Genomic DNA, 111,387 nt, shown 5'->3' on the forward strand with positions numbered 1-111,387 from the left:
GGCCATCGACCAGTCCCGCCACAGTGTCGCCAAAGCCGGCTTTCAGGCGTTCGCCGCAATCCGGCACGTGGTCGCTGGCGGCAAACAGAAGCGCGGCAACGCGAGCATCGGCATCGAGGTCGAGCGAGGCGACGATCAGGGCCATGCCCAAGGCGTGTTGCAGGACTGCTTCGCCGGTACCGACCTGCTTGTCGCCATAGGCGTCGCGGGCCAGCGCCAGCGCTTCGGCAGCGCGCGCCGCGGCCGGCTCCGGCAGCCCGGCGCACAGGCGTTCCAGCACCTCGGCTTCGCCGCTCGACGGCTTGAGGGAATGCACCACGGAGACCATGCGGCGATTATCCCATGCCGTGCATAATCGCCCTTCCATGACGAACCTGCCGCGCACCCCATCCTGCTTGCCGTCCCCGCCACCCGAGGTGATCCATGTCGGCGCCGCAGGCGAGGCGGGCGGCAACTGATCATGGGCATATCCGACTGGTGGCGGCGGCGCCAGGCCGACCGCCTGGACATTGCGGAATCGCTATGGGAGCAGGTCGAGTCCGAATTGCATTTTCTCTGCCACCTGCTACCCGACGAGCGCGCGCAGTTGCGCCTGCTGGCCCGCCAGTTCATCGCGGAAAAACAATGGAGCGGCGCCCAGGGCCTGCAATTGACGCCCCGCATCCAGCTCACCATCGCGCTGCAGGCCTGCCTGCTGGTCCTCCACCTCGGCCTCGACTGGTATGCGGGCTGGGTCGGCATCGTGGTGTATCCCGGCGATTTCCTGATCCCGCGCCGCATGATCGACGAGGATGGGGTGGTGCACGTGTACGACGACGAAGTCATGGGCGAGGCCTGGCACGGGGGCCCGGTGCTGCTTTCCTGGTTCGATGACTTGGCCGACGCCCACGGCATCAACGTCGTGATCCACGAGTTCGCCCACAAGCTGGACATGCGCAGCGGTGATGCCGACGGCGTGCCGCCGCTGCATGAAGGCATGTCGCGCCGGCACTGGATAGCGGTCATGCGCGAGGCGTTCGACGACTTCCAGCGGCGCGTTGATCGCAGTGAGGAAACCCTGCTGGACCCCTATGGCGCCGAATGGCCTTCCGAGTTCTTCGCAGTCGCCAGCGAAGCCTTTTTCGAAAACCCCGCGGTGCTGCTGGATGAGTACCCGCATGTCCACGAACAGCTCAGGCTGTTCTACCGCCAGAACCCCGTCGTTCAGCGCGCCGTTCCGCGATAACGCGGCGCGGCGTAGGGATGGGTGTTGCGGAAGGCTTCGAACAGCTTCCAGCGCACTACCGGGATCCTTTCCACCATGACCAGCGGCACGGAATAGATCTCGCAGCTGTCGAGCGCGACCAGCGGGACTTCCGGAGCGGATTCCACGGGAGGGGCCTCGGCCCCATTGGGCACCGCAGCGAACAGACCGTCGGCACCCCAGAATTCTCCCTTGCCGAGCACTGGCGCGTTTTCGTCCTTGCCACGCGCCAGCCGCCCCTTGCCGATGAGATGCAGTTGCCCCTGCGCGCCGACGAACTGCTTGCCGGCATGCAGGCGGGTGATCTCGCAGATCTTGGCGAGGCTGAACAGGGTGGTATTGGTGACCGCATCACTGAACAGGAAGGTGCGCCGCAGGCGCTCCTCGACCAGGCGCACATTGAGCAATTCCTCGCTTGAAAAGAAGCGCTCGACAAAGTTGCGATAGAGATCGGCCGGCAGGCGCAAGGCCTGGACGAAGCCGACGGAACGGTAGGTTTCCTCACTCTCGCGGTTGTGGATGGCCGCCGACTCCGCGAGCAGCGATCCGCTGAACAGGAAGTGCGCGCTGTTCGGGTCCTGGGTCAGGATCTCCACCTTCCCGGCAAGCAGCAGGTAGATTTCCGCCGGTACCGATCCGGCGGACATGATGATGGTCTCCGGGTTGAAGGTGACGATGCGATTGTTGAGCAACATGTGCAGTCGCTCCACCGGCACCGTGGGGAAATAGCTCTTGAGGAACTCGCTGGCATCGCGCAACAGGAAATTCTGCTCGCCCGGAATCATCACGTCGAGGGTCCCGAAAGGCGCGCCGGAGCCGATGCGGCGCTCGGCCTGCGTCAGGTCCCGTGCGGTATGGGCGAGCAGCAGCCGCCTCGACCGGTCCTCGGAAAAATCCTCGGCGCAGCCATGGATCATGCCGCCACCGATGTCGATCTTCTTCAGGTCCACCCGCTCCAGGTAGGACGCCTTGACCGCATCGGCGCGCGCGGCGCTGAGCCCTGGCGCGCTCAGGTCGGGACTGATCATGGCGTCGATCATGGCGAAGGAGGCGATGTCGGCAAGATGCGCATAGGTGCGGTAGCCACCTTCCCAGAGCACGCGAAAATTGAACACCGTGGTTTCCACGGGATGCGGCGAAACCGTAGGCATCACTTCCAGGCCCATGATGTCGTTCCACTCCCCTGACGCGAGGTCGCGGATGTCGAAGTACTTGGCGAACTCGCTTTCTGGAATCGACAGCAGGGCGCAGAACTTGCGCGTCACCGACGCGCGCACCAGTGGCGTGGCGAAATATTGCAGCGGCCGGTCGCACTGCAGCAGCGTCGTCAGGCCGGCAAAGTGGTCGTCATGGCAATGGGTATGGAAGATTCCGGCGACTTCCTTCTTGCCGATGCCCAGCGCATCGAGGCTGTAATGGATGTTGGGACCGGCATCGATCAGGTAGACGCGACCCTGGTGGATCAGCACGCTGCCCATCGCCGGCCGGTTGAAATCCCAGCCGTCGCCGTCGCCGGCATGCACCACGGCAAAGTAGTGGCGATCGACGGCGACATGGCTCAGGGGATAGGGGCAGGGATATATCCGGTGCTGGCCGAGGTTGAGGTCAACTTCGACCATGTCTTCGCCATGACGCACCTCGAAGACATTGTTCGCGATTCGCTCGATGCTGACGCCGTCGCCAATGTCCATCCTCCCGGCGGTCAGAGGATGGCACTCGACGAATGCCTCGGGTCGCGCGATCTGGCCGAAGGCGAATTTGAGCTTGACCCGCATCAACTCGTCGGCCTCGGCCTCGGAGACGCCGGCCTTCATCATCTCCTCGGCAGATATCAGTCCGTAGTTGCCGCGATGGATGTAGCGCAACTGCGCCGCAAGTTGCTCGGGGGTACCGATCAGCCGGGGTTTGCGGCCGGTATTGTTGGGATGGTTGGGGATCAGCATGCCCTGCCTGTAGAGCATCTGCAGAATGGGAAACTCGGCGAGGTTGCACAAGTGCCCGTTCTGCACCATCACATCCGACAGGAGGATGGCATTCGGCCCGTTTTCGAATGACACCCCGTTGCGCTCGGTGGTCTGGATGATTCCCCGTCGCAGCAGGTGCTTGACGGCGTCGGCAGGCGAACCGCAAAGCAGGTAGACCCCGGCCGCCGGAATTTCGACGAAACAGATTCCATTGGCAACGATGAGCTTTCGCATCGACATTGGGCCGTTTCCTTCTTCTTCTGTTCGCTCAGGGATGTGGCGGCCGGCGGCGTTTGCCGCGATTTCGCCCTGACTCCTCCGCGGTCATTCTATGCCTCGTTGCCTCACATGCCAAAGAAGGTCGGAAATCGGCTCCGATGCTGGCCAAGGCGGACCGCAGGCCCGTGCCGGATTTCGAAACCATCCGGGTTCCGGACGCCGGCGCCGAGACTGCGACTGGCTGTCGGAGGACTCTGTGGTCTTCGGCACAGATAAAAAAACGGAGCCAAAGGCTCCGATTTCTGACTCGCACGACCCGGGGTGAAATGGCCGGCGACGCTCCCGCGGGCGATCTTGGGTGGGGTGGCTGATGGGACTCGAACCCACGACAACTGGAATCACAATCCAGGACTCTACCAACTGAGCTACAGCCACCACCGGAACGTCTGCAGTCGGGAATACCCCCCGGCGGCAGGGGGTGGATTATCGGAGATCGTGGACAAAGAATCAAGCATCGCACCGATTTGCGGCCCGTCAGAGTTGCCTAAACTCCTTCAGCGGGATTGCGCGAGTCTCGAGGAAACCCGCCGGGCGATAGGGGACGCCTTGTCACATCCGGCTAACTCGCGTACCATTCTTGCGGAACATTGTTCTGCATTGCGAACCATCATAGCCCATTCTTGAGGACCAACACCCCATGGATCTGAATTTCACGCCGGAGGAACACGCATTCCGCGACGAGGTACGCAGCTTCCTGGATGGCAACCTGCCCGCCGAAATCAGCCGCAAGGTCCACGGCGGTCGGCGCATGACCAGGGATGACTTCGTTCGCTGGCAAAAAATCCTTCATGCGCGCGGCTGGGGCGCCTCCAGTTGGCCGGTGAGCCACGGCGGCACGGGCTGGAGCCCGGTGCAGCAGCACATCTTCGACGAGGAATGCGCCGATGCCGGCGCACCGATGCAACTGCCCTTCGGCCTCAAGATGGTCGCGCCGGTCATCATGGCCTTCGGCAACCCGGCCCAGCAGGCGCATTTCCTTCCCCGCATTGTCGACGGCACCGACTGGTGGTGCCAGGGCTATTCCGAACCCGGCTCAGGCTCCGACCTGGCGTCATTGAAGACCCGCGCCGTCCGTGAGGGCGACCATTACGTCGTGAACGGCCAGAAGACCTGGAACACGCTGGGCCAGTACGCCGATTGGATCTTCTGCCTGGTGCGCACCAGTACCGAAGGCCGCCAGCAGGAGGGCATCTCCTTCCTGCTGATCGACATGAAGACGCCGGGCATCACCGTGCGCCCGATCATCATGATGGACGGCGAGCACGAGATCAACGAGGTCTGGTTCGAAGACGTCAGGGTTCCGGTCGAGAACCGCGTCGGCGAAGAGAACAAGGGCTGGACCTACGCCAAGTTCCTGCTCGGCCACGAGCGCACCGGCATCGCCGGCGTCGGCCGCTCCAAGCGCGAACTGAAAAAGCTCAAGGCCATCGCCCGCCGCGAAAGCAGCGCCGGCCGCCCGCTGATCGAGGACCCGCGCTTCCGCGACCGCATTGCCCAGGTCGAGATGGAACTCATGGCGCTGGAAATCACCAACCTGCGCGTCATCTCCGCAGAGGGAGAGAAAAAGCGCGCTCCCGGCCCGGAAGCCTCGATCCTCAAGATCAAGGGCTCGGAGATCCAGCAGATGCTGACCGAACTGCAGATGCAGGCGCTGGGCCACTATGCCCTGCCTTACCTGCACGAGTCGCTCGATCCCGCCTGGTCCGGTGATCCAGCAATGCCTTCGTATGAAGACGACGCCGGCCCCTTGTCAGGTCACTATTTCAATGTGCGCAAGACCACCATCTACGGCGGCTCCAACGAAATCCAGAAGAACATCATTTCGCAAATGATCCTTGGACTCTGACACCATGAACTTCGACTACACGGAAGAACAGACTGCCCTGCAGGACACCCTGCGCCGCTTCTTCGCCCGCGACTACGGCTTCGAACATCGCCGCGCGATGAGCAGATCAGCGGATGGCTTCGATCGCGCCGCCTGGGCCACCTTCGCAGAATTCGGCATCCTCGCCCTGCCCTTCCCCGAGGGCTTCGGTGGCCTCGATGGCAGCGCCGTCGACAGCATGCTGGTCATGGAAATGCTCGGTCGCGGCCTGGCGCTCGAGCCCTACCTGCCCACCGTCGTACTCTGTGGCGGCCTGATCCGCGATGCCGGCAGCGCCGCGCAAAAAGAGGCCCTGCTGCCCGCCATCGCCGGCGGTGAACTGATGCTCGCCTTCGCCCACAATGAGGCCGGTGGCCGCTATGCCCTCAACCACGTCGCCACCAAAGCCACGCCGGCGGGAAATGGCTGGAAGCTCGACGGTATCAAGGCGGTCGTGCTCGCCGCGCCCTCCGCCGGCAAATTCATCGTCTCGGCGCGCGAAGGCCTCGGCCTCTCGCTCTTCCTGGTCGACGCCAAGGCGCCCGGCCTCAGCCTGCGCAGCTACCCGACCCAGGATGGCGCGCGCGCCGCCGACATCCGCCTGTCCGGCGTCGAGATCGGTGCCGAGGCCCTGATCGGCCCCGCCGGTGGCACCCTGCCGCTGATCGAGCGCGCCGTCGATTACGCCAACGCCGCACTTTGCGCCGAAGCCGTCGGCATCATGGCCGCGCTCAACGAAGTCACGCTGGAATACCTGAAGACGCGCAAGCAGTTCGGCACCCCGATCGGCAAGTTCCAGGCCCTGCAGCACCGCATGGCCGACATGGTGATCGCCACCGAGCAGGCCCGCTCCATGGCGACGCTGGCCGCCGTGCGTGCCGATTCGCCTGATTCCGCCGAACGCAGCCGCTGCATCGCCGCGGCCAAGGCCTACGTCCTGCAGTCGGCACGCCTCGTCGGCCAACAGGCGGTGCAACTTCATGGCGGCATGGGCGTCACCGACGAACTCAACGTCGGCCACTACTTCAAGCGCCTGACCATGATCGGACTCACTTTCGGCGACGTCGATTACCACCTCGGCCGTTTTTCCGACAGCTTGCTGGCCGCCTGACCGTGGCGGGGATCATCAACCGCCGCGACCTCGACTTCCAGCTCTTCGAAGTCCTCGACGCCGAAGCGCTGACGCAGCGTCCGCGCTACGCCGAGCACAGCCGCGAAACCTTCGCCGCCGTGCTCGATACGGCGGCCGCCATCGCCGAAGAGAAGTTCGCGCCCCACAACCGCAAGGCCGACGAGCACGAGCCGACTTTCGACGGCCAGCGCGTGAGCATGATCCCGGAAGTCGCCGAGGCGCTGAAGGCTTTTTGCGAGGCCGGCTTCATCGCCGCCGCCCATGATTTCGAACGCGGCGGCATGCAGTTGCCGGTGCTGCTGACGCAGGCGGCGTTCTCGCTGTTCAAGGGCGCCAATGTCGGCACCGCGGCCTATCCCTTCCTCACCATCGCCAACGCCAATGTAATCCACCGCTTCGGCAGCGAGGCGCAACGGGCAAAGTATCTCGGCCCGCTGCTGGCCGGCCGCTTCTTCGGCACCATGGCGCTCACCGAGCCGCAGGCCGGCTCCAGCCTCTCCGACATCACCACCAGCGCAACGCCCAATGCAGATGGCAGGTATTCGATAGTCGGCAACAAGATATTCATTTCCGCCGGTGACCACGATCTGTCGGAAAACATCGTGCACCTGGTGCTGGCCAGGATCCCCGGCGGGCCGCCGGGTGTCAAGGGCATTTCGCTGTTCATCGTGCCCAAGTTCCACGTCGCTGCAGACGGCAGCCTCGGCACCCGCAACGACGTGGCGCTGGCCGGCCTGATCCACAAGATGGGCTATCGCGGCACCACCTCGACCATGCTCAGCTTCGGCGAAAAGGACGCCTGCATCGGCGAACTGGTGGGCGAGCCGCACAAGGGCCTCACCTACATGTTCCACATGATGAACGAGGCGCGCATCGGCGTCGGCATGGGCGCGGTGATGCTCGGCTACCGCGGCTACCTCGCCTCGCTCGATTACGCCAAAGAGCGCCCGCAGGGCCGCGCGCCGACCAACAAGAACCCGAACGACCCGCAGCTCAAGCTGATCGAACACGCCGACATCCGCCGCATGCTGCTGGCGCAAAAGGCCTATGTCGAGGCCGGCTATGCGCTCTGCCTCTACTGCGCACGCCTCGTAGATGAAACAAGAGTCGGCGCTGACGACACGGCGATTCAGGAGGCCAGTTTGCTGCTCGACCTGCTGACGCCGATCGCCAAGTCCTGGCCCTCGCAGTGGTGCCTCGAAGCCAACAGCCTGGCAATCCAGATCCACGGCGGCTACGGCTACACGCGCGAATACCCGGTCGAGCAGTTCTACCGCGACAACCGCCTCAACCCCATCCACGAAGGCACCCACGGCATCCAGGCGCTCGACCTGCTCGGGCGCAAGGCGGTTATGAACGGTGGCGCGGCGATGAAGCTGTTCGCCCGCGAAGCCGGCAAGACCGTCGCCGAAGCGCAAGGCGATCCGGCGCTGGCTCCCTACGCCGGCGAACTGCAGGCGGCCATGAACGAGGTCGCCACCACGCTGCAGGCCCTGGCCCCGGTGCTGGCCGCCAACCCGACGCTGGCACTCGCGAATGCCGTGCTCTTCCTCGAAGCCTTCGGCCACACGGTGATCGCCTGGATCTGGCTGCGCCAGACCATCGCTGCGCAGCGCGGGCTGCAAAGCGGCATCGCCACCCAGAGCACGGATGGGGACTTCTATCGTGGCAAACTGGCCGCCTGCCGCTGGTTTTACCGCTGGGAGCTGCCCAAGGTCCGCCAATGGCACGAACTCCTGCGCAGCCTCGACGACACCACTCTAGCGATGCCACCTGAAAGTTTCTAAACCAATGAGCCACCCCAACATCCTGGTTACCCAACAGAACGGCATCCTCGGCATCGAGATCAGTCGCCGCGAGAAGAAGAACGCCATCACCTCGGACATGTATCGCGCCATGAGTGCGGCGCTGTCGCGGGCGCGGGACGACAGCCATGTGCGGGTGGTGCTGCTGCGCGGCCAGGACGACATGTTCACCGCCGGCAACGACCTCGCCGACTTCCTGCAGCGCAAGGTGGGCGACCCGAGCGCCGCCATCCCCTTCCTGCACCTGATCGCCGCCTTCGAAAAGCCCATCGTCGCCGCCGTCGCCGGCAACGCGGTGGGCATCGGCACGACCATGCTGCTGCATTGCGACCTGGTCTATGCCGCCGACAATACCCGCTTCCAGTTGCCCTTCGTCAATCTCGCGCTCTGCCCCGAGGGCGGCTCCAGCCTCTTGCTGCCGCGCGTCGCCGGCTACCAGCGCGCCGCCGAACTGCTGATGCTGGGTGAGCCCTTCGATGCCACGACCGCACGGGAAGCCGGCTTCGTCAATCGCGTGCTGGCGCCCGGCGAACTGATGGCCGCCGCCATGGAAGCCGCGCAGAAGCTCGCCGCCCGCCCGGCCGGCTCGCTCGCCGTGACCAAGGCGCTCCTGAAACGCCCGCCGGATCGCAGCGCGATCGAGGCCATCGACGAGGAAGTGATTTTCTTCGGCGACCTCGTCGCCGCCCCCGCCGCCAAGGAAATCTTCGCCGCCTTCCTCGAAAAACGCGCTCCCGACCCCGACAAGATTCACAAAACCTGATGACCGAGAACATTCCCGAGGGCTACAAGCCCCTCAAGCGCGGCGGCGGCTACCTGACCGGCCTCGGCCCCTGGTACTACCGCATCGATGCCGGCAAGGGCGGCGAACGCGGGCAGATGGTGCTGGCGATCCGCGTCGAGGAACGCCATTGCAACATCCGCCACATCGCCCACGGCGGCTTCCTCGTCTCGATGTTCGACACGGCGCTGGGCATCGTCGTCTCCAGCTCGAAGGAGCCGCCGCAGCCCATCGTCACGGTCAGCCTCACCACCAACTTCGTCTCCGCCGCCGAACCCGGCGACTGGGTCGAGGCCCACGTCGACCTCGACCGCATGGGCGGACGCCTGGCCTATGCCAGTTGCACGCTGGTCTGCGGCGAGCGCGTGATCATGACCGGCACCGGCGTCTTCGCCCTGATGAAGCCGGCCGTGCCCAAGGAACGCACGGATGGCTAAGGTTCATGTCCTGCTGAAAAAAGAAGAACTCGACGCCCAGCGCCTCGAAGGCAAGGTGGTGGTGGTGCTCGACATCCTTTTCGCCACCTCCTCCATCGTCACCGCCCTGGCCCATGGCGCGACCGAAGTCATCGCCACCCTCGACGGCCGTGCCGCGCAGGCGGCAGCCGCCACCTACCCGGAAGGCTCCTACGTGCTCTCTGGCGAACTCAATGCCGACACACTGCCCGGCTTCGTACACCCGACGCCCAAGGCCCTGCTGGCCGAGGGGATCGCCGGCCGGCGCCTGATCTACTGCACCACCAACGGCACCGTGGCGCTGGCCAAGTCGCAGGGCGCCGCCCACGTTTACGCCGCCGCTCTGCTCAACGGCCGCGCCGTGGTCGAGCGCATCGTCGCCGACCATGCGGAGGCCACCATCCTCATCGTCTGCTCCGGCTCGGCGGACAACTTCAACCTCGAGGATTTCTACGGCGCCGGCTACTTCGTCTCCCTGTTCCACCAGGCGCTGCCGGACGCCGAGTATTCCGATGCCGCGCTCGCCGCCGAACTGCTGCACGACCACTGCGACGGCCTCGACGCCCTGCGTCGCGCCCGCGTCGGCCGCATGATGCTGGCGCGCAGCCTCGATGACGAAGTCGCCTTCGCCGCCCAGGAAAGCTGTTACGACGTTGTGCCGAAGCTGCAGGACGGCGCCCTGCGTCCTGCCTGAAAGATGACATGACCACCAAAACCTACAAGTACTACTGGGAAGATTTCCCCGTCGGCAAGGTCCGCGAATTCGGCAACTACACCGTCAGCGCCGAGGAGATCATCGACTTCGCGAAGAAGTTCGACCCGCAGCCCTTCCACCTGTCGGAAGAAGCCGGCAAGGCCAGCCTCTTCGGCGGGCTGTGCGCCAGCGGCTGGCATACCTGCGCCATGGCGATGCGCATGATGTGCGACGAATTCCTGCTCGACACCGCCAGCCTCGGCTCGCCCGGCCTGGAGAACATCCGCTGGATCAAGCCGGTGCGCCCCGGCGACACGCTGCACGTGCGCTCGGTGGTCCTGGAAGCGCGGCCGATGGAAAGCAAGCCGCACGTCGGCCTGGTCCTCGTGCGCTGGGAAGTGCTGAACCAGAAAAACGAGGAAGTCGCCCAGATGGAAGGCTACGGCATGTACCGGCGTCGCGACCCGGCGCCGCCCAAGGCCGAATGACTCTGGACCAACTGCTCGCCCGCCCCTTCGGCAGCTACGGCGAGCTGATCCGCCTCCATGCGCGGCAACGCCCCAACCACCCGGCCCTGATCGAGGGCGAACGCCGCGTCTCATTCGCCACGCTCGACACGATGATGGACCGTGTTGCCGCGACCCTGCAGCGCGCCGGCATACGCCCCACCGAAGCCGTCGCCATCTGCGCCGGCACCTCGCTCGAATATGCCGCCGTCTTCCTCGGCGCGCTGCGCGCCGGCATCGCCGTCGCACCGCTGGCGCCCTCGTCGACGCCGCAGACCATCGCCGACATGGCGGCCAATGCCGAAGCGCGCCTGTTCTTCGTCGATGCCGCCGTCGCCGGCGAACTGGCGCCGGTGCGGGACCGGATCGGCGTGCCCTGGATCGCGCTTGACGAATCCGCCACCGCTACGCGTTTCTCGACCTGGCTGGCCCCGGCCGGCAGCCAGCCGAAACCGGTGGCGATCCGCCCCGACTGGCCCTTCAACATCATCTATTCCTCGGGCACCACCGGCACACCCAAGGGCATCGTCCAGCCGCACGGCATGCGCTGGGTCCATGCGCAGCGCGCCCGCGACCACGGCTACGGGCCCGATGCCGTGACCCTGGTGTCGACACCGCTCTACTCCAACACCACGCTGGTCAGCTTCTTCCCCGCCGTGGTGCTGGGCGGCACCGCCGTGCTGATGCCGAAGTTCGAGGCCGCCCGCTATCTCGAACTCGCGCAAGGCCATCGCGCCACCCACAGCATGCTGGTGCCGGTGCAGTACGCGCGCCTGATGGCGCACCGCGAATTCGATCGCCACGACCTCTCCGCCTTCCGCATGAAGTTCTGCACCAGCGCGCCCTTCGCCGCCGCGCTCAAGGCCGACATCCTGCGCCGCTGGCCGGGCGGCCTGATCGAGTACTACGGCATGACCGAAGGCGGCGGCACGGTGGTGCTCAAGGCACACGAGCACCCGCACAAGCTCGCCACCGTCGGCCAGCCGGCCGAGGGCCATGACATCCGCCTGATCGACGAGGCCGGCCGCGAAGTCGCGCCCGGCGAAATCGGTGAAATCGTCGGCCATTCACCGGCGATGATGCGGGGCTACCACCGCCAGCCGGAAAAGACCCGCGAGGCCGAGTGGTACGCGCCGGACGGCAAGCGCTTCATCCGTACCGGCGACGTCGGCCGCTTCGATGCCGATGGCTTTTTGACGCTGATGGACCGCAAGAAGGACATGATCATCAGCGGCGGATTCAACGTCTATCCCAGCGACCTCGAAGCCGTGCTGGCGCAGCACCCGGCTGTGGCCGAAGCGGCCGTGGTCGGCGTCGCCTCGCAGCGCTGGGGCGAAACGCCGGTGGCCTTCGTCGTTGCAGGAGTCGGCGCTGGTGGCACGGCGATTTCGACCGCGACCGGACTTCGCGACTGGGCCAACGCCCGCCTGGGCAAGACCCAGCGCCTCGCCGCCGTCGAAATCGTCGCCGCCCTGCCGCGCAGCGCCATCGGCAAGATCCTCAAGCGCGAGTTGCGCGACAATTTCCAGTCTCCGCCCGATTTCTGAAAGGAAGCCCCATGGAATTCAGCACCCTCGACGTAACGCTCGACGGCAACGTCGCCACCATCGCCCTCAACCGCCCCGACAAGGCCAACGCCATGAGCGAGCCGATGTGGTACGAAATAGAGCAGGCCATGCAATGGCTGGACGAGACCCCCGAAGCCCGCGTCGGGGTCCTGGTCGGGCGCGGCAAATACTTCACCTCGGGCATCGATCTTGCGCTCCTGATGGGCGTTCCCGCCAAGATCGAGGACGAGGACGAGGCCCGCAAGCGCGAAAAGCTGCGCCGCCTGATCCTGCGCCTGCAGGACACGCTGAGCTCGGTCGAGCGCTGTCGCAAGCCGGTGCTGGCCGCCATCCACGGCGCCTGCATCGGCGGCGGCATCGACCTCGTCACCGCCTGCGACATGCGCTACTGCTCGGCCGAGGCCTGGTTCTCGGTGCGCGAGATCGACGTCGGCATGACGGCCGACGTCGGCACCCTGCAGCGCCTGCCCGGCCTGATCGGCGAGGGCATGGCACGCGAGCTGGCCTACACCGGCCGCCGCGTCGATGGCGCCGAAGCGAAAGAGATGCGCCTGGTCAACCGCTGCTACGAATCCGCCGAAGCGCTCCACGCCGGCGTCATGGAGACGGCGCGGAGCATCGCCGCCAAGTCGCCGCTGGCGATCCGCGGCTGCAAGGAAATGATCACCTACGCCCGCGACCACTCGGTGGCCGACGGCCTCAACTACATCGCCACCTGGAACTCGGCGATGCTGATGTCGAAGGACTTGTTCGAGGCCGGCGCCGCCGCCATGCAGAAGCGCGAGCCGGTGTTCAAGGACTGATGGACGAGTTCTACGCCCCGGCCAACGGCATCCGCCTGCACTGCGTCGCGCGGGGCGCGGCCGATGCGCCGCTGATGCTCTTCGTCCATGGCTTTCCCGAGTTCTGGTATTGCTGGCACGCCCAGCTCGACGAGTTCGGCCGCGACTACCGCGCGGTGGCCTTCGACCTGCGCGGCCACAACCTGTCCGACAAACCCGAGGGTGTCGAGGCCTACCGCATCAAGCCGCTGCTGGAAGACCTGCGCCAACTGATCGAGCACTTGCGCGCAGGGCAGGAAGACAAGTCCTGCGTGCTGGTGGCGCACGACTGGGGCGGCGCCATCGCCTGGACCTTCGCCGCGCTGTACCCGCAGTACGTGAACAAGCTGGTCATCATCAACGCGCCGCATACCGTGCCCTTCGCCCGCGCCCTGGCTCACGACCCGGCGCAGCAGGCGGCCAGCGCCTACATGAATTTCTTCCGCCTCGACAAGGCCGAGCGCGTGCTGGGCGAAAACGGCTTCGAGCGCCTGCTGAAAATGTTCAACGCCACCGCCAGCGGCCGCTGCGCGCTGAACGACGACGACATCCCGCGCTACCTCGCCGCCTGGTCGCAGCCCGGCGCGCTGGCCTGCGCCCTCAAGCTCTACCGCGCCTCGCCGCTCTACCCGCCGACGGCCGGCGACCCCGGCGCCGCCGCACTCAAGCTCGACCCGGCGGCGCTGACAGTGCACGTGCCAACGCTGGTGATCTGGGGCGAGGCCGACACGGCGCTGGGTCCGGTGCTGCTCGAAGGCCTGGATGAACTCGTGCCGGACCTGCGCATCGAGCGCTTTCCGGATGGCAGCCACTGGGTGATCCACGAACAGCCCCGGCAGCTCAACGCGGCGATCCGGGCATTCCTCGCGCCGGGCTGACTACCGGCAGGCGCCGGAATTGCCGGTTTATCCGGCGACGCCACGCCCCGCCAACTGCAAGCGCAGGCGCTGTACTTCCGCTCTGGCCTCACCCAGTTCGGCCTCCAGCTTGCCGTTCCGTTCATTCAGGGCCTTTGTCCGCTCATGTACCAAGCGTTCCAGCTGCTCGTTGGCGCGCCGCAATTCGTTGAGCAGGTGACGCTCGGAGTCGGTCAGGTCATCGACCATGGTCGTGGCCAGCGCCGCGGCGACGCGCGCCGCCAACTCGGGGTCGGCCGCATTGAGTTGTTGCGACATGGCCCGATCCACCACGACAATGTGGTGCAGCAGCCAATGCACCAGATACTCGATCAGGGTCACGGTGATGCCGGCGTAACCCCTTTCAAAGTCGGCAGTCAGATCGCGCAGCACGCTGCGAAAATAGGCATGTTCGGCGGTATGGCGTGTCACCAGCTCCTGGGTGCAGCCGCCACCAGCCATCAGACGTTCCTCGAAGGCAAAGTGATCGCGCACGTAGGCGTTCAGTTCGTCGAGCATCTTGCGCATGCCTTCCGCGCTGTAGTCGGCGTGGGTGCTCGCATCCAGTGCATTGATCATCCCGACCAGGGCACGATGCTGGTCGTCGATCTCGGCGATACCCAGGGCAAAGTCGCTGCTCCACTCGATGATCTGCACTTGCGTCTCCTCGGTTCCGATCGGCCACTGGCGGCACCGCCGGAATCCATGTCTTGTTTTGTCGCAGCCCTTGTCCCGCCTTCGTCATCCGGCCGTGCGCTGCAGCCTACTACGCCGCGCCTTGCTGGTCAAAGCGCCCCGCTCCCGCGTCCGGAATCAATCAGCCACCAGCTCCGTCGATTCGATCACGACCGGAAAATTTACCGAGTTCGCTATGAAGCACAGGCGATGCGCTTCCCCATGCAGGGCCCTGGCCCGTTTGGCATCGCTCCCCGCGGCCAGCGTCGCCACCGGGCGCAGCAGCGCATGGCTGAAGCGGCCGCCGCCGCTCGCGTCCTCGACCATGGTGCCGACCGCGTCGTCGCGATACGCCAGTACGACGATCTTCGCCTGGCTGCAAAGATGCAGGTACCACAGCATGTGACAGGACGACAGCGAGGCGACCAGCAGGTCCTCCGGGTTCCAGCGCGTCGCATCGCCGCGAAACGCCGGATCGGACGATCCCGGGATTTCCGGTTTGGCCACCGCGGAAATCCCATGGTCGCGCGAATAGGCACGGTAGCCGGCGGTACCTTCGCCGAGATTGCCGGTCCATTCGGTGCGCGTGGTATAGAGGTGCTGCTTGGCGAGAGACATGGGACGACCTCCGGCGAAAAACAGGAGCGTGACCCCAAGGATAAACGATACCCGCATGCTCCCGCCCACTCGTTGCCGGAAACCGGTCGATGGCCTGGCCTGCGGAGGCGTAAAATGCGGCGAACATGCAGGTGCCGCGACCCCGGGCCGCGGCACCTGCGACGCCTCACAGGACAGACAAGGGTCGCGATGATGAAAATGCCTCTGATCGCCATGCTGTTGATGGCATGTTCCAGCGCCATTGCCCAGGGCCGCCTGCCGCCCTGTTCGCCGCAAGCGGAGACCGCATGGAGCGGATGCTCCGGAACGACCGTATCCCCCGCCGGCGAGCGCTATGTCGGCGACTTCTGGAACGGCAGGCGCCATGGCTACGGCAGTTATGCCTGGCCCAACGGTGACCGCTACGTGGGCGAATTCGTGAACAACGCACGGCACGGTCAGGGCACGCTGCTTTCCGCCGGTGGCGACAAGTATGTCGGCGAGTTCCGCAACGATGGCATCGACGGCAAGGGAACCCTGACCACCGCCGGCGGCGACAAGTACGTCGGCGAATTCAAGGCCGGACGGCGAGATGGCAAAGGCACCCTCACTGCCGCGAATGGCGACAGCTACGTCGGTCAGTTCCTCAATGATCTCCCGCAGGGACAGGGAACTTACACCTGGAAGAATGGGGACGTGTACGTCGGGGCATTCCGCGACGGCTCGCGCAACGGGCAGGGCAGCCTGAGTTCCGCCGGCGGCGGCAAGTATGTCGGCGGTTTCAGGAACGACAAGTTCGACGGCGAAGGCACGCAGACGGCAGCCAATGGCGACCGGTATGTCGGTGAATTCAGGAACGACAAGCGCAACGGGAAGGGCAAGCTGACCTGGGCCAACGGCAACGAGTACAACGGCGACTTCGTGGACGGCCGACTGCAGGGCAAGGGCGTGTTCCTGTCATCCGGCGGCAGCAGGTACGAAGGCGATTTTCAGGATGACAAGTTCCATGGAAGCGGCACCCTGACGGCCCGCAATGGCACCGTGTTCGTCGGCGAGTTCAAGGATGGGCTGCGCAGCGGACAGGGTACCGAAACCCGCGCCGACGGAACCGTGATCCGCTCGGGAACCTGGAACGAGTAAACCGGCGGGCGACCGACGGACCTGTCACTAGCCGCGCAACCCCAGCGAAGCCTCCAGTTGCTTGACCAGCCCGATCAGGCGCGGTCTTACCTCGCCGAGCAGGAATTCCCTTGACAGGGTGAACGCCGGGCCGCCGCAATTGATCGCCATCGGCGGCAGGCCGCCGCCGGGACGCAGCGGCACGGCGATCGCATTGACATCGGACTGCCACTCGCCGAAGGAGCTGACTGCGCCCGTCTCGCGGTATTCCTGCAGCGAGCGTTCGATGCCGGCGCGGATAGTCGGCCAGGCCACTTCATCGAGCTCGCGCACGCGTTCCATGATGTCCTCGCGTTCGCGCTCCGGCACCATCGCCAGGTAGGCGCGCCCCATCGCCGTGGTCGCGATCGGAATTCGCGAGCCGATGTCGAGCGAAAGCGTCAGCGCCGCCGAACTGCGCGCATTGCCGACGTAGATCATCGACAGGCGGTCGCGGCTGCCGAGCGACACCATGGCCTTGGAAAAGTCCGCCAGTTCCTGCATCAGCGGTCGCGCCAGGTCGCGCACGTCGAGCCGCGCCAGCATGGCGCTGCCCAGCGCCAGGGTCGAGGTGCCGAGCCGGTACTTGCCTGTCTCCTCCACATAGACCAGGTAGCCGAGTTTGGTCAGCGTGTAAGTCAGGCGCGAGACCGTGGACTTGGGCAGCTTGCAGCGTTTGGCGATGTCGAGGTTGCCGAGCATCTTTTCGCCGGAACTGAAACAGGACAGCACCGACAGGCCGCGCGCCAGCGCCGTGACGAAATGCCGGTCCTCCTTGACCGGCATCTTTTCCGCCAGCGGCGCGGCAACTGCGGCGGCTTTCTTCTGTTTGACCATTTCAACGGGCTCCTTTCCAGGTTTGCGCGCACAGTGCTTGCTGCGCCGCGCGGTATTCGCGTCCGAGCCGGGCCACGACCTCGGCCACCGGAATGATGTCATCGATCGAGCCTACCCCCTGCCCGACGCCCCAGATGTCGCGCCAGGCCTTGGTGCGGTCCGAGCCGAAGCTCATGCTGGTCTTGTCGCGCAAGGGCAGGTTGTCGGGATCCAGCCCCTGCGCGACGATGCTTGACCGCAGGTAGTTGCCATGCACGCCGGTGAAGTAAGGCGTATAGACCACGTCGGCGGCGGTGCTCTCGACGATCATCCGCTTGTAGGCATCAACCGCATTGGCCTCCGGCGTCGGGATGAAACGCGTGCCCATGTAGGCCAGGTCGGCGCCCATGGCCTGCGCGGCCAGGATCTGCCGGCCGTTCGTCATGGCGCCGGACAGCGCGATCGGACCGTCCCAGAAACGCCGCACTTCGGACACCAGGACGAAGGGGCTCAGCGTCCCGGCATGGCCGCCGGCGCCGGCGGCGACCAGGATCAGGCCGTCGACGCCGGCCTCCAGCGCCTTCTGCGCGTGGCGCACGTTGATCACGTCGTGGAACACGATGCCACCGTAGCCATGCACCTCCTTCACCACGTCGCCCGGCGCCCGCAGGCTGGTGATGATCATCGGCACCTTGTGCCTGACACAAAGCGCAACGTCATGATCGAGGCGGTCGTTGGAATGGTGCACGATCTGGTTAACCGCGAAGGGTGCGACCTTGCGGCCCGGATCGGCGCGACGCGCGCCGTCGATCTGCGCGGTGATGGTGGTCAGCCATTCGTCGAGCAATTCCTTGGGGCGCGCGTTCAATGCAGGGAAAGAGCCGACGATGCCGGCCATGCACTGCGCCAGCACCAGTTCGGGCTGCGACACGATGAACATCGGCGCGCCGATCACCGGCAGCGCGAGATTGTCCTGCAACACCTTGGGCAGGGGCATGAAGTCTCCTAGGCAGGTCGTGGGGTGGGCGTGCGGCCGATCATCAGCCACGCGGGTATCAGGGCCAGGCAATAGACGAAGGCGATCAGGAAGAATCCCTCCTGCATCGGCTGCAATCCATGCACGGCATTCAACTGGCGTTCGCGCCCTTCGAGGAACAGCGCCAGCAGCGTGACGCCGAGGGCGCCGCCGAGCTGGCGGAAGAAATTGATCGACGCCGAGCCCGCTGCCTCGGTGCCGTAAGGCAGCAGGCGCAGGGCCCCGGCATTGAGCCCAGGAATGATCAGTCCCAGCCCAATGCGACCGATCGCCACCCACAGCGCCAGCATCCAGAAACCGGTGGTGGTCGACGACAACCCCATCAGGATTGCCGAGAGCGCGAAGAACGCCAGCCCCGCCATCGCCACGCGGTTGGAAGGAAAACGGTCCGCCAGCTTGCCCGCCAGCAGCAGCACGGCGGCCAGCACCGCGCCGCCCGGCAGCAGCATCAGGCCCGCTTCGTAACCGGAAAAGCCGAGGCCGATCTGGGCGAACACCGGCGCCAGGTAGGTAGAACCATAAATGCCAACGCCATAGGCCAGCGCCACCAGCACGGCGGCGGCAAAGCCCGCTTCGCGGAAGATGCGGAAATCCAGAAGCGGATGGAGCGTGTTGCGTTCCCACAGCACGAAGCCCGCCGCCAGCGCCATGCCGAGGCCCACCGCCGCAGAACCCGCCGCCGGCTGGCGGATCAGCGCTGTCAGGCCGCCAAGCAGCGCGCACAGCGCGGCGATCACCAGCACCAGTCCGATCCAATCGATGGGCCGCCTGTGCGCGCCCGCCACTGGCAGCGCCGCGATCACGTAGCGCGGCGCCAGCGCGATCGCCGCGAGGCACAACGGCACCGTGACGAGGAATACCGAGGGCCAGCCAAAATGGTCGACCAGCAGGCCGCCTGCCACCGGCCCCACGGCCGGCGCCAGCACGATGCCGAGGCCATAGGCACCCATCGCGCGGCCGCGTTCCTGCGGCGGAAAGACGTCGATGATGACCAGCATCGACAGCGGCTGGATCAGTCCGGCGATGCCGCCCTGGCCGATGCGGCACAACGCCAGCACCACGAAACGGTCGGCCAGCGCTGCCAGCACCGAAAACGTGACCAGCAGCACCAGCGCGCCGGTATAGGTGCGGCGCACGCCGAAGCGCTGCATGGCCCAGGTCGCAAGCAGCATCGAGGCCGTGGTGGCGGCGAGGAAGCCGGTGGACAGCAGTTGCACCTGGTCGTGTCCAAGGTGGAAAACGCGGATGATCTCCGGCAATGCCACATTCACCACCGTGGCTTCCATGATCGCCGACACCGTGCCGAGCATCACGGTCAGCACCGCCCACCAGCGATAGCCCGGCCCGTGGCGGTCGAACATGGCCGCGACTTCTCGCTGCCGGGCATCGGCTTCGGCGCTCATGGTGGCAAATCGCTAATTCCGCTTTCAGTTATTGTGTTCCGGATAGTGGCACAGCTGTGAATCCAGCGTCAAGGCGCCGCCAATCGCTTGTCGACCCGCTGCCGCACCCTATTAAAGTCCTTATGCGGCGCACATTGACTTTTCGGCGAGGGACGGCAAGAATTCACATTCTGTCTTCCTTAACAGAATTGTATTCCACTGTGCAGGCCTTCAATCCCTCCCTGTCATGACCGAAAAAGCCGATCTGCTTGCACTCGGCCGCCGCGTCCTGGCCGCACAGCCCTTCAGCGTTCTACTCGGTGCGGAGCTGTCCGCCTTCGAACCCGGACGGGCCGAACTGAGGCTGGCCGTGCGCGGCGACCACCTGCAGCAACACGGCTTCGTCCACGGCGGCGCCGTCAGCTACCTGGCCGACAACGCCCTGACCTATGCCGGCGGCAGCGCGCTGCCGGGCCTGGGCGTGGTCACCTCGGAATACAAGATCAACTACCTGCGACCCGCCCAGGGTGAAACCCTGATCGCGCGGGCCAGCGTGCTCTACGCCGGAAAATCGCAGGCCGTGTGCCGCTGCGATGTTTTCGCGGTGAAGGACGGCGTCGAGAAACTCTGTGCCACGGCCCAGGGCACCATCGTGCCGCTCGGAGGCGCGCCCCGATAGGACGCAAGCATGGATCTCTCTTTCAGCCCCGAAGAAAATACCTTCCGCGAGGAAGTTCGCCGCTTTGTCGCGGAGAAACTCCCGGACGCCATCCGCCACAAGGTGATGAACGGCGTACACCTGAGTCGCGAGGAGCATGTGCAGTGGCAGCGCGCACTGCACGGGCGCGGCTGGGGCGGCGTCGGCTGGCCCAGGGAATTCGGTGGCCCCGGCTGGACACCGACCGAGCAATACATTTTCGAGGAGGAATGCGCCGCGGCCGGCGCCCCGCGCCTGATTTCCTTCGGCCTCAAGATGATCGCGCCGGTGCTGATGGCTTTCGGCAGCCCGGCCCAGCAGCAGCGCTTCCTGCCGAAAATCATGTCCGCCGAGGAATGGTGGTGCCAGGGCTACTCGGAACCCGGCGCCGGCTCCGACCTCGCCTCGGTCAAGACCCGCGCGATCCGCGAAGGCGACCACTACGTCGTCAATGGCCAGAAAACCTGGACCACACTCGGCCAGTATGCCGACTGGATCTTCTGCCTGGTGCGTACCGATCCCGAGGCCAAGAAGCAGAGCGGCATTTCCTTCCTCCTGATCGACATGAAGTCGCCGGGCGTCACGGTGCGACCGATCATCACGCTGGACGGCGCGCACGAGGTCAACGAGGTCTGGCTGGAAGACGTCAGGGTGCCTCTCGAAAACCGGGTGGGCGAGGAAAACAAGGGCTGGACCTACGCCAAGTTTCTGCTCGGCCACGAACGCACCAACATCGCCGGCATCGGCATCGCCAAGCGCGAACTGGCGCGCCTCAAGCGCATCGCGGCGGCCGAGGGACGGCTTGACCAACCCTTGTTCGCGGCGAAGGTGGCCCAGGTCGAAATCGACCTGATGGCGCTGGAGATCACCAACCTGCGCGTGCTCTCCGCCGAGCGCGAACACAAGGCACCGGGACCGGAAGCCTCGATCCTCAAGATCAAGGGCACGGAAATCCAGCAGACCATTTCCGAACTGATGATGCAGGCGGTTGGCGCCTGCGCCCTGCCCTTCAAGCAGGCCGGCGTCGGCCCCGACTATGCGGCCAACCTCGGCACCGGCTACTGCAACCTGCGCAAGCTGTCGATCTTCGGCGGCTCAAACGAAATCCAGAAGAACATCATCTCGCAGATGATCATGGGCCTGTGAGGTCGATGCCATGAACTTTGATTTCAACGAAGACCAGCGCGCGCTGGCCGATACCGTGCACCGCTTCGTCGCCAGGGACTACACATTCGAGAAGCGCCGCGCCATCCGCGACTCGAAGCCCGGCTGGAGCCGGGAAGTCTGGCAGGTGCTGGCCGACCTCGGCGTGCTGGCCATCAATATCGACGAAGACTACGGCGGCCTCGGCTATGGGCCGCAGGAAACCGGCCTGGTGATGGGCGCCTTCGGCGCCGGCCTGTTGCTGGAACCCTACCTCACCGGCGCTGTGGTTGCCCCGGCCCTGATTCGCCGTGCCGCCAGCGCCGACTTTCAGGAAGAATGGCTGCCGCGCGTCGCCACCGGCGAGACCATCGTGGTGCTGGCCGACGCCGATGCGCGCGACGCGCCGGTCAGGGAAGTCGGCGGCAACCTCGCCGGCCGCAAGGCGGTGGTCGCCCATGGCGGCTGCGCCGACCTGCTGCTGGTTTCCGCGCGCTGCGCCGACGGCCTTACCGGACTATTTGCGGTCACACCCGGCGCCGACGGCGTCACGCTGCGCGACTATCCGACGCTCGACGGCCAGCGCGCCGCCGACCTGGCGCTGAACGATGCGCCGGCGGTGCGACTGGATGCCGGCGGCGCCCGCGATGCGATCGACGCGGCGCTGGACATCGGCCTCGCCGCGCTTTGCGCCGAAGCCGTCGGCATCATGGACGCCACGGTCGCCGCCACCACCGAATACCTCAAGACGCGCCAGCAGTTCGGCCAACCCATCGGCCGCTTCCAGGCCCTGCAGCACCGCATGGCCGACATGCTGCTGCACCTTGAGCAGGCGCGTTCGATGAGCTACCTCGCGGCCATGGATTGCAGCAACGACGACGCGGCTGCGCGCCGACGCACGCTGTCCGCGGCCAAGGTCACCGTCGGCCAGGCCTGTCGCTTCATCGCGCAGAATGCCGTGCAGTTGCACGGCGGCATGGGCATGACCGACGAAATGATCCTCAGCCACTGGTTCAAGCGCCTGACGGCCATCGAGATGAGTTTCGGCGACACCGATTTCCACCTGCAGCGCTTTGCCGCGAACCTGTCACGGGAAGCGCGGGCCGCATGACCGCTGCGCTCGTCTGCGGCGCTTTGCAGCGCACCGGCGCCGAAACCGACGCAAATGCCGCACGCCTGGCCGGCGGCCTGGTCCGCCTCGGCATCGAAGACGGCGACGTGGTCGCCGTGATGTTGCGCAACGTCCCGGCCTTCGTCGACATCATCCAGGGCTGTCGCCTCGCCGGCGCCTATTACTGCCAGATCAACTGGCACTTCAAGAGCGACGAAGCCGGCTTCATCCTCGCCGACTGCGGCGCCAAGGTGCTGTTCATCCAACCCGACCTGCTGGCAGGGATTTCATCGGCGGTTCCGGCCAGCGTGCAGGTGATCGTCATCGATGCCGGCGCAGGACGGAACGATCACTTCGACGCCTGGCTCGCCGTCCAGTCGCCCTGCTGCGGCCCGCCGCGCACGCCGCGCGGCCACATGGCCTACACCTCAGGTACCACCGGCCGACCCAAGGGCGTGCGCCGCCTGCCTCTGTCGCCGGAGCAACAGGCGCTCTCGGCGCAGGTGGCGAAGGAAGCGCTGGGCATCTATCCCGGCGTGCGCAGCCTGCTCTCGGCACCCCTCTACCACAGCGCGCCGAGTTCCTTCGCCCAGCAATCCCTGCTGCAAGGGGAGTTGTTCGTGCTGGAGGAAAAGTTCGACGCCGAAGCGACGCTGGCCCTGATCGAGCGCCACCGCATCGACACCGTGTACCTGGTGCCGGTGATGTACGTGCGCCTGCTGCGCCTGCCGCCCGACGTGCGTTCGCGCTACGACCTGTCCTCGCTGAAATTCGTCGCCTCGACCGGTTCGCCTTGCGCGCCGGAGGTCAAAAAGGCGATGATCGAGTGGCTCGGCCCGGTGATCCACGAAGCCTATGCGTCAAGCGAAACCGGCTACATCACCGTGATGAAACCGCAGGATGCGGCGCGCAAACCGGGCAGCGCCGGACGTGCGGTCGGCCAAGCGAAGATCCGCATCCTCGACGACGCCGGCCGCGAGTTGCCGACCGGCGAGATCGGCACCATCTACGCCCACCAGCCGGCCTATTCCGACTTCACCTACCATGGCAACGAGGCGGCCCGCCGCGCCATCGAATGCGACGGCCTGGCCAGCGTCGGCGACATGGGCTACGTCGACGACGAGGGCTTCCTCTACGTCTGCGACCGCGCCTCGGACATGGTGATCTCGGGCGGCGTGAACATCTATCCGGCCGAAATAGAGCACGTGCTGATCACCCTGCCCGGCATCGCCGACTGCGCCGTGGTCGGCATCCCCGATGAGGAGTTCGGCGAGGCGCTGGCCGCGCAAGTGGTGGCCGAAACCGGCGCCGCGCTCGACGCTGACAGCATCCGCCGCGAGCTCGGCCTGCGCATCGCCGGCTACAAGGTGCCCCGCCGCATCGACATCGTCGCCGCCCTGCCGCGCGACGACAACGGCAAGGTGCAGAAGCGCCGCATCCGCGACGCCTACTGGAGCGGCAAGGCGCGCAGGATATGAGCATTCACCCCTTCGACAGCGCCATCGAACTGGCGCACGAAGCGCCGGACCGCTGGCAGGGCCGCACCAGCGAAGACTACTGGAACATGGTCAGCCCATACGGCGGCGTCACCGCCGGGGTGATGATGCAGGCCATGCTGCGCCGTCCTGAACGGCGCGGTACGCCCCTGTCATTCACGCTGAACTTCCTGGCGCCGATCGAGCGCGGCAAATTCGTCGTCGACACCGAACTGGTGCGCGCCAATCGCAGCAGCCAGCATTGGGCGATTCGTCTTTCGCAGCAGGACACGGTGCTGGCCCAGGCCATCGCCATCTGCGCCACGCGCCGCGAAACCTGGGGCAAGATCGAAGCCGAGCGGCCCGACGTGCCGCCGGCGGAGCAATGCGCGGTCGCGCCGCCACGCAAACCCGACGGCTTCCTCCAGCGCTACGAGTTCCGCATCGTGCGCGGCAAACCCTTCGCCGTGAATGATGACAGCCTGTCCCACGTCTGGGTCGCCGACAACCCGCCGCGGCCGCTCGACTTCGCCTCGCTCACCGCGTTGTGCGACAGCTTCCTGCCGCGCATCTACCTGCACCGCCCGGATTTCGTGCCGATCGGCACGGTGTCGATCAACATCTACTTCCATGCCGGACCAGAAGCCTTGACCCGTCAGGGCGCGGCGCCGCTGCTCGCCGTGGCCCAGGCCCAGGCCTTCAGCGACGGCCACTTCGACCACCATGGCCATGTCTGGAGCAGCGACGGTACGCTGCTCGCCACCACCCAGCAACTGGTCTGGTACAAGGAATAGTCGAATGCATCCCATTCCACCTTAACCGAGGACATCATCATGACCCAGCAAGCCCGTGCCGTCATTTGCCGCGAAGTCGGCAAACCCGTCGTCGTCGAAGCCGTCAGCGTCGGCGCGCCGCAGCGCGGCGAAGTGATGATCAAGCTCGCCGCCTGCGGCGTTTGCCACAGCGACCTGTCCGCCACCAACGGCACGCTGCCGCTGCCGCCGCCGGTGGTGCTGGGCCATGAAGGTGCCGGCAGCATCGTCGCGATCGGCGAAGGCGTCGGCGGCTTCGCCGTCGGCGACCACGTCGTCAGTTCCTTCGTCAGCATGTGCGGCAAATGCCGCTACTGCCAGACCGGGCGCCCACAGCTCTGCGATCAGGCCGCCAAGGCCGCCTTCACGCTGCCCGACGGCACCACGCGCTTCAAGGATGCCGCCGGCCAGCCCCTCAACATCTTCTCCGGCTGCGGCGTAATGGCCGAGTACGCCACGCTGCACGTCGACAACGTGGTCAAGATCGACGCCGCCATGCCGCTCGACAAGGCCGCATTGATCGGCTGCGGCGTGATGACCGGCGTCGGCGCCGCCGTGAACACGGCGAAGGTCGAACCCGGCTCGGCCGCGGTGGTGTTCGGCTGCGGCGGCGTCGGTCTCAACGCCATCCAGGGCTGCGCTATCGCCGGCGCGCGCATCATCGTCGCCGTCGACACTTCCGACGCCAAACTGGAAATGGCAAAGGCCTTCGGCGCCACGCATGTCCTCAACCCGAAGAATGAAGAGAACGCCGTCAAGGCGCTCAAGAAGCTCACCGAGGGCGGAGCCGATTACGCCTTCGAATGCGTCGGATTCGGCGAGGTCGCGGCGCAGGCCTACGGCTGCCTGCGCAAGGGCGGCACGGCGGTCGTGGTCGGCGTCGCCGGCCCCAGGGACACGACAACGATCCGCACCGCGACCCTCACCTTCGAAGAGAAGACCCTGAAGGGCAGCTACTTCGGTTCGGCCCGCCCGCAACAAGACTTTCCACGCCTGATCGGCCTCTATCGCGGCGGCCGGCTCAAGCTTGACGAACTGATCACCCGCACATACGGCATCGGGGAGGCGCCGCAGGCTTTCGCCGACCTCGCCGAGGGACGCAATGCGCGGGGCGTGATATTGTTCTGACCCAAACCATTTGCTGCGCAGGGTCACCCGCAGAAGATGAAACACGCAAAGGACATATTGAAGGCCCGCTCCCATCCCCCCTCACAGGGGGCTACCGAACGGCTCGCTTCGCTCGACTAAATGCAGTCGCTTCGAACGAGTTGTTTCAAGTTAAGCCATTGGCCGTGAAGGGTCACCCATGAAGCACCGCAAACTGCACACCCTGCATCGCCCGGCAGGGCGCCACAACGGGCATCCGCCGCTGGTCTTCGTCCATGGCGGCTACATCCACGGCGGCTGCTGGGACGTTAACTTCATGCCCCACTTCAGCGCGCTCGGCTACCACTGCCATGCCATCGACCTTTCCGGGCACGGCAAAAGCGAAGGACGCGACGAGCTCGACAGCTACGACATCAACCATTACGCCGGCGATGTCGCCCATGTGGTCGCCGGACTCGACGCGCCGCCGGTGCTGATCGGCCATTCGATGGGTGCGCTGGTGGTCCAACGCTACCTGGAACGCGGCACCGCGGCGGCCGTCATCATGATGGCGCCGGTGCCAACCACCGGGCTAACCGCCTGCAGCATCCAGCTCAACCTGCGACAGCCGGATTTCCTGCGCGAGGCCGCCTACGCGGTACGCGGCAAGTACACCGAGAACACCGCCAGGGTGATGCGCGAAGTGTATTTTTCGCCCGACGTCACGCACGAACAGTTCGCCTCGTTCAAGCCGCTGGTGCAGGACGAATCGACCACGGCGATCGCCGAGATGATGGCGTTGGCATGGCGTCCGCCGTTTCGCCGACCGAAGATCCCCGCGCTGGTCATGGGCGGCGAACTTGACGCGCTCTTTCCCGCCAACCTGCTGCATTTCACCGCCACCGGCTGGAACGCCGAAACCTGCGTCATTCCGGGCGCCGGGCACATGCTGATGATGGAGCCGCAATGGACGACCGTCGCCAGCCGCATCGACAACTGGATCAACCGCCGCCTGCCGCGGACGGCAGCCGCCTGACGCACGAGCCCGCGATGTTCGACAAAGCCACCTTCGCTTTCCTCGACGAACTGGCCGCCAACAACGAACGGGCCTGGTTCGAGGCCAACAAACCCCGCTACGAGGCACTGGTGCGCGAACCGGCGCTGGAGTTCATCGCCGCGATGGGGCCGCAACTCGCAAAGTTCGCCCCGCACTTCCGCGCCGAACCGCGCAAGGCGGGAGGCTCGCTCATGCGCGTGTTCCGCGACACGCGCTTTTCCCGCGACAAGACGCCCTACAAGACCAACATCGGCATCCAGTTCCGCCATGAACTGGGCAAGGACATCCATGCCCCCGGCTTCTACCTGCACATCGCAACCGATGAATGCTTCTTTGGCGCCGGCTCCTGGCATCCGGAGGCCGACCTGCTGGGCCGCATCCGCGACCACATCGCGCGGGACCCTGAACGCTGGATCGCGGCGCGCGATGACAGGAAATTCGCCGCGCACTGGGCGCTGGCCGGTGACCGCCTGACTCGCCCGCCGCGCGGCTACGCCGCCGACCACCCGGCGATCGAGGACCTCAAGCGCAAGGACTTCATCGGCCTTGCGGCGCTTTCCAGGGCCGAGGCCATCGGGCCAGGCCTGGTCAAGCTCGCCGCGCGGCGCTTCGCGGCGGCCGCGCCGCTGATGAGATTCCTCTGCGAGGCACAGGGCCTGCAGTAAACAGCACCGGCGGAGAGGGCCAGTTCCGCAGCCGAACGGGCGAGGCCCAGCCCACCAGCCCGCCAGACCGCCAGACCGCCCGCCAGCCTACGCCGCAAGCCACCGTGCGGCAAGACAAACAGATGCGTTTAGTCCGTTCGGACTATTGCATCGGGATAATGGTTCGCGCTAGATTTTCCGAAAAAATCCGGCCTGCCAAGGCAGGCACAACACTTAGTGGAGGAGAGACCACCATGAAGACCTGTGGCACTTCGCAGCATTTCGTCGCGCTTGCCGCCGCCTCATTGGCCCTTTGCGCCCCGGCCGGCGCCGCCATCATCGATGCCTCCGACCACAGCTACCTGAGCGACACCGCAACGGGGCTGGACTGGCTTGACGTCACCACCACGGCAGGGATGTCCTTCAACTACGTCAGTTCCCAGTTGGGCGTAGGCGGCCAGTTCGCCGGTTGGCGCTACGCCACCGGGGACGAGTTCAATACGCTGATTTCCAGCTACTCTGGCGTCGCCATCGGGGCTGGCAACTATGTCCCGGTAGATATGGAGACGGATCGCATCGATGGACTGCTTGGTCTCATGGGCAGTACACTGGACTACCATTACAGTGTGCTATTTGGCCATTCTTATGACCAACACTGGGGTTATGCCGAAGGCCAGGGGCTGGATTTCAGCTACGGTTTGCTTGCGGATTCGCATTCCCTTCCGGGATTTCAGTTCCTGGGAATCGTCTACGATAACGACGAAGTACCTGGCGGCGACCTGACCGCAGCCCATGCCACCTACTTCCATATTTCTTCGGCGGAGAACCACGTCGGCTCCTTCCTGGTTCGTGATCACGTTGCCGCGCCGATTCCCGAACCCGAGACATACGCCTTGCTGCTCGCGGGGCTGGGCCTTCTGGGGTTCATCCGCCGCCGCACCGGCAAGAAGGCCTAACGCTCAGCGCCGCGCACGTCGGCGACCATCGCAAGACGGCTAGGAAAAGGCTTCACGCCTGACTGTCCGGACCGCCGAAGGGCAACGCGCCCCGCGTTGTCCGGATGCGCGGGGCAGCGGGTGCCCGAAAATTCTTCGGCGGACTGCCAAATTCGCGGGTGCCGGTCGCACGAGACAGAGCCTCACGACTGCTAGCACGCGGCGGCGCCTCCGAGGCAGTTTCGAAGGCATTGGGATGCTGGTCTCCTCCTCCGTTTGCCGATAACCTGTCGATTTCCCTGTCCGCTCGGGAGAAGCCAGCCCCGGCAACGCGACAAATCCAAACCCCATGCTCGACATCCTCTACCGCGACGACTATCTCGTCGCGGTGAACAAGCCATCCGGACTGCTGGTGCATCGCAGCGACATCGATCGGCACGAGACGCGCTTTGCGGTGCAGTTGCTGCGCGACCAGATCGGGCGGCGCGTGTTCCCGCTGCATCGGCTCGACAAGCCGACCTCCGGCGTGCTGCTGTTCGCCTTCGACGCCGAGTGCGCGCGCGAGGTCGGCGGCCAGTTCGAGCGCGACGAGATCGCCAAGCGCTACCTTGCCGTGGTGCGCGGCTGGCCACCCGACGCCGGTGTGATCGACCATCCGCTGTCGCGCCAGTTCGACGACTATGGGCGCAAGTTTGTTGCCGGTGCGGGCCCGGAAGCGCAGCCGGCCGTCACCGAGTTCCGGCGACTGGCGACGGTCGAACTGCCCGAGGCGGTAGACCGCTATCCGGGCGCGCGCTACGCCCTGCTCGAACTGCGGCCCCGGAGCGGACGCCGGCACCAGTTGCGGCGCCACCTGAAGCATGTCGCCCACCCGATCATCGGCGATGCCAACTGGGGCAAGGGCGTGCACAACCGGTTCTTCCAGCGTCGCTTCGGCTGCCACCGCCTGCTGCTGGCTTGCACGGAACTGGTCCTGCGCCATCCCGCGAACGGCGAGCGGCTGACCATTGCTGCCGCGCCCGAAGCCAGCTTTTCCGCCGTGACCGATGCGCTGGGATGGACCGCGGCGGGAAGCCTGGCGCTGCATTCCGCAATAGTCGGCGCCCCGCAGGGACTTCCTTCGGTCGCTGGCGGAACGGCAATTGTCGGCGGCACGGACGACCCGTCGGCATAGAAATGTCGCCGTCACGCCGAGTTTGCGGCAAAATTCACCTGATATGCATGAATCGCCCGCCCCGCCCGGGCAGCGGACGAATCACCGGGAGCGACGTATTGCCATGAGCCAGGTACTCAGCAGATCACCCAAGGGACTTCGCGAAGCGACAGGCAAGACCAATACGCTGTCCGAGGAATTGCTGGAAGTGCTCAAGGCCTGCAAGGGCCAGTTCGAGCCGGAGCAAGTCGCCGCCGCCTGGCCGGAAAAGGATCGCAAAGTTATCGTATGGGCGATCTCCGAACTGGTGGCGCAAGGCTACCTGCGCGAAGTGGAAATCAGCCGCAGCGCGGCGCCCGCGCCCGGCGCACCGAGCGCACCGAGTGCGCCGGCAGAGGAAGGCTTCGACCTCGATTTCAGCGCGGCCGCGCCCAGCTTCGATGCGGCGGCGGACGACACCGCCGCCGAGCAAGCCCGCCGCGACGCTGAAGAAAATGCCAGGCGCGACGCCGAAGCCCGCGCCCGCCGCGACGCCGAAGAACGGGTGCGACGTGAAACCGAGGAAAGGGTCAGGCGCGAGACCGAGGAGAAAATCCGCCGCGAAACCGAGGAGCGCATCCGGCGCGAGACCGAGGAGCGGGCACGGCGGGAAGCCGAGGAAAGGAGCCGCCGCGAGGCGGAAGAAAAGCTCAGGCGCGAAGCCGAGGACAATGCCCGCCACGAGGCGGAAGAACGCATCCGGCGCGAGACGGAAGAAAAGGTCCGTCGCGAAACCGAGGAAAAGCTCCGCCGCGAAGCCGAGGAGCGGCTGAAGCGCGACGCCGAGGAAAGGGCGCGGCGCGAGGCAACGGAAAAGCAGCGCCGGGAAACGGAAGAAAAGCTCAGGCGCGAAGCCGACGAAAAGGCACGCCACGAAGCGGAAGAACGGATTCGGCGCGAGACCGAAGAAAAGGTCAGGCGCGAGATCGAAGAAAAAGTGCGGCGCGAAACCGAGGAACGGGCCCACCAGGAAGAGGAGGCCCGGGCCCGGCGCGAAGCCGAGGAACGCTCGCGCCGCGAGGCCGAGGACAGGATGCGGCGCGAGGCCGAGGAAAGGGCGCGCGTCGAGGCCGAGGAAAAGATCCGCCGCGAGACCGAAGAAAAGGTGCGGCGCGAGAGCGAGGAAATGCAGCGCAGGCAGGCCGAGGAGCAGGCGCGGCGCTACGCCGAGGAGAGTGCGCGGCGCGCGGCGGAAGACAAGCAGCGGCGCGAGGCCGCGGAAAAGCAGCTGCGCGATGCGGAGGAAAGGGTCCGCGCCGAGGCGGCGGAACGCGTGCGGCGCGAAACCGAGGAAAGGCTGCGGCGCGAAGCCGAAGAGAAGGCTCGCCTCGAAGCCGAGGAACAGGCGCGCCGCGAAGCCGAGCTGAAGGCGGCTGGCACCGACGACATCGCCGAACGCCTGCGCCAGGCGATCGCGGCACGGCGCGGCCAGCGCGACAAGCAGGCGGTGGAATACGTCAGGCAGGGCGAGGAAGACGCGCGCCGCCGCGCCGAGGAAAAGGCCCGTCTGGAAGCCGAGGAAAAAGCCCGCGTCGAAGCCGAGGAAAGGGCCCGCCGCGAAGCGGAGGAACAGGCGCGGCGCGAAGCCGAGGAAAAGGCCCGCATCGAAGCCGAAGCGAAGGCTCGCCGCGAGGCCGAGGAAAGGGCCCGGCGCGAGGCCGAAGAGCAAGCGCGGCGCGAAGCCGAGGAAAAGGCCCGCAAGGAAGCCGAAGAGAAGGCCCGCATCGAAGCCGAGGAGCAGGCCCGCCGCGATGCGATCGAGAAGGCAAGGCGAGACGCCGAGGAAAGGGCACGGCGCGAAGCGGAAGAAAAGCTGCGGCGCGAGACCGAGGAAAGGATACGCATCGCGGCCGAGGAGAAGGCACGGCGCGACGCGATCGAGAAGGAAAAGCGCGAAGCCGAGGAGAAGGCCCGCAAGGCGGCCGTCGAAGAGGCCCTGCGCTTCGCGGAGCAGGCGCGCCTCGCGGCCGAGGAAAAGGCCCGCAAGGAAGCCGAGGAACGCGCCCGCATCGAAGCCGAGGAACGTGCCCGCCTCGAAGCCGAGGAAAAGGCGCGCAAGGAAGCCGAGGAGCGCGCCCGGCGCAAGGCCGAGGAAAAGGCGCGCAAGGAAGCCGAGGAGCGCGCGCGCCTGGAGGAAGAGGAACGCGAGCGGGAACTCATCAAGGAACGCCTGCGCCAGCGCGCGGAAAAGGTGAAGAAGCAGTCGCGCATCGCTGCCGCGGTGGTTGCGATCGTGCTGCCCCTGGCCGGCCTGTTCCTGATCAAGTTCATCCCCTTCGACGGCAAACGGCAGGCCTTCGAGACCTTGGCCAGCGCCGCCCTCGGCGTGCCGGTAAAAGCTGGCAGCGCCCATGTCGAACTGATACCGAAGCCTCTGCTGACCGTGAGCGATGTCGCCATCGGCGACGACGGCGCGGTAAAGGTTCAGCGCATCGCCCTCGGCGTGCCGTTTTCCGTGCTGTGGCAGACGCCGGCGGAATTCGAGTCGGCGCACCTCGACCAGGCGCGCGTCCCGGTCGCCGTATTGCTCAAGGCGCTGCATGCAAGCAGCGCGAAGATTCCGATGAAGGCCGGCGCGCTCACCACCAGCGGGCTGCAGGTCATCGCCGAAGCCAAGCCGCTGCTGCCGCCCATGGACCTCGAGGCACGCTTCCAGGATGGACTGCTGGCACGCATCGCCGGCACCGGCCAAAGCGATGATTTCGGCAAGGCCACGCTGGACGCGCAGCGCGGCGCGGGATTCTGGCAGGTGAGCCTCGGCGCGCAGCGCTTCCTGTTGCCGCTGGGCTTCGATATGCCGCTCAGCGATCTCACGCTTGGCGCGCGACTGACACCCGACAGCCTGAGCTTCACCGATGCCAAGGCCTGGAACTCGGAAGGCGAACTCACCGCCAGCGGTGCCGTCTCATGGAGCCGTGGCTGGAAGCTGACCGCCAAGGTCAAGGCCAGGCGCGTAAATGTCGCCAAGTTCGCGCCGAACTGGATGTCCGGCGGCTTCATGGATGGCCAGGCGGATCTTGCCTCGGAAGCGGCGACCGCTGCCGAGCTTTATGCGCGCGGCCGGATGCAAGGCCGCGCAACACTCGGCCGCGGCGTGCTGGTCGGCGTCGACCTCGACCGCGTGGTGCAAGGGCGCGGCGTCGGCGACCAGTACACCTTCGAAGCCCTCGAAGGCAACGCGCTGCTCGACGCCCGGCGCTACGACTTCACCGACATCCGGCTCAGCGCGGGGGAACTCGCCGCCACCGGCGCGTTCGGCATTGCGCCGGACGGCGCCGTGCGCGGCAGGTTCGCCGTCGAAGTCAAGGCCGCGCGCATGCGCCTGACCGGCGGCGTCGCCCTTGCCGGCACCGCTGCCAAGCCGCAGTACCAGCGCTGATCGCCAGGTTCTGTTCTCGATAATGCGACGGCGCCGCCGCATGCTGGCTTTGTCCCAGATCAAGCCCCCGGATTCCCCGGGTGTTCTAATGGTCCGGGTGTTGCCGGTGTCGGGAACTGAAAATTGAACTCGCCTTTCATGCGGGCATGAATCGAACGCGAAGCCATGCGTAGCGAAATCAACTATTTTCTGATGATGGTTGCCGCACTTGGCTGCATCGCGGTGCTGGCCGGCCTCGTCAAGGGCGGTGATCTGCTGGGCAAGAACGCCGCCGTCCGCCGCTGGGCCCAGGGCGCCCTGCTGGCCTGCCTCGGTTTCGCCTTGCTCACCCTGCGCGGCCATGTGCCCGACCTGATCGGAATCGTCGCGGCGGACTTCCTGTTCGTGATCGGTTTTGCCAGGGCCCATGGCGGGTTCCGCCTCTACTTCGGCGGTCCCGGACCGCGGTGGTGGAGCTTGCCACTGATCGCGGCGGCGGGCGGCGGCCTCCTGTATTTCACCTATGTCGAAGCAAACCCCGCGGTGCGCCTGGCGATCATCGCGCTCAGCGACAGCGTCATCAGCTGCGGCATCGCCAGCCTGTTGCTGCGCGCGCGGGCGAAGGGCGCCGTCCCCGGCCCCTATCGCATCCTCATCGCCATTTTCATGACTACCGGCGTACTGGCTCTCGCCGCTGCGGTCACCGCGATCCTGCTGCCGGCGGGAACCGACGGCGGGCAAGGCCATTCGGTGGTGGCGACGGCCCTGATGGCATCGGTCACCGTGCTGGTGCTGGTCGTCGCGATCATCCTCCCGATAGAGATCCTGGCCCGCGCCCGGCATGGCATCGCGACAAGCGAAAACCGCTACCGCAGCATGTTCCACACCAGCCCCGACCCGGTCAGCATCAGTTCGACGGTCGATGGCCGCATCCTGGACGTCAATGACGCCTTCGAGCAGGCCATCGGCGTGCGGCGCGACGAGATCGTCGGCCGCGGCTGGAATGACCTCGGCATCTGGGCCGATCCGGGAGATCAGGCGCGCCTGCTGGCGGGCTTGGCCGCGGACGGCTATTGCCGCGACTTCGAAACCCGGCTGCTGTGCCGGAACGGCGAACCGCTGGACTGCCTGATATCGGCATCCAGGATCGAACTCGATGGCGAGACCTGCCTGCTGTCGATCGCCCGCGATGTCACCGAGCGCAAGCGCGCGGAAGCGACCTTGCGCGAACAGGAGGAATTCTTCCGGCTGATCGCGGAGAACATCGGGGACTTCATCGCGGTACTCGACCTCGACGGGCGCCGGATCTACAACAGCCCTTCCTATCAGCGCTTTTTCGGCGAGACGCGGGACCTGCGCGGCACCGACTCCTTCGCCGACGTTCATCCGGACGATCAGTCACGCGTCCGACAGGCGTTTCGCGAGACCGTCCGCACCGGCATCGGGCAGGAACTCGAGTATCGGTTCCTCAAGGCCGACGGCAGCGTTCGCGAGATGGAATCACGCGGCTTCGCGATCAGGGACGGCAGCGGCCGCGTCGCGCGTATCGTCGTCGTCGCGCGCGACATCACCGAGCGCAAGGAACAGGAAAGCCGAATCGTCGAATTGATGCAGGAACAGCGCCTGATTTTCGACAACGCCCACGTCGGCATCCTGCTCCTGCGCAACCGCCAAATCCTCAAGTGCAACCAGCGCATCGCGGACATGTTCGGCTTCGCCAGTCCGCACGACGTCATCGGCAAGACCACGGAAGTGTTCTATGGCTCGACGGAACAGTTCTTGTCCTGCGGTCGGGAAGGTTATGCACAACTGGCGAAGCAGGGATATGCCAATTTCGAGACCGAGATGCGCCATCAGGACGGCAGCCTCATCTGGGTGATCCAGACCGGGCGCCCGCTCGACCCGAATTCGGTTCTGGAGGCTCCCTCGATCTGGGTCTACACCGACATCACGGCACGCAAGCGCGCCGAAGCCGAACTCGAACAGCACCGCCACCACCTCAAGGAACTGGTCTATTCGCGCACCGCCGAACTGGCCGAGGCGCGCGACGCCGCGGAAGCTGCGAACCGTGCAAAGAGCGTGTTCCTGGCCAACATGAGCCACGAACTGCGCACGCCGATGAACGGCATCATGGGCATGACCAGCCTGGCGCTGCGCAGCGCGACCGACCCGACACAGATCCGCTGGCTGAAAAAGGGTCTGAACGCCGCCCAGCACCTGCTCGACGTCATCAACGACATCCTCGACATCTCGCAAATCGAAGCCCAGCGCCTGACGTTGGAAGAACACAACTTCTCCCTTGCGCAACTGGTGCGCGACACCCTCGAACTGCAGCAGGTGCCGGCCCAGGCCAAGGATCTGGTCCTCGCATCGGAAATCGACCCGGGCTTGCCCGAGCGGCTCTGCGGCGACCCCACCCGCCTCAAGCAGATCCTGCTCAATTTCGTCGGCAATGCCGTCAAGTTCTCGGAACACGGCCAGATCACCCTGCGCGCCCGCGCCGTCGAAGACGACAGCCTTGGCGTCTTGCTGCGCATCGAAGTGCACGACCAGGGAATCGGTATCAGCCCGGAGCAGCAGACCCGCCTGTTCCTTCCCTTTGTCCAGGCCGACGACTCGATGACCCGCAGATATGGGGGAAGCGGACTTGGCCTCGCCATTTCCAGGCGCATCGCCAACCTGATGGGCGGCGAAGTCGGCGTGACCAGCGAGGCCGGCCGCGGCAGTTGCTTCTGGGTAACGGTGCGCCTGCGGCATGCCCGCGCCGACAAGGCGGCAGACGACGCCGCCGAAGATGCTTCCGCGCGCGCGCTGCTGGCCAGGGAATTCGCCGGGACCCGAATCCTGATCGCCGAAGACGAGCCGGTGAATCGCGAAGTGGAAGTGGGCCTGCTCGCCGACGTCGGCCTGGTGGTCGACGTTGCGCACAACGGCGAGGAGGCCGTGCGAAAAGCCAGGGACGGGCGCTACGCGCTGATCCTGATGGACGTGCAGATGCCGGTCATGAACGGCCTCGACGCCACGCGCGCGATTCGGCGCTTGCCGGGGATGTCCTCCGCGGTCCCCATCCTGGCATTGACCGCCAACGCCTTTGACAGTGATCGCGAGGCCTGCCTCGCCGCCGGAATGGACGACCACATCGCCAAGCCGGTAACCCCGGATGAGCTGCATGCGATGGTTCTGCATTGGTTGCGGCAGGCCGCGACGGCAGTTCGCCGTCCCTAGGCGCGGTACCCGCGCCGATCGCAAAAGTCGGCGCCGGCGACACGGCGCCCAGGCGCGGATCAAACCCGCGCTATGGCCGCCAGACGACTTCCTTGACGGTGAACTTCGCCAGCGTCGCCAGCGCGGGCAACTGGCCGTCGAGGGACTCCGAGCGACCCTGCAACACGTAGGACACGTGCGCGCTGCCGGGATGCGGACAGATCACCCTGCCCGACATTTCCTCTTCCCCGGCGACGCAGCCGGGCGCGATTGCTTTGGCGCCGTAAATGGTGACGGTGATGTCGATCACGGCGCCGCGCTGGCTAATGACAACCGTGTTCCCCGACGACGACAACCATGTCCCGTTGGGATCGAACTTGAGCCGCGCCAGGCTTGTCCCGCTCCAGGCCGCCGCGATCAACAGGCCAAGCGCGGCGACAAACCCGCGCAGCAGGCACGACCGGAACACGGAATCTCGCATCGACGTCATCGCCCGCCCCTTGTCACCAGCAATGGTGCCGCGCGCCGCGCCGCCTAGCGGCGGCATGTGACGTCACCCTCTTCGCACTTGCCCAGCGCCTCGATCTCCAGGGCTCGCTGCCGCGTCTTCGCCTGCAGACAGCGTCCCATCGCCATCGAATTCACCGATCCGCCCGCGGAAGATCCCGACTCGAACCTGCAGGCCAGGTCGCGGAACCTGATCCATGCCAGTTGCACTTCCTTCAACTGGGCCTGCGCCTCCGGCGCCAGCGTGCGGCGGTAGGCGTTGTAACTGGCATTGATCCGCGCGTTCTCGCGCTCCAGGTCCAGCGCCGCGCACTGGTTCATGTCGGCCTGCGTCATCGCATTCCTGCAATCCACCGCGGCGCCCGCCCCCGCCGACAGCATCGCGCCGGCCACGGCAAGGACTCCAACTACCCATCGCCTTGCCATTTGCCGCCTCCGGGGACTGTCGAGAATGAGAGCCAGCATACACCGTGCGCCCGGGAGCACGGGCTTGAAGTAGCCAATGGGGGCGCGCACGAAAGTCGGCGCTGGCGGGACGGCAAGGAGTGATGGCTGGGTACGACCAGAGTCTGGTCGTCGGCCTAATGTGGAGCTCAACATAGGCCGATCACCCGCCGTATCGCCAGCGCCGACTTTCATGACCGCTTTTGCCAGAACTGCTCAAGTCGCCGAGCGAACTCGAAGCCCGATATGAGAAAATCCGCAGCCTTCCATTCCGCCAGCCACACCTTGCTGCGACGACAATGGCCGCCGGACTCACAGGATTCCCGAACCTGCCCTTCTGAACCATGAGAAAGAAACGTTGCACCTGTGGTGCCGAAGTTAACGTGCGCCGCCGCACCCGCCGCACGGCGGACGGGCGCGAGGAGGTTTTCTACCAGGTGAATTGTCCCGTCTGCGGCCAGTCGGGGCCGGAGGTTCCGGCGGCGGGCAAGGACGAGGCGACCGCCACGGCCGAAGCGATCCTGGCCTGGAACGAAATGATCGCGCGCCTGCGTCCGTTCGAGGACTGAGGCGACGTTATGGAAACACTGATTAAGTCCGGTCGCGTTGAGCCCGTCGAAACGCAGGCCATACACATCGAGAGCTTCGACCGTTCGACACACTCACGACTCAGCCCGAACGGGAGGTATTTGTTCAGCGCTTCCTTATCGATTCGACGTGGCGGACACGCGATGAAATTGGCATTGCTTGCGCCGCGAAGACTGGCGCGGGCCTGAAGCCGGCCTGCTGGCCTGTATCCGATGCAGCCCGCCGACCTGGAACTGCTGGTGACCCGCGTCATGCCCTTCGGCAAGCACAAGGGCCGCGTGATCGCCGACCTGCCGGGCAACTACCTGAACTGGTTCGCCCGCGAGGGCTTCCCGTCGGGCGAGATCGGGCGCCTGCTGGCGCTGATGCAGGAGATCGACCACAATGGGCTGAACGACCTGCTGACACCGCTGCGCCAACGCGGCGGACGCTGACAACCATGGACCACACGATTTCCGGCGCGGGCTTTCGACGACGCATCTACAGCAGCCCGCTGCATTTCCTGCGCGACCTCGGCCGCGTCGTCGGGGTGTTCGGCAGCGTGCTGGCGCTATCGATGAAAGGCGGCATATCCGCCGGTTTTCGCGAGCGGCTGATGCTGGTGGTGACGGCGGTCAATCGCTGCCGGCATTGCGCCTGGGGCCACCAGATCTTCGCCCGGCACGCGGGGCTGTCGCAGGCGGAAATCGCGGCGCTGCTGATGCTGGACCTGGGCAGTTGCCCCGCCGCAGAACTGCCGGGCTTGCGCTACGCGATCCACGGCGCCGAACGCGACGGGCAGCCGACGACCGAGGCCCGCGCCTTCCTCGACGCGACCTATGGCGCCGTCGTCGCGCGCCAGATCGACACGGCCTGCCTGCTGATCCAGGTCGGCAACCGCGTCGGCAATACCGGCGACTTCCTGCTCTGCTGGCTGTCGCGCGGCCGCTTCGGCCTGCTGCCCGAGGAACGCTGAACGGAATCGTGGCCATCATTCGGCGTCGGCCAGAAAGTCGGCGCCGGCGCTACGGCAAGGGCGACGCCACCCCGGCTTGCGCGTAAGATGGCGCCCTTTCCGCGAATGCCCGCCTTCGGCGCTCGCGTCGCCATAGCCGGAACGCCGCCATGTCCACTGAGCTGATCCCCCTGCTTGCCGCCGCCTTCGATGCGCGCGCCGAACTGTTCGCGCGCCTCGCCGCCGAGCAGACCGATGCCTGCCGCGTGTTCCACGGCAGCGTCGAGGGCCACCCGGGGCTGACCGTCGACCGCTACGGCGAGCTGCTGCTGGTGCAAAGCTTCCACAGCCCGCTGGCGCCGCGGGCGCTGGCGGCGCTGCGCGCCTTCTATGCCGAACGGCTGCCGGGCCTGACGCTGGTGTACAACGATCGCAGCCAGGCCAATTCGCGCATCGGCAATCCGCTGCCGCCGGACCAGATCGAGGCGGCGACGCTGCCGCGCGAGATGCACGAGATGGGTGTCGCCTACCGCATCGCCGGGCGCCATGCCGGGCAGGACCCGTGGCTGTTCCTCGACCTGCGCGCGGCGCGGCGACGGGTGATGCGGGAGGTGCCGGGCAAATCGCTGCTGAACCTGTTCGCCTACACCTGCGGCGTCGGCATCGCGGCGGCGAAGGCCGGCGCGCGCTTCGTGGTCAATGTCGATTTCTCCGAATCGAGCCTGTCGATCGGCAAGGAAAGCGCGCGGCTCAACGCGCTGCCGGTGCGCCCGCGCTTCGTCAAGTGCGATGCCTTCGCCGCGATGCGCCAGTACTCGGGGCTGGGCCAGGCGGAACGGGTGCGCGGCAAGGTCATGCCTCCCTTCCCCAAATTGGAAAAGCAGGCCTTCGACCTGGTCTTCCTCGATCCGCCGCGTTACGCCAAGAGTCCCTTCGGCGTGGTGGACCTGGTCAATGACTACGCCTCGGTGTTCAAGCCGGCCCTGCTCTGCGTCGCCGAGGGCGGCACGCTGATCTGCACCAACAACGTCGCCGATGTGAAACGCGATGCCTGGCTGGACCAGTTGCAGCGCAGCGCCGCCAAGGCCGGCCGGCCGATCCGCGAGATGGAATGGATCCTGCCGGAAGCCGACTTCCCGAGTTCCGACGGCCAGCCGCCGCTCAAGGTGGCGCTGCTGCGGGTCTGAGGCGGGGAAACACGATGCAGGCGAAACAGGAAGCGACGGCAACGGTGTTCGACGTCACCGAGGAGGATTTCGAGGCGGCGGTGGTGGCGCGCTCACAGCAAACCCCGGTGCTGGTGGACATCGGCGCCGACTGGTGCGCGCCCTGCCGCGTGCTGGGGCCGCTACTGCACCGCCTGGCGGACGGCTATGCGGGCGCCTTCCTGCTGGCCAACGTGGATGCCGACGAGAACATGCGCATCGCCGGGCGGCACAAGGTGCGCGGCTTTCCGACCGTGATCGCCTACAGCCGCGGAGTGGAAATCGACCGCTTCCACAGCGCCCAGACCGAAGGTTTCCTGCGCAAATTCATCGACGGCGTGATCGAACGCCATGGCGCGGGCGAATAAACACGGGCTATTTGGCCCGAACTAGCGGATAATGCGCGGTTCTCCGGCCGCTTGATGTTTTCCGGCCCGCCTTTCCCTCGAAATTCCCTGCCCAGCGCAGGTACGCCATGACCACCACCCCAGAAACCACTGCCGCCGGGTTCGATACCCTCGGGCTTGCCCAACCATTGCTCAAGGCGCTCGCCGATGTCGGCTACGAGACGCCCTCGCCGATCCAGGCGGCCTGCATCCCCGTCCTGCTGGCCGGCCACGACCTGCTCGGCGAAGCCCAGACCGGCACCGGCAAGACGGCGGCCTTCGCCCTGCCGCTGTTGCAGAAGATCGACCTCAAGCGCGCCGTGCCGCAGGCCCTGATCCTGACGCCGACGCGCGAACTGGCGATCCAGGTCGCCGAAGCCCTGCAGAAGTACGCCCACCACATGCCCGGCTTCCACGTCCTGCCGATTTATGGCGGGCAGAGCATGGTGGTGCAGTTGCGCGCCCTGTCGCGCGGCACCCACGTCATCGTCGGCACGCCGGGGCGCGTCATGGACCACCTGGAGCGCAAGAGCCTGGCGCTCAACAATTTGCAAACGCTGGTGCTCGACGAAGCCGACGAGATGCTGCGCATGGGTTTCATCGACGACGTCAAGTGGATCCTCGAACACACCCCGGCCGAGCGCCAGACCGCGCTGTTCTCGGCCACCATGCCCGACGTGATCCGCCGCGTCGCGCACGAGCACCTGCGCCAGCCGAAGGAAATCAAGATCCGCTCGGCCACCTCGACGGTGGTCACCACCAGCCAGTCGTATTGCCAGACGCATACCGGCCAGAAGCTCGAAGCCCTGACGCGCATCCTCGAAGTGGAGGACGACTTCGACGCCGCCATCGTCTTCGTGCGCACCAAGACCGCCACCGTGGAACTGGCCGACAAGCTGGAGGCGCGCGGCTATTCGGTCGCCGCCCTGAACGGCGACCTGACCCAGGGCCTGCGCGAACAGGTGATCGAACGGCTCAAGGCCGGCACCATCGACATCGTGGTCGCCACCGACGTCGCCGCGCGCGGATTGGACGTGGCGCGCATCAGCCACGTCATCAACTACGACGTGCCCTACGACACTGAGGCCTACGTGCACCGCATCGGCCGCACCGGCCGCGCCGGACGCACCGGCCGCGCCATCCTGTTCCTGGCGCCGCGCGAAATGTACATGCTGAAGCTGATCGAGCGCGCCACCAAGCAGAAGATCACCGCGCTGACCATGCCGACGCCGGGCGAGGTGGCCAACCGCCGCGTCGCGCAGTTCACGCAGCAGGTGGTGGATATCATCAAGGGCGAGAAGCTGGATTTCTTCTTCGACGTGGTGCGCCGCATGGAAGGCGAGCAGGACATCGCCGCGCGCGAGATCGCCGCCGCGCTGGCCTGGCTGGCGACGCGCGAGCGCCCGCTGCAGATGCCGGGCGCCAACAACGACCACGCGCCGCGCGATGCGGCGCCGGCCGCGAACGCCGTGGCGCCAGCGCCGACTTTTGAACGCAAGCCCGATTTCAAGGCCCGCAGCAAGCCCGACGAAGGCGCCGCCGCCGAACCGCGCCGCGAGCGCCCGGTGAAGGAAGGCCGCGGCGACACGCCGGTCGCGCAGCGCACGTTCGCGCCGGGACAACTGGCGCGCTACCGCATCGAGATCGGCCGCAACCAGGGCGTGCTGCCCAAGGAAATCGTCGGCGCCATCGCCAACGAGGCGGGCATCGCCGGCAAGGACATCGGCCAGATCAACCTGTTCGACGACTACAGCTCGGTCGAACTGCCGGCCGGCCTGCCGGCGGACCTGATGGACATCCTGCGCCGCATCCGCGTGCGCCAGTTCGCGCTCAAGACGCGCGTCATGGAACCCGGCGAGTTCGTCGACACCCGCCCGCCGCGCAAGGCACCGCCGCCCCGCGACAGCAGGAAACCGGACTGGAAAAAACCCGCCGGTGCCAGGCCGGAATGGAAGGCAAAGCGCGAACGCTAAGGAAGTGATGAACCTGTCATTCCGGCCTTCGCCGGCGTGACGGACTTGTTCATCGAATCCCAAACGTCAGGACAAGGAGACCGTCATGCCCATCTACACCCTCGGCGACCGCCAGCCCGTGCTCGGACAGGAGGCCTGGGTCGCACCCAACGCCACCGTGATCGGCGACGTCCGCCTCGGCGACCATGCCAGCATCTGGTGGAGCGCCGTTGCGCGTGGCGACAACGACACGATCAGCATCGGTGCCGGAAGCAACATCCAGGACGGCTCGGTGTTGCACGCCGATGCCGGTGTGCCTCTCTCCATCGGCGCCAACGTCACCGTCGGCCACCTGGTGATGCTGCACGGCTGCAGCATCGGCGCGGAATCGCTGATCGGCATCAAGTCGGTGATCCTTAACCGGGCCGTGATCGGCCGCCACTGCATCATCGGTGCCAATTCACTGATCCCGGAAGGCAAGGTGATCCCGGAACGCTCGCTGGTGATGGGCTCGCCGGGCAAGGTGGTGCGCCAGCTGACCGACGAGGAAGTGGCGCGGCTGCTGCTGGCCGCGCAGGGCTACGTGGACAATGCCCGGCGCTACCGGGCGCAGCTGAAACCCGCCTGAGCTATTTCACCGCGGCCGGTGCGGGCAAAGTCGGCGCCGGCGGCACGGGTGCCGGCGATGCCTTCTGCGGCACCTGGACGAAGACCTCGCCTTCCTTGATCATGCCCAGTTCATAACGGGCGCGCTCCTCGATGGCCTCGAAGCCCGACTTCAGGTCGCGCACCTCGGCATCCAGCGCGTCGTTGCGCTGTTCCAGCTTCCGGTTGTGCTCGCGTTGCGCCAGCAACTGGCGTTCGTAGTCCCAGACGCGGATCCAGCCGCCCTTGCCCAGCCACAACGGGTACTGCAGCAGGGCGATGAGGGCGACCAGCACCAGCGTCGGCCAGTTCATCGCGGAACGTGGAAGATGGCCTACTTCCTGATGTTGTAGAAGGCGTCGAGTCCGGGGTAGGAGACGGTATCGCCGAGGTCTTCCTCGATGCGCAGCAACTGGTTGTACTTGGCGATGCGGTCGGAGCGGGACAGCGAGCCGGTCTTGATCTGCATCGCGTTCAGGCCCACGGCGATGTCGGCGATGGTCGAATCCTCGGTCTCGCCGGAACGATGCGAGATGACGGAGGTATACCCTGCGCGCTTGGCCATTTCGACGGCGGCAAAGGTCTCGGTCAGGGTGCCGATCTGGTTGATCTTGACCAGGATGGAATTGGCGATGCCCTTCTGAATGCCTTCCTTGAGGATCTTCGGGTTGGTGACGAAGAGGTCGTCGCCGACGATCTGCACTCGCTTGCCGAGCTTGTCGGTCAGCACCTTCCAGCCGGCCCAGTCGCCTTCCGCCATGCCGTCCTCGATGCTGATGATCGGATAGCGGTCGGCCAGCGTCGCCAGGTAGTCGGCGAAGGCTTCGGAACTCAGTTCGAGCTTTTCCGAGGCGAGGATGTACTTGCCGTCCTTGTAGAACTCGGAACTCGCGCAGTCGAGGCCGAGCACCACGTCCTGCCCCGGCGTGTAGCCGGCGGATTCGATCGCCTTGAGGATCAGTTCGATGGCCTCGTCGTTGCCGGAGACGTTGGGGGCAAAACCGCCCTCGTCGCCGACGGTGGTCGGGTAACCCCTCTTGTCCACCAGCTTCTTCAGGTTGTGGAAGACCTCGGCGCCGCAGCGCAGCGCTTCGCGGAAGCTCGCGGCGCCGACCGGCAGGATCATGAATTCCTGGATGTCGAGGTTGTTGTTGGCGTGCGCGCCGCCGTTGATCACGTTCATCATCGGCACCGGCATGGACATCGGGCCTGATCCGCCGAAATAGCGGTACAACGGCAGGCCGGCCTCCTCGGCGGCAGCCTTGGCCACCGCCATCGAAACCGCGAGCATGGCGTTGGCGCCCAGGCGCGACTTGTTCTCGGTGCCGTCGAGGTCGATCAGCGCCATGTCGATGAAGGTCTGCTCCTCGGCGTCGAGGCCGATCACAGCTTCGGAAATCTCGGTATTGACGTTCTCCACGGCCTTGACCACGCCCTTGCCGAGGTAACGCGCCGCGTCGCCGTCGCGCAGTTCGATGGCTTCGCGAGAGCCGGTGCTGGCGCCCGAAGGCACGGCGGCGCGCCCCATGACGCCGGACTCGAGCAGGACGTCGGCTTCGACGGTGGGATTACCGCGCGAGTCGAGAATTTCGCGGGCGACGACATCAACGATTGCACTCATGATGGTTTCCTCTTGATTGAATCAGTAAGCGTCCACGAGCAGTATGTCGAAATCCGACACGCCGGCTCGCGCTTCACGTGCTGCACGATATTCGGGAGAATCGTAGAAGGCCCGCGCCGCGGCCATGCTGGGGAACTCGAGCACCACCAGGCGCTGCGGCTGCCAGCTTCCTTCCAGCGTTTCGTAAGCTGCGCCGCGCACCAGGTAGCGGCCGCCGTAGTGCGCCACGGCAATCTGCGCCAGGCGACGATATTCCACCATCCTGTCGGGATCGCTCGACCGCGCATCCACCACCATGTAGGCCAGCTTGCTCACGTCGCCATGCCTTTCCGCTTGACCAGTGCGTCAAGCTCGACCAGTTGTTCCAGCAATGCGGCCATCTGCGGCAACGGCCAGGCGTTGGGTCCGTCGGACATGGCCTTGGCCGGATCGGGATGGGTTTCCATGAACAGGCCGGAAACGCCGACCGCCACGGCCGCGCGCGCCAGCACCGGCACGAACTCGCGCTGGCCGCCACTCCTGTCGCCCTGCCCGCCCGGCAGTTGAACCGAATGCGTGGCGTCGAACACCACCGGGCAGCCCGTCTCGCGCATGATGGCCAGGCTGCGCATGTCGGATACCAGATTGTTGTAGCCGAACGAGGCACCGCGCTCGCAGACCATTATGGTGTTGCTGTCCACGTCGGCGCCGCCCGCCTTTGCCACAATGGCCTCGCGCGCCTTGAGCACCACCTGCTTCATGTCGCCCGGCGCCATGAACTGGCCCTTCTTGATGTTCACCGACTTGCCCGAGGCGGCACAGGCCTGGATGAAGTCGGTCTGGCGACAGAGGAAGGCCGGCGTCTGCAGCACGTCAACGACGGCCGCGACGGCCGCGACTTCCTGTTCGGCATGGACGTCGGTCAGCACCGGCACGCCGAGCCGCTTTTTCACATCGGCGAGGATGTCCAGGCCCTGCTCCATGCCCAGCCCGCGGAAGGACTTGCCCGAGCTGCGATTGGCCTTGTCGTAGGACGACTTGTAGATGAAATTGAGACCCAGCACGCGGCAGATCTCCCCCAGCTTGCCCGCCGTGTCGAGGGCCATGTCGCGCGATTCGATGACGCAGGGGCCGGCGATCAGGAACAGCGGCCGGTCGAGGCCGACCTCGAATCCGCAAAGATTCATGGTGCGGCCTTCCATTTTGTGCCGCGGAGTTTCACTGGACTCCCTTGCGCGCCAGCGCCGCCTTGACATAGGCGATGAACAGGGGATGTCCGGTGCGCGGGTTCGAGGTGAACTCGGGGTGGAACTGCACGCCGACGAACCACGGGTGGGTCGTGGCCGGCAGTTCCATCATTTCGGGCAGATCCTCGGACGGCGTACGCGCCGAAATCACCATGCCGGCGGCTTCGAGCTTCGGCACATAGGTGTTATTCACCTCGTAGCGATGGCGATGCCGTTCATTCACTTCCGCGCCATAGATCGACGCTGCCAGCGTGCCGGACTTGATCGGGCAGCGCTGCGCGCCCAGGCGCATGGTACCGCCGAGGTTGGAACTGGCGTCGCGCTTCTCGACGCGCCCCTCGCGATCCTGCCATTCGGTGATCAGCGCGACCACCGGATGCGGGGTGTCGGCATCGAACTCGGTGCTGTTGGCACCCTCGAAACCCGCGACATGGCGGGCGAACTCGATGGTGGCGAGTTGCATGCCGAGGCAGATGCCGAGGTAGGGCACCCGGTTTTCCCGCGCATAGCGGATCGCGGCGATCTTGCCCTCGGTGCCGCGCCGGCCGAAGCCGCCCGGTACCAGCACCGCGTCCATCGCCGCCAGCGCGCCGGGGCCGTTCTTCTCGATGTCCTCGGAATCGATGTACTGGATGTTCACCCTGCTGCGGCAGTGGATGCCGGCATGCACCAGCGACTCGGTGAGCGATTTGTAGGATTCGGTGAGATCGACGTACTTGCCGACGAAGGCGATGTTGACTTCGTGCTGCGGGTGCTCCAGCGCATCGACCAGCTTCTTCCACACGGACAGATCGGCGGCGCGGGCGAGGATGCCCAGCTTGTGGCAGACGATCTCGTCGATCATCTGGTCGTGCAGCATGGCCGGGATCTTGTAGATGCTGTCGGCATCGAGAGCGGGAATCACCGCCTCCGGCTGGACGTTGGTGAACAGCGCGATCTTGCGCCTTTCGTCCTCGGGGATGGGCCGATCGGCGCGACAGAGCAGGATGTCGGGCTGGATGCCGATCTCGCGCAGTTCCTTGACCGAATGCTGGGTCGGCTTGGTCTTCAGTTCGCCCGCGGTGGGGATCCACGGCACGAGGGTCAGGTGGATGTAGCAGGCGTTCTGGCGCCCCTCCTGGATGCCCATCTGGCGGATGGCTTCGAGGAAGGGCAGCGACTCGATGTCGCCCACCGTGCCGCCGACCTCGACGATAGCCACGTCGGCGCCCTCGGCGCCGCGCTTGATGAAGATCTTGATTTCGTCGGTGATGTGCGGGATGACCTGGACGGTCTTGCCGAGGTATTCGCCGCGCCGTTCCTTCTTGATCACCGACTCGTAGATCTGGCCGGTGGTGAAGTTGTTGCGCTTGCCCATCTTGGCGCTGGTGAAGCGCTCGTAATGGCCCAGGTCGAGGTCGGTCTCGGCGCCGTCCTCGGTGACGAAGACTTCGCCGTGCTGGAACGGCGACATGGTGCCGGGGTCTACGTTGATGTAGGGGTCGAGCTTGAGGTGGGTAACCTTGATGCCGCGCGATTCGAGGATCGCCCCGAGGCTGGCGGCGGCGATGCCCTTGCCCAGGCTGGACACGACACCACCCGTAACGAAAACGTATTTGGCCATGAAGAACGCAGCCACTGCGGCTGCCGCGGGAAATTCCAATGATAGCGGAAAACATCCGCTCGGTTGGCGGGCCGCGCCAGGCGCGGCTCGCGGCGCGGTCAGCCCCCGCTCAACGCGTTGCCAGCGGCTTGCGCCCGACTTCGCGACGACCCAGGCGGTCGGCCAGCACGCCTAGATTCCCCAGCGACATCAGGTGCGCGTAGATCGCCGCCAGGCTGCCGTTGGCGAACAGCTCCTGCACCACCTCGGCGCCCAGCGCGCGCAGCCGGGTTTCATCGACCACGCTCAAGCCATTGAGGCGGAACTGCGTGCCGTCCTTGAGTTGCGCCAGCGAATCCGCCTGGCGCAACAGGCCCAGTTCGTCGAGCCGGCGGCCGAGGCCTTCGGTGGCGGCCGTCGCCTGGTGGAACTCGCCGAGGAACTTGATCGCATGCTCCAGCTGCGGCGACGGCTTGCCGCCGACGAACAGCGCTTCCCCCTCGGTCGCGTCGAAGCACGGCGAGGCTTCGTCGATGCAGACCACCAGTTCGCCGGTCGGCCCCTTGCCGGGCACGAATGGATAGCGCCGCACGAACGCGGGTATGTAACGCGCATCCCATTTCCCCACCGCATCGACGAACAGGTTTTCGCTTTCGCGCAGGCCGAGCAGCGCCGCTGGCAGGGGGTTGCCGCTGCCCCGGGCGAAAACGATCGGATACTCGCGCGCGCAATCGAAGAATTCGCCGGCCAGGAGCGGCACCGAGTTGGTTCGCGCGGCATAGGCGAAGCTGGTCGCGGGCCGCACCCTGAGCCCGGCGTGGGCCTGGTCGCTGAGCGCGACGACGCGCTCGTAGAAGATCATGTCGGACATCGCATTGAATCCCGGATTCGATGCCGGGAGGCTAACACATCGCGCCGCAGGCCGATTCGCGGCCACTTGCCGCAAGCCGGCCAGGGGCACCAACGCGTATAATCGAACGCTTTCGCCCCATCAGGATCAGACCCGTCATGGAAGCCGAACGCATCAACGCCGTCGCCAACCGTATCGCCGACCTCTCCGGTCGCGGCGAGCAACTGCGGAGGTATCTTTGACTACGATGGCAAAGCGGAAAAGCTCAGCGAACTGAGCCAGATTCTCGAAGACCCGAAGCTCTGGGACGACGCCGAGCGGGCGCAGGCCCTCGGCAAGGAAAAGAAGTTGCTCGAAGCGGTGGTGGGCACCCTCTCCGGCGTCGGCACCGGACTCGCGGAAGCGCGCGAACTGTTCGAACTGGCGCGCGATGAAGACGACGAAGACACCATCGCGGCGGTGGAAGCCGACCTCGATGCGACCGAGAAGCTGGTGGCAGACCTCGAGTTCCGCCGCATGTTCAACAACCCGGCGGACCCCAACAACTGCTTCATCGACATCCAGGCCGGCGCCGGCGGCACGGAAGCCTGCGACTGGGCCTCGATGCTGCTGCGCCAGTACCTGAAATACTGCGAGCGCAAGGGCTGGAAGACCGAACTGCTGGAGCAGACCGACGGCGACGTGGCCGGCATCCGCAGCGCCTCGATCAAGGTCGAGGGCGACTATGCCTACGGCTTCCTGCGCACCGAAACCGGCGTGCATCGCCTGGTGCGCAAGTCGCCCTTCGATTCCTCGGGCGGGCGCCACACCAGCTTCGCCAGCCTCTACGTCTATCCCGAGATCGACGACAGCATCGAGGTGGAGATCAACCCCGCCGACCTGCGCACCGACACCTTCCGCGCCTCCGGCGCCGGCGGCCAGCACATCAACAAGACCGACTCGGCGATCCGCATCACCCACGTCCCGACCGGCATCGTCGTCCAGTGCCAGAACGACCGCTCGCAGCACCGCAACCGCGCCGAAGCCATGGCGATGCTGAAATCGCGCCTCTACGAGCTCGAACTGCGCAAGCGCCAGGCCGAAGCCGACAAGCTCGAAGCCGGCAAGACCGACGTCGGCTGGGGCCACCAGATCCGCAGCTACGTGCTCGACAATTCGCGCATCAAGGACCTGCGCACCAATGTCGAAATCTCGGCCACGCAGAAGGTGCTTGACGGCGACCTCGACGCCTTCATCGAGGCCAGCCTGAAACAAGGTGTCTAAGAGTCGGCGCCGAGAGGACGCCGAGGCAGCAAAACACCGGGGCCGCCCGCGTGTTCATTCGCGCCGCCCGGCCATCGAGAGTATTGATAGGCAACTCGTCCCAGTAGGTCTAATCTAGCCGTTTTCGGTGTTCCTGCAAGGCTGCCTCCCCATGGGTCCCCACTACCGGTCCGCAAACCAACGCCACAGCACGCTGCGGGTGGTTCTCGCCTACGCGGTATTTGGCGCCTTGTGGATCATGGTTTCGGATACGATCTTGTTTGCCCTGATCGGTGAAGCCGCCCGGGCGGAGGAAGCCAGCAAGTTCAAAGGCCTCGGCTTCGTCGTGGTCACCTCGGTGCTGCTTTACGTCCTGATCGAGCGGACCTGGCTTCGCCAGGCCGGCATCCTGACATCGCAATTGGAGTTGTTGCGCGTATTCGTCGACCAGGCCCCCGCCGCCATCGCCATGTTCGACCGCGACATGCGATACATCGGCGCCAGCCGGCGCTGGCACGACGACTTCCAGTTGGGCGACCAGGACCTGACCGGCAGATCGCACTACGAGGTGTTTCCGGAACTTCCCGCCAAGTGGAAGGAAGTCCATCAACGTGGCATGCGGGGCGAATCGGCCGGGGCGGACCGCGACCGCTTCGAGCGTGCCGACGGCACCGTCCAGTGGCTGAAATGGGAAATGCACCCCTGGCATGACGGCAAGGACAGCGTGGGCGGCATCGTCCTCCTGTCGGAAGACATCACGCGGCAGGTGGTGGCCGAAGAAAAGCTGCGCTTGCAGGCGCTGGTGCTCGACCAGATTCAAGACCATGTAACTGTCACGAACCTGAGCGGCGTGGTGACCTACACCAACGCGGCCGAACAGAAGGCATTGCAATCCGACCGCATCGGTCAGCATGTCGAGGCCTACGGAGAGGGTTCGCGGGCCGATGCCACTCAGCAGGAAATCGTCGAAGCAACGCTGGGCAAGGGGCACTGGAAAGGAGTCGTGGTTAACCGCGCCGCCGACGGATCGGAGTTCTTGCTGGACTTGCGAACCACCCTGGTCAAGGATGACGAGGGAAACCCGGTGGCGATGGTCGGCATCGGCACCGACGTCACCGAGCGCAAGCAGGCCGAGGACGTACTTCGGGAAAGCGAACAGCACTATCGCACCCTGGCCAACGGCGGTGCCGCCCTGATCTGGACATCCGGACCCGACATGCTTTGCGACTACTTCAATGAGCCCTGGTTGCGCTTCACCGGCCGTCGCCTGGAACAGGAACTGGGGAACGGCTGGACGGAAGGCGTGCACCCCGATGACTTTGATCGGTGCGTGCAAATCTACGCCAGCCACTTCGAGCGTCGTGAGCCGTTCTCGATGGAATACCGATTGCGCAAGGCCAATGGCGAGTTCGCCTGGATTCTCGATCAAGGCAGTCCCCGTTACGACAGCACTGGTCATTTCATCGGCTATATCGGCTATTGCCAAGACATTGCGGAACAAAAGCTGTTCGAACTGGCCCTGGAGCAGAGCGCGAAACAACTGCGCTTTGTCCTGGAAGGTTCGGAACTCGGTTTTTGGGATTGGGACATCGCCGCCGGCAAGGTCGACCGAAACGAACAATGGGCCTTGATGCTGGGGTACTCGCCCGACGAAATCCGGCAGACAACCCGGCAGTGGACGGATTTCATTCATCCCGAGGATCGCGAGCGCGCATGGGATTCCATCAACTCGGTCCTCGAGGGACGCTCAAAACTGCATCGGCTCGAATACCGGATGCTCCACAAGGACGGGAGCATCCGTTGGATTCTCGACCAGGCCAGCGTGATGCAGCGTGATCCCGGAGGAAAGCCGCTGCGCATGTGTGGAACGCATACCGACATTACCGCGCGCAAGCGCAGCGAACTCGAACTGGAACAGCATCGCCACCACCTGCAGGACCTCGTCGAAGAACAAACCGTGGACCTGCGCAAGGCCAAGGACGCCGCCGAAACCGCCAATGTCGCCAAGAGCTCGTTCCTCGCGAACATGAGCCATGAAATCCGCACGCCGTTGAATGCCATCACCGGCATGGTGCATATCCTGCGGCGCGGCGGGACCAGCCCGCAACAGGCCGACAAGCTCGACAAGATCGAGGCCGCGGGCAACCATCTGCTCGAAATCATCAACGCCGTGCTTGACCTCTCCAAGATCGAGGCCGGCAAATTCTCCCTCGCCGAAGACCTGATCTGCGCGGACGACCTGATCGAGAACGTGTCAAGCATGATCCGGCCGAAGGCCCAGGCCAAGGGCCTGACCTATGCCCTCGAACTCTCCTGCCTGCCCGACAACCTGCTGGGCGACCGCACCCGCCTGCAGCAGGCCTTGCTCAATTACCTGTCCAATGCCGTCAAATTCACCGAGAGCGGCACCATCACCCTGGCCGCCAAGGCTGTCGAAGACGATGCCGAAAGCGCGTTGCTGCGCTTCGAGGTCCGCGATACCGGGCCGGGCATTGCCCCGGAGGCGCTGACCAGGCTCTTCTCGACCTTCGAGCAGGCCGACAATTCCATTACCCGCAAATATGGCGGCACCGGCCTGGGACTGGCCATTGCGCGCAAGATTTCCCGGATCATGGGAGGTGACGCCGGGGTGGACACCGAGCCTGGCAAGGGGAGCCGCTTCTGGCTCACGGTGCGCCTGAAGAAGGGCGACATCGGATGCGGCGCCATCGCCGCCCAATCCGCGTCGGAGACCGAGGCCATCCTGAAACGCGACCATGCCGGCGCCCGCATCCTCCTGGCCGAAGACGAACCTGTCAATCGGGAAGTCGCGCTGAGCTTGCTCGACGAGGTTGGCTTGATGGTCGATCTCGCCGATGACGGCGAAAAGGCGGTACAACTGGCCGCTGACAATCGCTACGACCTGATCCTGATGGACATGCAAATGCCGAACATGGACGGCCTGGAGGCGACGCGGCGGATACGCCGGCTTTCCCACCAGGCGGAGGTGCCCGTCCTCGCGATGACCGCCAATGCCTTCAGCGACGACAAGCAACGCTGCCTGCAGGCCGGGATGGACGATTTCATCGCCAAACCGGTGAGCCCGGCGATTTTCTATGGGGCCCTGTTGCAGTGGCTGGCGAAATCCGGATCGAGGTGATCTCCGCGGAAGAGCACGCGACGCGCAACGACTATTATGCCATCAGTATTTGCGACATGGCCCATCCGAAATGTGTCACAATATCGCCCGTTGTGACACAAGCAGGTTCCCCATGAAAACCATCACCATCCGCGAGGCGCGCGAGGGGCTTTCCCACCCGGAACAGCTTTTCGCCAGCGACGACGAAGTCATCGTCACCCGGCGTGGCGAGCCGGTGGCGCGCATCCTGCCGATCAAGCCCGCGGCAAAGCCGAAGATCCGCTCCCTGGCGGCGTTTCGCGCCAGCCAGGTACCGCTCGACCCGCCGCTTTCCCAAACCATTGCCGACGATCGGGAAGATCGCTGCTGATGATCTATGCCGATACCAGCGCGCTGGTAAAGCGCTATCTGGAAGAGCCGTTCAGCACCGAGTTCGACGCACTGTTCCAGCAGGGTGCGATGGCGATCAGCCGCCTGACGGTCGTCGAGTTGCGCTGCGCACTGGCGCGCCGACGCCGTAACCGGGAGATCGACGCCCTGCGCGAGAACCGCATCAATGCGGAACTTGCCGCCGACGTCCAGGACGGCGCGTTGCACCTCGGCAGCGTCGGCGATGGCGACTTCAACGCGGCCTACCATCTGATCGGCCGGCTCGCCGACATCCCCCTGCGATCTCTGGATGCCTTGCACCTGGCCGCCGCCGGGCAAATTGGTGCAGACGCTTTCGCCACCGCCGACAAAACCCAGGCCGAGGCCGCCACGGCGCTCGGCTTCACCATTCATCGTTTTTTCTAGACCCATCATGACCGACACCAACCCAACCCAGCCCGCCGACGAAAACCGCCTGATCGCCGAACGCCGCGAAAAACTCGCCGCCTGGCGCGCCACGGGCAAGGCCTTCCCCAACGATTTCTCGCGCGAGAACCTTGCCGGCAAGCTCGACGAGCTCTACAGCGCAAAGACGCGGGAGGAGCTCGAAGCGACGCCCATCGCAGTCAAGGTCGCCGGTCGCATCATGTTGAAGCGCGTCATGGGCAAGGCCAGCTTCGCCAGCATCCAGGACGTCTCCGGCCGCATCCAGATCTTCGTCAGCAACGACATCAGCGGCGAGGAAACCCACAAGCAGTTCAAGGGCTGGGACCTGGGCGACATCGTCGGCTGCGAGGGCACGCTGTTCAAGACCAAAACCGGCGAACTCACCGTGCAGTGCTCCTCGATCCGCCTGCTGACCAAGTCCCTGCGACCGCTGCCGGAAAAATTCCACGGCCTCACCGACGTCGAGCAGAAGTACCGCGCACGCGAACTCGACCTGATCACCAACGAGCAGACGCGCTTCACTTTCGTCGCCCGCAGCCGGATGATCCAGTCGATCCGCAATTTCATGATGCACCACGGCTTCCTCGAGGTCGAAACGCCGATGATGCACCCCATCCCCGGCGGCGCCGCGGCCAAGCCCTTCACCACCCACCACAATGCGCTGGACATGGAACTGTTCCTGCGCATCGCGCCCGAGCTGTACCTGAAGCGTCTGGTGGTCGGCGGCTTCGAGAAGGTATTCGAGGTGAACCGCAACTTCCGCAACGAGGGACTCAGCCCGCGCCACAATCCCGAGTTCACCATGATGGAATTCTACGAGGCCTACACCGATTACCGGCGCCTGATGGACTTCACCGAGGGCCTGCTGCGCCACTCGGCGCGCGAGGCGCTGGGTACCGAGGTGTTCGAGTACCAGGGCCGCACGCTGGACCTCTCCAAGCCATTTGCCCGGCTCACCATCGTCGGCGCCATCCATCACTACCATCCCGGCTACAGTTTCGAGCAGCTCAACGACATCGACTGGCTGCGGCAGAAACTCAAGGACCTGCGCGTCGACCTCAAGGCGCCGCACATGAAGAACGCGGGGCTTGGCACGCTGCAATTGGCGCTGTTCGAGGAAACCACCGAGGCCGAACTGTGGGAACCGACCTATATCATCGACTATCCGGCCGAAGTCTCGCCGCTGGCGCGAGCCAGCAACGACAATCCCGCGATCACCGAGCGCTTCGAACTTTTCATCGTCGGCCGCGAGATCGCCAACGGATTTTCCGAGCTCAACGATCCGGAAGACCAGGCCGCGCGCTTCATGCAGCAGGCCCAGGCCAAGGAGGCCGGCGACGAAGAAGCGATGTATTTCGACGCCGATTTCATCCGGGCACTGGAATACGGCCTGCCGCCGACCGGCGGCTGCGGCATCGGCATCGACCGCCTGGTGATGCTGCTGACCAATTCGGCCTCGATCCGCGACGTGATCCTGTTCCCGCAAATGCGGCGCGAGTGATGCCGGGGTGAAATCACCTCCGCTGGTTCCCGCCGAACCGGCGGCAGCCGGCGACGGCACGCCGTATTCGCCGCTTTACGACGACATCTACCACACCGCCCACGGCGGGCTCGCGCAGGCCCGCCATGTCTTCCTCGCCGGCAACGATCTGCCGGCACGCTGGCTTGGCAGCGAGCGCTTCATTGTCTTCGAAACCGGCTTCGGCCTTGCCCTGAATTTCCTCGCCACCTGGCAGGCCTGGCGCGAGTCTCAGGCAGGTGGCCGCCTGCATTTCGTTTCTGTCGAGAAGCATCCTTTCCGGCGCGACGATCTCGCCACGCTGCTGGCCGCCTACCCTGAACTGGCAGGACTGGCCGGGCCATTGCTGGCGCAGTGGCCGCCGCTCGTGCCCGGTTTCCATCGGCTGCACTTCGATGGGGGCCGGGTCACGCTGACACTGCTGCTCGGTGACGCGTCATCCCTGCTGCCGCAACTGGTCGCGCAGGCCGACGCCCTGTTCCTCGACGGCTTCGCGCCAGCGAAGAATCCCGGCATGTGGGCGCCTGCCCTGCTCGCTTCCATCACGCGCCTGTGCCGGCCCGGCGCGACGCTGGCTACATGGAGCGTGGCCGGCGACTTGCGCCACACGCTGGAAAACCTCGGTTGGACCCTGGAGCGCCGCCCGGGCTTTGGCACCAAGCGCGAAATGCTGGCTGGACGGCGCGCGGTCGCCGTGTCGTCAGCGCCGACTCCTGTGCCAGCTCCATCCACCGGCGAACGCCGCGCCATTGTCATCGGCGCGGGACTCGCCGGCAGCGCCGTCTGCGAGCGCCTTGCCGCGCGCGGCTGGCTGGTGGATCTGCTCGAGCGTCGCGATGGTCCGGCGCGGGAGGCCTCGGGCAATCCGGCCGGCATACTGCTGCCGCACCTGGCGAAGGACGATGCGCTGGCGGCGCGTCTGTCGCGCGCCGCCTACCTGTATGCATTGCGCTGCCTGGAGGAGCTGCCGGGGGTGCGCTGGTCGCCCTGCGGCGTACTGCAGGTCGCCCGCGACGCCGAACACGAAATCCTGCAACGGGCGACGATCGAACACCTCTTGCCGCCCGCCGACTTCGCCGCGTTCCTCGACCGCGATGCGGCGTCGAGCCTGATCGGCCGTGCCGTGGCGCATGGCAGCTGGTGGTTCCCCGGTGGCGGCTGGGTCAGTCCCGGCAGCCTCTGTGGCGCGATGCTGCTGGCCGGCGGCACGCGCATCCGCCTGCGCTTCGGAGCGGAAGTCGCGTCGCTGCAAAGGCATGCCGGCGGCTGGCAGGCCCTGGACTCCCGGGGCGAAGTGCTGGCCAGCGCGCCGCAGGTGGTGCTCGCCAACGCCCATGCCGCCAACCGGCTGCTGCCCCAGGCGCTGCCGCTGACGCCGATCCGCGGCCAGATCAGTTGCCTGGCGCCCGACATGGCCAAACGGATCGATCCGCCATTCCGCCACGTGCTGTGCCGTTCGGGCTATGTAACCCCTCCGCAAGCCGGAATCGTCTGCGTCGGTGCCAGCTTCGACAGCGGCGACGCCGATCTGAACCTGCGTCAGGCGGACCATGCCGACAACCTGCGGCGCCTCGACGAACTGCTGCCGGGTGCCGCGCAAGGCATCGATGCGGCACGGCTGGGCGGCCGCGTCGGTCTTCGCTGCGCCGCCCCCGATCGACTGCCACTGATCGGGAGCCTGCCCGACGCCGCGGCATGTGCCGGCAGTTCGCCGACGCTGGACAATCTGGCGCGCATGCCCGGCCTGCATGCGCTGCTCGGGCTGTCCGCACGCGGCATGGTCTGGGCGCCGCTGGGGGCTGAGCTGCTGGCCTGCCAACTGGATGGGGAACCGCTTCCGATAGAGCGCGACCTGGTCCGCGCCGTTGACCCGGCGCGCTTCCACCTGCGGGCGCTGCGCCGTGCCACACCGGGTTTGTAACAGATGTAACACCCGATTGCGGCCGTCCCGTGCGCCGCCGGCCGGACGTTAATGTGCTCATGGGATTCACACACAAGGAGCACATCATGGAAGCAACGCAAGCAGGCCACACCGGCATCGCCGCAACGCAAACCCACCCGCTGCTGCTGGTCGCGGCAGCCTCCGTCACGGTCCTCAGCCTGGCCGGCGTCGGCGCGCTCGCCGGCTGGCTGCCCGGCCCCGGCGCGCACAATGCCGAGCCGGCCAGGCTCGCGGCGGCCACCGCGCCGGTACCGATCTCCATCCAGCAGACCGTCACCGTTCCAAAGGAGCAGGCCAAACCGGCAAGCAAGCCGGTCGAACGCGCGCCTAGCGTGGCACGCCGAACCGAGTACACGCCTGTCTATACCCGCAGCTCCTCGCGACAGGAGCAGGCCTCCGAATACGCGGTTGCGCCAGCGACCGATGGAAGTCCCCGTGGGGCGCTGCCCGCAAGGGATACCGCCTCCGGCGCCGCCGGAGGCATAACTTATGTGGCGTCGACGCAGCGGCAAGCGAGCTGCGCCGACTGCGGCGTGGTCGAAGCGGTACGCGAAGTGCAGATCGAAGCCAAGGGCAGCGGCGGCGGCGCGGTTGCGGGCGGCCTGGTCGGCGGACTGATCGGCAACCAGATGGGCCGCGGCGCCACGCGCGACATCGCCACCGTGCTGGGCGCGGTCGGCGGCGCCTATGCCGGCAACCACATCGAGAAATCAGTCAAGGAAAGCAAGCGCTATGACGTGGTGGTCCGCTTCGAGGATGGCAGCACGCGGACCTTCAGCAGCGACACGCCGCCGGCATGGCACAACGGCGATCGCGTGAGGCTTCAGAACGGCTTGCTGATCATGGGCGGTGGCAGCACGAACGGTGGCGGTGGCGCGACCTGAACCTGCGTTCCGGCGATCTCCGGCATCGGCGGACCCTGCAGCAGGACAGCGATGCGCTGCATCGATTCACGCAGTTCGACCACCCAGTCCGGTTCGTCGGGCAGCGCCGGACGCATCGATTGGAGCTGGTCGCTGACTTCGTGGCCGTCCCAGCCGGCGGCGACCAGCAGTTTCATGGCCATGGTCTCGGCTTCGACCACATGCTGCGGCCTGTAGCTGGCGCGTAGCGCGCGAGATCCGGCGAACGAGGCAGCCGACGCCACCGCGGTTGAGGCCACGGCGGAGCTGGCGGCGCTGGTTGCCGCGGTCGTCGCCGCGCTGCCGGTAATCAGCGCACCAAGGTTGAGTGCCGGAAACAGGATTTGCGCCGCGAGCGCGACCAGGATGCTGGTGGTCACGTTTTCGTCATGGTGGCCGGCGATGATGTGGCTCATTTCGCGCGCCAGGATGAAGGCCAGCGCCGCGTCGTCGAGTTCGAGGTGGCGCACGCCGCGAAAGATCACCACCGTACCCGCCGCACTCGATGCCGCACCGGCATCGGCCTTGTCGGCCACCACGATGTCGAAGCGCGGGAACCGCAGGTGCAGGTCGGGGTGCTGGCGAAAGGCGACATCCGCCAGCCGATTCCCCAGCGCCAGTATGCGCTGGTCGAAGGCCCGGTCGGCCGCGCATTCCGCCTCCTTGCATGAAGGTGCGTCTGTCGCGGTCACCAGCTGCAACTGCATGTCGAACTCGGAATACACGGCGCTGAAGCCCTGCAAGGGAGCCGGTGCCACAAGCTGCGAGCGGCCTTCCGGGGATGTCGCGCAGCCGGTGACGACCAACAGCAAGAGCAGGGTAGGTAGAATGCGGAACATGGTTCGCGCCGGTTTTGGCTGCGGTAACTCTCGCCCGGAAGCGAGCACTTGTCAATCCGGCATCAGACGGGAATCTCACGAGCAAGGCGCGCCAGCACGCGTTCGCGCCCCATGACTTCGAGCACGGCGTCGATCGACGGCGACTGCGGCTGTCCAAGCAGGACGATGCGCAGCGGAATGGCCAGTTGCGGCATTTTCAGTCCGGACTCGGCGGCGGTCTGCTTGACGGCCTGGCCCAGATCCGCGGCCTGCCAGGTGCAGCCCGCCAGCCTGTCACTCAATGCCTTCAGCCCTTTGCGCGCCGCCTCGGTCAAGTGCTGCGCCACCAGTTCGGCGGTCGGCACCACGGCAACGAAAAACGGATGGATGGCATCGGCGAGTTCGTTCAGGTTGGACACTCGGTCGCGATAGAGTACGGCGACATCGGCCACATCGGGCCCACCGTCGACGGCCACTCCTTGCGCCGCCAGGCGGCGGGAAGCCTCTGCCGCGAGCCGCTGCGGATCAGCCAGCTTGAGGTAATGCGCGTTGAGCCAGTTCAGCTTCTCGGTGTTGAACTGAGCCGCCGACGCCGTGATGTGGTCCAGGTCGAACCACTTCACGAACTGCTCCATGCCGAACACTTCCTCGTCACCGTGTGACCACCCCAGGCGTGCGAGGTAGTTGAGCACCGCCTCCGGCAGGTAGCCATCTTCTTCGTACTGCATCACGGATACGGCGCCATGACGTTTCGACAGCTTCTGGCCATCGTCGCCGAGGATCATCGACAGATGGGCATACTGCGGTACCGGCGCGCCGAGCGCCTGCAGCAGGTTGATCTGGCGCGGCGTGTTGTTGACGTGGTCGTCGCCGCGGATGACGTGCGTGATGTCCATGTCACGGTCATCGACCACGACGCAGAAATTGTAGGTCGGCGTGCCGTCGGCACGGGCGATGACGAAATCGTCGAGTTCCGCGTTGGCGAACTCGATGCGCCCCTTGACCTGATCCTGCCAGCCCACGACCCCGTCCTTCGGATTGCGAAAGCGGATCGCCGGCGCCACGCCGGCGGGCGGTGCGGGCAGGGTCTTGCCGGCTTCCGGACGCCAGCGGCCATCGTAGCGGGGCTTTTCCTTGCGCGCTTCCTGCTCGGCCCGCAACAGATCGAGTTCCTCCCTCGACATGTAGCAGCGATACGCCGTGCCGGCCTCGAGCATTTCGGCGATCACCTGCCGGTAGCGATCCATGCGCTGCATCTGATAGAACGGACCCTCGTCATGCGTCAGACCCAGCCATTGCATGCCATCCAGAATCGCCTGCACCGCCTCGGGCGTCGATCGCGCGACGTCGGTATCCTCGATGCGCAGGATGAATGTTCCGCCGTGACGACGGGCGTAAGCCCAGGAAAACAGCGCCGTGCGGGCGCCGCCGATGTGCAGGAAACCGGTGGGACTGGGAGCGAAGCGGGTACGAACCGTCATGGGATTTCCAGGCTGGCGAAATGCCCGAATTCTACGCCACGCCGCCAGGCGGATTGACCGCAGGCGTGGCTTTGTGGTTAAATGCGCAGCTCTTTCGCGGGCGGTTAACTCAGCGGTAGAGTGCCACCTTCACACGGTGGAAGCCACTGGTTCGATCCCAGTACCGCCCACCATCCATATGCATTGGAAGTCGGCTCGCTGTGGATGTTGCCGTCCCTCCGGGGGCGAAAAAAAGGGGTGTCGCCACCCCTTTGTTCGGACAATGCCAACCGATCAGGGCTTCTTTGCCCAGGCCACGCAGTAGCCCTTCGGCGAAACCTCGGTGTCACCCGGAAAAATCTTGCAGCCACCCTTGTCGGTGGCCGTCTTGCCCGGCACGAACTGGATGCAGTTTGCACAGGATTTGTCGCCCTCCGGCGTGTCCTTGTATTTCATCGAAGCGCGCATGGCATCGTTCTTTGCGGCAACCGCGGCCACGGGAATCATTGCCAGGGTGACGGCGCCTAGCTTGAGCATGTTACGACGTGATTGATCCATTGCAGGGTTCTCCAGTAATAGTCCCCCTTCATTGAGGGCCGTTCATAACTTTAGCAAAAATTGCATCCGGCTCAACCCTGTCGCAAGCGCCCCGCCCGCGCTTCCACCGCGCCACGGCATCGTCGACCGACCAGCCCGCCGGGCTGAAAGCCGCCTCAGGCATCAACGCCACCAGTGGGCAGCGTGACGCCAATGCCGCTGCATTCAGGCGGCGCAATCGCCCATGCGATCAGCCGCGTGTTAGTTCTTCCGCAAGCGGCAGGATCTTGTTCTTCAACGCCTCTGGCGTAACCGGACCTATGTGCTTGTAGCGGATCACGCCGTTCTTGTCGATGAGGAAGGTTTCCGGCACGCCATAAACACCCAGATCGATGCCGACCCGCCCGTCGGCATCGACTGCGGAAACCAGGTAGGGATCACCGCCGTACCGAGTCAGCCAGGCTTGCGCCGCCGCGCGGTCATCCTTGTAGTTGAGGCCGACGATGGCGATCTTCTTCTGCCGGTCCAGATCGAGTAGCACCGGGTGCTCCTGCCGACAGGAAACGCACCACGACGCCCATACGTTCAACAGCCAGACCTTGCCGCGCATGTCCTCGGCAGAAATGAACTTGTCGCCGGCATGCAGCTGCGCCAAGCGGAAAGACGGCACCGGCTTGCCGATCAGCGGCGAGGGAACCTCGCGCGGGTTCAAGCGCAATCCGACCGCGAGAAAGCCGACCAGAACGATGAAAACCACCAGGGGAAGAAGAAAACGCCTCATCAAGACTCCTCAAGCCATAAGCAGCGGACGGGCAACCGTGACATCGACGGACCGCCGGTTCCGCAGGATGCCATGATAATCTGCCGCGACTGTCATGGCCCGGCCGTTGATGAAAGAGTCCGGCACGATGCGTGCCGCAGGGCAGGCCGAATTGCCCAAGGTTCCTGAAACCACATGAAAACCCTACTCGTCGTTTATCACTCGATGACCGGCGGCAGCGAACAGATGGCGCTAGCGCTGATCGAAGGCGCCGCAAGCGAAGCCGGCACGACGGCACGCCTGCTGCGCGCCGCCTCCACTCGGCCGGACGACGTGCTCGCCGCAGACGCCTATGTTTTCGTCACACCGGAAAACCTTGCGGCCATCTCTGGCCAGTTGAAGGATTTCTTCGATCGGTGCTACTACCCGGTATTGGACCTGATCAATGGGCGACCCTATGCGACGATGATTTCTGCGGGCAGTGACGGACAGAACGCGGCAAGGCAGATCGCCCGCATCGCTACCGGTTGGCGATTGCGTCAGGTTGCCGAGCCACTGATCGTCTGCACTCATGCGCAAACACCTGAGCAAATACTGGCCCCGAAAAGCATCGATGCCAGCGACCTTGCGCGTTGCCGGGACCTGGGAGCGGCCATGGCAAGCGGACTCGCCCTGGGCGTGTTCTAAGGCGATAGTGGAGTCAGGCAATGACTGCAGGTGGAACTGCATCCGCCGCGCTGTCACCAGGCTGACCTGACCGCCAAGGCGGGATCAGACTGCCTGGTCGAGGTCGAAGGCCTTGTGCAGCACCCTAACCGCTAGTTCCAGGTATTTTTCATCGACCACCACGGAAATCTTGATTTCGGAGGTGGAGATCATCTGGATGTTGATGCCTTCTTCGGCAAGGATGCGGAACATCTTGCTGGCAACGCCTGGATGGGAGCGCATGCCCACGCCAACCGCGGACACCTTGCAGATCTTGTTGTCACCGTCGACCGCGCGAGCGCCGACGTGCGGTCGAATCTGGTCTTCCAGCATCTTCCGCGTGCGGGCGAATTCGCTGCGATTGACCGTGAAGGAAAAGTCGGTCGTGCCGTCATGGCCGACGTTCTGGATGATCATGTCGACATCGATGTTGGCGTCCGCGATCGGACCGAGGATCTGGTAGGCGATGCCCGGACGGTCGGGCACGCCGAGGACGGTCAGCTTGGCCTCGTCCCGGTTGAACGCTATGCCGGAGATGATCGGTTGTTCCATTTTGGTATCTTCCTCGAGAGTGATAAGCGTGCCCATGGTCTCCTGGCCTTCTTCCTCGAAGCTTGAGAGCACACGCAACTTGACCTTGTACTTGCCAGCGAATTCCACGGAGCGTATCTGCAGCACCTTGGACCCCAGGCTGGCCATTTCCAGCATTTCCTCGAACGTGATGCGATCGAGTTTCCGAGCTTCGGGCACGATTCGCGGATCGGTCGTGTAGACGCCGTCGACATCGGTGTAAATCTGGCATTCGTCGGCCTTCAGCGCGGCGGCGAGCGCCACCGCGGAGGTATCCGAACCGCCGCGGCCGAGTGTCGTGATGTTGCCAAGGGCATCCACCCCCTGGAACCCGGCGACAACGATTACCATGTCATTATCGAGATCGCGGCGAATGCTGGCATCGTCGATTTCCAGGATCCGCGCCTTGGTGAAGGTACTGTCAGTCAGCACCTTGACCTGCCCACCGGTATAGCTGCGTGCTTTCAACCCGAGATCCCGGATCGCCATCGTCAGCAGCGCGATGGTGACCTGCTCCCCGGTTGAAATCATCACGTCGAGTTCGCGTTCATCCGGATTCGGTGACACGTCCTTGGCCAATGCGATCAGCCTGTTGGTTTCTCCGCTCATGGCGGAAACCACCACCACAAGCTGGTGCCCCTGGGCCTTCCAGCGGGCCACCCGCTTCGCGACGCTGCGAATGCGGTCCGGCGACCCCATGGAAGTACCGCCGTATTTCTGAACGATCAATGCCATTGCCGTGGTTCTTGAGTTGGAAAGCGGCGGATTTTACCCGATAGTCGATGTCCCCATGCCTGGCAAGGGGAGTCGCCCAACGATAGCGTCGAACTATCCATTTGTTCTAATGTCAGAACAATTTCCTTGTAGGGTGAGAGCAATTGTTCTATAGTCACGCCTCTATTACGTTGGTAATAGTCTATCGAGGGCGCGAACCGATTGGACCGACGCCTGAGAACAATCAACTTGGGGAGCAAGAAATGGGAGCCAGCGAAAAAATCGATGCCCGTGCAATCCGCAGCAGGATGGGACTTAACCAGCAACAATTCTGGGCCAAGCTCGGCGTGACCCAAAGTGGCGGCTCACGCTACGAAAGCGGCCGCAACATGCCCCGTCCGGTGCAGCAACTGCTACGCCTGGTTCACGTCGAACAGATCGATATCCAGAAGATCAAGCGCGAAGACTACGAGGTCGTCGAGTACTTGCGAACCGCAAAGCCCAATCTGCTCAAGGAACTCAAGAAAGAGGCCAAGGCGGCTGCGAAAAGCAGGAAAGCCGCCTGAAGTCGCGTGCAGTACCGAGGGTCAGGGACTGACGCGCACGGTCAGTCCCGTTTTCCGGACACGTTCTGCGAACGCTTCCATCCACACCGCATCAATGCGCGCCAGCCGGGGCGCTTCCACCTGCAGCGAGGGACGCGCGAGGCTATACAGGTGAACACCGGCGAGCTGCAGCGCCAGCGGCGCAAGAAGCTCCAGCCAGGCAGACAACTCCTGGTCGGCTGGGAGTTGACCATCGCGCCGAAACAGACAGGTCTGCACCCAGGTCGGCGCGAGCGCCGCGCACAACGCGAGCCTCCGCACCACGCGGTCCGGCCGAACGCGTGTGCCGTTGATGCGGGCGAAACCCGTCGAAGTGCCGGCATCCACCTTGAACCAGACCTCGCCCCCGGCGCGACCGATCCGCCCGATCCCGGCCTGTACCGCCCTGCGGTCGAGCAGGCTGCCATTGGTAATCACGCGGATGATGAGCTTGCCGGCCAGCCCATGTGACTCAAGCACCCCTTCGACGATTGCGACCGCAGCGGCGAACTCGGTGGCGCTGGTAGGTTCGCCGTTGCCCGAAAAGGCCACATCAACCAGTCGCCGGGCGCCAAGCGGAATACGCGTCGCCATGAAGTCGCCGGAAACCGCCTCCCGCAGGAAATCGTTCAGTTCGAGTTCCAGCAACGCCAGATCAATCGGCGGCGGGCCGCCACGCTTCAGGTCCGGCACCTGGCAATAGATGCAGCGCCAGTTGCACGCATTGTTGGGATTCAGATTGATTCCGACAGAAACGCCACCGGCACGGCGCGATATCACCGGATATACATAGCGCATGCCGGCACTGTCGCGGGAGTGGTCGTCGGTGGCGAGCTGGATGCGTGGCATGAGGGAATGTCTGAACCGCAATGGAGAAAAGTCGGCGCAGGCGGAACGGCACGACGGCGCGGCTATAATGCGCGCCAGCTGGCTCACCGGCCCCCGGACCACGAACACTTTGCCACAATCCCGGCTCTCCCGACCATGCGCATCACCCGTCGCCTCGAATTCGATGCGGGTCATCGAATCCCGAATCACCAAAGCCAGTGCCGTCACCTGCATGGCCACCGCTATGCGCTCGAAGTCACCCTCGCCGGTGGCGTCATCGAAGCAGCAGGCCGGCCGGATGACGGCATGGTGATGGACTTTTCAGAGGTCAAGGCCATCGCCAAGCGCCATGTGGTCGACGTCTGGGACCATGCCTTCCTGGTCTGGTGCGACGACACCACCGTGGCCGACTTTCTTGCCGGCATCATCGGACACAAGACCGTGCTGCTCGACACAGTACCCACTGCGGAAAACCTGGCGCGCACTGCGTTCGCCATCCTCGATCCGCTGTATCGGGACATTTACGGCACCCATCTGCACCTGGAGCGGATCCGGCTCTACGAAACCCCCAATTGCTGGGCCGATGCGAGTCGGGACGACCTGGGCTGATCCATTCCTTGCGGCGCGCGGACCGGAAATGGTTCCACGCAGCGGAACTAGCCGATGCGGGACGACGTCCTGATTGTTTCGGGGTAATTCCAATGCTAAGGTTGTCTCCCGGTCTGGCGCACGACCAGGACGACCGAGAGGAGGAGTTCCCATGAAAGGCCTGATGATGGATCAGCCGCTGATGATTTCCGCGCTGCTGCAGCATGCGGCTCAGAATCACGGTGATACCGAAATCGTTTCGCGCCTGCCGGTCGGCGGCACCCATCGCTACACCTATGCCGACGCCCATCGCCGCTCCCGCCAATTGGCGCGCGTGCTGCAATCGCTCGGTGTAAATGCCGGTGACCGCATCGGCACTCTGGCTTGGAATACCCATCGCCACTTCGAAATCTACTACGCCGTCTCGGGCATCGCGGCCATCTGCCACACCATCAACCCGCGCCTGTTCCCGGAACAGATCGCCTACATCGCCAACCATGCCGAAGACCGTTACGTTTTTTTCGACGTCAGTTTCGCCAACCTGATCGAAGCCCTGTTGCCGCACTGTCCCGGCGTCAAGGGCTGGGTCGCCCTGTGCAACCGGGACGAGCTGCCCGCCAATGCCATCCCCAACCTGCTCTGCTACGAGGAACTCCTGGCCGCTCAGAGCGACGACTTCGAGTGGCCGCAGTTCGACGAGAACACCGCGTCGTCGCTGTGTTACACCTCGGGGACCACCGGCAATCCCAAGGGCGTGCTCTATTCGCATCGCTCCACGGTGCTGCATGCCTATGGTGCCAGCCTCCCCGATGCCTTGGGCGCCTCGGCGCGCGACTGCATCCTGCCGGTCGTGCCGATGTTCCACGTCAATGCCTGGGGCCTGCCCTATGCCTGCGCATTGACCGGAGCGAAACTGGTGATGCCCGGGCCGCACCTCGATGGCGCCAGCCTCTACTCGATGTTCGAAGAGGAAGGCGTCACCATGTCGGCCGGCGTGCCGACCATCTGGCTAGGCCTGATGCAATACCTGCAGGCGAACAAGCTCAAGCTATCGACCGTCAAGCGCCTGGTGATCGGCGGTTCGGCGGCGCCGCCGGCCATGATCCGCGGCTTCGACGAGCAATTCGGCATCACCGTGCTTCATGCCTGGGGCATGACCGAGATGAGCCCGCTGGGCACCGTCAATACCTACAAGCACAAGCACCTCGCGCTCTCCGCCGACGCGCGCGACGGTATCCGCCTCAAGCAGGGCCGCAGCATCTTCGGCGTCGAGCTGAAGATCGTCGACGGCGATGGCAATCCCCTGCCCCACGATGGCAGGGCCTTCGGCGACCTGATGGTGCGCGGGCCGTGGATCACCAGCGGCTATTTCAGGAGCGAGGGCGGCAACGCCCTGAAAAACGGCTGGTTTCCCACCGGCGACGTCGCCACCATCGACCCCGATGGCTACATGCAGATCACCGACCGCTCCAAGGACGTCATCAAGTCCGGCGGCGAGTGGATCTCGTCGATCGACCTGGAGAATATTGCCGTCGCCCATCCGGCTGTGACCGAAGCCGCCGTGATCGGCGCGGCCCATCCGAAGTGGGACGAGCGTCCGCTGCTGGTGGTGGTGAAGAAAACCGGACACGAGGTCAGCCGCGAGGAACTGATCGCGTTCTATGAAGGCAAGGTGGCCAAATGGTGGATACCGGACGACGTCATCTTCGTCGACGACCTGCCGCATACGGCCACCGGCAAGCTTTCCAAGTTGCAGTTGCGCGAGCGGCTGCGTGACTATCGATTCCAGGGAGCATGAATTGACGACACCGATCACCCTCTGCGGCTTCTCCGTCAGCAACTACTACAACAAGGTCAAGCTCGCGCTGCTGGAGAAGGGCATCCCCTTCACCGAGGCGCAGGTCTTTCCGTCGCAGAGCGAGGAACTGCTGAGCGAGTCGCCGATGGGCAAGGTGCCTTTCATGCGCACTCCAATGGGCGTGCTCAGCGAATCGCAGGTGCTGACCGAGTTCATCGAGGACACCTGGCCGGAGCCGCCGCTTTATCCGCGCGACCCATTTGCCCGCGCCCGTTGCCGCGAACTGATCGAGCACATCGAGTTGCATCTCGAATTGCCGGCCCGGCGCCTTTATGGCGAAGCGTTCTTCGGCGGCAAGGCTTCCGAGGAAACCAAAAAGGAAGTCGCACCGTTGCTGGAGAAAGGCCTCAGGAGCCTGCATCGCCTCGCGCGTTTTTCGCCCTTCATCGCCGGCAGCGACTTTACCCACGCCGACTGCGCAGCCTGGGTGCATCTGCCGCTGGTCAGCCAGTCCACGCGCAAGATCTACGACCGCGATTTCGTCGAGGAGTTGGTGCCGCAGGCCAAGGCCTACCTGAAACTGGTCGGCGAACGTCCCCACGCGCAGAGGATCAATGACGACCGCAAGGCAACCATGGACGCGTTCATGTCGCGGCCGAAGAAATGAACGCGATGGTCCGCACCCAGCTTGCCGATGGTGTGTTCCACCTGGAGATGGCACGCCCCGAAAAGAAGAACGCGCTCACCGCGGCGATGTACCGGACACTGGCTGACGCGCTTGCCGGCGCCGACGCCGATCCTGCCGTGCAGGTGATCCTGATATCCGGCGCGGGCGGCAACTTCACCGCAGGCAACGACCTGGCCGACTTCCTCGCCACGCCGCCGATGGACGAAAGCGCACCGGTGTACCATTTCATCCAGGGCTTCGCCAAGCTGCAGAAGCCCTTCGTTGCCGCCGTCGAAGGCGTCGCCATCGGGGTCGGCACCACCCTGCTGCTGCACTGCGACCTGGCCTATGCCGGAGCCGGCGCCCGCTTCGCCGTGCCCTTTGCCAATCTCGGCCTGACCCCCGAGGCCGCCTCCAGCCTGCTGCTGCCGCTGCGCGCCGGCCATGCCCGCGCCGCCGAAATGCTCATGCTGGGCGAAGTGTTCGGTGCGCAGGCTGCGCTTGATGCCGGCATCGTCAATGCGGTGCTACCGGATGGCCAGGTGCTCGAACATGCCCTCGAACGCTGTCGCAAACTGACCACGCAGCCCGCCGCGTCCCTGCGCCTCACGAAGCAGTTGATGAAACGCGCGCAGAACACCATGGTGCGCGAGATCATGGACGTCGAAGCAGATGTATTCCGCCAGCGCCTGGTGTCTCCCGAAGCCAAGGAAGCATTCGCCGCATTCTTCGAAAAGCGCAAACCGGATTTCTCGCGTTTCAACCAGGACGGCTGAAAAGCCGACACGCTGTTAAAATCCGCAGCCACGCTGGAAGCGTGGCAGAGTGGTCGATTGCACCGGTCTTGAAAACCGGCAACGTCGCAAGGCGTTCGTGAGTTCGAATCTCACCGCTTCCGCCAAAAGTCCGGCAATGGCAAGGCGTTTCAGGCGACGAATCGAGATACCCACCAAAACGGCCATCAATTGGTGTAGTGCTGGTATCGCCACTGAACTCGGTTGCCCCTTCCAGCGATGGGATCACCGTTCCGCCAGCGCCGACTATCGCCCTTAGGCACCAGCACCAAAGCCGGCACCTGGAAAAGTACCGGGAAATACTTTGTTGCAGGCCGGGAACCAGTAAAGGGATCCTCACCACGACGGTCTCGCGCATAAACCGGCAGGAGATCTGACGTGCAAACTGGCGCAAGAGCGATACGGTAGCCAGCGCCATGGATCACTACTTGATCGTCCATTCGTCGCCGCATTTGCGACATTTCGCTCGAAACCAGACGCCGCCGCCACGATCCTCCAGCACGGGATCGCCACCGTCGGGAAGTGGCGCCGGCCCTGATGAAACGACCTTGAAACTGCCATAGTCGCTGCATGCCGGACATACGGCCTGCTGGCCAAGGTGCTCGGCTACATCGAGCAGCAAACGGTAGCGCTTCCAGCTGAACAGCGTGACAGCCAGTCCGCCCAGCAGCAGCGATACTCCGGTCAATCTGGATCCGCCGCCCGCTCCGGCCAACTCGAGGCCGCTGACAAGGAGGATCAGGCCAAGGAACCAGGTGAGCAGCCATGCATGACATTCGATCAACTGTCGCTCGTACCAGCGCCGAAATCCGTGCGTGCGTATGCGATCGAGCGAAGCCACCAAAGTCCCTCTCTGTCGGTCCGCAACCAGCTTAGACGCCTTGCTCGGGCCATGCAACATGGTTTGGCAATGAATGGCCGGCGAAAGCACACCCGTGGCGGCCGAAGGTGCCGGTCGAGTCTGGCAGGCTATAATGGCCCTACGGTGCCCCGCCTCGTTTTTTCTGGGAACTCGTGGAGTTCTTGCCCGTCAAATCAAGCGGACTCATCTCACAGGAGGTACAAGCGTCCATGGAAAACATTCGCACCTACCCGCAATCCGCGACCCAGGATATTGCAGGAGAGCAGCAACGCGTCCTGCGCAATACTTATGCCCTGCTTGCACTTTCGATGGCACCAACGGTGGCCGGGTCGCTGATCGGCATACAGTTGAAGTTCTCGTTCCTGGCAGGTAGCCCGTTCATCGCCTTCATGCTCTTCCTCGGTGTGGCATTCGCTTTCATGTGGGGTATCGAGCGCACCAAGAACAGCGGCATGGGCGTTGCACTGTTGCTGGGCTTTACCTTTTTCATGGGGCTCATGCTTTCCCGCATCCTGCAGGCGGCGCTCGGGTTCGCCAATGGCGGCACGTTGATCGCAATGGCCGCCGGCGGCACGGGGGCGATTTTTGTCTCCCTGGCGGGAGTCGCATCCACGACCAAACGAGATTTTTCCAATCTTGGCAAGTTCCTGTTTTCCGGAATGATCTTGCTGCTGGTCGCCATCGTGGCGAATATCTTTTTCCAGATTCCCGCCTTGGCGCTGGCAATTTCAGCGATCGCGGTGGTGATCTTTTCCGCCTATATCCTGTACGACATCAATCGCATCGTTCATGGCGGCGAAACCAATTACATCACCGCCACGCTGGCCGTCTACCTCGACATCTACAACGTGTTTGTCAGCCTGCTGAACTTGCTGATGGCGTTTTCCGGCGATCGCGACTGACGCGGTCGAGCCACGCGCAAAAAGTCGGCGTTGGCGCTACGGCGCAGGCGAGCGAAAACGGCGGCCTGAGTCGCCGTTTTCATTTCAGAGTTCGCGCTCGAACAGCGCGATTGATTCGAGGTGCGACGTATGCGGAAACATGTTGGCAATACCCGCTGCACGCAAGCGATACCCCTTCTCATGTACCAACACCGCGGCATCCCGCGCGAGCGTGGCGGGACTGCACGACACGTAGACGATGCGGCGCGGACCGCCTTCCGACGGCAATGACTTGACGAGGGCTATCGCGCCTTCGCGTGGCGGATCGATCAGCACTTTGTCGAACTCGCCCAGTGCGGCAAAACTTTCGTCCGTCACCTCGAATAGATTGGCGACCGAAAACTCGCATTGCGCGTCCAGACGGTTCAGTGCAGCGTTCCCCCGAGCGCGATCCACCAAGGCGGCGCTTCCCTCGATCCCCACAACCCTTGCGCCGAGCCGCGCGATCGGCAAGGTAAAGTTACCCAGGCCGCAAAACAGGTCCGCAATCCGTTCGCCTCCCCGCGGCGCCAGGAGCGCCATGGCACGCCGCACCAACATGCGGTTCACGCCATGATTCACTTGGGTGAACTCCGTCGGATGAAACCGGAGTTCGAGACCGTAGTCCGGAAGCTCGTAGCTCGGCATGGGCGCAGCGGAGGGATGAAAAACGCGCACGCTGTCCAGACCTTTCGGCTGCAGATACCAAGTGATCCGACGGGCATCGGCAAATCGTTGCAACCGGTCCAGGTCGGCGGCTGCCAGCGGTTCAAGATGGCGCAACAGCAACACGGTTTCAGCGCCGCCAATCGCAACCTCGATCTGCGGCATGCGATCCGGCCGCGTCATCCCTTCGACAAGCTCTTTCAGCGCCGGAATCAGCGCGGAGACATGGGGTGGCAAGACGCCACAGGAATCCATCAACGCCACATAGCTGCTGTGTTTCTCCCGAAATCCGACCAGCGTGCCCCCCTTGCTGGCAACGTAACGAACGGAGAGGCGTGCACGCAGGCGATAGCCCCATGCCGTACCGGAGATGGGCGGTAGAACCTGGTCCGGCCGAAGTCGGGCGAGATGCCACAGCGCATCTTCCAATACCCGCTGCTTGGCCGCCGTCTGTCCCGCGGGATGAAGATGCTGCATGGAGCATCCGCCGCAGGTGCCAAAATGCGGACAGGATGGAACCACGCGCTGGCTTGATGCTTTTAAGACCCGTACGACATGGGCCTTTTCGTAACTGGGCTTGCGCCGATAGCTGGCGTATTCGACAAGTTCGCCGGGCAAGGCGCCGTCGATGAAAATCGCCTTGCCATCGACATGGGAAATGCCTCTCCCCTCGTGGTCAAGGGATTCGATTTGTGCCAGTGGCATGATAAGGTCGTGACCGCGGACAAAGGGCGACGATTATAATGCGCTCCCGCGCTGCGGCCTTGCTGGCTTCAAGGGACCGGAATCACCTGGCGTATTTTCCTCAACCAGTTGCGACGCGAGCGTCGCGAAGAAGGAGAGTCGAGTGCCTTCCATCATGAATCCCGAATACCATCTGCTTGCCAGTGAAGCCGACTATCGGCAGGCCTGCGATACCGTCATCGGTCGTGCACAGCGGGAGATTGCCATTTTCGATCGCAACCTGGTACCGCTGCGACTGAACGAATCCAGCCGGATCGACAAACTGGCGACGTTTTTGAAAACGGATGAAACGCGGCGTATCCGTGTGGTGATCCACGACCCTGATGACCTGGAGAAAAATGCGCCGCGGCTGATCCAATTGGCCGCACGGTTCTCGCACGCCATCGCAGTCAGACAAAGCCCGGACAACCTGCGCCATCTTGCCGATACCCACCTGCTTGGCGACGGCGAACACGGCGTACGGCGTTTCCAATTCGACCTGCCGCGCTGCGCACTGATCCTCGATGACCCATCCTACATTGGCCCGTGGCGACTGCGCTTCGACGAACTCTGGGGACTTTCTCGCCCCTGCCTCACGCTCAACACCACCGGACTCTGATTTTCCGCGGCGGCATGCTGCCATTTGCCGTGGAGCACCATCAATTTAGTCGTGATAAAATTCTCGGCTGATCGAAGTGGAAACATTCCGGTCGACCAATTGGCCAAGTAACTCCATAACGTTAAGGATCCTATCAAAATGAAACAATCTCTCCTCGTAGTTGCCATCCTCGCCCTCGCAGTTTCCGCTTGTGGCAAGAAGGAAGAACCGAAGCCCGCTGCTGCCCCGGCCGCTCCCGCTGCCGCCCCGGCTGCTCCCGCTGCTCCCGCTGGCATGTCCGGTATGTCCGGTATGTCCGGTATGTCCGGTATGTCCGGCATGGAAGGTCAGAAGGGCATGGAAGGCATGTCTGGTCAGCAGGGCATGGCTGGCATGTCCGGTCAGCAAGGCATGGCTGGCATGTCCGGCATGGCTGGTGCTCCCGCTGCTGCTCCGGCCATGGCTGACAAGGCCAAGGAAGTCGCCGGTGCCGCTGCCAAGGGTGCTGTGGAAGGTGCCAAGGACGCAATGAAGAAGTAAATCTTCAGACGCCTTTGGGCAAGAAGAGCCAGCCTTCGGGCTGGCTTTTTCTTTTCATGCAGCGCGTATTAGTTCAGCACGTCGCGCCAGTCCAATCCGCTGGCCTGCGTCGCGATGCCTACCCATTCCGGCTCACATTGCAGCACTGCCGCCAGAGCCGACCGTGCCAGGGCAGGAGTATTGTTTTTCTCGGAAAGGTGCGCGGCGATGACATGGTGCAGGCTTTTTCGCTCGATCTGCGCCAGCAGCGAAGCGGCCGCGCCATTGTCGAGATGACCCCAGCGACCGCCAATACGGCGCTTCAGGGCCTCTAGATAGGGGCCTTCCTCGAGCATCGCTACGTCGTGGTTGCACTCGAGCACCAGCGCATCACAGCCATCAAGCATCGATACCATGAACGGCGTGACGTGACCCGCGTCCGTCAGCACGCCCAAGCGCCGGTCGCCGTCCGAAAACACGAACTGAACCGGCTCGCGAGCGTCATGCGGTACGGGAAAGGGATGCACCGAGATGTCGCCGATGGAAAACGGTTCGTGGCTGTCGATGAGCGTGGCAGCCATATCGCCGCCGCGTTCTCGCCATGCGGCCAGAGTGCCGTGAGTCAGGCGGACCGACCACCCGAATCGACGCGCGCAGGCTGCAACGCCGCCAATGTGATCGGAATGCTCATGCGTGACAAGCACCGCGTCGATGTCTGCTGGCACAACACCCAGCCGTGCCAGGCGCCGCGACATTTCGGCCGGACCGAAGCCGGCGTCGACCAGCAGGCGGGTACGTCCGATTTCAACCAAAAGGGAGTTGCCGCGACTGCCGCTGCCGAGCGACGCAAAGCGCACTCCGGCAAACCTATTTCAGTTGCTCGTGAAGCAGGCCGAGTATGCGCCGCGAGGTATCCGACCGATCCACGCCGCCTTCGCGGGTGAGGACCTGCACGCTGGTGGCCTCGCCGGACGCCTTCAGGTGGATGCGATACTGCACCTTGTCCGGCGCGTCGCGGCCGCCGCCCTTCCAGAACATCAGCTTCGACAGGAAGCCCTTTTCCGCATCCTTCTTCTTGGCATCGCTGTCGGGATCGACATAGCGTACGAAATACATTCCCTGCGCGCGGTCGCGATCTTCCACAGTGAAACCCACCCTGTCCAGCGCAAGCCCAACACGGCGCCAGGCGCGATCGAAGGCTTCTTCGAGCAACAAGGCTCCAACCCCATCGGTCGCTCGCGAAAGCTTCGCGCGATCCTGCCGCTGGTCGGCAGCTACCAGTGTCTTGGCACGTGACTCGTCGACCCCCAGGCGCACCATCAGGCGGCGCAGCATTTCCGCTTCAAGTTCGGGATCGGCGGGACGCGGCTGCCACTTGGTTTCGCTCCTGCCTTCGTTGGTGAAAATCTCGTACATGCCGCGATGGCTGATATAGATTTCAACCGTCCCCGGCTCTGCGCCCTTCTCAAGGCGCGTGCGGAACTTGTCGCGTTCCGCGGTCGAATAAAGGCTGTCGAAAACCTTGCCCAGCGCACCACGAATTACGTCCTGCGGCAATTTGGCACGATTTTCCGCCCAGTCGGTTTCGATGATTCCGGCTTCCGGCATTTCGACGTTGACCAGGAAACCCAGTTCCTGCCAGAACTCCTTGACGCTGGGCCACAGCCTGTCCGGCGTCCCCGCCACCACTAGCCAGCGCTGTGTGCCAGAACGCTCGATGCGCATCTTGTCGACTTGCGGCAGCAGGTCCTGTGCCGTCGTCGTGCGCGCCTGCCCGGCACGCTCGCTGGAATAAGCGGAATAGGTCGCCGAGCCCTTGCTGGCCGAAACGTCCGGCACCGCATAGCGCTCGTCACGGGTCTGCTGGGTAAGATCCGGCGGAATCTCAAGCGGCGGGAGCTTGCCGGCCGACTTGTACTCGATCTTTTTCGATTCCGGAAGAATGTTGCCTCCGCAGCCGGCCAACAGGCCGATCAGCAGAGACGACAGGCACAACAACGGCAGAAAACTTTTCATTGAGTAACGATTCCTGTCAGACGGCGATCCCGGCGCTGCGCATGGCGCTTCGAATCCGGTCATGAAACTCCGCGGAAAGTTCCGTCAGGGGCAGGCGGATGGCACCACCCATCAGGCCCATTTGCTGCGCGGCCCACTTGACAGGAATCGGATTCGCCTCGTGGAACAGGTTGCGATGCAAACCGAGCAAACGGAAATTTGCCTCGCGCGCCGCCGCCACATCCCCCGCCAGTGCTGCGGCGCACATCTGGTGCATCAGGCGTGGTGCAACATTGGCCGTGACCGAAATCGACCCTTTCCCGCCAAGCAGCATCAGTGCGATCGCCGTCGCGTCATCCCCACTGAACACGCTGAAACCCGCCGGCGCTCGTAGCAGAAGATCCGAACCGCGTTCGATGTTGCCGGTGGCGTCCTTGATGCCGACGATGCCCGGCACCTGCGCCAAGCGCAGCGTCGTGTCATTTGCCAGATCGGCAACCGTGCGCCCGGGGACGTTATAGAGGAACAACGGCAGGTCTACCGCTTCCGCGATCGCCCTGAAATGCCGGTAAAGGCCTTCCTGCGTCGGCTTGTTGTAATAGGGCACCACGGAAAGATGGGCATCCGCGCCAGCAGACTTGGCGAATCGCGTCAGTTCGATTGCCTCGGCAGTGGAGTTGGCCCCGGTCCCGGCGATTACCGGAATGCGCCCGGCGACATGCCTTACCGTAGTCTCGATCAGCGCGCAATGCTCTTCGTAGCTGACGGTCGGCGATTCGCCGGTGGTGCCTACGATGACTACGCCGTCGGTGCCTTCGGCGATATGCCAGTCGAGCAGGCGCTGCAGGCATGGCAAGTCAAGCGAACCATCGCCCTGCATCGGCGTGAGTATGGCGGGAATTGAACCCTGTATGGTCTTCATGAACGTATCCGGAACCGGATGCCGCAAGCGGCCGCCAGCCTAAAGCGAAGGAAGGGAGATTCTAACGTATGGCCACAATGCCGCGCAGCCTGCAAAACCAGCTTACAAATCAGCCAGCACCTTGATATGGGTGGTCACGCTACGCGCCAGCGCGGACAACACATAGCCCCCCTCCAGCAGGGACACGATGCGCCCCTTCGAGAACTCCCGCGCCACCTGCTTGATCTGCTCCGTAACCCAGGCGTAGTCGGACTCGACCAATGCCAGGGATGCCATGTCATCCTCGTAATGGGCGTCGAATCCGGCCGAGATGAAGATCATCTCCGGCTGGAATTCACGCAACCGGGGAAGCCAAACGTCATGAACCACCTGCCGAAAATCATCGCCACGGGTTCCGGCGGGAAGCGGCACGTTGCACATGTTGGGCGCCGGATTCTCTGCACCGCAATAGGGATAGAAGGGATGCTGGAAGATACCCGCCATAAGAACACGCGAATCGCCGGCGAATATCTCTTCCGTGCCATTACCGTGATGCACGTCGAAATCGATGATCGCCACGCGCGACAGCCCCCAGGCGTCGAGCGCATGCCGCGCCGCGACGGCGACATTGTTGAAAAAACAGAATCCCATGGCCTTCGCGCGCTCGGCGTGATGCCCGGGCGGACGCACTGCGCAAAAGGCGTTATTCACCTCACCCCGCATCACCAAGTCAGTGGCATAACAACCCGCGCCTGCCGAGCGCAGTGCCGCCTGCAAGGTACCCGGCGACATCGCGGTATCCGGGTCGAGGTGGACAATGCCGTGCTCGGGACTGCTGGTCCTGACATGGTCGATGTATTCGCGCGGATGCACGCGCTGCAACTGGTCGACCTCGGCCAGCGGTGCATCGTGAAACTGGAGATAGACATCCAGACCGGAGGCGATCAAACGATCGCTGATGGCCCCAAGCCGATCAGGGCATTCCGGATGATGAGCTCCCATGTCGTGCTGCCAGCAGTCGCGATGGGAAATGAAGGCGGTAGTTGTCATGACGGGAGGCTTGCCTGATGACTTACAATGTGACGCAAAAGCATATTATCCATCAAAGTTCGCAATATACCCCGACACCATGCGACTCGCCGAACTCGACGCCATCCTGGGCGACGTCAACCGCATCATCCTCGGCAAGGAGCGACCGGTTCGCCTGGCCGTGGCCTGCCTGCTGGCGCGTGGCCACCTCCTCATCGAAGACCTGCCGGGCGTGGGCAAGACCACCCTGGCACACGTTCTGGCCCGCGTTCTCGGCCTAGACTTCCAGCGCATCCAGTTCACCAGCGACATGCTACCTGCGGACATTCTCGGGGTCTCGATCTTCGACCGCGGCTCCGGCGCGTTTCATTTCCATCCCGGCCCGGTCTTCACCCAGGTGGTACTGGCCGACGAGATCAACCGCGCCACGCCAAAGGCGCAAAGCGCCCTGCTGGAGGCCATGGAAGAGCGCCAGGTGACGGCAGAGGGGGAAACCCGTGCCTTGCCGGAGCCTTTTTTCGTGATTGCCACCCAGAACCCGACCTACCAGATCGGCACTTTCCCTCTACCGGAATCGCAGCTTGACCGCTTCCTCATCAAGCTGGAGCTCGGCTACCCGGACGCCGCCGCCGAACGTGAATTGCTTGCCGGCGCGGACAGGCAGCAAATGGTCGCAAAGCTGACAGCCCGCATTGCCGCGCGACAGTTGACCGAGTTGCAGCAGAAAGCGCGCGCCGTCCATGCCTCTGCCGCTCTGATCGACTATGTGCAGGCGCTGGCCGCGCACACGCGAACCTCGCCGCGCTGGCACGCCGGGCTGTCGCCACGCGCTTGCCTCGCGCTGCTGGCGGTGGCGCGCGCCTGGGCCTTGCTCGACGGCCGCGACCACGTGTTGCCGGAGGATGTCCAAGCCGTGCTGCCCGGCGTCATCGCGCACCGCCTGCGGCCCACCGACGACAGTTCGCGAACCGATGCCGAGACGATTGCTGCGACCTTGATCGAGGCCGTCCCGCTACCCTGATTGCCGCCGCGCGGTTGTACCGACAATGCTCGCCACCCTGCGCAACCGCCTGCACGAAAACTTTGTGCGCTGGGCTTTGCGCGTGCGCCCCCCGGAACCGGCACCGATCGTCCTCAACCAGCGCCGCGTCTATGTGTTGCCGACGCCCGCCGGAATCGCCTACACATCCGCGCTCGGCGTGATCCTGCTGGGCGCGATGAATTACAACCTCAGCCTGGGGCATGCGCTAGTATTCCTGCTTGCCGGATTGGGCATCGTCACCATCCTCCACACCTTCCGCAACCTGGTTCAGCTCTCGCTGAGTCCGGGCCGCTGCGAGCCAGTCTTTGCCGGCGAGCAGGCTCGTTTCGACCTTGTCGTCGAAAATCCACGGCCGGATGCCCGCACCAGTCTGCGCCTGTTCTTCCACGACACCCCACCGCTCGAGATCGACATCGGGCCGTCGGCAACCACAATTGCCAGCCTCGGCCTTCACACGGAAAAACGAGGATGGCTGCCGATGCCGCGGGTCACGATCGAAACCAGCTGGCCGCTGGGACTCGTGCGGGCCTGGAGTTACGCCGCTCCGGACCTTGCCTGCCTGGTCTATCCGTTACCGGCGGCGAAGGCCCCGATGCTGCCATGGAGCGGCGACGATGCCCAGGGAACAACACGGGAGGGTCGCGGGGTCGACGACTTTTCCGGATTGCGCAAACACCAGGTAGCCGATCCACCGCGCCACGTCGCATGGAAGGCGGTCGCTCGACAACAGGATGGACCGCTGCTGACCAAACTCTTCACCGGCACCGCTGCGCAGCGGCTCTGGCTCGATTGGAATCACCTGCCCGATACGATGGGCGTCGAGCAGCGCCTCTCGATATTGGCACGCTGGATGCTCGACGCCGATGCCGCCGGATTGGCTTGGGGATTGCGCATGCCCGGCGCCCGCCGCGAACCGGAAAACGGACCGCCACACCTTGCCGCCGGCCTGCGCATCCTGGCGCTGTACGACCATGGCGCGCGTTAACCGCCCCGTCAGCCGGCGCCAGGCCTGGTGGCTGCTGGCAACCGCCATTGCCGCCTCCCTGCCGCTGCTGCAACATGTTCCGCTCTGGCTGTCGATCGCGGCCGGACTTGCCTTCGGCTGGCGCGCCGCACTGACATGGCGGCACTGGCGACTGCCGCCGCGCTGGCTGCTGATCCCCTTGGTGATCGCGGGCACCGTGGGGGTTTTCCTCCAGTACCGCACCATCGTCGGTCGCACGCCGGGTATTGCGCTGCTTCTGGTCTTCCTCGCATTGAAGCTGCTTGAACTGCGCGCGGCACGCGACGCGGTAGTCACCGCCTTGCTGTGCTATTTCCTGGTCCTTGGCCAGTTCCTGTTTACCCAGACCATTCCGACGGCCATGCTGGCCTGCCTGACGGTGCTGGTCACCACCGCCGCCTTGCTGGCCGCCAGCGACGATCGTCCGGCGCCGCGCCAGCAGGTGTATCGCGCCGGAATGCTGCTGGCGCAGGCGATTCCGTTCATGTTGCTTCTGTTCCTGCTGTTCCCGCGCGTGCAGGGGCCACTCTGGGGCATACCGCAGGATCGGTTTACCGCCGTCTCGGGGCTGTCCGAGACGATGTCGCCGGGATCGATCGCGCAGCTTTCGCAATCCGATGCCATTGCCTTCCGGGTCCGATTCAATGGCGCCGTTCCGCCGCAATCGCAACTCTACTGGCGCGGTCCGGTGATGCCGTCCTTCGACGGCCGCAGTTGGCGCGTCGCACAGACGCTGGCCGCCTACCCGACGATTCCCTACAGCAGTACGGGGCCACAGGTGGACTATGAGGTCACCCTGGAACCCCATGGAAAACACTGGCTGTTCGCACTCGAAATGCCGGCGACCCTGCCCGCCGACAGTGCAATGACAAGCGACTACCAACCCATCGCGCGCGAGGTGGTGCGCAATCGCATGCGCTACACGCAGTCGGCCTGGCCCGACAGCAATGCCGGAGCGAATGAAACCCGCGCCGCGTTGCGCGCCGCACTGGCGTTGCCAGCCAGCGGGAACCCGCGTATCCGTGCAATCAGCGCCGGCTGGCAGGCCGCTCATGGCGATAACGGTGCCGCGATCCTGGCCGCCGCGGAAGAACTGTTCAACCGGCTATTCCTGACCTATACCCTGAATCCGCCACTGCTCGGGCCCGACATGGTCGACGAATTCCTGTTCGATACGAAACGTGGTTTTTGCGAACACTTTGCCGCCGCATTTGTCTTCAGCCTGCGCGCGGCCGGGGTGCCGGCACGCGTAGTGGCCGGCTACCAGGGCGGCGAAATCAATCCGGTGGACGGGTACCTCGAAGTACGCCAGTACGACGCACACGCGTGGACCGAGGCCTGGATCGCGGGACGCGGCTGGGTGCGCATCGATCCGACGGCGATTGCGGCTCCGAGCCGGGTCAGCAGCAATCTGGCCGCTGCGGTTCCCGCCGGCGAGGGCTTGCCTTTCCTCGCCCGATCCGACATGGCCTGGCTCAAGGAGCTGCGCTACCGGCTGGATGCGGTGACCAACGGCTGGAATCAGCGGGTGCTCGGCTACAACCCCCAACGCCAGCGGGACCTGCTGGCCAGCCTAGGCCTGCGCGAGCCGGACTGGCGCAGCATGACCGCCATCCTTTCCGTCCTGAGCGGCGCCGTATTGCTGGTGCTGACGGTCTGGATCCTGCGCAATCGCCAACGCGTGGACCCCGCTCTGGCCGCCTGGCGCCGCTTCACGGCGCGACTGGCGCGGCGCGGCATCGTCTGGCAGGCATGGGAAGGCCCGCTGCAGTTTGCCGAACGGGCAACTCGGCTGGCACCGCAGCACGGGCGCGAGATCGGCGAAATCAGCGGTTTGTACGCCGCGCTGCGCTATGGCCCGCACCCGCAACCCGACGAGCTGTCGCGCCTGAAATCCCGGATCGCGAGTTTCCGACCGTGACACGCGCCCTCCTCCTGGTGGCCGCGCTCGCTTTTGGCTCGATGCTGAATGCCCATGCGGCGGGCGCAATCCGTTCGGACAGCGGCTACGCGGAGCGCGACGAGGTGAAGGCTTTCATCGCGGAGATGCGGGACAAGCATGGCTTCGACACGGAGGTGCTCGATGCCCTGTTCCGTCGAATTCGACCCCTGCCGGCCGTCATCAAGGCCATCATGCCGCCCAGGGATCCCGGCGTGCGCTCGTGGCAGGCCTACCGATCACGGTTTGTCGAACCCATCCGGATCGCCGCCGGCAGGCGCTTCATGCGCCTGCATTCCGTAGAGATCGCCGCCGCCGCGGCGCGCTTTGGCGTGCCGGCCGAAATCATCGCCGCCATCATCGGTGTCGAAACCATTTACGGCAGGCAACTGGGGCGCTTCGGCACCTTTGCCGCGCTCGCCACGCTGACCTTCGACTATCCGCCGCGGGCCGAGCTGTTCCGGCGGGAACTGGAGGAGCTGCTGCTGCTGGCGCGCGAGGAGAATCGCAGCCTGCTGTCCTACACCGGCTCCTATGCAGGTGCAATGGGTCTGCCGCAGTTCCTGCCATCGTCGCGGCGACGCTATGCGATCGACTTCGACGGTGACGGCCGCATCGACCTGGTCGGCAGTCCCGCCGATGCAATCGCCAGTGTGGCCAGTTTCCTCGCCAGCCACGGCTGGCAAAAGGATGCGCCGATAGCCGTCGCCGTCAGTGTGGCCGGTTCCGGCGTGGAGGCGATGATCGCCCAAGGCATTGCGCCGCGACACACGCCGCGGCAGATGGAGGAAGCCAACATTGCTGTCGCAAGAGTCGGCGCCGGCGATACGGCGACGCAACATCTCGGCGACCTGTTGCCAGAGCACCCGGCGGCGCTGATCGATTTGGTGACACCGCAGGCAGCAACCGAGTACCGCCTCGGGTACCAGAACTTCTACGTGATCACGCGCTACAACCGGAGCAGCTTCTATGCGGCTGCGGTCATCGACCTCGCTGCCGCGCTGGCAAAATCAGAGTAGCGCTTCGGGGGTAAGGCCGTCGAGCGCGATGCGCTTGCGCAGCCGTGTCAGCGCTTCCATCTGTATCTGTCGCACGCGCTCGCGCGTCAGCCCCAAATCGCTCGCGATCTGCTCCAGGGTCGTTGCCTCGCGCCCGCCCAAGCCATAGCGACATTCGACGACCAGGCGCTGGCGATCGGAAAGTTGCGCCACCCAATCGGCGACCAGCGATTCCGCTTCCTGCTGGGCGAGGTGGCCGGCAGGGTCCTCGGACGATTCATCGGCCATCGAATCCGCCATCGACAGATCCGGATCGATATCGAGCGGGGAGTCGAGCGAGGCCGAGCGCTCGTTGAGTACCAGCAACTGACGGATTTCATCCGCCGGGCGATCCAGCAGGCGCGCCACTTCATCCACCATCGCACCCGGAGCCTCATCCTCGGCCGTTCGCTCGCGGTCAAGCCGGCGCATCGCCCGCAACACGATGTTGAGTTCCTTGATGAGGTAGATCGGCAGGCGCACGGTGCGCGACTGATTCATGATCGCGCGTTCGACGTTTTGCCGGATCCACCAGGTGGCGTAGGTCGAGAAACGGAATCCGCGCTCCGGATCGAACTTCTCGAGGGCATGGATCAGGCCCAGGTTGCCTTCCTCAATCAGGTCATCAAGCGGCAGACCGCGATGCAGGTAATGCCGCGCAATGCTCACCACCAGCCGCAGGTTGGCTTCGATCATGTGCTGGCGCGCGACAAAGTCCCCGGCATGCGCCGCGCGCGCCAGCGTAACCTCTTCGTCCGCCGTCAGCAACGGAGTCGCGCCGATCTCGTGCAGATAGATCTGGGTGATGTCCTCGATGAAGCGAGGGTCGGGGGCAGCGGAAATCGCCTCGGCATCTTCGCGCTCCGGAAGGAATGCATCGCGGCTCATCGACGCTATCAGCGTGGCGGCAGGAACTTCTGCGGATCTGCCGGCTTGCCCTGGCGGCGAATCTCGAAATGCAGGCGAGGGTTCTCGGCATCGGTGCTACCCATTTCGGCGATCTTCTGGCCCCGTGCCACGGTGTCCTTTTCCTTCACCAGCAGCTTGCTGTTGTGCGCATAGACGGAAAGGTAGGTCGCATTGTGGCGCAGAACCACCAGGTTGCCATAACCGCGCAGCCCCGCCCCGGCATACGAAACCACGCCTGCGGCGGCGGCGAGCACCGGGTCGCCGCTCTTGCCGGCGATGTCTATACCCTTGCTACCGTCAGCGAAAGCTGCCATTGGCTTGCCCTGTACCGGCCACATCCATTCGACTTCATCCCCAACGGGTGCAACCTTCTCGGCCGGCTTGTCGGCGGCTTTGGCTTCGACCGGGCGCACCTCCGGCCGGGCTTCGACGGGCTTGGCTGCCACCTCCCCTTGCCGCGCACGAGCCAGTGCGTCCTCGCTCCAGGCCAGTTTGCCGCCTTTGGGCTCCTTCTTCAGGCTTGAGGAATTTGCGGCGCCACCAGACTGGGCGGCGACCGGCTTGACCTCAACCGGCGCGCTCGAAGTCACCGGCTTGGCCACCGCCACCGGGGACCCTTCTTCCGGTGCGACGCGCAGTTGCTGGCCGACCTTGATCAGGTTTGGATTTTCCAGGTTGTTCCAGGCGGCGATGTCCTTGTAGTCCTGGCCGTGGTCAAGCGCGATGCTATAAAGCGTGTCGCCCTTCTTCACCGTGTACATGCCCCGCGATTCCGCTGCCGTGCCGGTCGCCACCGGCGTCGTCGGCATGCTCGCCTGCGCCGCCGCACGGTCCTCCACCGGAGCCGGCACGGTACTCGCACAGCCGCCAAGGACGGGCAGCAGCACCAGCAGGATCTTGCTCGCAGTATTCATTCCACTCCCGGCAACAGCGGCACGAAGCGTACCGCATCGAATCGTGTTTCGACAAACCCGATTTCGCCGCGCTCGACCAGGCAGATCACTTGTTCCGCGCCGCCCAGCGGCATTACCAGACGCCCGCCCGGGGCCAGCTGTGCCAGCAGCGTCTGCGGCACAGCTGCTGCTGCCGCCGCCAATATGATGGTATCGAACGGCGCCGCCTCCGCCAGGCCCAGGTTGCCATCGGCATGCTTGAGGCGGATGTGCGACAACTTGAGCTGCTTCAGGTTCTCCCTCGCTCGCGCCAGCAAGGGCGCAATGCGCTCCACGGCGAACACCTGCTTCGACAGCACGCCGAGGATCGCCGCCTGATAGCCGCAACCGGCGCCGATTTCGAGCGTCTTGCCCAGTTCGCGGCCGGCGATCAGGATTTCGATCATGCGCGCGACCACGAACGGCTGGGAAATGGTCTGGCCGAATCCCAGGGGCAAGGCCGTGTCATCGTAAGCGCGATTCGCCAGGGCCTGTTCGAGGAAGACGTGGCGCGGGACGACACCCATTGCGTGCAGCACGCGCGTATCGCCGATGCCCAATGCGCGCAGGCGATCGACCATGCGCGCGCGGGTGCGCTGGGAAGTCATGCCGATGCCGGTCAATGCCGCAGAGTTCATTTTTCCTGGTTCAGCCAACCGCGTACTTCGCCAAGCTGCGCGGAATGCGTCAGATCGATCTGCAACGGAGTGACCGACACCCAGCCTTGCTCGACGGCGTGAAAATCGGTGCCTTCACCGGCATCCGCTGCGGGACCGGCGGGACCGATCCAGTAAAGAGTTTCGCCGCGCGGACTGACCGATTTCACCGCCGGCTCGGCCTTGTGTCGCCGACCGAGCCGCGTGACCTGGATGCCGCGCAGGTCCTCGTAGGGAACATCCGGGACGTTCACGTTCAGCAGTACGGGCTCGACGAAGGGCGCGCGGGTGAAACGCTGCACCAGTTCCCGTGCGACACGTCCGGCCGTGGCGAAATTCCGCCCCTGGAAACTGGCGAGCGATATCGCAATTGCCGGAACCCCGAGCAGGTAGCCCTCGGTGGCGGCGGCAACCGTCCCCGAATAGATGGTGTCGTCGCCCATGTTGGCTCCGAGGTTGATGCCCGAAACCACCATGTCGGGTTGCTGCTCGAGGACACCAGTCACGGCCAGATGCACGCAGTCGGTCGGGGTGCCGCTGACGTAGATGTAGCCATTCGCGGCGCGGCCCATGTGCAGTGGGAGATCGAGCGTCAGCGAGTTGCTGGCGCCGCTGCGATTGCGCTCCGGCGCCACCACCACGATGTCGCCCAGGTCGGCGAGGCTGGCGGCAAGTTGGGCGAGTCCCGGCGCAAGATAACCGTCGTCGTTGCTGAGCAGGATGCGCATTGGGGTCGGTGCCGGGAAGATGGAAATTCCGGCTTGCATTTTAGCCCATCGCGGCGCCCGCCCGATGCGCGGAACAGAACAGGACATTTCCCGCAACGTGCCTGCGGGCTTTGTTCGGGTGCGGGGCAAGGTAGGATGCCAGCCCATGGAAATCATCCTGCACGGGTCGGCCTTCGACATCCCCGACGACGAATGGAGAGCGCTCGACCACGGTGACGACCCGTTCGTCAGTCGCGCCTTCCTCGGCACGGCGGAAGAAGTCGGCGCTGGCGGCACGGCAATGGGATGGCAGGCCCAGCATCTCGCCCTGCATGACGGCGGCCGGCTGCTCGGACTGTTGCCGCTCTACCTGCGCACGCATTCTTTCGGCGACTTTTCACGCGACTGGAACTGGGCCTCGGCCTGGCAGCGCGCCGGCATCGACTACTACCCGAAGCTGGTCAGCGGCGTACCCTATACGCCCTCGCCGGGTCCGCGCCTGCTGGTCCGGCGCGATGCGGAGCGTGAGATCGTCGCGCCGGCGCTGATCGAAGCCGCGCTGGAACTGGTGGCCCGGTACCACGTGTCATCCTGGCAATGCCTGTTTGTCCGCGAAGAAGACCGCGCGCGGCTGGAAGCGGCCGGCTTGTTGATGCGGCGTGGAGTGCAGTTCCACTGGTTCAATCAGAAGTATCGCGATTTCGATGATTTCCTCGCCGGCTTCACTTCCGAAAAGCGCAAGAAACTCAAGCGTGAGCGGCGCGCGGTCGCCGCATCCGGATTGCGGATCGAAGCCCTGCATGGCGACGAGATCGATGCCGACCTATGGCTGGCGATCCACCGCCACTACCGCGACACGTTCGCCCGCTACGGCAACCATCCGGCCTTTCCCCCCGAATTCTTCAGCCAGGCCGGTGCCCTGCTCGGCCGGCGCATGGTGGTATTCATTGCTTTCCGGGAACGCATTCCGATCGCGTCGGCGATCTGCTACCGCGACGCCGGAACGCTTTACGGCCGGCACTGGGGCTGCGCCATGGAGGTTCCCGGCCTGCATTTCGAACTTTGCTACTACCAGGGAATCGACTACTGCATCTGTAACGGCTTGCAGCGTTTCGAACCCGGCGCGCAGGGAGAACACAAGCTGGCCCGCGGCTTCGAGCCGGTGCCGACTTGGTCGGCATTCTGGATCGCCGATCCGCGCATGCGGCAAGCCGTGGCGGACTTCGTCATGCGCGAAGACGCCGCGATGCAGGACTACGAAGCCGAAACCGCCAGCCGTCTGCCCTTCCGGCAGGAGGCTTGAAGCGCCTTGGCTCAGTGATTGCCCGAAGCGATCGCGAACATTCTTTCGTTGCGCTTGACGCGCGCCTCCTCGACAGTGAGGCCGACGAGACTTTCCGGAGGCAAAGGAACATCCCAGTGCTGCTGAAACAAATCCATGTCTTCGCCGGTATCGAGATGGGCCCTGTAGACCTTCTCCTGCCAGGCGGGTGCATCGGGCAGTGCAACGAGTTCAACGGATTCGATACGCATGGGATGGGTCCTCTTCGTGCTGGAGTTTTGCGTATCCTGCGCCCGCTCTAACAGCGGCGTAATCCCGAAATTGGCGCGGAATATCCTTTTGTTTCCGCTTCTCGAATCACGGCGAGGGCGTTCGAGCCGAAAAGTCGGCGCCGACGATACGGCATGCAGGACCTGCATCAGCCAAAGGGGGGCGCCAGAATGCACGCGAACAGGGCAGCCAAAGAAAAAGGGCTTCCAGCTTGTGACTGGAAACCCTTGGTATTACTGGTCGGGGCGGCGGGATTCGAACTCGCTACCCCTTGCACCCCATGCAGGTTTTTTCCCTTGCCTCGCCTTGCTCTCCTGATTGCTATCTGCGCGGTAATCCTTGTTTTACATCGGTTTTGCGTCTAAACTCGTCTTAATCGCGCTTTGTCTATCCGGTTCCCCTGGTTCCCCTGATGGTTCCCCTGGATCACCCGGATTCCAAGCCCAACTGACGCGGAGGATGCGATGGCAAAAAACAACCTGAAGGTGAAGGAAGTCGAAAACGCCACCATCGAGCAAGGCGAAAAGCTGCTCGCCGATGGCGATTGCCTGTTTCTGAGGGTCCGTCCTGACTCGAAGACCTGGCTGTTCATCTATCGCCACGAAGGCGGGCGCCAGAAAATGAGCCTCGGACACTATCCGACCGTCGGCTTGGCGTCGGCGCGCGATAAGGCGGATATTCTCCGGAAGCAACTCGCCGACGGCATTGATCCCTTCGAGGAGCGGGCGCGATTGGAAACGGAGGCTCGCGACGCCAAGGCGGTCGCGAAGGCGCAGCCGCAGAATGTCGGCGCCCTATTCGATGAGTTCATGCGGAAGGCTCTGGCGAAACGGAAGGACGGCGGCGAGTTCGCGCGCTCCCTGTTCGACAAGAATGTCCGCCCCAACATTGGCGATTTGCGCCTTGTGGCGCTTCGCCGCTCCAACATCACCGCCATCCTCGATGACATCGTTGAGCGCGGCGCCCCTCGCGTTGCCGGGATCGTGCTGGCTGACCTGCGTCAGATGTTTCGGTGGGCTATCGACCGGGAAATCGTCGCAACCGATCCAACCGCCGGCCTCAAGAAATCGAAGTGGGACACCAGCACCGAACGGGACCGCGCGCTGACCGAAACCGAAATCAAGCTGCTCGCCAAGGCGATGCCTGACACGCTGAGCGCCGACAGTCAGCGGATGGTCTGGCTCATGCTCTCAACCTGCTGTCGCGTCGGCGAGATTTCGACGGCTGCCTGGTCCGACGTTGACCTTGCGGGCCGTTCCTGGGTGATCCCGGCCGAGCACAGCAAGAACAAGAAGCCGCACACGGTGAGCCTTTCTGCGTTCGCGCTGAACCAGCTTCAAGCCCTGCGCGAAGCCGAGGAGGCCGCGGCGAAGAAGGAGGAGCGCGAAATATCGCCGTGGGTGTTCCCGGCCCGCCATCGCAATAGTCACGTTTGTCCGAAATCCCTATCGAAGCAGGTCGCCGACCGCCAGCGGGAGCGCGATGCCATGTCCCGGCGGTCTGCCGATATCGACGCCCTGGCCTTGCCTGGTGGCAAATGGACGCCTCACGACCTGCGTCGCACCGGCGCGACGCTGATGGTGTCGCTCGGGGTCTTGCCGGACGTGGTTGAGCGATGCCTGAACCACACCGAGGAAAACTCGATGAAGCGGACGTATCAGCGATATGACTACCAAGCCGAGAAGCGCGAGGCTTGGCGCCTACTCGGGGACCGGCTGGACCTGCTGACCCGGGCTGATGCCGACAACGTGACGACCCTGCCGAGGGCTGCGGCATGAGTGAAACGGCTTTCGACGGCGCTTGGCGCAGCCTGGTTGTGGAATCTCTCGGAGTTCCTGCTGACCACGCCTTTGTTTGCGACCTGCAGACGGTTATTGAACAATGGCATTTGCGTCGCGCGTCCAGAACGAAACCGAAAGAAGCGCACGCCTCGCGCGATGGCTACAAAGCCGCGCTCAACCACTTTCGCTCGATGGCGGCAGCCCTCACGAGGGCGCGCGGCACCAACTCCTGGAACCACACCGACCCCATACCCTTGTACGGGAAGATCGTCGCACCTGGAGTGGCGATGGCCTCGATTGAGGCTTATCTCAAGTTCTATGCCGACAGCGGCTCTGGTCGCCGGGCAATTCCCAATAGCGCAGATTCCCTGCTGATCCACCAGATTGCTGGCATTTGGGAGGCGGCTGGAAAGGCTGCGCCGAAGTCGTGGGACGTTCGCTCAGGAGAGTTCAGCCGTTTCGTTGAAATTGTTGCCGGTCGCGTCGCCAAGAGGGCCGCTGATCGTGGCCTCAAGCGATATTTCAAAGCTCGCGAAATATACGCAGCGCGCAATCACCATCCTATTGCCAACCAGACAAATCCCCCCGCATAAGGGTTAACTCTCCCCGTAAGTGGGGGAATTCACGATTGCCAAAGTCCTATTCTTGCTCGCAACCGTCTTAATGACGCTGTGTTAGCTAAGGAGTAAGGCAATGGAAAAGCTCGCCACACCGCAGGAAGCCGTGTATCTCCGCGTTAACGAGGTCGCCGCTCTTCTCGGCATCGCCGTTTCAACGGTCTGGACTATGGCGCAGGACGGCCGGCTGCCGAAGTCGATTCGCCTGGGAAAGAAGATCACCGTTTGGTGTCGGCACGAGGTCGAGGCCCATATCCGCAAGATCGATGTTTCCGCCCCGCCCCCGGCTGCGATATTGCGCAGCCCTCCGAAACCTCAACACCCGAACATAGTCGCCGGCCAGGGCGCCTATTGGTCGGAAATCCGCGCCGGCCTTCGAAAGCATCCGCGCGAGTCCGACGAGGCGTTCGCTGCGCGGAAGGCAAAGCTCGCCGGGGCTGCCCCTGCCCCTGCTGCTGCCGCGCTGGCCGCCTGAGGTGTCCGCCATGTCCGAAAAGAAAACGCCGCCCGGTAGCCAGCCGTGCGGCGCCGCTCCCTACAACGGAGCATTCCCAACCAAAGGAACGTCCTATTTATGCTCACCGGCTGGCCTTGTCAAGCGCCAGCCGTCGGGCCGCTGGTCGGAGAATCGCCCGGACGCTGATAGGGTATGGCGCAAGCCTGCGCCGCACCTGATGCCGTGCTGTGACTGCGGCGAGTTGACCTCGTTGCTCGGACGGTGCGCTCGCTGCCGTTCTTGGGCTGCATTCGTCGAGGCGCGCGAGGCCGGCGACCGCGAGCAGGCCGCCCACCACCTTGGGATGTTTCGGCGTGCCGGGGGAGTGCTCTGATATGGCCCGCATCCGAACCGTGAAGCCCGAGTTCTGGACGTCGGAGCAAATCGTCGAGTGCTCGCCGAACGCTCGGCTCCTGTTCATCGGCATGTGGTGCTTTTCCGACGATGCCGGCATTCATCCGGCCTCGACGAAGCGCGTCAAGATGGAGGTATTCCCGGCTGATCCATTCACCGATGCCGATGTTCAGGTCTGGATCGACGAGCTTCATCGTGTCGGCTTGCTCGAAACCTACGACGTCGAAGGCGCGCTCTACTGGCGCATCACCGGCTGGTCGCGTCATCAGAAGATCGACCGTCCGACGTTCAAATTTCCTCCTCGTTCCGCTGGAAAAATCGTCGAGTGCTCGCCGAGTCCTCGGCTACATATCGCCGATTCGTCGCCGAGTCCTCGCGACGGAATGGAAGGGAATGGAATGGAAGGGAAGTTAACTGCTATGGGGGACGACGCTATCGCGTCGCCTGCCACCAGCCTGTCGGCTGGCGACCATTGCCCGCATCAGCAAATCATCGATGCTTACCATCGCATCTTGCCTATGGGTCGCCGCGTTCGGGTATGGAACGATGCACGCAAGGCCAAGCTTCGCGCTCGTTGGCGTGAGGATACAGGTCGCCAGTCCGTGGCCTGGTGGGAAAAGCTGTTCGGCTACATCGCGGAAAGCGCCTTCCTGACGGGGCGCGTTCACTCCGTCGGTCGCGCGCCGTTCGAGATTGACCTTGAGTGGATTGCGACGCCGAAGAACTTCGCCTCCCTGATCGAGGGCAAGTACCACCGGGAGGCCGCATGAACGCCCCCGTCGAACTCCGCCTGCCGCCGCACTCGGTCGAGGCCGAGCAATCCCTGATCGGTGGCCTGCTGATCGATCCGCGTGCCTGGGACCATGTTGCCGACCTGGTTTCCGATTCCGACTTTTTCCGCGATGACCACCGCCGCATCTTCCGCCACATCGCCCGGCTGATCGGGTCGGGCCGCCCGGTCGACGTCGTCACCGTGTTCGAGTCCGTCGAGCGGTCGAACGAAGTCGACCAGACCGGCGGGCTCGGCTACCTGGGGGAAATCGCCAACACTACCCCGTCGATTGCGAACATTCGCCGCTATGCCGAAATCATCCGGGACAAGGCGGTGCTTCGCGGGCTGATAGCGGCCGCAGACGCGCTGGCAGCGGCCTGCTTTGCGGGTGGTGTCGACGGACCCGAGAAGATCGCACAGGCGGCCGATGCGTCCCTGGCACGCGCGCTTGATCGAGGCGCCGAAGACCCGATTACGGCGACGGATGCGATGCGGGCCGCCCTGGTTGCGGCCGACGATCGCCAGCAATCCGGACACCCCGGCGGGCTCGACACTGGGATTGCCGGCCTGGACCGGCTCACCGGCGGGCTTGTGCCTGGTCAGCTTTTCGTGGTCGCGGCGCGGCCCTCGATCGGCAAGAGCGCGATTGCGCTCGGCATCGCTGACCACATTGCACGCGCCGGTGGTCGTGTCGTCGTGTTCTCCCTCGAAATGTCTCGGCAGGAACTCGCCGCGCGCCTGCTTGCGGCCAGCTCGGGTGTTTCCGGTCGCGTGTTGCGTTCCGGGCCGTCCGACGACGAATGGGGCCGGCTGTCGGGCGCCATGTGCGGGTCCGCTACCGACCGGATCGTCCTTGACGACAAGTCGGCGGCGACCGTCGCCTATGTCCGCGCTCGTTGCCGTCGGCTGCATCGCCAGGGTGCGCTGTCCCTGGTCGTGGTCGACTACCTGCAACTGATGACGCCGGCCGATCCGCGGGCGAACCGCTCGGAACAGGTCGGCTCGCTGTCCCGTGGGCTCAAGCACTTGGCAAAGGAAATCGGCGTGCCGGTGATTGCCCTGGCGCAACTGAACCGCTCGGTGGAGTCGCGCGCCGGTGGCAGGCCTCAACTCTCGGACCTACGCGACTCCGGCGAAATCGAGCAGGACGCCGACCTGATCGCGCTGCTGTCCCGCGTCGTTGAGCCGGCCGAGGGAGAAAATGCCATTGTCGAACTCGCGTTGCGTAAGCACCGAAATGGTCCCTGCGGCGACGTGCTCTTGGCGTTCGATGCCGCGCGGATGACCTTTGCCCCCTATGGCGGCCCGCGTCCGTCCGGTCCTGCCCGGCCGGCGCGCTCTGGCTTTGACGGATGACCCGTCCATGACCGCTATCACTCCTTACGTCCCGCACTCCGCCATCGCGTATCAATTCGCCGAGCTTGCGGGGCTTTTCGCCATGCGTCGGATTGACGATCTCGTCGGCGAAGACACGGGCGAGGCGAACCAGGCTATCGCGGACGAACTGTGGCGCGCGCTCCTGGGCTTGTGCAACGGCTGCCCCGGCCGAACCGCGATGGTCTTGCCGGACGCGGTTGACGTGCTGAACGATGTGTTTTTGGCCGCGCTCGCCAAGCGGGATTCGATCGAAACGCTCGCCGCGATCAACGCCGCGTTGGGATTGCTGTTCACCTTGTTCGCCCGCAGCATCGGCCCACACTCCGTGCATTGAACTGTCATGCGCCTTCCCCTTCACCTCTTCATCGAAAACCGCGCCACGGCCCGACACGGCCTGCCGGCGGCGCCTTCACTCACCGAAAGGAATCCCCAATGAAAACCACGACCCGCGAATCCCTTCGACACGCCAAAGGGCCGATCCCGTTATACGGCGACGGCGTGATCCTCGGAGGCGGCCCGGCGACCCCCGCCGGCTGGACGCGGCCCTCCGGTGTTCCGGCTATCGCCCTCGCTGCGTCGGACGCGCCGAGCGTGGTCGCTGTCACCAGCTACCCCGGCGGCCGGACCGTCGTGCAGTATTCGGACGGCACCAAGGCCGAGACCACGAGCCCGGCCCTTGCTGCCGCGAACTCGGCATTGACGAAGGCGGCAAAGGAACAAGATGCGGCCGCAAGGGCTTACGAGGCCGCGAATGCCGCTCTCAGCGCCGCGGTCGCGATGCATGCGCCTCGCTCCGCTGCCAAAGCCCCCACGCCGGCCGCTGCGCCCGCTCCTGCGCCCGCTGCTGCCTCTGCATCGGCTCCGCCCCTGGCTGCCGCAGCGAAGCCTGTCCCACCCGCTGCGCCGCGGCCCGCGCCGGCTGCCGCTCCGCCCGAGCCTTCGCTGCCGAGCCCGGCTGCCGTATTCGCCGAGCGCGCTGCCGTCGCTGCTGCTGCGGCTGCCCGTCGCACCGCCCCTGGTTCCACTGACCGCAAGACCGCTGCACCCTCTGGCGATTCGTTCGCCGCTCTCGCTAACCGCACCTACTCCGAAAGGAATCGCAATGTCTAAGCCCATCACCCCGAAGTCCCCATCCGTCGCCGATTTCGACGCCGCTCTTGCGCGCCTCGCTGCGGCCGATGGCGTCGTGCTCAGCACCCGCGAGCGCATCACCGCCCTTGAGGCTCGCATCGCGGAGCTCGATGTCGCTGCCGGCCACCTCGAAACCGAGCGCGGCCGTGCCTATGCTTCCGGCGAACTCGACCAGGCCGTCAACCTCGGAAAGCAGTACGCCGCGAATCGCGCCGAGCATGGCGACGCTGTTGCTGCCGTCAAGGCAATGCACGCGTCGACGGACGACTTGATGATTGCCGTTCTGGACGCCGAAGATGAGGCCGAGCGCCTTCATGGGGCGGTCATGCATGCGTTCGCCGCGCAGGAGCGTGCGGCTCTGGTTGCCTACCTGAAACCGGCTCTATCCCGCGCCTGGCGTGCCCACTACGCCGCGGGGAATTCGATCAGTTTCGGGTCCTGGTGTCACGACTTGACCGACGAACTCGACGGCGGGCATGAGGCGGTCTTTGCCGCCGACGTGAAACTGCCGATTCAGGAACTGTGCCCGCGTTCGGGCCTGATCCCCGGCAACCCGCGCAACGGTGACCAGCGTCGTGCCGATCTGAACGCACTCCGCGAGAAGAAGCGCGCGGCCAGTGGCGCCGATCTGGCGCAGGCGGCCTAAGTTGCCCGCCCTTATGGCGTTGCCCCGCTTCCGGGGTGACGCCGCTCTCGGAGCCCTGTAATGGCCGCAAAAGCATCTGCCAGAAAACTCCGCGCCGCCGAGGTTCAGGCGGGTGTCCTGCAACTGCGCAAGGCCGGGCTTCCGTTCTCGAAAATCGGTGAGCAACTCGGCATCAGCAGGGCCCACGCCTGCAAGGTTGCGAAGCGCGCCCTGGTCGAGTTCCACGTCAATGCCGCGGCCGATGCCGCCGATTTGCTGGCGTTGAGCGTTGCTCGCCTCGATCATCTGCTGACAACCCTTTGGCCGAAGGCAACCGCCGGCAACCTGGGGGCCGTGGATCGCGTTCTGGCGATCGAGCAGCGCCGCGCTCGGTTGCTCGGACTCGAAGCACCGTCCAAGATCGCGCCGGTTGATCCGAGCGGCGGTCAGGAATACAAGGGGCGCGGCCTGAGTGAGTTGCTCGCTTTGGGCGGCCTGGGTGCATTGCGCGATGCCTATCAAGCAGAAAAGCCCAACGACGCCACCCAGGAGAAACCTCATGCTGCAGATTGAACCCATCGGCTTTGCCGAACTCGAAACCGCCCTGGACGCCCTACGGGATCGGGTCAGGGCCGCCGATCTACTGGATGACGTCGGCAACGCTCTCGCCGAGAATGTCCGCGCCTGTTTCGTCGCGTCCGCGTCGCCCTACGGTGTCGCCTGGTTGCCGTTGAAGCGCCGAATCGGCCAGCCGTTGCGGGATACCGGGCGATTGATGAACTCGATCACCCACCGCGTCACCGGCGATTCGGTGGAGGTCGGCACGAACGTCGGCTATGCCGGCTTCCACCAGTACGGCGCCAACGCCATGCGGGGCCACGCCGGGGCGACGCAGGTCGGTCGCGGTGCCGGTATCCCCGCGCGGCCGTTCCTGCCTGACGCCTCGCGTGGCCTGCCGCCTGCGTGGGGTGAGGAGGTCCGCTCGATCATCGCGGCGCACGTGGGCGGGGCGACTGACGGCAACCAGCAGGCCGGCGTGAGCCACGTTGCGTCGTTGCTCGCCGGCCGCCTGCGCTCCGGAGGCGGGCGATGAAGTGTTGCCAGCGTTCGACCCTGCGCGGTTACTGCAGCCGGGAGGCGACCGCTCGCATGCACTTGCCGAAATCGAAGTCGAGCCACCCCTGGCAGTTGCTGTGCCCGTTTTGCGTTGAAGCGATGCGTAGGCTTCATCCGGGCGCGCGGATTCTGCCGCTCAGAAGAAATTAACACCGTCGCAGATCGTCCACTGGAATGTGACTTGAGCGTCCCTGTCTGGCTTGTTGGTGATGGGGTCGTATGTCCGCCCGATGTAGTGCCACACCTCCCGGCCGTTCAGTTCCTGGGTTCTGTCGGGCTTCCCGACCGCTGCGATTACCCCATCCCAATTTTTCTCGAACACTAGGGCCTTGAACTCATAACGCGGGATCAGCTTGCGCGCCGGCTCAGCTTTGGTCTGCGGCTCTTGGGCTCGCTTCGCGGCTCCCTGGTTGCGGTCCGAACACCCGCCGGTGGCAATGGCTAAAGCCGCGAAGAAAATTGCTAGTGCAAGTCGCATCGTTGGGCTCCCGGAAGGATTGAACATGGACGATCAGCCCGCGCAGCATATTACCTATTCGTCCGGAATATTACCTGCCCCCTGATTTATCTTGCGGATATGCTCTCTGCGGTAATGCCAGCGTCTTGCATATTACCCGCGAGGCCTGTCAGAGTGGGGCTGTAGTCCAACCCAACCACTCGAAGGAGATTCGCCATGTCCGCCACTTCCACCCGCTCCCGTGCCCGTCCTGCTGCCGCTGCCGACGCTTTCCTCGCCTCTCTGGAAAACCCCGTCACGGCGGCGATCTTCGACGCGAACCTGACGACCCGCATGCTGCTGTCCGGTGCCACCGGCGACACGTCCCCGCTGCTGCTGATCGACGGCGCCATTGCCGCCTTGCAAAAGGGTCGCGCGGCCCTGGTCCTGCAGCGCGACCTCGCTTCGCTGCAGGCCTGATCGTGCGCCCTGGTCGCAAGCCACCCATCATCACCGTGCGCGCTGTCGGATCGGTGCCGGCGTGCGCTGCGGAGGCCGTCGCTGCGCTGCTGTTGGCTCGGGAGCGGGGCGCTGCGGTGCCTGGCGCGGCTCCCGTGCCGGATGCTGCCCTGGCGTCGCCGCGGGCTCCTGCTGCCCGTGGTGGTGTCTGAGTTTGAAAACTACTTGCCAGGAGCCTCGAACTTCGTCCCATCACCGAACAGCACCACGTCTGGCGCGAATTCGCTGGTGGTCTTGGTGGCGTCAATTGCAGCTTCCTTGCGGTCCTTGCTGTCGAACTTGCTGTAGTCCCGAGTAAGCAACAACCTCTTGGTGGCGCCAGGCGGGATGTCGCTGTCGGTCTTCAGTTTGGTTTCCATTACCTTGTCGCCGAAGGCGTCGCGCACAGTGAGCAGGCCCTTGATGCCAGTGATTGTCTTGCCACTCTTATTGTTGACGTCGATGTCCATGCGCAGGTAATCCTTGACGTCGTGGTCGCGGAACGTCGCTTCGTGAAGATCCACCTTCGCCAGCCGCACTTCCACCACTTGGGCGAACTGCTGCGCCAGCGCCTTGCGCGCGGCCTCCGCTTTTTCGCTGGCGACCTTGGCGGCGGCTTCGGTGGCGGCGATCTTGGCGATAAATTCCTTTTGCTCGACAATGGCCTTGCGCAGCGTCATGCCTTCCGGAATCGGCTCGGCCGAGATGCCGAACAGGCCGCCGAACTTGGCGCCAATGGCGTGCCGCATCATGTATCCGGTCAGCAGGTCGCGTTCTTCGACGCTGAGCTTTTCTAACGTTGGCTTGATGTCCGCAAACTTTTCCGCATCACGCGGCAGCGGCGTGTCGCGCGGGTCGGCGCAGCCTGCCGCGAGCGCAACGGCAAGGATCAGCAAGATTTTTTTCATGGTGTTCCTCCCTTCGAAAAATGCCATGATAACCGCATGTGGTTCGGTCGGGTTCCGGGTGGATCGTGGCGACGGACTGGTAGCGGCCGATGGGCTCGCCGATGAGGCGCGGCCATCAAAGATAGAGAAATGCAAATTGAGACACTACCCTGCGCGCTGAGGGCTTGTTGCGCGCGTCATATTGGGCTAGGCTCCCGTCATGCACCGGACCGCCTGTCCGGAGGAGGCGTGACCATGTGGCTGTTCCTGTCCAATGCGGCTGTTTCCATCGTGTCCGATCGCGACGATCCCGCGCGGTTGCTGGTCCGCGGGCGCCGGCACGGGGATATTGAGGCGTTCCTGGCGCCGGTCGTTGCCGAGGGCCGGTGGCAGGTATCGGTGACGCCCGACGCCGACTATCTCTATCGGGCCTTCGTGCCCCGCGATACCGTTGCTCGCGCGGTCGCTGCCCACGCATCGGCGATCGGCTATCCGAACTTCAAGAACTCCGTGCACGACGGCCGCCGGCACTCGGCTTATTCCGACGTCTGGTCGGTCATGCACGCCTACCAGGAGGAACCCTGAATGACCGCTCCCGCTCTGCCCCTGGCTGAACTGCGCGCCCGATACGATGCCCTCGGGAAGATCGAAGAACTCGAAGGTGAGCGGACCCACCTTACGCGCTGCGCCACGTTCGATGATTTCCTGAAATTCGGGCCGATGGTCGCGCAGGACTTCGCTGGCTGGCGCGAAAAATACCCGCCGGACCTTGAGTTTGCCGAGGAGTGCAACCCTGGGCTGTTCGCACTGATCCTCGAAGCGTGGCCTGACGCGCAACCGCGCGCCTGATCCGCTGCCCCTCGGGGCGTCCCCCTGGTTCTGAGTCACCGGTTGCGTTCGCGGCCCTGGTGGTCATGCGTCTTGCATCTACGGTCGAAATGCAGGGGTAGCGACCGCCTCCGGTTCCCCTAGCGGTTCCCCAAGGCCCGAGGCCAAAAGAAAAGGGTTCCCGGCGATTAACCGGAAACCCTTGGTATTACTGGTCGGGGCGGCGGGATTCGAACTCGCGACCCCTTGCACCCCATGCAAGTGCGCTACCAGGCTGCGCCACGCCCCGACTGCACGAATTATAACAAAGGAAAAGCACGCAGCTTCAGGCAGCGCGCAGGAAATCGATGATTGCGGAAAGTTCGGCGCGGATCGATGTCGAATCACTGCCCGTCGGTGTCGCCGCTTGAGGTGCTTCAACCGACTCGGGCGGCTTGCCAGGGCCGTCATCGAGTCGATTTCGCGCACCGCTGATGGTGAAACCTTCCTGGTAGAGCAACTCGCGGATGCGCCTGACGAGCAGGACTTCATGGTGCTGGTAGTAGCGCCGGTTGCCGCGCCGCTTGACCGGACGCAACTGGGTGAATTCCTGTTCCCAGTAGCGCAGCACGTGCGGCTTGACGCCGCACAGCTCGCTCACCTCGCCGATGGTGAAGTAGCGCTTCGCCGGAATCGGCGGCAGTTCGTCCCGACTATTGCTGGCTGTTGCCACGCGGGAATGCCTCGACCGCCGCCTTGAGTTTCTGGCTGGCGTGGAAGGTGACGACACGGCGCGCCGTGATCGGGATTTCCTCGCCGGTCTTGGGATTGCGGCCAGGACGCTGCGGCTTGTCGCGCAACTGGAAATTGCCGAAACCCGAAAGCTTCACGCTGTCACCCTTTTCCAGCGCAAGCCGTACCTCGTCGAAAAAGGCCTCGACCATGTCCTTCGCCTCACGTTTGTTGAGGCCCACTTTTTCGAACAGCAGGTCGGCGAGTTCCGCCTTGGTCAATGTCATTTTTTGCTCCGCCCCCTCTTATCCCCGCAAGGACGCAGCGAAGTCGCGACCGGCAACCGCCAGCAGATCGGCGATCACCGCATCCACTTCCGCATCCTCGAGAGTCCGTTGAGTATCTTGCATAACTATCCGGAAGGCAAGGCTTTTTTCGCTTTCGGCAAGCCCCTTGCCCTGATACACGTCGAATAAGGCAACATCGCGCACGATGGCCGGCGCAGCCGCCTTCAGGCCCGCCAGGAGCGGCGCCAGAGCCTGGCCCAGCGGCACCACCAAAGCCAGATCGCGAACCACGGCCGGGAAGCGCGAGACCTCGACATAGGCTGGGAAAGGTGTCGCCAGCAGGGCCGGCAGTTCGAGTTCGAACACTACCGGCGCTGTACCCAATTCGTACTTCTGAACCCAGCGTGGATGCAGTTCGCCGATGTGGCCGACGCAGACGCCATCCAGCCTGACCTCGGCGCAGCGCCCGGGGTGGAGTGCCGGATGCGCGGCCTTGACGAACTCCAGCCGGCGCGGCGCGAACACGGCTTCGACGTCGGCCTTGAGGTCATAGAAATCCACGCGCCGGGTGGTCGTGCCCCACTGCTCGGGCTGCGCCGCGCCGGCCGCCAGGCCACCCACACGCAAGGGTTGGGTAAAGCCATCGACCGGGCCGGCGCCGGCCTCGCGGCGGAAGCAGCGACCGATCTCGAACACGCGCACGCGGTCGATCTGGCGCTTGCGGTTGGCCGCCAGCGTGCCGACCAGGCCGCCGACCAGCGTCGAACGCATCACGCCCATCTGGCTGGCAATCGGATTGGCCAGGACCACCGGTGCGGCATTGGCCGCGAAGTCAGATTCCCAGGCGGCTTCGACAAAACTGTAGGTCACCACCTCGTGGTAGCCGCGCGCGGCCACCTGGCGCCGTAGCGCCATCGCCGACTTCTTCGATTCGCTCGCCGGCATCATCGCCACCCGCGCTACCGGCGGCAGCGAGGGGATGCTGTCGTAGCCGTGGATGCGGGCAATTTCCTCGATCAGGTCTTCCTCGATCTCGATGTCGAAACGGAAGCTCGGCGGCGTGACGCGGAAGCCTCCGGCGACGCGCTCCACTTGCAGGCCCAGGCTCTTCAGCATGGCTTCGATACGCTCGTCGGGCAACGCGATGCCAAGCACCTTCGCCGCACGCGCGCTGCGCAGCGTGACCGGGCGGCGCAGCGGCAGGTGGTCGGGCGCCGCGGCCTCGACCACCGGCCCGGACTGGCCGCCGCAGTTTTCAAGGATCAATTGCGTCGCGCGCTCGATGGCGCGCCGCTGCAATTCGAAATCGACGCCGCGCTCGTAGCGATGCGCGGCATCCGAAGAAAAGCCCAGCGCACGTGCCTTGCCGGCGATCGCCGCCGGCGGAAAGTAGGCGCTTTCGAGGAACAGGTCGCGCGTCGAGTCCGAGATTCCGGAGTGCTCGCCGCCCATGATGCCGGCCATGGCCAGCGGCTTCTCGTCATCGGCGATCAGCGCGGTATCGGCTGCCGGCGTGACGGTCTGCTCGTTCAACAGCAGCAGCTTCTCGCCGGGGGCCGGCAGGCGCACATGAACCGCCCCGGCGAGTTCGGCATCGTCGAAGGCATGCAGAGGCTGGCCGATTTCCAGCATCACGTAGTTGGTGACATCGACCAGGAAGGAGATCGAACGAATGCCGCTGCGCTCGATGCGCCGCTTCATCCATTCCGGCGTCGGCACGTTGGCATTGACGCCGCGCACGATGCGACCACAGTAGCGAGGACAGGAGGCCGGCGCATCGAGCTGGATCGCCCGCTGATCGTCGATCGCGGCCGCGACCGGCTTGATCTCGGGAGCGCTCAATGGCACGCCGGTCAGGGCGGAAAGTTCGCGCGCGACGCCCAGCACGGAAAGGCAATCGGCGCGATTCGGCGTGAGCTTGATGGTGATCCTGCGGTCATCAAGATCGAGATGCTTGCGGATGTCCTCGCCGACGACGGCATCGGCCGCCAGCGGCAGCAGGCCGCCGTGATCCTCCGACAGACCGAGTTCGCGCGCCGAACAGAGCATGCCGTGGCTCTCGATGCCGCGCACCTTGGCCTTTTTGATCTCGATGCCGGGCAAATTCGCACCGACTCGCGCACAGGGCACCTTCATGCCGGCCGCGACATTAGGCGCACCGCAAACGATCTGCAAGGGCGCCGCTTCGCCGACATCGACGCTGCAGAGCTTGAGCTTGTCGGCGTCGGGATGCTTGTCGACAGTCAACACATGGGCCACGACGACGCCGGAAAACTCGGGCGCGACGGGCTCGTTCTCCTCGACCTCAAGGCCGGCCATGGTCAGCAGGTGGCACAGCTCCTGATTCGAGAGCGCCGGATTGCACAGGCTGCGCAGCCAGGATTCGGAAAATTGCATGTCACGCCTCCGCCGGGCCGCCCCAAGGGGGCATGCAGCCAGCACTACGGAAGCCGCGATCCCATCGCGGCTGAACCTTTGTCACCCCTTTCCTGGGGAAAGGGGATGGGGGATAGGTCGTCATGATTACTTGAACTGCGCGAGGAAGCGCAGATCACCCTCGAAGAACAGGCGCAGGTCATTGATGCCGTAGCGCAGCATGGTCAGCCGGTCAGGGCCCATGCCGAAGGCGAAGCCGGTGTACTTTTCCGGATCGAAGCCGCCGCAGCGCAGGACATTGGGATGGACCATGCCGCAACCGGCGATCTCCAGCCAGCGGCCTTCGAGCGCGCCGCCCATGAAGGCGACGTCGATTTCCGCCGAAGGCTCGGTGAAGGGGAAGAAGGATGGACGGAAGCGCACCTTGAGGTCGTCCGATTCAAAAAAGCGACGCAGGAAATCGGCCACGACGCCCTTCAGGTCGGCAAAGCTCACGTTCTCGCCGATCCACAGGCCCTCGACCTGGTGGAACATCGGCGAATGCGTGGCATCGGAATCGACGCGGTAGACGCGCCCGGGGCAGATCACCCGCAGCTCAGGCATGATATCGGCATCGCGGTGGCGTTCGGTGTGCGCCAGCATGGCGCGGATCTGCACCGGGCTGGTGTGGGTACGCAAGAGTACTTTCTCCTGGACCCTGCCGTCCTCGCCCTGCAGATAAAACGTGTCGTGCATCGAGCGCGCAGGGTGGTTCTCCGGCGTGTTGAGCGCGGTGAAGTTGTGCCAGTCGGTCTCGATTTCGGGACCGTCGGCGACGTCGAAACCGATGGAACGAAACAAGGCTTCGATGCGATCCAGGCTGATGGTCACGGGGTGCAGGCTGCCGGCGGACATACCGCGGCCGGGCAGCGTCACATCCAGCGCCTCGGTCGCAAGCTGGACTTCGAGCTGGGCATTCTTCAGCGCATCGCGCCGTGTCGCCAACGCCGACTCTATACGCTCCTTGGCTATGTTGATGGCGGCACCGGCGCTCTTGCGCTCTTCCGCCGGCAGTTTGCCCAGCCCCTTAAGCAGCGCGGTCAGCGAACCCTCCTTGCCGAGGTAGCGCGCCTTGGCGTCCTCCAGCTTGGCGGGCTCGGTGGCAGCGGCAAAATCGGACGTCGCGGCAGCTACGAGTTGGTCCAGATTGTCCATTGATCGGAAATAAAAAGCGGGAGAAAAAAAGGAGGCCCCAACAGCCCTGGGCCTCCTTCTCCGGATACAGCGGAACTCAGGCCGTCAGCTTGGCCTTGGCCTGCGCGGCCAGGGCAGCGAATGCCGGCTTGTCGAACACGGCGAGGTCGGACAGCACCTTACGGTCGACTTCGATCGATGCCTTCTTCAGGCCGTTCATGAAGGTGCTGTACTTCATGCCCAGTTCGCGAGCCGCCGCGTTGATACGAGCGATCCACAGCACGCGGAACTGCCGCTTGCGCTGGCGACGGTCGCGGTACGCATATTGCCCGGCCTTCATCACCGCCTCTTTGGCGATGCGATAGACCTTGCTGCGACGGCCGCGGTAGCCCTTGGCCTTGTCCAGAACCTTCTTGTGGCGGGCGCGCGCCGTTACACCACGTTTTACTCTTGGCATGATGGCTCTCCTTAAGCGTTGGGCAGCATGGCGCGCACCGACTTGACGTCGGAGGCATGCACTTCGTGCACGCCGCGCAGCTGGCGCTTGCTCTTGGTGGTTTTCTTGGTCAGGATGTGGCGCTTGAACGCACTCCCGCGCTTGATGCCGCCGGAAGCGCGCACGATGAAGCGCTTCTTGGCACCGCTCTTGGTCTTCATCTTCGGCATCGAAGATCTCCCTATTACATGGCTGCCAGGTGTTTCCCGCCTCGGGAACGCTTGGTGACCCGCAACCACTTCTTGTATCCACATGCCGGGCATGCGGAACAAATTCCGTTACTGCATCAGTGCGGCTTTTTCTTGGAGGCCGCCAGCACCATGATCAGCTGGCGTCCCTCCATCTTCGGCCACTGCTCGACCATCGCCTGCTGCTCGAGGTCGGTCTTGATCCGTTCCAGCATGCGCATGCCGATTTCCTGGTGCGCCATTTCGCGTCCGCGGAAACGCAGCGTTATCTTTGCCTTGTCGCCTTCGCCCAAAAACTTGATCACGTTGCGCAGCTTGATCTGGTAATCGTTTTCGTCCGTACCCGGGCGAAACTTGACTTCCTTCACCACGACCTGCTTCTGCTTCAGCTTGGCCTCGTGCTGGCGCTTGGCTTCCTGGTACTTGAACTTGCCGATGTCCATGATCTTGCAGACTGGCGGCACTGCAGTTGGTGCAATTTCCACCAGATCCACACCGGCCTCCTCGGCCAGTGTCAGCGCCTGACGAATGGGAACTATGCCCAGTTGTTCCCCGCCTTCCCCAACCAGTCGAACCTCGGGAGCGGTAATCTCTTCGTTGAGGCGCTGCGTTTTTTCCTGAGCGATGGTTTAGTTCTCCAAAAAATTAAAAAATCAGACCGACGCGCTTCTGCTGCATTGTTCATGCAGCAGCCGCTCAATCAAGGCCTGAGGGGACATCTGCCCGAGATCCTGATTGCCTCGGGCACGCAAAGCGACCAACCCTGCGGCCTTTTCCTTGTCACCCACGACAGCGATGTAAGGCCGCTTCAACAAGCTATGTTCGCGTATTTTATAGTTTATTTTCTCGCCGCGCAAATCCCTCTCGACGCGGAGACCGGCCTCGCGCAGCATTTTTGCCACATTTTCGGCGTAATCGGCCTGAGCCTCGGAGATGTTCGCTACCACCACCTGTATCGGCGCCAGCCACAGCGGGAAAGCGCCGGCGTGGTTTTCGACCAAGATGCCGATGAAGCGCTCCAGCGAACCGAGGATCGCGCGGTGCAGCATCACCGGCGTATGGCGGCTGTTGTCCTCGCCCACGAACTCGGCGCCGAGGCGGCCGGGCATGGAGAAATCGACCTGCACCGTGCCGCACTGCCAGGAGCGGCCGATGGCGTCCTTGATGTGGAATTCGATCTTGGGCCCGTAGAAGGCGCCCTCGCCCGGCAACTCCTCCCAGCTCAGGCCGCTGGCCGTCAAGGCTGCCCGCAGCGCGCTCTCGGCCTTGTCCCACAGGTGGTCCTCGCCGACCCGCCCGTCGGGGCGCAGCGCCAGCTTGACAGCGACATCGTGGAAACCGAAATCGGCATACACCTTGCGCAGCAGGTCGTTGAAGGCCGTGACCTCGGACTGGATCTGGTCCTCGGTACAAAAAATGTGGCCGTCGTCCTGGGTGAAGGCGCGCACGCGCATCACGCCGTGCAGCGCGCCGGAAGGTTCGTTGCGGTGACAGGAACCGAACTCGCCGTAACGCAAGGGCAGCTCGCGGTAGGAGCGCACGCCGGTATTGAAGATCTGCACATGCCCCGGGCAGTTCATCGGCTTCACGGCGTAATCGCGGCTTTCCGATTCGGTGGTGAACATGTTCTGCTTGAAATGCTCCCAATGCCCCGAGCGCTCCCACAAGCTGCGATCGAGGATCTGCGGGCAGCGCACCTCCTGATAGCCGTTGTCGCGATAGACGCGCCTCATGTACTGCTCCACCTCCTGCCATACGGTCCAGCCGTGCGGATGCCAGAACACCATGCCGGGCGCTTCTTCCTGCACGTGGAACAGATCAAGCTGCCGCCCGAGCTTGCGGTGGTCTCGCTTCTCGGCTTCTTCCAGCATGTGCAGATAGGCATCGAGTTCATCCTTCTTCGCCCAGGCCGTGCCGTAGATGCGCTGCAACTGTTCGTTCTTCTGGTCGCCGCGCCAGTAGGCGCCGGCCACCTTCATCAGCTTGAAGACCTTTAGCTTGCCGGTGGAAGGCACGTGCGGCCCGCGACACAGATCGATGAAATCTCCTTCGCGGTAAAGCGAGACGTCCTCCCCGGACGGGATTGCCGCAATCAGTTCCGCCTTGTAGTGCTCGCCGATGGACTTGAAAAATTCCACCGCCTTGTCGCGCGGCCAGACTTCGCGCGTGACCGGAAGATCCTTCTTCGCCAATTCGCCCATGCGCTTTTCGATCGCTTCCAGGTCTTCCGGCGTAAACGGGCGCTTGCAGGCGAAGTCGTAGTAGAAGCCGTTCTCGACCACCGGACCGATCGTCACCTGCGCCTCGGGAAACAGTTCCTTGACGGCATAGGCCATCAGGTGCGAGGTCGAATGGCGGATGATATCGAGGCCGTCGGCATCCTTGTCGGTGACGATGGCGACCTGGGCGTCACGCTCAATCAGGAACGAGGTATCGACCAGCCGGCCATCGACGCGCCCAGCCAGTGCCGCCTTGGCCAGGCCGGCGCCAATCGACGCAGCGAACTCCGCCACCGTCAGCGGCTGCGGATACTCGCGTTTCGATCCATCGGGCAGGGTGATCACCAGCATTGCGCTACTCCAGAAAAGCAACAGGGCGCACGGTTCACGCGAAAATCACGCGGTGCGCCCTGCCATTCGAATGGGCGAAATTTTATCACAGCGTTTCATCGCGTTACGGCATCATTCCACGCATCATCAAAGGAGACGGCTCATGGACATCGACGGATTCATGGAAAGCTACAAGCGTGCATGGGAGACCAGCGACGAAGACCTGCTGGCATCGCTGTTCGCCGCCGAAGGCACCTACCGCAACACCCCGTTTGCCGTGCAGCAGGGACATGAGGCCATCAGGCAGTACTGGCAGCGCACCAAACTGCAGACTGACATCCGACTCACCTATGAAGTGCTGCAGCGCCATGGTGCGGGCGGCATCGCCCACTGGCATACCACCTACCAGGTAACCTCGGAAGACATGTTCAAGATGTGGGCCGCCTCCAGCGGCACCAACATGCTGGCGCGCCAGCCGGGCGAACCGCTGCCGCGCCTGGCACTCGACGGCATCGCGATCATTGAATTGGATGCCAATGGACTGTGTCGTGATCTTCGCCTATGGTGGCATAGCCGAATCGACGAATAGCGCGGATCACCATCCGCGTGCATGAAAATGCCGCTCAGTGTCGACGGAGCGGCATTGGTAGAGTTGGACCTCGCCCGGGAAGGCGACCGGGGTTTAGAGGTACAGCACTGCCGGAAACGTGACAACCGCTAGAACCAGAACGATCCATTCCAGATCGTGGCGCAACAGAAAACCGGTGAAATGCAGCACCAGAATGGTGATGGCAATCACGTAAAAGATGGCAAACAGCATTGGAAGCTCCAAAAGCGGTCACGCATGGACTACAGACTGGAATTATGCCTGTAACTTAATCCATCCGCGGATCGCTCGAAAAATCCCCCGTATGGCAAATCTTGACCGTCTCGGCCGATCTCACAACAGTCGGCGCTGACGGGACGGCAACTACGTTGACGCTCGCTGCATCCCGAAAAGTTCCCACGCCCGCCGAAAGCCTTGATTTGACGGGGTGTTACCCAATCACTTAGTCAGATCAAAATACACGGCAATCGGAGAACATGACGCTATTCGGTGGGTCGTGCGATTTCTCGGTCGACTCTGAATTCCGGCCGGTTAGGTCGTTGCCCAAAGCTGGCTTCCGCGTTTCGCCATTCGGGACGTTGGCTCGGGGCGATAACGACGCGCGAATCCGGTTCTTTCGCGATGAGATCAAGGCAGCAAAAATGGAGACGTAAGATGCACATGATCCGAAACGCTGTGCGGTGCGGAATGCTGGTGGCCATACTAAATGCATCGGCGACTGTAATGGCGCAGGAAAAGGTCTATGGCGGCATCGGTGTCGGGCCGTCAAAAACGTACATTCCTTCGAGTGCCCTGGGCATCACCGGCGCGACGGCAAGTGAGCTGCAACGAAGCGAAAACAGTACCGGCACCAAGATATTTGCCGGCTATAAGGCCAATCCGAACATGGCCGTCGAGGTTGGCTACGTAGATCTCGGCAAGTCCCGCGCAACACGAAACATGACCGCGCCTGGAACCGGAAGCATTGGCATTGATTCGAGGAATACCGGCTGGTTTGTTGACCTGGTGGGAATGATGCCCACAGGGATCAGCGATGTTTCTGTGATCGGAAAACTGGGCGGCATCGCGACGGAAACCGGAAAGCAATTATCCACCACCGGCGCAGTAGGCCTCACTCCAGGCAGCCCATCAACATTTCAGGAACGCGAGTTGAACTGGAAATTCGGGGCGGGGGCGCAATACGACTTCAGTAAGACCATGGCAGCCCGTGGCGAATGGGAACGTTACCGCCGTATGGGCAAGGATACGGGCGTGGGCGAAAGCGAAGCCGATTTGTTTTCACTGAACCTGCTGATCCGGTTTCACTAAAAGAGAACGCGGAACTTCATCCAGAACATGGTTAAGCCTAGCGTGGTCCTGGAAAAATAAAGCTGTTTGCACCATCCTGTTGCGCGATGGCGCCAAACAGTTGTCGAATATCGTCGCCGACTTCCGCTCCCATCGTCGCCCGGCCGACAATACGCGGTTTCTGTCCTGGAGATTTCTCGAACGTCCCTTGAAGCATTAGCGGCCCCGACGGTGTCGTTAGTTGCCCATGGATGTGACCACCGCGACGGAACTCGATGTCCATAAGGTAGTCCCCCAGCAAGCTGCCGGCCCTGCCTGCGCACAAACTGTCGATCTGGAGTCGCCCCTTCCCCGCGCATTGGCCCGAATCCCATCCGCAGGAAACCAATGACACGGTGATTGCCATCCGGCCCCTAGGTTGCCATGGGGCGGCCATATGCTTCGGCAACAGGCCGGTTGGCAGCGTCGATAACCGAAACTCCAGACTTCGGGCCGTCCAGCCATCAAGCGACGGATGGATCGTCCCGGCGGCACGCCCATCATGATCCAACACCAGATGGACACCGGAATCGCGACTGACTCGCCACACATAGGAAATCACGCCGGCCGGCAACCATCCATCTTTCGATCTCATGAATATCCGGCATGAGCCTGCGGCCCAAAGCCAACCAGTGCAGCCGGCCGCTTTGATTGGATTCGTGGAAGGTCCCAAACGCTCCAGGATCGCGGCTGGCGCGGACAACACCAGAAACACCAAAGTCAGGACAAAGGTGATTGCAATACCAAGACGAAGCCGCATCGGCTAGCGAATTTCCGGCAATGCCAAGATCGCTTCTATCTTTACCATGCCCGCTTGCCCAGTCGGCTCGATCGACGCTCGCAAAACCTGAGCACCATAGTCGGCGTGGGCTTTCGCAAGCCAGGCAATCCATGCATCGAACTCGGCATTTCCTGACAGCCGAACCTTGCCTTGCGCATCAGGCAACACGGCCAGACCGGCAACGCCAGCGCCCCGCAAGCCGTCGGCGAACGCGGTAAGCGCCTTCTCCGCACTGATCGGACGAATTGCTATCCCCAGCGCCTTGGCAGCCAGCATTGATGCAGCGGCCTGTCGCATTGCGTCGTTATGCGTCTGCAGTTCGGCAATCAAAACCGCGTAACGGGCTCTCGCGTGGTGCGCGGACCAAAGCAGCTGAACCCAGATCGCACCTGCAATGGTGACAAGCATTATTGCCAGGGCGACACGCTCGCGGCCGGTCCGCTTGTCCAGGGCTCGCTCCCATTGGCGCCGCAGCGTCTCCACGAGTTTCATCGCACCGACATCCTTAATTTGTACTCACTGCCCGCAGAGTCTCGTCGCAATACGGTGGCATCCATGTCGTAGCCGCACGCGCGCAAACGTGAAGCCATGCCAAGCGCGGCACCCTCCGGCAGCATTGCCACGAGTTCCAGAACCGAGCGATCGAAGAGAATGTGGCGGGGTTGAACTCCCGCAGGAAGTTCCTCGCTGATCGTCGCGAGCATCGCCAGCATGTCGCCGCTTCCTACCCTGCCACGCAGACGCAATACCGAATCCACCTCGCGCTGCATCTGAACGCGCGCATCAAGCAATGGAGTCTTGTTGTCAGGAAAAGTCTGGCGATAGATCGCGACACTCTCCTCCCGAAGTACCGATGCCCGGTACGCCAGCCACGCCCAGTCCGCTAGGGAGAGCATGGTATGTCCAAGGGCCAGCGCGGCAAGTGCAATTAACGCGACGCGCGACCTGCGGCCAGCCGTGTCAGATGCACCTGTTGGGGCAAATTGACCGGTGAGAAGGTTATTGGCACCTACGGTCGACGCTGCCAAAGGATCAAAACTGATTCCGGCAACCACTGGCAGGCTCAGGACAGACGCCCATCCATCAATGGTCGCTGCCTTCCCGGCCGGAAGCCTGACAACAAGTCGCGTCGGCAACTTTCCGTGAGCCCGCGCAACGGCAATAGCCAGCGCTTCCGGGGGGGCCGTCCCTGGCCAATCGATCGCCAACCCGCTTTGCGAGCCCATTCGTAAAAATGTGGATTCCCCATACCGACAAATTATCCATTCACCGTCCGCTGGCGCCGCCAATTGCATATCGACAAACAGCCTGTCCAGTTTGCGGCCCGCGGCACGAACGGCCTCGGTGATCTCTCCCAGCCGTGCCCTACCTATGGCAATTGCGGATCCGGCTTCCTTCGAAAGGACAATGTGCATCGTCTCGGGCGGCTGGATGAGCTTATCTTCCAGTGCGTAGGCAATGATCCGCGAGGCATCACGTCCCATTTTCTCCGGGAGGCTGATCGAGAGCCAGGAAACCTGGTCGGCGGTAACCACGGCCTCGCATTCGTCGGCCGCAGGCCATTCACTGGGAATTCCACTCCCCCGGTCAATGACGCGAAAATCTCTCGTGAGCAGAGCCCAGGAACAGCCAGCCTCCTCGCTCGGCCATTCGCGCGGCAGATAGAGGCGAAGAATGCGTTCGGCTTTCATGTATGCCGTAGCCAGACAATCTCGGTGCGCCCTGCGTGGCGCCTGATCATGCAGACGAGTTCGATGGATGAATCCTTGTATTTGGCGGCCACATTCGCCTGAAAGTATTGACTGGCCGTCGTCAACAGCCCTTCCCGCGTATCGAAAGAGGATTTTTTAAGAGTACCACGGAAGTCCGCGAGGTCCCGGAACGGCAGGCGCTCCCGCCTGCTGGTCACCGCATCAAGATCGCTGTCCGAGTATGTTTGCTGCAAAGCCGCCAGCACCTCGCGCGGTGCAGTATTGACGTTGATGGCGGAGAATTCAGGCAACGCGGTAACGAAGGGACGAAGTTTCTCGATGACATCGGGCGAAAATCCTCGTACCAGACGCAATTCATCCACGTGGGACAACATGGCGTTTGCTGCGCGATACGGTGAACGCAGCGACAGATAGAAGTCATCCTCGGCTCCCCCCGTCGCGGATGACTCGCCATCGCTATCCATCCAGTCTTGAAGCGCGAACGCAAGTTCGCCCGGCAAACCGAGACTCTCCAGCAATCGTTGCATGATTTCGAACTGGTAAGGATCGGCCTTCCCGTTTCGCACAAGGTTGTTCAGATTCCATCGCCCTTGCTGGTCATCGAGAAAGCCGCCAAGCTCTCCTTCATCGATCGGTATCAAGGGAATTTTTTGTGTCCAAGATTCGCCCAGATGATCGATCGCGCTCGTGCGCGCGTCCTCGGCGAGGATTGCCTGCGCCCAATCGGTGCCACTGCGTGCCAGGCCGATCAATACGGCTTTCTCGCGTTGCATGCCAATATCCGCGATCCAGAGTTCCTGCCGCCAGAGGATCGACGATGCCAATGTTGCAACGATCGCGACGACCAGCAAGGCAAGGATCAACGCGGAGCCGGATTGCCTTGGTGCCATCGGCGTCATCATCGCACTGCAAACAATCGACTGATGTGCATGCCATCGTCCATTGTCACCTCAACCCGAATCGCAAACGGGATCTCGGAGCCATCCGCACGGGGTGGCCATTCCGCAGCCCACCGCCTCGAGGCATCAAGGAAAGTGAAGCGAAGCGAACGAATCGAATGCGCGATTCGGTGCACCTCTGGCACAGTCCCCGGCGCCGCATCGAAGACCGGCCACAGGCGAAGTTCCACGAAGCCGTCTTTCAAGCGATAGTGGACGTGTCGCAGAACTTGCCTGCCATCGGCAAAGGTTGCGAGCTCCAGTGATGACGCACCTCCCTTCCATACCGGCTGACGCTCGCCGGATGGCAAGCGAGGACCCCGGTTGGCGATTTGTCCAACATCATCCTGCAGGCGGCGGAAAAAAAACGAAAGTTCCCTCCAGCGTTCGGCTTCCAGGGATGTTCGATCCCGCGCGCGTAATGTCGAATCAAGCGCCCGGTAGGCCAGCAGTGAAAGCAAACCCAGGATCGCGAGCGCTACCAGCACCTCGACCAGAGTCAGCCCCCGGGACCGCTTTTCAGACATCTCAGAAGCCTGGACCCGCTATCGAGGTCACCTGCCTCGCTAGCACGGTATCCGGATCGGACTTGGCGGAAACGACGATTTCGATTCGGCGAAATCGTGAAAACTGGGTTGGCGCAACAA

At 64.4% G+C, this 111,387-nt stretch carries 116 protein-coding genes and 4 tRNA genes (1 of these 120 only partly in view); 69 read left to right on the top strand and 51 right to left on the bottom strand.

Annotation, left to right across the window (positions count from 1 at the left end; all coding sequences use genetic code 11):
* On the bottom strand, positions 1-454 hold a 454-nt coding region (locus J0M27_RS05955; protein ID WP_294988494.1), incomplete at its 3' end, for an HD domain-containing protein.
* Between the two features lie 6 nt (positions 455-460).
* On the opposite strand from J0M27_RS05955, the gene J0M27_RS05960 reads away from it, so the two are divergent.
* Positions 461-1,225: a M90 family metallopeptidase gene (locus J0M27_RS05960; RefSeq protein WP_294988497.1), complete on the top strand. Its 765-nt coding sequence runs from the start codon at positions 461-463 to the stop codon at positions 1,223-1,225.
* Here the strand turns inward: J0M27_RS05960 and J0M27_RS05965 are convergent.
* Positions 1,204-3,447 (bottom strand): MBL fold metallo-hydrolase, encoded by a 2,244-nt coding sequence (locus J0M27_RS05965; protein ID WP_294988500.1) that lies wholly within the window; start codon positions 3,445-3,447, stop codon positions 1,204-1,206. The genes J0M27_RS05960 and J0M27_RS05965 overlap by 22 nt on opposite strands.
* A 338-nt stretch (positions 3,448-3,785) precedes the next feature.
* Positions 3,786-3,861, bottom strand: a tRNA-His gene (locus J0M27_RS05970).
* Between the two features lie 262 nt (positions 3,862-4,123).
* Between J0M27_RS05970 and J0M27_RS05975 the strand changes: the two genes are divergently transcribed.
* The 10 genes from J0M27_RS05975 to J0M27_RS06020 are packed head-to-tail and all read left to right on the top strand — an operon-like array spanning position 4,124 to position 13,990.
* Positions 4,124-5,332 carry an acyl-CoA dehydrogenase family protein gene (locus J0M27_RS05975; RefSeq protein WP_294988502.1) on the top strand — a complete coding sequence of 403 codons (1,209 nt, stop codon included), beginning with the start codon at positions 4,124-4,126 and terminating at the stop codon, positions 5,330-5,332.
* 4 nt (positions 5,333-5,336) lie between these two features.
* A complete protein-coding gene (locus tag J0M27_RS05980) occupies positions 5,337-6,461 on the top strand; it encodes an acyl-CoA dehydrogenase family protein (RefSeq protein ID WP_294988504.1) in 1,125 nt (374 codons plus the stop codon).
* 2 nt (positions 6,462-6,463) lie between these two features.
* Positions 6,464-8,269: an acyl-CoA dehydrogenase gene (locus J0M27_RS05985; RefSeq protein WP_294988506.1), complete on the top strand. Its 1,806-nt coding sequence runs from the start codon at positions 6,464-6,466 to the stop codon at positions 8,267-8,269.
* Positions 8,270-8,273: 4 nt separating this feature from the next.
* Positions 8,274-9,050 (top strand): enoyl-CoA hydratase, encoded by a 777-nt coding sequence (locus J0M27_RS05990; protein WP_294988508.1) that lies wholly within the window; start codon positions 8,274-8,276, stop codon positions 9,048-9,050.
* Entirely contained in the window at positions 9,050-9,505 is a 456-nt protein-coding gene (locus J0M27_RS05995; RefSeq protein WP_294988510.1) for a PaaI family thioesterase, read from the top strand. Before J0M27_RS05990 ends, J0M27_RS05995 begins: the two co-directional genes overlap by 1 nt.
* Positions 9,498-10,217 carry a 2-phosphosulfolactate phosphatase gene (locus tag J0M27_RS06000; protein WP_294988513.1) on the top strand — a complete coding sequence of 240 codons (720 nt, stop codon included), beginning with the start codon at positions 9,498-9,500 and terminating at the stop codon, positions 10,215-10,217. The genes J0M27_RS05995 and J0M27_RS06000 overlap by 8 nt, the downstream gene beginning before the upstream one ends.
* Before the next feature lie 8 nt (positions 10,218-10,225).
* Complete coding sequence (locus J0M27_RS06005) at positions 10,226-10,705, top strand: MaoC family dehydratase (RefSeq protein WP_294988516.1); 480 nt, start codon at positions 10,226-10,228, stop codon at positions 10,703-10,705.
* Positions 10,702-12,270: a class I adenylate-forming enzyme family protein gene (locus J0M27_RS06010; RefSeq protein WP_294988518.1), complete on the top strand. Its 1,569-nt coding sequence runs from the start codon at positions 10,702-10,704 to the stop codon at positions 12,268-12,270. Before J0M27_RS06005 ends, J0M27_RS06010 begins: the two co-directional genes overlap by 4 nt.
* Positions 12,271-12,281: 11 nt before the next feature.
* The gene (locus J0M27_RS06015) at positions 12,282-13,094 is read left to right on the top strand and encodes a crotonase/enoyl-CoA hydratase family protein (RefSeq protein ID WP_294988520.1); all 813 of its coding nucleotides are present in this window, start codon (positions 12,282-12,284) and stop codon (positions 13,092-13,094) included.
* Positions 13,094-13,990 (top strand): alpha/beta hydrolase, encoded by an 897-nt coding sequence (locus J0M27_RS06020; protein ID WP_294988523.1) that lies wholly within the window; start codon positions 13,094-13,096, stop codon positions 13,988-13,990. The genes J0M27_RS06015 and J0M27_RS06020 overlap by 1 nt, the downstream gene beginning before the upstream one ends.
* A 27-nt stretch (positions 13,991-14,017) precedes the next feature.
* Here J0M27_RS06020 and J0M27_RS06025 read toward each other — a convergent pair whose 3' ends face one another.
* The gene (locus tag J0M27_RS06025) at positions 14,018-14,665 is read right to left on the bottom strand and encodes a bacteriohemerythrin (RefSeq protein WP_294988526.1); all 648 of its coding nucleotides are present in this window, start codon (positions 14,663-14,665) and stop codon (positions 14,018-14,020) included.
* A 156-nt stretch (positions 14,666-14,821) separates the two neighbouring features.
* Complete coding sequence (locus J0M27_RS06030; RefSeq protein WP_294988530.1) at positions 14,822-15,301, bottom strand: OsmC family protein; 480 nt, start codon at positions 15,299-15,301, stop codon at positions 14,822-14,824.
* Positions 15,302-15,490: 189 nt separating this feature from the next.
* On the opposite strand from J0M27_RS06030, the gene J0M27_RS06035 reads away from it, so the two are divergent.
* Positions 15,491-16,420 carry an MORN repeat-containing protein gene (locus J0M27_RS06035; RefSeq protein ID WP_294988533.1) on the top strand — a complete coding sequence of 310 codons (930 nt, stop codon included), beginning with the start codon at positions 15,491-15,493 and terminating at the stop codon, positions 16,418-16,420.
* A gap of 27 nt (positions 16,421-16,447) precedes the next feature.
* Here J0M27_RS06035 and J0M27_RS06040 read toward each other — a convergent pair whose 3' ends face one another.
* From J0M27_RS06040 to J0M27_RS06050, 3 genes are read right to left on the bottom strand one after another with little or no spacing between them, the layout of a single operon-like run.
* The gene (locus tag J0M27_RS06040) at positions 16,448-17,275 is read right to left on the bottom strand and encodes an IclR family transcriptional regulator (protein ID WP_294988535.1); all 828 of its coding nucleotides are present in this window, start codon (positions 17,273-17,275) and stop codon (positions 16,448-16,450) included.
* Between the two features lies 1 nt (position 17,276).
* Complete coding sequence (locus J0M27_RS06045; protein ID WP_294988537.1) at positions 17,277-18,251, bottom strand: nitronate monooxygenase family protein; 975 nt, start codon at positions 18,249-18,251, stop codon at positions 17,277-17,279.
* A gap of 8 nt (positions 18,252-18,259) precedes the next feature.
* Positions 18,260-19,693, bottom strand: coding sequence for an MFS transporter (locus J0M27_RS06050; RefSeq protein WP_294988540.1), 1,434 nt, complete (start codon positions 19,691-19,693; stop codon positions 18,260-18,262).
* Positions 19,694-19,919: 226 nt separating this feature from the next.
* On the opposite strand from J0M27_RS06050, the gene J0M27_RS06055 reads away from it, so the two are divergent.
* The 12 genes from J0M27_RS06055 to J0M27_RS06110 all read left to right on the top strand — a co-directional run bounded on the left by J0M27_RS06055 (position 19,920) and on the right by J0M27_RS06110 (position 36,407).
* Complete coding sequence (locus J0M27_RS06055; protein WP_294988543.1) at positions 19,920-20,351, top strand: PaaI family thioesterase; 432 nt, start codon at positions 19,920-19,922, stop codon at positions 20,349-20,351.
* 9 nt (positions 20,352-20,360) lie between these two features.
* Positions 20,361-21,515 carry an acyl-CoA dehydrogenase family protein gene (locus tag J0M27_RS06060; RefSeq protein WP_294988546.1) on the top strand — a complete coding sequence of 385 codons (1,155 nt, stop codon included), beginning with the start codon at positions 20,361-20,363 and terminating at the stop codon, positions 21,513-21,515.
* 10 nt (positions 21,516-21,525) lie between these two features.
* Positions 21,526-22,623, top strand: a complete 1,098-nt coding sequence (locus tag J0M27_RS06065) for an acyl-CoA dehydrogenase (RefSeq protein WP_294988549.1) — start codon at positions 21,526-21,528, stop codon at positions 22,621-22,623.
* Positions 22,620-24,101, top strand: coding sequence for an AMP-binding protein (locus J0M27_RS06070; protein WP_294988552.1), 1,482 nt, complete (start codon positions 22,620-22,622; stop codon positions 24,099-24,101). The genes J0M27_RS06065 and J0M27_RS06070 overlap by 4 nt, the downstream gene beginning before the upstream one ends.
* Positions 24,098-24,892, top strand: coding sequence for a thioesterase family protein (locus J0M27_RS06075; protein WP_294988555.1), 795 nt, complete (start codon positions 24,098-24,100; stop codon positions 24,890-24,892). The genes J0M27_RS06070 and J0M27_RS06075 overlap by 4 nt, the downstream gene beginning before the upstream one ends.
* Positions 24,893-24,931: 39 nt before the next feature.
* Positions 24,932-26,038: a Zn-dependent alcohol dehydrogenase gene (locus J0M27_RS06080; protein ID WP_294988558.1), complete on the top strand. Its 1,107-nt coding sequence runs from the start codon at positions 24,932-24,934 to the stop codon at positions 26,036-26,038.
* 178 nt (positions 26,039-26,216) lie between these two features.
* Positions 26,217-27,032, top strand: coding sequence for an alpha/beta hydrolase (locus J0M27_RS06085; protein ID WP_294988561.1), 816 nt, complete (start codon positions 26,217-26,219; stop codon positions 27,030-27,032).
* A 14-nt stretch (positions 27,033-27,046) separates the two neighbouring features.
* Positions 27,047-27,718, top strand: a complete 672-nt coding sequence (locus J0M27_RS06090; RefSeq protein WP_294988564.1) for a DUF2461 domain-containing protein — start codon at positions 27,047-27,049, stop codon at positions 27,716-27,718.
* 233 nt (positions 27,719-27,951) lie between these two features.
* Entirely contained in the window at positions 27,952-28,653 is a 702-nt protein-coding gene (locus J0M27_RS06095; RefSeq protein WP_294988567.1) for a PEP-CTERM sorting domain-containing protein, read from the top strand.
* A 328-nt stretch (positions 28,654-28,981) separates the two neighbouring features.
* Positions 28,982-29,806: a pseudouridine synthase gene (locus tag J0M27_RS06100; RefSeq protein WP_294988569.1), complete on the top strand. Its 825-nt coding sequence runs from the start codon at positions 28,982-28,984 to the stop codon at positions 29,804-29,806.
* A gap of 103 nt (positions 29,807-29,909) precedes the next feature.
* Positions 29,910-33,203, top strand: coding sequence for a hypothetical protein (locus J0M27_RS06105; protein WP_294988572.1), 3,294 nt, complete (start codon positions 29,910-29,912; stop codon positions 33,201-33,203).
* 165 nt (positions 33,204-33,368) lie between these two features.
* Entirely contained in the window at positions 33,369-36,407 is a 3,039-nt protein-coding gene (locus J0M27_RS06110) for a PAS domain-containing hybrid sensor histidine kinase/response regulator (RefSeq protein WP_294988575.1), read from the top strand.
* Between the two features lie 70 nt (positions 36,408-36,477).
* On the opposite strand, the gene J0M27_RS06115 is transcribed toward J0M27_RS06110, so the two are convergent.
* Positions 36,478-36,933: a DUF1131 family protein gene (locus J0M27_RS06115; RefSeq protein ID WP_294988578.1), complete on the bottom strand. Its 456-nt coding sequence runs from the start codon at positions 36,931-36,933 to the stop codon at positions 36,478-36,480.
* Positions 36,921-37,319 (bottom strand): lysozyme inhibitor LprI family protein, encoded by a 399-nt coding sequence (locus tag J0M27_RS06120; RefSeq protein WP_294988580.1) that lies wholly within the window; start codon positions 37,317-37,319, stop codon positions 36,921-36,923. Before J0M27_RS06120 ends, J0M27_RS06115 begins: the two co-directional genes overlap by 13 nt.
* A gap of 362 nt (positions 37,320-37,681) precedes the next feature.
* Here J0M27_RS06120 and J0M27_RS06125 point away from each other — a divergent pair, with 362 nt between their 5' ends.
* The 7 genes from J0M27_RS06125 (at position 37,682) to J0M27_RS06155 (ending at position 43,030) form a co-directional block, all read left to right on the top strand.
* Positions 37,682-37,906: a hypothetical protein gene (locus J0M27_RS06125; protein WP_294988583.1), complete on the top strand. Its 225-nt coding sequence runs from the start codon at positions 37,682-37,684 to the stop codon at positions 37,904-37,906.
* Positions 37,907-38,137: 231 nt separating this feature from the next.
* On the top strand, positions 38,138-38,359 hold the full coding sequence (locus tag J0M27_RS06130) for a DUF3820 family protein (protein WP_294988586.1): 222 nt from the start codon (positions 38,138-38,140) through the stop codon (positions 38,357-38,359).
* 5 nt (positions 38,360-38,364) lie between these two features.
* Complete coding sequence (locus J0M27_RS06135; protein WP_294988588.1) at positions 38,365-38,880, top strand: carboxymuconolactone decarboxylase family protein; 516 nt, start codon at positions 38,365-38,367, stop codon at positions 38,878-38,880.
* A gap of 149 nt (positions 38,881-39,029) precedes the next feature.
* Complete coding sequence (locus J0M27_RS06140) at positions 39,030-40,046, top strand: class I SAM-dependent methyltransferase (protein WP_294988590.1); 1,017 nt, start codon at positions 39,030-39,032, stop codon at positions 40,044-40,046.
* A gap of 14 nt (positions 40,047-40,060) precedes the next feature.
* On the top strand, positions 40,061-40,432 hold the full coding sequence (locus tag J0M27_RS06145) for a thioredoxin domain-containing protein (protein ID WP_294988593.1): 372 nt from the start codon (positions 40,061-40,063) through the stop codon (positions 40,430-40,432).
* Between the two features lie 107 nt (positions 40,433-40,539).
* The gene (locus tag J0M27_RS06150; RefSeq protein ID WP_294988596.1) at positions 40,540-42,423 is read left to right on the top strand and encodes a DEAD/DEAH box helicase; all 1,884 of its coding nucleotides are present in this window, start codon (positions 40,540-40,542) and stop codon (positions 42,421-42,423) included.
* Positions 42,424-42,508: 85 nt separating this feature from the next.
* Positions 42,509-43,030: a gamma carbonic anhydrase family protein gene (locus tag J0M27_RS06155; RefSeq protein ID WP_294988599.1), complete on the top strand. Its 522-nt coding sequence runs from the start codon at positions 42,509-42,511 to the stop codon at positions 43,028-43,030.
* Position 43,031: 1 nt separating this feature from the next.
* Here J0M27_RS06155 and ftsB read toward each other — a convergent pair whose 3' ends face one another.
* The 6 genes from ftsB to J0M27_RS06185 all read right to left on the bottom strand — a co-directional run bounded on the left by ftsB (position 43,032) and on the right by J0M27_RS06185 (position 48,347).
* Entirely contained in the window at positions 43,032-43,361 is a 330-nt protein-coding gene (gene ftsB, locus J0M27_RS06160) for a cell division protein FtsB (RefSeq protein WP_294988602.1), read from the bottom strand.
* Positions 43,362-43,381: 20 nt separating this feature from the next.
* Positions 43,382-44,668 carry a phosphopyruvate hydratase gene (eno, locus tag J0M27_RS06165; protein ID WP_294988605.1) on the bottom strand — a complete coding sequence of 429 codons (1,287 nt, stop codon included), beginning with the start codon at positions 44,666-44,668 and terminating at the stop codon, positions 43,382-43,384.
* 21 nt (positions 44,669-44,689) lie between these two features.
* On the bottom strand, positions 44,690-44,983 hold the full coding sequence (locus J0M27_RS06170; RefSeq protein ID WP_294988607.1) for a DUF1330 domain-containing protein: 294 nt from the start codon (positions 44,981-44,983) through the stop codon (positions 44,690-44,692).
* Positions 44,980-45,834, bottom strand: coding sequence for a 3-deoxy-8-phosphooctulonate synthase (gene kdsA / locus J0M27_RS06175; protein WP_294988610.1), 855 nt, complete (start codon positions 45,832-45,834; stop codon positions 44,980-44,982). The genes J0M27_RS06170 and kdsA overlap by 4 nt, the downstream gene beginning before the upstream one ends.
* Positions 45,835-45,865: 31 nt before the next feature.
* Positions 45,866-47,497: a CTP synthase gene (locus tag J0M27_RS06180; protein WP_294988613.1), complete on the bottom strand. Its 1,632-nt coding sequence runs from the start codon at positions 47,495-47,497 to the stop codon at positions 45,866-45,868.
* A 109-nt stretch (positions 47,498-47,606) separates the two neighbouring features.
* Positions 47,607-48,347: a SapC family protein gene (locus J0M27_RS06185; protein ID WP_294988616.1), complete on the bottom strand. Its 741-nt coding sequence runs from the start codon at positions 48,345-48,347 to the stop codon at positions 47,607-47,609.
* Positions 48,348-48,484: 137 nt separating this feature from the next.
* Between J0M27_RS06185 and prfB the strand changes: the two genes are divergently transcribed.
* The 7 genes from prfB to J0M27_RS06220 all read left to right on the top strand — a co-directional run bounded on the left by prfB (position 48,485) and on the right by J0M27_RS06220 (position 57,847).
* Positions 48,485-49,589, top strand: a protein-coding gene (prfB, locus tag J0M27_RS06190) for a peptide chain release factor 2 (RefSeq protein WP_294988619.1) whose coding sequence is annotated in 2 segments (ribosomal slippage) — positions 48,485-48,565 and positions 48,567-49,589 — 1,104 coding nt in all. Because the reading frame shifts where the segments join, the coding sequence is not laid out codon by codon here.
* Positions 49,590-49,740: 151 nt separating this feature from the next.
* Positions 49,741-52,707, top strand: coding sequence for a PAS domain S-box protein (locus J0M27_RS06195; protein ID WP_294988622.1), 2,967 nt, complete (start codon positions 49,741-49,743; stop codon positions 52,705-52,707).
* Positions 52,708-52,819: 112 nt separating this feature from the next.
* Positions 52,820-53,056 carry a type II toxin-antitoxin system Phd/YefM family antitoxin gene (locus tag J0M27_RS06200; RefSeq protein ID WP_294988623.1) on the top strand — a complete coding sequence of 79 codons (237 nt, stop codon included), beginning with the start codon at positions 52,820-52,822 and terminating at the stop codon, positions 53,054-53,056.
* Entirely contained in the window at positions 53,056-53,481 is a 426-nt protein-coding gene (locus J0M27_RS06205; protein WP_294988628.1) for a type II toxin-antitoxin system VapC family toxin, read from the top strand. Before J0M27_RS06200 ends, J0M27_RS06205 begins: the two co-directional genes overlap by 1 nt.
* A 7-nt stretch (positions 53,482-53,488) precedes the next feature.
* Positions 53,489-55,003 carry a lysine--tRNA ligase gene (lysS, locus tag J0M27_RS06210; protein ID WP_294988630.1) on the top strand — a complete coding sequence of 505 codons (1,515 nt, stop codon included), beginning with the start codon at positions 53,489-53,491 and terminating at the stop codon, positions 55,001-55,003.
* A 7-nt stretch (positions 55,004-55,010) separates the two neighbouring features.
* A complete protein-coding gene (gene mnmC / locus J0M27_RS06215) occupies positions 55,011-56,942 on the top strand; it encodes a bifunctional tRNA (5-methylaminomethyl-2-thiouridine)(34)-methyltransferase MnmD/FAD-dependent 5-carboxymethylaminomethyl-2-thiouridine(34) oxidoreductase MnmC (RefSeq protein WP_294988634.1) in 1,932 nt (643 codons plus the stop codon).
* Positions 56,943-57,028: 86 nt separating this feature from the next.
* Positions 57,029-57,847 (top strand): glycine zipper 2TM domain-containing protein, encoded by an 819-nt coding sequence (locus J0M27_RS06220; protein ID WP_294988637.1) that lies wholly within the window; start codon positions 57,029-57,031, stop codon positions 57,845-57,847.
* Here J0M27_RS06220 and J0M27_RS06225 read toward each other — a convergent pair.
* Together J0M27_RS06225 and gltX are read right to left on the bottom strand one after the other, a co-directional pair.
* Positions 57,787-58,704 carry a M48 family metalloprotease gene (locus J0M27_RS06225; protein ID WP_294988639.1) on the bottom strand — a complete coding sequence of 306 codons (918 nt, stop codon included), beginning with the start codon at positions 58,702-58,704 and terminating at the stop codon, positions 57,787-57,789. The genes J0M27_RS06220 and J0M27_RS06225 overlap by 61 nt on opposite strands.
* Before the next feature lie 62 nt (positions 58,705-58,766).
* A complete protein-coding gene (gene gltX, locus J0M27_RS06230) occupies positions 58,767-60,164 on the bottom strand; it encodes a glutamate--tRNA ligase (protein WP_294988642.1) in 1,398 nt (465 codons plus the stop codon).
* Positions 60,165-60,262: 98 nt separating this feature from the next.
* On the opposite strand from gltX, the gene J0M27_RS06235 reads away from it, so the two are divergent.
* Positions 60,263-60,337, top strand: a tRNA-Val gene (locus J0M27_RS06235).
* A 100-nt stretch (positions 60,338-60,437) separates the two neighbouring features.
* Here the strand turns inward: J0M27_RS06235 and J0M27_RS06240 are convergent.
* Both J0M27_RS06240 and J0M27_RS06245 read right to left on the bottom strand, forming a co-directional pair.
* Positions 60,438-60,701 carry a high-potential iron-sulfur protein gene (locus tag J0M27_RS06240; protein WP_294988645.1) on the bottom strand — a complete coding sequence of 88 codons (264 nt, stop codon included), beginning with the start codon at positions 60,699-60,701 and terminating at the stop codon, positions 60,438-60,440.
* A 229-nt stretch (positions 60,702-60,930) separates the two neighbouring features.
* Complete coding sequence (locus J0M27_RS06245) at positions 60,931-61,461, bottom strand: DsbE family thiol:disulfide interchange protein (RefSeq protein ID WP_294988648.1); 531 nt, start codon at positions 61,459-61,461, stop codon at positions 60,931-60,933.
* Positions 61,462-61,635: 174 nt separating this feature from the next.
* On the opposite strand from J0M27_RS06245, the gene J0M27_RS06250 reads away from it, so the two are divergent.
* Positions 61,636-62,127, top strand: a complete 492-nt coding sequence (locus J0M27_RS06250; RefSeq protein ID WP_294988651.1) for an NAD(P)H-dependent oxidoreductase — start codon at positions 61,636-61,638, stop codon at positions 62,125-62,127.
* Positions 62,128-62,211: 84 nt separating this feature from the next.
* Here the strand turns inward: J0M27_RS06250 and J0M27_RS06255 are convergent, their stop codons facing one another.
* A complete protein-coding gene (locus tag J0M27_RS06255; RefSeq protein ID WP_294988654.1) occupies positions 62,212-63,450 on the bottom strand; it encodes an aspartate kinase in 1,239 nt (412 codons plus the stop codon).
* Between the two features lie 242 nt (positions 63,451-63,692).
* On the opposite strand from J0M27_RS06255, the gene J0M27_RS06260 reads away from it, so the two are divergent.
* On the top strand, positions 63,693-63,995 hold the full coding sequence (locus tag J0M27_RS06260; protein ID WP_294988657.1) for a helix-turn-helix transcriptional regulator: 303 nt from the start codon (positions 63,693-63,695) through the stop codon (positions 63,993-63,995).
* 21 nt (positions 63,996-64,016) lie between these two features.
* Here J0M27_RS06260 and J0M27_RS06265 read toward each other — a convergent pair whose 3' ends face one another.
* Positions 64,017-65,036 carry a radical SAM protein gene (locus J0M27_RS06265; RefSeq protein WP_365962276.1) on the bottom strand — a complete coding sequence of 340 codons (1,020 nt, stop codon included), beginning with the start codon at positions 65,034-65,036 and terminating at the stop codon, positions 64,017-64,019.
* On the opposite strand from J0M27_RS06265, the gene queD reads away from it, so the two are divergent.
* The 5 genes from queD (at position 64,998) to J0M27_RS06290 (ending at position 68,795) form a co-directional block, all read left to right on the top strand.
* On the top strand, positions 64,998-65,450 hold the full coding sequence (gene queD, locus J0M27_RS06270) for a 6-carboxytetrahydropterin synthase QueD (RefSeq protein WP_294988660.1): 453 nt from the start codon (positions 64,998-65,000) through the stop codon (positions 65,448-65,450). The two genes, J0M27_RS06265 and queD, sit on opposite strands and share 39 nt — an antisense overlap.
* A 151-nt stretch (positions 65,451-65,601) precedes the next feature.
* Complete coding sequence (locus J0M27_RS06275) at positions 65,602-67,227, top strand: 3-(methylthio)propionyl-CoA ligase (protein ID WP_294988663.1); 1,626 nt, start codon at positions 65,602-65,604, stop codon at positions 67,225-67,227.
* A gap of 1 nt (position 67,228) precedes the next feature.
* On the top strand, positions 67,229-67,894 hold the full coding sequence (locus tag J0M27_RS06280) for a glutathione S-transferase (RefSeq protein WP_294988666.1): 666 nt from the start codon (positions 67,229-67,231) through the stop codon (positions 67,892-67,894).
* Positions 67,891-68,670: an enoyl-CoA hydratase gene (locus tag J0M27_RS06285; RefSeq protein ID WP_294988669.1), complete on the top strand. Its 780-nt coding sequence runs from the start codon at positions 67,891-67,893 to the stop codon at positions 68,668-68,670. The genes J0M27_RS06280 and J0M27_RS06285 overlap by 4 nt, the downstream gene beginning before the upstream one ends.
* Before the next feature lie 35 nt (positions 68,671-68,705).
* A tRNA-Ser gene (locus tag J0M27_RS06290) sits at positions 68,706-68,795 on the top strand.
* Between the two features lie 317 nt (positions 68,796-69,112).
* Here the strand turns inward: J0M27_RS06290 and J0M27_RS06295 are convergent.
* Positions 69,113-69,472, bottom strand: coding sequence for a hypothetical protein (locus J0M27_RS06295; protein ID WP_294988672.1), 360 nt, complete (start codon positions 69,470-69,472; stop codon positions 69,113-69,115).
* Positions 69,473-69,759: 287 nt separating this feature from the next.
* Between J0M27_RS06295 and J0M27_RS06300 the strand changes: the two genes are divergently transcribed.
* Positions 69,760-70,452, top strand: a complete 693-nt coding sequence (locus tag J0M27_RS06300; protein ID WP_294988675.1) for a Bax inhibitor-1/YccA family protein — start codon at positions 69,760-69,762, stop codon at positions 70,450-70,452.
* Positions 70,453-70,536: 84 nt separating this feature from the next.
* Here J0M27_RS06300 and rlmD read toward each other — a convergent pair whose 3' ends face one another.
* Positions 70,537-71,841: a 23S rRNA (uracil(1939)-C(5))-methyltransferase RlmD gene (gene rlmD, locus J0M27_RS06305; RefSeq protein WP_294988678.1), complete on the bottom strand. Its 1,305-nt coding sequence runs from the start codon at positions 71,839-71,841 to the stop codon at positions 70,537-70,539.
* A 142-nt stretch (positions 71,842-71,983) separates the two neighbouring features.
* Here rlmD and J0M27_RS06310 point away from each other — a divergent pair, with 142 nt between their 5' ends.
* Complete coding sequence (locus J0M27_RS06310; protein ID WP_294988681.1) at positions 71,984-72,478, top strand: hypothetical protein; 495 nt, start codon at positions 71,984-71,986, stop codon at positions 72,476-72,478.
* Between the two features lie 138 nt (positions 72,479-72,616).
* Entirely contained in the window at positions 72,617-72,997 is a 381-nt protein-coding gene (locus tag J0M27_RS06315; RefSeq protein WP_294988684.1) for a hypothetical protein, read from the top strand.
* Between the two features lie 68 nt (positions 72,998-73,065).
* Here the strand turns inward: J0M27_RS06315 and J0M27_RS06320 are convergent, their stop codons facing one another.
* The 4 genes from J0M27_RS06320 to J0M27_RS06335 form a co-directional block, all read right to left on the bottom strand.
* A complete protein-coding gene (locus tag J0M27_RS06320) occupies positions 73,066-73,833 on the bottom strand; it encodes an MBL fold metallo-hydrolase (RefSeq protein ID WP_294988687.1) in 768 nt (255 codons plus the stop codon).
* A 10-nt stretch (positions 73,834-73,843) separates the two neighbouring features.
* Positions 73,844-74,992 (bottom strand): outer membrane protein assembly factor BamC, encoded by a 1,149-nt coding sequence (bamC, locus tag J0M27_RS06325; protein ID WP_294988690.1) that lies wholly within the window; start codon positions 74,990-74,992, stop codon positions 73,844-73,846.
* Positions 74,993-75,008: 16 nt separating this feature from the next.
* Positions 75,009-75,893 (bottom strand): 4-hydroxy-tetrahydrodipicolinate synthase, encoded by an 885-nt coding sequence (gene dapA, locus J0M27_RS06330; RefSeq protein WP_294988692.1) that lies wholly within the window; start codon positions 75,891-75,893, stop codon positions 75,009-75,011.
* Between the two features lie 102 nt (positions 75,894-75,995).
* Positions 75,996-76,922, bottom strand: coding sequence for a histone deacetylase family protein (locus J0M27_RS06335; RefSeq protein WP_294988695.1), 927 nt, complete (start codon positions 76,920-76,922; stop codon positions 75,996-75,998).
* Positions 76,923-77,001: 79 nt separating this feature from the next.
* Between J0M27_RS06335 and J0M27_RS06340 the strand changes: the two genes are divergently transcribed.
* From J0M27_RS06340 to mltB, 4 genes are read left to right on the top strand one after another with little or no spacing between them, the layout of a single operon-like run.
* Positions 77,002-77,922, top strand: coding sequence for an AAA family ATPase (locus J0M27_RS06340; RefSeq protein WP_294988698.1), 921 nt, complete (start codon positions 77,002-77,004; stop codon positions 77,920-77,922).
* A gap of 25 nt (positions 77,923-77,947) precedes the next feature.
* Positions 77,948-78,928, top strand: a complete 981-nt coding sequence (locus J0M27_RS06345; protein ID WP_294988699.1) for a DUF58 domain-containing protein — start codon at positions 77,948-77,950, stop codon at positions 78,926-78,928.
* On the top strand, positions 78,915-80,867 hold the full coding sequence (locus J0M27_RS06350) for a DUF3488 and DUF4129 domain-containing transglutaminase family protein (RefSeq protein ID WP_294988701.1): 1,953 nt from the start codon (positions 78,915-78,917) through the stop codon (positions 80,865-80,867). Before J0M27_RS06345 ends, J0M27_RS06350 begins: the two co-directional genes overlap by 14 nt.
* Positions 80,864-81,904, top strand: coding sequence for a lytic murein transglycosylase B (gene mltB, locus J0M27_RS06355; RefSeq protein ID WP_294988703.1), 1,041 nt, complete (start codon positions 80,864-80,866; stop codon positions 81,902-81,904). The genes J0M27_RS06350 and mltB overlap by 4 nt, the downstream gene beginning before the upstream one ends.
* Here mltB and rpoS read toward each other — a convergent pair.
* From rpoS to surE, 4 genes are read right to left on the bottom strand one after another with little or no spacing between them, the layout of a single operon-like run.
* Complete coding sequence (gene rpoS, locus J0M27_RS06360) at positions 81,896-82,810, bottom strand: RNA polymerase sigma factor RpoS (RefSeq protein ID WP_294988706.1); 915 nt, start codon at positions 82,808-82,810, stop codon at positions 81,896-81,898. The two genes, mltB and rpoS, sit on opposite strands and share 9 nt — an antisense overlap.
* An 8-nt stretch (positions 82,811-82,818) precedes the next feature.
* Positions 82,819-83,745, bottom strand: coding sequence for a peptidoglycan DD-metalloendopeptidase family protein (locus tag J0M27_RS06365; protein ID WP_294988709.1), 927 nt, complete (start codon positions 83,743-83,745; stop codon positions 82,819-82,821).
* Positions 83,742-84,401, bottom strand: a complete 660-nt coding sequence (locus tag J0M27_RS06370; RefSeq protein ID WP_294988712.1) for a protein-L-isoaspartate(D-aspartate) O-methyltransferase — start codon at positions 84,399-84,401, stop codon at positions 83,742-83,744. The genes J0M27_RS06365 and J0M27_RS06370 overlap by 4 nt, the downstream gene beginning before the upstream one ends.
* Positions 84,398-85,147, bottom strand: coding sequence for a 5'/3'-nucleotidase SurE (gene surE, locus J0M27_RS06375; protein ID WP_294988715.1), 750 nt, complete (start codon positions 85,145-85,147; stop codon positions 84,398-84,400). Before surE ends, J0M27_RS06370 begins: the two co-directional genes overlap by 4 nt.
* Before the next feature lie 145 nt (positions 85,148-85,292).
* On the opposite strand from surE, the gene J0M27_RS06380 reads away from it, so the two are divergent.
* Positions 85,293-86,429: a GNAT family N-acetyltransferase gene (locus J0M27_RS06380; protein ID WP_294988718.1), complete on the top strand. Its 1,137-nt coding sequence runs from the start codon at positions 85,293-85,295 to the stop codon at positions 86,427-86,429.
* Positions 86,430-86,440: 11 nt separating this feature from the next.
* Here J0M27_RS06380 and J0M27_RS06385 read toward each other — a convergent pair whose 3' ends face one another.
* A complete protein-coding gene (locus J0M27_RS06385) occupies positions 86,441-86,659 on the bottom strand; it encodes a hypothetical protein (protein ID WP_294988721.1) in 219 nt (72 codons plus the stop codon).
* A 483-nt stretch (positions 86,660-87,142) separates the two neighbouring features.
* Between J0M27_RS06385 and J0M27_RS06390 the strand changes: the two genes are divergently transcribed.
* From J0M27_RS06390 to J0M27_RS06435, 10 genes are all read left to right on the top strand, one after another.
* The gene (locus J0M27_RS06390) at positions 87,143-88,456 is read left to right on the top strand and encodes a site-specific integrase (protein ID WP_294988724.1); all 1,314 of its coding nucleotides are present in this window, start codon (positions 87,143-87,145) and stop codon (positions 88,454-88,456) included.
* Positions 88,453-89,052 carry a hypothetical protein gene (locus J0M27_RS06395; RefSeq protein WP_294988727.1) on the top strand — a complete coding sequence of 200 codons (600 nt, stop codon included), beginning with the start codon at positions 88,453-88,455 and terminating at the stop codon, positions 89,050-89,052. Before J0M27_RS06390 ends, J0M27_RS06395 begins: the two co-directional genes overlap by 4 nt.
* A gap of 100 nt (positions 89,053-89,152) precedes the next feature.
* Positions 89,153-89,551, top strand: coding sequence for a helix-turn-helix domain-containing protein (locus J0M27_RS06400; RefSeq protein ID WP_294988730.1), 399 nt, complete (start codon positions 89,153-89,155; stop codon positions 89,549-89,551).
* Between the two features lie 356 nt (positions 89,552-89,907).
* Positions 89,908-90,696 carry a hypothetical protein gene (locus tag J0M27_RS06405; protein WP_294988733.1) on the top strand — a complete coding sequence of 263 codons (789 nt, stop codon included), beginning with the start codon at positions 89,908-89,910 and terminating at the stop codon, positions 90,694-90,696.
* Positions 90,693-92,054 (top strand): replicative DNA helicase, encoded by a 1,362-nt coding sequence (gene dnaB / locus J0M27_RS06410; RefSeq protein ID WP_294988735.1) that lies wholly within the window; start codon positions 90,693-90,695, stop codon positions 92,052-92,054. Before J0M27_RS06405 ends, dnaB begins: the two co-directional genes overlap by 4 nt.
* Before the next feature lie 7 nt (positions 92,055-92,061).
* On the top strand, positions 92,062-92,409 hold the full coding sequence (locus J0M27_RS06415) for a hypothetical protein (RefSeq protein ID WP_294988737.1): 348 nt from the start codon (positions 92,062-92,064) through the stop codon (positions 92,407-92,409).
* Positions 92,410-92,507: 98 nt separating this feature from the next.
* Positions 92,508-93,185, top strand: coding sequence for a hypothetical protein (locus J0M27_RS06420; RefSeq protein ID WP_294988740.1), 678 nt, complete (start codon positions 92,508-92,510; stop codon positions 93,183-93,185).
* Positions 93,178-93,852 carry a hypothetical protein gene (locus J0M27_RS06425; RefSeq protein ID WP_294988743.1) on the top strand — a complete coding sequence of 225 codons (675 nt, stop codon included), beginning with the start codon at positions 93,178-93,180 and terminating at the stop codon, positions 93,850-93,852. Before J0M27_RS06420 ends, J0M27_RS06425 begins: the two co-directional genes overlap by 8 nt.
* A 60-nt stretch (positions 93,853-93,912) precedes the next feature.
* Positions 93,913-94,404, top strand: a complete 492-nt coding sequence (locus J0M27_RS06430) for a hypothetical protein (RefSeq protein WP_294988746.1) — start codon at positions 93,913-93,915, stop codon at positions 94,402-94,404.
* Positions 94,391-94,924 carry a phage virion morphogenesis protein gene (locus tag J0M27_RS06435; protein ID WP_294988749.1) on the top strand — a complete coding sequence of 178 codons (534 nt, stop codon included), beginning with the start codon at positions 94,391-94,393 and terminating at the stop codon, positions 94,922-94,924. The genes J0M27_RS06430 and J0M27_RS06435 overlap by 14 nt, the downstream gene beginning before the upstream one ends.
* A gap of 159 nt (positions 94,925-95,083) precedes the next feature.
* Here J0M27_RS06435 and J0M27_RS06440 read toward each other — a convergent pair whose 3' ends face one another.
* Entirely contained in the window at positions 95,084-95,425 is a 342-nt protein-coding gene (locus J0M27_RS06440; RefSeq protein ID WP_294988751.1) for a hypothetical protein, read from the bottom strand.
* A 195-nt stretch (positions 95,426-95,620) separates the two neighbouring features.
* On the opposite strand from J0M27_RS06440, the gene J0M27_RS06445 reads away from it, so the two are divergent.
* Entirely contained in the window at positions 95,621-95,863 is a 243-nt protein-coding gene (locus J0M27_RS06445; protein WP_294988754.1) for a hypothetical protein, read from the top strand.
* A 200-nt stretch (positions 95,864-96,063) separates the two neighbouring features.
* Here the strand turns inward: J0M27_RS06445 and J0M27_RS06450 are convergent, their stop codons facing one another.
* On the bottom strand, positions 96,064-96,789 hold the full coding sequence (locus J0M27_RS06450) for a DUF3418 domain-containing protein (protein WP_294988758.1): 726 nt from the start codon (positions 96,787-96,789) through the stop codon (positions 96,064-96,066).
* A 234-nt stretch (positions 96,790-97,023) separates the two neighbouring features.
* Here J0M27_RS06450 and J0M27_RS06455 point away from each other — a divergent pair, with 234 nt between their 5' ends.
* Together J0M27_RS06455 and J0M27_RS06460 are read left to right on the top strand one after the other, a co-directional pair.
* On the top strand, positions 97,024-97,353 hold the full coding sequence (locus J0M27_RS06455) for a hypothetical protein (RefSeq protein WP_294988761.1): 330 nt from the start codon (positions 97,024-97,026) through the stop codon (positions 97,351-97,353).
* Positions 97,354-97,617 (top strand): hypothetical protein, encoded by a 264-nt coding sequence (locus tag J0M27_RS06460; protein WP_294988764.1) that lies wholly within the window; start codon positions 97,354-97,356, stop codon positions 97,615-97,617. It abuts the gene before it with no gap.
* A 191-nt stretch (positions 97,618-97,808) separates the two neighbouring features.
* Here J0M27_RS06460 and J0M27_RS06465 read toward each other — a convergent pair.
* The 9 genes from J0M27_RS06465 to thrS form a co-directional block, all read right to left on the bottom strand.
* Positions 97,809-97,885: transfer RNA gene (locus tag J0M27_RS06465), tRNA-Pro, on the bottom strand.
* A 36-nt stretch (positions 97,886-97,921) separates the two neighbouring features.
* The gene (locus tag J0M27_RS06470) at positions 97,922-98,308 is read right to left on the bottom strand and encodes a MerR family transcriptional regulator (RefSeq protein WP_294988767.1); all 387 of its coding nucleotides are present in this window, start codon (positions 98,306-98,308) and stop codon (positions 97,922-97,924) included.
* Positions 98,289-98,594, bottom strand: a complete 306-nt coding sequence (locus J0M27_RS06475) for an integration host factor subunit alpha (RefSeq protein WP_294988770.1) — start codon at positions 98,592-98,594, stop codon at positions 98,289-98,291. Before J0M27_RS06475 ends, J0M27_RS06470 begins: the two co-directional genes overlap by 20 nt.
* Positions 98,595-98,612: 18 nt before the next feature.
* On the bottom strand, positions 98,613-100,991 hold the full coding sequence (pheT, locus tag J0M27_RS06480) for a phenylalanine--tRNA ligase subunit beta (protein ID WP_294988773.1): 2,379 nt from the start codon (positions 100,989-100,991) through the stop codon (positions 98,613-98,615).
* Positions 100,992-101,117: 126 nt separating this feature from the next.
* A complete protein-coding gene (gene pheS, locus J0M27_RS06485) occupies positions 101,118-102,164 on the bottom strand; it encodes a phenylalanine--tRNA ligase subunit alpha (RefSeq protein WP_294988776.1) in 1,047 nt (348 codons plus the stop codon).
* A 76-nt stretch (positions 102,165-102,240) separates the two neighbouring features.
* Positions 102,241-102,600: a 50S ribosomal protein L20 gene (rplT, locus tag J0M27_RS06490; protein WP_294988779.1), complete on the bottom strand. Its 360-nt coding sequence runs from the start codon at positions 102,598-102,600 to the stop codon at positions 102,241-102,243.
* 11 nt (positions 102,601-102,611) lie between these two features.
* Positions 102,612-102,809: a 50S ribosomal protein L35 gene (gene rpmI, locus J0M27_RS06495; protein ID WP_294988782.1), complete on the bottom strand. Its 198-nt coding sequence runs from the start codon at positions 102,807-102,809 to the stop codon at positions 102,612-102,614.
* 116 nt (positions 102,810-102,925) lie between these two features.
* The gene (gene infC, locus J0M27_RS06500) at positions 102,926-103,453 is read right to left on the bottom strand and encodes a translation initiation factor IF-3 (RefSeq protein WP_294988866.1); all 528 of its coding nucleotides are present in this window, start codon (positions 103,451-103,453) and stop codon (positions 102,926-102,928) included.
* A gap of 27 nt (positions 103,454-103,480) precedes the next feature.
* Positions 103,481-105,397 (bottom strand): threonine--tRNA ligase, encoded by a 1,917-nt coding sequence (gene thrS / locus J0M27_RS06505; protein WP_294988785.1) that lies wholly within the window; start codon positions 105,395-105,397, stop codon positions 103,481-103,483.
* A 142-nt stretch (positions 105,398-105,539) separates the two neighbouring features.
* On the opposite strand from thrS, the gene J0M27_RS06510 reads away from it, so the two are divergent.
* On the top strand, positions 105,540-105,965 hold the full coding sequence (locus J0M27_RS06510) for a nuclear transport factor 2 family protein (RefSeq protein ID WP_294988788.1): 426 nt from the start codon (positions 105,540-105,542) through the stop codon (positions 105,963-105,965).
* A gap of 93 nt (positions 105,966-106,058) precedes the next feature.
* Here J0M27_RS06510 and J0M27_RS06515 read toward each other — a convergent pair whose 3' ends face one another.
* On the bottom strand, positions 106,059-106,196 hold the full coding sequence (locus tag J0M27_RS06515) for a hypothetical protein (protein WP_294988790.1): 138 nt from the start codon (positions 106,194-106,196) through the stop codon (positions 106,059-106,061).
* Between the two features lie 474 nt (positions 106,197-106,670).
* Here J0M27_RS06515 and J0M27_RS06520 point away from each other — a divergent pair, with 474 nt between their 5' ends.
* Positions 106,671-107,291 carry an outer membrane beta-barrel protein gene (locus tag J0M27_RS06520; RefSeq protein WP_294988869.1) on the top strand — a complete coding sequence of 207 codons (621 nt, stop codon included), beginning with the start codon at positions 106,671-106,673 and terminating at the stop codon, positions 107,289-107,291.
* A gap of 37 nt (positions 107,292-107,328) precedes the next feature.
* On the opposite strand, the gene gspN is transcribed toward J0M27_RS06520, so the two are convergent.
* The 6 genes in view from gspN to gspI are tightly spaced (at most 3 nt apart) and all read right to left on the bottom strand, a layout consistent with a single transcriptional unit that may run on beyond the window.
* On the bottom strand, positions 107,329-108,069 hold the full coding sequence (gene gspN / locus J0M27_RS06525) for a type II secretion system protein N (protein WP_294988793.1): 741 nt from the start codon (positions 108,067-108,069) through the stop codon (positions 107,329-107,331).
* A 3-nt stretch (positions 108,070-108,072) separates the two neighbouring features.
* Entirely contained in the window at positions 108,073-108,582 is a 510-nt protein-coding gene (gene gspM, locus J0M27_RS06530) for a type II secretion system protein GspM (RefSeq protein ID WP_294988796.1), read from the bottom strand.
* Positions 108,579-109,781, bottom strand: a complete 1,203-nt coding sequence (gene gspL, locus J0M27_RS06535) for a type II secretion system protein GspL (protein WP_294988799.1) — start codon at positions 109,779-109,781, stop codon at positions 108,579-108,581. Before gspL ends, gspM begins: the two co-directional genes overlap by 4 nt.
* Positions 109,778-110,701: a type II secretion system minor pseudopilin GspK gene (gene gspK / locus J0M27_RS06540; protein ID WP_294988802.1), complete on the bottom strand. Its 924-nt coding sequence runs from the start codon at positions 110,699-110,701 to the stop codon at positions 109,778-109,780. The genes gspL and gspK overlap by 4 nt, the downstream gene beginning before the upstream one ends.
* Entirely contained in the window at positions 110,701-111,267 is a 567-nt protein-coding gene (gene gspJ / locus J0M27_RS06545; RefSeq protein WP_294988805.1) for a type II secretion system minor pseudopilin GspJ, read from the bottom strand. Before gspJ ends, gspK begins: the two co-directional genes overlap by 1 nt.
* A 1-nt stretch (position 111,268) precedes the next feature.
* Positions 111,269-111,387 carry the 3' portion of a type II secretion system minor pseudopilin GspI gene (gspI, locus tag J0M27_RS06550; RefSeq protein ID WP_294988808.1) on the bottom strand. Its footprint extends 262 nt past the window's final position, so the window shows 119 of its 381 coding nt (coding positions 263-381); its start codon lies off the right edge, out of view; the stop codon is at positions 111,269-111,271.

Origin of the sequence: Sulfuritalea sp., from assembly GCF_017302275.1 — a bacterium.
In the GTDB taxonomy this organism is placed as follows: Bacteria; Pseudomonadota; Gammaproteobacteria; order Burkholderiales; family Rhodocyclaceae; genus Sulfuritalea.

Coding starts and splice junctions, on each gene's coding strand:
- J0M27_RS06415 (WP_294988737.1), top strand. CDS start 92,062: ATGACCGCTATCACTCCTTACGTCCCGCACTCCGCCATCGCGTATCAA.
- J0M27_RS06055 (WP_294988543.1), top strand. CDS start 19,920: ATGACCGAAAAAGCCGATCTGCTTGCACTCGGCCGCCGCGTCCTGGCC.
- J0M27_RS06110 (WP_294988575.1), top strand. CDS start 33,369: ATGCGTAGCGAAATCAACTATTTTCTGATGATGGTTGCCGCACTTGGC.
- pheT (WP_294988773.1), bottom strand. CDS start 100,991: ATGCAATTTTCCGAATCCTGGCTGCGCAGCCTGTGCAATCCGGCGCTC.
- J0M27_RS06095 (WP_294988567.1), top strand. CDS start 27,952: ATGAAGACCTGTGGCACTTCGCAGCATTTCGTCGCGCTTGCCGCCGCC.
- J0M27_RS06090 (WP_294988564.1), top strand. CDS start 27,047: ATGTTCGACAAAGCCACCTTCGCTTTCCTCGACGAACTGGCCGCCAAC.
- J0M27_RS06180 (WP_294988613.1), bottom strand. CDS start 47,497: ATGGCCAAATACGTTTTCGTTACGGGTGGTGTCGTGTCCAGCCTGGGC.
- J0M27_RS06040 (WP_294988535.1), bottom strand. CDS start 17,275: ATGGTCAAACAGAAGAAAGCCGCCGCAGTTGCCGCGCCGCTGGCGGAA.
- gspJ (WP_294988805.1), bottom strand. CDS start 111,267: ATGTCTGAAAAGCGGTCCCGGGGGCTGACTCTGGTCGAGGTGCTGGTA.
- J0M27_RS06405 (WP_294988733.1), top strand. CDS start 89,908: ATGGCCCGCATCCGAACCGTGAAGCCCGAGTTCTGGACGTCGGAGCAA.
- J0M27_RS06430 (WP_294988746.1), top strand. CDS start 93,913: ATGGCCGCAAAAGCATCTGCCAGAAAACTCCGCGCCGCCGAGGTTCAG.
- J0M27_RS06520 (WP_294988869.1), top strand. CDS start 106,671: ATGCTGGTGGCCATACTAAATGCATCGGCGACTGTAATGGCGCAGGAA.
- J0M27_RS06300 (WP_294988675.1), top strand. CDS start 69,760: ATGGAAAACATTCGCACCTACCCGCAATCCGCGACCCAGGATATTGCA.
- J0M27_RS06045 (WP_294988537.1), bottom strand. CDS start 18,251: ATGCCCCTGCCCAAGGTGTTGCAGGACAATCTCGCGCTGCCGGTGATC.
- J0M27_RS06285 (WP_294988669.1), top strand. CDS start 67,891: ATGAACGCGATGGTCCGCACCCAGCTTGCCGATGGTGTGTTCCACCTG.
- J0M27_RS05980 (WP_294988504.1), top strand. CDS start 5,337: ATGAACTTCGACTACACGGAAGAACAGACTGCCCTGCAGGACACCCTG.
- J0M27_RS06370 (WP_294988712.1), bottom strand. CDS start 84,401: ATGAACTCTGCGGCATTGACCGGCATCGGCATGACTTCCCAGCGCACC.
- kdsA (WP_294988610.1), bottom strand. CDS start 45,834: ATGAATCTTTGCGGATTCGAGGTCGGCCTCGACCGGCCGCTGTTCCTG.
- J0M27_RS05960 (WP_294988497.1), top strand. CDS start 461: ATGGGCATATCCGACTGGTGGCGGCGGCGCCAGGCCGACCGCCTGGAC.
- J0M27_RS06195 (WP_294988622.1), top strand. CDS start 49,741: ATGGGTCCCCACTACCGGTCCGCAAACCAACGCCACAGCACGCTGCGG.
- J0M27_RS06390 (WP_294988724.1), top strand. CDS start 87,143: ATGGCAAAAAACAACCTGAAGGTGAAGGAAGTCGAAAACGCCACCATC.
- J0M27_RS05965 (WP_294988500.1), bottom strand. CDS start 3,447: ATGTCGATGCGAAAGCTCATCGTTGCCAATGGAATCTGTTTCGTCGAA.
- dnaB (WP_294988735.1), top strand. CDS start 90,693: ATGAACGCCCCCGTCGAACTCCGCCTGCCGCCGCACTCGGTCGAGGCC.
- J0M27_RS06245 (WP_294988648.1), bottom strand. CDS start 61,461: ATGAGGCGTTTTCTTCTTCCCCTGGTGGTTTTCATCGTTCTGGTCGGC.
- J0M27_RS06085 (WP_294988561.1), top strand. CDS start 26,217: ATGAAGCACCGCAAACTGCACACCCTGCATCGCCCGGCAGGGCGCCAC.
- J0M27_RS06080 (WP_294988558.1), top strand. CDS start 24,932: ATGACCCAGCAAGCCCGTGCCGTCATTTGCCGCGAAGTCGGCAAACCC.
- J0M27_RS06225 (WP_294988639.1), bottom strand. CDS start 58,704: ATGTTCCGCATTCTACCTACCCTGCTCTTGCTGTTGGTCGTCACCGGC.
- J0M27_RS06125 (WP_294988583.1), top strand. CDS start 37,682: ATGAGAAAGAAACGTTGCACCTGTGGTGCCGAAGTTAACGTGCGCCGC.
- J0M27_RS06185 (WP_294988616.1), bottom strand. CDS start 48,347: ATGTCCGACATGATCTTCTACGAGCGCGTCGTCGCGCTCAGCGACCAG.
- J0M27_RS06120 (WP_294988580.1), bottom strand. CDS start 37,319: ATGGCAAGGCGATGGGTAGTTGGAGTCCTTGCCGTGGCCGGCGCGATG.
- J0M27_RS06115 (WP_294988578.1), bottom strand. CDS start 36,933: ATGCCGCCGCTAGGCGGCGCGGCGCGCGGCACCATTGCTGGTGACAAG.
- lysS (WP_294988630.1), top strand. CDS start 53,489: ATGACCGACACCAACCCAACCCAGCCCGCCGACGAAAACCGCCTGATC.
- J0M27_RS06450 (WP_294988758.1), bottom strand. CDS start 96,789: ATGAAAAAAATCTTGCTGATCCTTGCCGTTGCGCTCGCGGCAGGCTGC.
- J0M27_RS06340 (WP_294988698.1), top strand. CDS start 77,002: ATGCGACTCGCCGAACTCGACGCCATCCTGGGCGACGTCAACCGCATC.
- eno (WP_294988605.1), bottom strand. CDS start 44,668: ATGAGTGCAATCGTTGATGTCGTCGCCCGCGAAATTCTCGACTCGCGC.
- J0M27_RS06130 (WP_294988586.1), top strand. CDS start 38,138: ATGCAGCCCGCCGACCTGGAACTGCTGGTGACCCGCGTCATGCCCTTC.
- queD (WP_294988660.1), top strand. CDS start 64,998: ATGCGCATCACCCGTCGCCTCGAATTCGATGCGGGTCATCGAATCCCG.
- J0M27_RS06020 (WP_294988523.1), top strand. CDS start 13,094: ATGGACGAGTTCTACGCCCCGGCCAACGGCATCCGCCTGCACTGCGTC.
- J0M27_RS06015 (WP_294988520.1), top strand. CDS start 12,282: ATGGAATTCAGCACCCTCGACGTAACGCTCGACGGCAACGTCGCCACC.
- J0M27_RS06460 (WP_294988764.1), top strand. CDS start 97,354: ATGACCGCTCCCGCTCTGCCCCTGGCTGAACTGCGCGCCCGATACGAT.
- J0M27_RS06265 (WP_365962276.1), bottom strand. CDS start 65,036: ATGACCCGCATCGAATTCGAGGCGACGGGTGATGCGCATGGTCGGGAG.
- J0M27_RS06345 (WP_294988699.1), top strand. CDS start 77,948: ATGCTCGCCACCCTGCGCAACCGCCTGCACGAAAACTTTGTGCGCTGG.
- J0M27_RS06035 (WP_294988533.1), top strand. CDS start 15,491: ATGATGAAAATGCCTCTGATCGCCATGCTGTTGATGGCATGTTCCAGC.
- dapA (WP_294988692.1), bottom strand. CDS start 75,893: ATGAAGACCATACAGGGTTCAATTCCCGCCATACTCACGCCGATGCAG.
- J0M27_RS05975 (WP_294988502.1), top strand. CDS start 4,124: ATGGATCTGAATTTCACGCCGGAGGAACACGCATTCCGCGACGAGGTA.
- pheS (WP_294988776.1), bottom strand. CDS start 102,164: ATGGACAATCTGGACCAACTCGTAGCTGCCGCGACGTCCGATTTTGCC.
- J0M27_RS06510 (WP_294988788.1), top strand. CDS start 105,540: ATGGACATCGACGGATTCATGGAAAGCTACAAGCGTGCATGGGAGACC.
- J0M27_RS05990 (WP_294988508.1), top strand. CDS start 8,274: ATGAGCCACCCCAACATCCTGGTTACCCAACAGAACGGCATCCTCGGC.
- J0M27_RS06350 (WP_294988701.1), top strand. CDS start 78,915: ATGGCGCGCGTTAACCGCCCCGTCAGCCGGCGCCAGGCCTGGTGGCTG.
- rlmD (WP_294988678.1), bottom strand. CDS start 71,841: ATGCCACTGGCACAAATCGAATCCCTTGACCACGAGGGGAGAGGCATT.
- J0M27_RS06105 (WP_294988572.1), top strand. CDS start 29,910: ATGAGCCAGGTACTCAGCAGATCACCCAAGGGACTTCGCGAAGCGACA.
- gltX (WP_294988642.1), bottom strand. CDS start 60,164: ATGACGGTTCGTACCCGCTTCGCTCCCAGTCCCACCGGTTTCCTGCAC.
- J0M27_RS06420 (WP_294988740.1), top strand. CDS start 92,508: ATGAAAACCACGACCCGCGAATCCCTTCGACACGCCAAAGGGCCGATC.
- J0M27_RS06425 (WP_294988743.1), top strand. CDS start 93,178: ATGTCTAAGCCCATCACCCCGAAGTCCCCATCCGTCGCCGATTTCGAC.
- J0M27_RS06255 (WP_294988654.1), bottom strand. CDS start 63,450: ATGGCATTGATCGTTCAGAAATACGGCGGTACTTCCATGGGGTCGCCG.
- J0M27_RS06010 (WP_294988518.1), top strand. CDS start 10,702: ATGACTCTGGACCAACTGCTCGCCCGCCCCTTCGGCAGCTACGGCGAG.
- J0M27_RS06455 (WP_294988761.1), top strand. CDS start 97,024: ATGTGGCTGTTCCTGTCCAATGCGGCTGTTTCCATCGTGTCCGATCGC.
- J0M27_RS06000 (WP_294988513.1), top strand. CDS start 9,498: ATGGCTAAGGTTCATGTCCTGCTGAAAAAAGAAGAACTCGACGCCCAG.
- J0M27_RS06060 (WP_294988546.1), top strand. CDS start 20,361: ATGGATCTCTCTTTCAGCCCCGAAGAAAATACCTTCCGCGAGGAAGTT.
- J0M27_RS06335 (WP_294988695.1), bottom strand. CDS start 76,922: ATGACAACTACCGCCTTCATTTCCCATCGCGACTGCTGGCAGCACGAC.
- gspM (WP_294988796.1), bottom strand. CDS start 108,582: ATGAAACTCGTGGAGACGCTGCGGCGCCAATGGGAGCGAGCCCTGGAC.
- J0M27_RS06070 (WP_294988552.1), top strand. CDS start 22,620: ATGACCGCTGCGCTCGTCTGCGGCGCTTTGCAGCGCACCGGCGCCGAA.
- J0M27_RS06145 (WP_294988593.1), top strand. CDS start 40,061: ATGCAGGCGAAACAGGAAGCGACGGCAACGGTGTTCGACGTCACCGAG.
- gspN (WP_294988793.1), bottom strand. CDS start 108,069: ATGCGGCTTCGTCTTGGTATTGCAATCACCTTTGTCCTGACTTTGGTG.
- J0M27_RS06475 (WP_294988770.1), bottom strand. CDS start 98,594: ATGACATTGACCAAGGCGGAACTCGCCGACCTGCTGTTCGAAAAAGTG.
- thrS (WP_294988785.1), bottom strand. CDS start 105,397: ATGCTGGTGATCACCCTGCCCGATGGATCGAAACGCGAGTATCCGCAG.
- bamC (WP_294988690.1), bottom strand. CDS start 74,992: ATGAAAAGTTTTCTGCCGTTGTTGTGCCTGTCGTCTCTGCTGATCGGC.
- J0M27_RS06250 (WP_294988651.1), top strand. CDS start 61,636: ATGAAAACCCTACTCGTCGTTTATCACTCGATGACCGGCGGCAGCGAA.
- J0M27_RS06400 (WP_294988730.1), top strand. CDS start 89,153: ATGGAAAAGCTCGCCACACCGCAGGAAGCCGTGTATCTCCGCGTTAAC.
- J0M27_RS06065 (WP_294988549.1), top strand. CDS start 21,526: ATGAACTTTGATTTCAACGAAGACCAGCGCGCGCTGGCCGATACCGTG.
- J0M27_RS06240 (WP_294988645.1), bottom strand. CDS start 60,701: ATGGATCAATCACGTCGTAACATGCTCAAGCTAGGCGCCGTCACCCTG.
- J0M27_RS06150 (WP_294988596.1), top strand. CDS start 40,540: ATGACCACCACCCCAGAAACCACTGCCGCCGGGTTCGATACCCTCGGG.
- J0M27_RS06005 (WP_294988516.1), top strand. CDS start 10,226: ATGACCACCAAAACCTACAAGTACTACTGGGAAGATTTCCCCGTCGGC.
- J0M27_RS06275 (WP_294988663.1), top strand. CDS start 65,602: ATGAAAGGCCTGATGATGGATCAGCCGCTGATGATTTCCGCGCTGCTG.
- J0M27_RS06365 (WP_294988709.1), bottom strand. CDS start 83,745: ATGAATACTGCGAGCAAGATCCTGCTGGTGCTGCTGCCCGTCCTTGGC.
- J0M27_RS06435 (WP_294988749.1), top strand. CDS start 94,391: ATGCTGCAGATTGAACCCATCGGCTTTGCCGAACTCGAAACCGCCCTG.
- surE (WP_294988715.1), bottom strand. CDS start 85,147: ATGCGCATCCTGCTCAGCAACGACGACGGTTATCTTGCGCCGGGACTC.
- J0M27_RS06030 (WP_294988530.1), bottom strand. CDS start 15,301: ATGTCTCTCGCCAAGCAGCACCTCTATACCACGCGCACCGAATGGACC.
- J0M27_RS06135 (WP_294988588.1), top strand. CDS start 38,365: ATGGACCACACGATTTCCGGCGCGGGCTTTCGACGACGCATCTACAGC.
- J0M27_RS06220 (WP_294988637.1), top strand. CDS start 57,029: ATGGAAGCAACGCAAGCAGGCCACACCGGCATCGCCGCAACGCAAACC.
- J0M27_RS06140 (WP_294988590.1), top strand. CDS start 39,030: ATGTCCACTGAGCTGATCCCCCTGCTTGCCGCCGCCTTCGATGCGCGC.
- gspK (WP_294988802.1), bottom strand. CDS start 110,701: ATGACGCCGATGGCACCAAGGCAATCCGGCTCCGCGTTGATCCTTGCC.
- J0M27_RS05995 (WP_294988510.1), top strand. CDS start 9,050: ATGACCGAGAACATTCCCGAGGGCTACAAGCCCCTCAAGCGCGGCGGC.
- J0M27_RS06075 (WP_294988555.1), top strand. CDS start 24,098: ATGAGCATTCACCCCTTCGACAGCGCCATCGAACTGGCGCACGAAGCG.
- J0M27_RS06155 (WP_294988599.1), top strand. CDS start 42,509: ATGCCCATCTACACCCTCGGCGACCGCCAGCCCGTGCTCGGACAGGAG.
- ftsB (WP_294988602.1), bottom strand. CDS start 43,361: ATGAACTGGCCGACGCTGGTGCTGGTCGCCCTCATCGCCCTGCTGCAG.
- rpoS (WP_294988706.1), bottom strand. CDS start 82,810: ATGAGCCGCGATGCATTCCTTCCGGAGCGCGAAGATGCCGAGGCGATT.
- J0M27_RS06200 (WP_294988623.1), top strand. CDS start 52,820: ATGAAAACCATCACCATCCGCGAGGCGCGCGAGGGGCTTTCCCACCCG.
- J0M27_RS06205 (WP_294988628.1), top strand. CDS start 53,056: ATGATCTATGCCGATACCAGCGCGCTGGTAAAGCGCTATCTGGAAGAG.
- J0M27_RS06380 (WP_294988718.1), top strand. CDS start 85,293: ATGGAAATCATCCTGCACGGGTCGGCCTTCGACATCCCCGACGACGAA.
- J0M27_RS06440 (WP_294988751.1), bottom strand. CDS start 95,425: ATGCGACTTGCACTAGCAATTTTCTTCGCGGCTTTAGCCATTGCCACC.
- gspL (WP_294988799.1), bottom strand. CDS start 109,781: ATGAAAGCCGAACGCATTCTTCGCCTCTATCTGCCGCGCGAATGGCCG.
- J0M27_RS06315 (WP_294988684.1), top strand. CDS start 72,617: ATGAAACAATCTCTCCTCGTAGTTGCCATCCTCGCCCTCGCAGTTTCC.
- J0M27_RS06050 (WP_294988540.1), bottom strand. CDS start 19,693: ATGAGCGCCGAAGCCGATGCCCGGCAGCGAGAAGTCGCGGCCATGTTC.
- J0M27_RS06100 (WP_294988569.1), top strand. CDS start 28,982: ATGCTCGACATCCTCTACCGCGACGACTATCTCGTCGCGGTGAACAAG.
- rpmI (WP_294988782.1), bottom strand. CDS start 102,809: ATGCCGAAGATGAAGACCAAGAGCGGTGCCAAGAAGCGCTTCATCGTG.
- J0M27_RS06395 (WP_294988727.1), top strand. CDS start 88,453: ATGAGTGAAACGGCTTTCGACGGCGCTTGGCGCAGCCTGGTTGTGGAA.
- J0M27_RS06385 (WP_294988721.1), bottom strand. CDS start 86,659: ATGCGTATCGAATCCGTTGAACTCGTTGCACTGCCCGATGCACCCGCC.
- rplT (WP_294988779.1), bottom strand. CDS start 102,600: ATGCCAAGAGTAAAACGTGGTGTAACGGCGCGCGCCCGCCACAAGAAG.
- J0M27_RS06260 (WP_294988657.1), top strand. CDS start 63,693: ATGGGAGCCAGCGAAAAAATCGATGCCCGTGCAATCCGCAGCAGGATG.
- J0M27_RS06445 (WP_294988754.1), top strand. CDS start 95,621: ATGTCCGCCACTTCCACCCGCTCCCGTGCCCGTCCTGCTGCCGCTGCC.
- J0M27_RS06515 (WP_294988790.1), bottom strand. CDS start 106,196: ATGCTGTTTGCCATCTTTTACGTGATTGCCATCACCATTCTGGTGCTG.